Raw genomic sequence first — 115,343 nt, forward strand, 5'->3', positions numbered from 1 at the left:
CCCTTTCCGGATCGCTTCTTTCCTCTTCTTTTTTGCTTCTTTCTCGCTATTCGCGAATTGCGAAGATAACTGCGCCGAAATTCTCCATCCGGCGCGGTATCCCGCTTGTGTGCTTAATCTGGTGACTACAATTCCCCTGTCCGGAGCGGTCGGCCGGAAAAACAATAATGAGCGGCTGGACTTCAGCTTCTTCTCCTGCGGTGTTCAACGGTTTTTGCGATCGGGAACATTGTGCGCTTCAAGCATGGGGGCGGGAATATCTAATAATGTATGGAGACACAATAATGTTGACTAAACAGAAGGGATTCACCCTGATTGAATTGATGATCGTGGTGGCGATCATTGGCATTTTGGCTGCGATCGCTTTGCCGGCATATCAAAATTACACGGTAAGAGCGAAGATTTCTGAGGTCGTGTTAGCGGCATCTTCTTGTCGTACTAGCATTACGGAAAGCATTCAAAGTTCTACTGGAACAACTTTACCTGGAGTTGGCGAGTGGGGCTGTGAAACTGCAACTAATGATACTAAGTATGTTGCCTCAATCGCGACTGATGCGAATGGTGTTATCACTGTAACCACCTCAGCAGCGCCCGATCTGCCAACTGACGCTCGAAACGTGTCGATTATGTTGACACCTTACACTAACACTGGAACTACAATCAGAGCGATTGCTAATTCTGATGTTGGGGTAATTGTGCATAGTTGGATTTGTGGCCCTGCAACTACTACACCGATGCCAACTAATTATTTGCCGGGTTCTTGCCGGGGCTAAATATATAGTTTTGTTCGATGCTAAAAGCCCCGCACCGCGGGGCTTTTTTGTTGGTTCTTATCCTGGTATTAATGCCACAACCCCAATCCTCCAGCCTGCTTCTGCTGCGGTAACGCAACCTTCCTGCCGGAAGTCACTGATACCACCCGTGCACTCTGCTGTTGTTGCGGTTGTGCCGCGACAGGCTTGCGCTTGTCTGTGCGGTGGATGCCGCGCGGCAGGTACACCACCTGGCCGCTGGGGCCGCCGGCCTGCTTCAGTACCTCGATCTTCATGTGTCCCGGAATCTTGCCGAGGTTGATCCGCAGCGGTGCCGGGGACGGGCTCTGGCCGTAGGCGGCCGGGCGGATATGGAAATGCAGGCAGTGATTTTCCTTGGCGGCTACTTGCAGGCGGCGCAGGTCGCGGTCGGTCAGGTGCTGCTCGCCCTGCCAGTTGATCAGTGCCGCTACGCAGCCGGAGCGCAGGCTCTGTTCAATGGCCCAGAGCTCGTCGCGGTTGTTCTTCGGTTGCAGTATCAGGATGTGCTCGATGCGCACGCCGGCTACCGCCAGCGCGCCGGGATTCAGCTTCTTCGGCGGGTTTACGAAGACCACGGTCTTCTGTTGCTGGGTCAGCTCGGCCAGCAGGGGGCTGAGCAGGGACAGTTCGCCGACACCTATACCAGAACCTTCAGTCTCTATGAGCAGTTCGGTGCTGCCATGCTTGGGCCAGCCTTTGTTCGCGAGGGCGCAGTTCAGCAGGTGATGGCCGGTACTCGGGCCCCTGGTCTGGGAGTCAGCTGGGGTGCCGCTGCCATCCTTGCCGGCCTGCCAGATATCGGGGCGCTGCAGGATTTGCGCTAACTTGTTGTTCTGGCTCAGGTTTTTCATGCTGTGCTTCCCCTTGAAGTCCTTTGGGCGGCCGCTCTGCTAACTACCTCGTGTACCTCTCGAGTTGCCTTCGATGCCTTTGTGTTTGTTTATACAGTGCAATAGTGGGTATTTATACAGTATCAATACTGTATGTGCAAACAGTGCCTGGGTGGCAGTGGTTGTGGGGCTTGCAGGTCCGGGATGACGGCCTGTCCGGCTTTTGTGCAGGGGGCAAAACCGCTATGATGCGTGCCTCTCCAGCCCCCGTACGACAAGGGCTGGGCTGCTATCTAGACAGAAAGCAGAACCAGAACCAACCAGCAGCAGTGAGGCAGTAGCACCTATGGCAATCAAGTCGGACAAGTGGATCAAGCGGATGGCAGCAGGGCAGGGCATGATCGAGCCGTTCGAGCCCGGCCAGGTGCGCCACGGTGACAACGGTGATCGCCTGATCTCCTACGGCACTTCCAGCTATGGCTACGATGTGCGCTGCTCCAACGAGTTCAAGATCTTTACCAATGTGCACTCTGCCACGGTAGACCCGAAGAATTTCGATGAGTCCAGCTTTGTGGATATCACTGCAGACGAGTGCATCATCCCGCCGAACTCCTTTGCGCTGGCCCGCACCGTGGAGTACTTCCGCATCCCGCGCAATGTACTGACCGTGTGCCTGGGCAAATCCACCTACGCGCGCTGCGGCATCATCGTGAATGTGACCCCGCTGGAGCCGGAGTGGGAAGGCCACGTGACCCTGGAATTCTCCAACACCACCAACCTGCCGGCCAAGATCTATGCCAACGAAGGTGTGGCGCAGATGCTGTTCTTCGAGTCCGATGAGGTATGTGAGACTTCTTATAAAGACCGCGGTGGCAAGTATCAGGGCCAGACCGGAGTGACACTCCCGAAAACCTGATGAGCGATTTTCCTAGCCAGGTCGATGTACTGATCATCGGCGCCGGCGCTGCGGGACTGATGTGTGCCGCAGTGGCCGGGCAGCGTGGCCGCAGTGTGCTGGTGGTGGACCACGCTAACAAGGTCGGCAAGAAAATCCTGATGTCCGGCGGCGGTCGCTGTAATTTCACCAATTACTACTGCGCGCCGGAAAACTACTATTCCGCCAATCCCCACTTCTGCAAGTCTGCGTTGGCCCGCTATACCCAGTGGGACTTTATTGCCCTGGTCGAGAAGCACGGTATTCCCTATCACGAGAAGACCCTCGGCCAGCTCTTCTGCGATAACAAGTCGCGGGACATCCTCGATATGCTCCTGGCGGAATGCCGCGCGGCCAGGGCGCAGGTGCGCACCAAGTGTGGGGTCGACAGGATCGAGGCGCTTGAACACGGTTATCTGGTGCATACGGCACTGGGACGGGTGCATGCCGAATCTCTGGTGGTCGCCACCGGCGGCCTGTCGATTCCAACCATGGGCGCGACCGGCTTCGGTTTTGATATCGCACGCCAGTTTGGCCTCAAAGTGCTGCCCACCTATGCCGCGCTGGTGCCATTTGTCACCGCGAAGAAGTTGCGCGAGGCCATGACGGAACTGGCTGGCAGCGCCACGCCGGTGGTGGCCAGCTGCGCGCACCCGAGTATGGGTGAGGGCAGCTTTCGTGAGGCGATGCTGGTCACCCACAAGGGTCTCAGCGGCCCGGCGGTACTGCAGATTTCAAGTTACTGGAAGGCGGGGCTGCCGGTGGACTTCAACCTGTACCCGGATGGCGACCTGGGTGAGTACATGCTCGCACAGCGTGCGCACAAGCCGGACAGCCAGTTGCTCACGGTGCTCTCCAGCCTCTGGACCCGCAAGCTGGCCGCGTTCTTTCTGCCCGAGGGCGAGAACCGCCCGCTCAAGCAGTTCAGTGACAAGGCACTGGCGGAGCTGGGTGAGCGCTTGCAAACCTGGCGCGTGTGGCCGGAAGACACCGAGGGGTATCGCACTGCCGAGGTGACCATGGGTGGCGTGGACACGGATGAGCTGAGTTCGCGTACCATGGAATCGAAGAAGCAGCCGGGCCTGTACTTTATCGGCGAGGTGGTGGACGTGACCGGCTGGCTCGGCGGATACAACTTCCAGTGGGCCTGGAGTTCCGCGCACGCTGCCGGCGAAGTTGTTTAACAGGAGGCCGCGGATGGGCGACGTAATCCAGTTCAAGAAGAAAACACCCTGGGAGCGCCACAAGGGCAAGAGCCTTTGTCGCGATGGCTTCCACAAGTGGCAGGTGGTCACCGAGCGCAAGTTCGATGTGAAACAGGGCAAGCTGGTGACCGAGTATCGCTGCCAGCGCTGTGGCAAAACGAAAACCCAGCTGCAATAAACGCGCTCGCCAACGTGCTTTTTAAGACACGCTGTAAATACATCCCTGTACGCTCGACGGCCGCGTCCATGCGGCCGACGGTCTTAAAAAGCACTTTCGGCAATCACGTACAACTGAAGAAATTATGAATCCTGAAGACCTGAAAGCCCTGGCCACCATGAAGATGCCGTTCGGAAAGTATGCGGGGCGTGTGCTGATCGACCTGCCGGAAGAGTATCTGCTCTGGTTTGCGCGCAAGGGTGAGTTTCCGAACGGGCGCCTGGGGGAGCTGATGGCGCTGGCACTGGAGATTCGGATGGAGGGTCTGGAAGGCCTGATCAAGCCCCTGAAACGTTCAAGCTAAATATTCTTGCTCGAGACAAACCGCGACTTGCGGTTCCACAGTTCGCCGCGGTACTCGCCAATGTGCACACTTTCGTGACCTTCCTCGGACAGGCTCCAGAAATACTCACGATTGAACTGGAACTTCGGCCGGTAGCCGAGTGCGAGTTTGGCCAGCGGCATGGAGGCCCAGGTGGTTGAGCGGCGCTTGCTGGTCGCCTCCAGCAGGTATTCCTTGTCGTCAATAATCGCCACCACCCACGCGTGCTCCTCGCCTTTGTGGGTGCCGAGCACTACCCGCGCATCCACACCCAGTTCGATCAGCCAGTCTGCCAGGACAATCGCATGATCCTCGCAGTCGCCGCGGCGCTGGTAAAACCCTTGGCGGGAGTTCTGCCAGATGTCCTGCAGGCCGGCGTAGCTCTGGTCATCCTTTACGTAGTGCTTGCGCATCGCAATGGTGTAGAGCGGTACCCAGATCTTGTCTGTGTGAAACGGCTTGAAGCCCACCAGGAAACTGTTGGCAATGTAATGCTTGCCATCCAGTCCGCGCGCAGACGCAGTTACTTCCTTGATGCCGAGCCAATCCCAGATGACGATATAGGACTGCGTGTTCGGCGGTCGTTTGCTGATGCTACGGCGGATGGCGATATCACTGAGGGGCAGGGCGGTGCCATCAACCAGCACTGTGCCGGTCTGGTCGTCGTAGACGATGCGCCCCGGGGAGGCATTGCGATAGGCGGCGCTGGGCAGGCGCGGCACGGCGTGGTCCTGGCGCGAATCCAGCCAGATCTTGGGTGCCATCAGCAATGCGGTAACAACCAGCATGCAGACCAAGATGCGCATCGGACTATTTATGCCTCAGCCTTTCATGCCGAACGCGATAATAAAGGCCACGAATAGCAGGATGGTGGAAGCGAAGATCGCCACGGCGACGTTGCCCGCCTTGAGCTGTTGCTCGATCTTGATCCCGGGCATTAGTTTCTTGTCGATGATCAACAGCGAGGCGACGCCGATAAATAGGGCGAGGAAGGTGTAGATAATGTTGACGCCCAGATTGAACAGGGTCGCCGCGATAAACTCAAACTCCATGGCACAAACCCGATTGGTTAACCACGGATTTTATAGCTTGGGCGATCGGTGCTTCCAAATAAGGCGTGACGATAAAAAAAGACGATCAGAAAAATTGGGAGCCGGGGGCTGGGACTTTACTATTGAATTAACTCAGTAACAGAGAGTGTTGAGAGTAAAGATTCCCGGGAGACCCCGGCGTGACCGGGGCATATTAAAAGCGGTCCGTAACTGACTGGACAAACACCGTAAACAGGCCCGCAGCGGGCAGCACCCAGTGAGATGAGCGGTTCAGTCCAGATCTACTGTTGGTCTAAGCGATCGAGGCAACAGCCCTCCGATCGCTTTTTTGTATCTGTCAGTTTTGTAAGTTAGAGATTCCTGCCGATTAAATTGACTCCGCGTGGAATCTTATATGTTCGCCGATAAAGCTGGCGATATAGAAGTAGCTATGGTCATACCCATCGCGAATACGCAGGGTCAGGTCCACTTCGGCATCCAGGCAGGCCTTTTGAAGCAGATCGGGTTGTAGCTGTTCCAGCAGAAACTGATCGGAGCTGCCCTGGTCTACCAGTAACTGGAAATCACACCCGCGGTCTGTCACCAGCGCGCAGGTATCGTACTCGCGCCAGGTTGCCTGATCACTGCCCAGGTAGCCGGTCAATGCCTTCTGCCCCCATGGGCACTGGCTGGGTGCGCATATCGGGGCGAATGCGGAAACCGAGCGGAATAACTTCGGGTGTTTGATGGCGATGGTGAGTGCACCATGCCCGCCCATGGAATGACCGGAGATGGAAAAGCGCCTGGGGTCTACCGGAAAATGGTTTTTGATTAGTTCCGGCAGCTCGCGGCTGATGTAGCTGTACATCTGGTAGTTTGCCGCAAACGGTGCCTCCGTCGCGTCAACATAGAAACCGGCACCCAGGCCAAAATCCCAGCCGCCATCCGGGTCGTCTGCGACACTTTCGCCGCGGGGGCTGGTATCCGGGGCGATTAGTGCCATGCCGAATTCTTCCGCGTAGCGCTGCGCCCCCGCCTTCTGCACAAAGTTCTCATCGGTGCAGGTGAGACCGCTGAGCCAGAATAGTGCAGGCACTTTGGCCGTCTCCGCGCTGGACGGCAGGAACACGGAAAAATGCATTGGGATATTGGTGCTGGATGACTCGTGTTTGAAGCGCAACTGGCGCCCGCCGAAGCAGCGGTTCTCCGATACCTGTTCCATATCTGTTGCGCCCCTAGAATGTAATGACTGAGCGAATGCTCTTGCCCTGGTGCATCAGGTCGAAAGCACGATTGATATCTTCCAGTGGCATAGAATAGGTCACCATCTCGTCGATCTTGATTTCCCCTTTCATGTAACGCTCCACATAGTCCGGCAGCTGCGTGCGCCCCTTGACCCCGCCAAACGCAGTACCGCGCCATACGCGCCCGGTGACCAGCTGGAACGGGCGCGTGCAGATTTCCTGGCCGGCACCGGCCACCCCGATAATCACGGATTCACCCCATCCCTTGTGGCAGCACTCCAGCGCGGAGCGCATCAGGTTGGTGTTGCCTACGCATTCGAAAGAGTAATCCACACCGCCATCGGTCAGCTCCACCACCACATCCTGGATGGGTGCATCGTAATCCCTGGGGTTTACGCAGTCGGTGGCGCCGAGCATTTTGGCCATTTCAAACTTGTCTTCATTGATATCGATGGCGAGGATGCGCTCGGCCCTGGCCAGCACCGCCCCCTGGATAACAGACAGGCCGATGCCGCCGAGCCCGAACACCGCAACGGTAGAGCCCGGTTCGACTTTCGCGGTATTCAGCACCGCGCCAATGCCAGTGGTGATGCCGCAGCCGAGCAGGCAAACCTTGTCCAGCGGTGCGGCTTTGTTGATTTTGGCCACGGCGATTTCCGGGACCACAGTGTATTCCGAGAAGGTGGAAGTACCCATATAGTGATAGATGGGCGCGCCGTTTTTGGAAAAACGGCTGGTGCCGTCCGGCATCAGGCCCTTGCCCTGCGTTGCGCGGATGGCCTGGCACAGGTTGGTCTTTCCTGACAAACAGAACTTACATTGGCCGCATTCCGGCGTATAGAGCGGGATGACATGGTCGCCCGGGGCAACGCTGGTAACACCCGGGCCGACTTCCTGTACGATCGCGCCGCCTTCATGTCCGAGTACTGCCGGGAAAATACCTTCCGGATCTTCGCCGCTCAGGGTAAAGGCATCGGTATGACAGACGCCGGTTGCCACCATTTGGAGCAACACCTCGCCCTGTTTTGGTGCGGCCAGTTCAATTTCTTCGATCTCCAGCGGGCTTCCGGCTTTCCAGGCAACGGCGGCGCGAGTTTTCATCCTTGAAATCCTTTTTTCATTTCAGTTCTTTAACGATGTTAAGTGCTGAGTGGATATAGAAAAAGGCACAGCGGGTAGAAAAGTGTGAGGTGTGTCACATCTGCGGAGCGGCGTACTTGGTACGCATGCGCCATATGCACCAACTTGTAACTTTTTGGCACTGGAATAAACATAGTTGGCATTGTTTTTGCGAAATATTTGTGAAAGTGTTGCTCTGCGCCAATAAGAAGCGCGAGCATACGAAAACCAGAACGAAAATTTTAGGGAAGATCATGAAGAGAAAAAACCAGCTGACGACACCGGTTTCCTTGCTGGCGCTTGCCATTAGCATGGCGAGCCAGCCCGTGTTGGCCCAGGACGACGACAAGGTCCTTGAGGAGGTCATCACAATCGGTACGCGCGTTGAAGGGCGCTCCGTTACCGATTCCGCCGTGCCGATCGATGTGGTTACCGGAGAGGATTTCCTTAACCAGGGTGACACCGACCTGAACACCCTGATTCGCAATGTGGTGCCTTCCTATAACGTCAACACGCAGCCGATCAGTGACGCGGCCAGTATCGCGCGCCCGGCCAACCTGCGTGGCCTCGCTCCGGATCACACTCTGGTGCTGATAAATGGCAAGCGTCGTCACCGCGCTGCAGTCATTACCTGGCTCGGTAATGGTGTATCCGACGGCTCCCAGGGCCCGGATATCTCCATGATTCCGGCAATTGCACTGGACCAGGTGGAAGTCCTGCGTGACGGTGCTGCGGCCCAGTACGGCTCCGACGCCATCGCCGGCGTGATCAACTTCAAGATGAAGGATGCTGCCGAAGGTGGCAGTGTAGAGATCAAGGCCGGCCAGTTCTATGAAGGCGACGGTGACCAGTTTACCGTAGCGGCCAACTACGGCATGCCGTTCACTGCCAATGGTTTTGCCAACGTCAGCTTTGAATACGGCAGCACCGACGCGACTGACCGCAGCGTGCAGCGCAACGATGCGGCCGCACTGATTGCCGCCGGTAACACTGACGTTGCCAACCCGGCGCAGGTATGGGGCCGTCCGGAAGTGAAAGACGACCTCAAGGCCGTGTTCAACATGGGCGTTGACCTCGGTGGCAACAAGGAGTTCTACAGCTTCGGTAACTACGGTTCCAAGACTGTGGACGGTGGCTTCTACTTCCGTAACCCGGAAACCCGTGGTGCAGTGTACGCGAATGGCGGTACCCCGCTGATCGGAGACCTGGACCCGAGCAACGGCATTATGGATTGTGCCGGCTTCAGTCACGCCGATGCCATGAACAGCGCCGAGTGCTGGTCTTTCCAGGAAATGTTCCCGGGCGGATTTACCCCGCGCTTTGGCGGTGACGTGACCGACCTGGCAGGGGTTGCCGGTGTACGCGGCACCATGGAAAACGGCTGGGACTACGACATCAGCGCGGGCCTCGGCTACAACGATGTGGATTTCTTTATCTACAACACTGTTAACGCTTCCCTCGGGCCGCAGTCCCCGACTTCTTTCAACCCGGGTGACTACTCCCAGCTGGAAAAAACCTTCAACGCAGACTTTGTGAAGGGCTATGACGTTGGCCTCGCTTCCGAGCTGAGCGTTGCGACCGGTTTCGAATGGCGCGATGAAGTGTTCGAGATCACCACCGGTGACCAGGCTTCCTATGAGATTGGCCCGCTGGCGGAGCAGGGCTTTAGTGCTGCCTCAAACGGCTTCCCGGGCTTTGGCCCGCTGGCCGGTGGCAAGTGGAGCCGCTCCAACGTGGCTGCGTATGTGGACCTGGAAGCGGATGTTGTTGAAGGCTGGCTGATGGGCATGGCGCTGCGCTTCGAGGACTTCGAAGACTTCGGTACCACCACCAACGGCAAGCTCTCCTCAAGCGTTGCGGTGAGCGAGAACGTCAACCTGCGCGGTTCCTGGAGCACCGGTTTCCGTGCACCGACCCCGGGCCAGTCCAACGCGTTCAACGTTTCCACCGAGTTTGACCTGGCCCTCGGCGACCTGGTTAACAACGGCACCATCCCGTCTACCAACCCGGTAGCGGCACTGCGTGGCGGTGAGGCGCTGGATCCGGAGAAATCCACCAACTGGACCATCGGTGCGGTATTCAGCATCGGCGAAGTGGATATCACTGTTGACTACTTCAATATCGAAGTGGAAGACCGTATCGCGCCGTCGCAGAACTACTCCCTGACCCAGATGGAAATCGACGACCTGGTAGCGTCCGGTGTGACCAGTGCAGCGAACCTGCAGAACTTCCGTTTCTTCACCAACGACTTCGATACCACCACCAAGGGCTTCGATATCGTTGCGTCCTACTCCACGGATGCGATCGGTGACAGCACGGACTTCAGCTTCGCGTATAACAAGACCGATACCAATGTCGACAGCTACACGCCGACCACCATCGACGAGACCCGTATCCGCGAGCTGCAGGAAGGCCTGCCGGGCACCCGCTGGAACCTGTCTTCCAACACCCTGTTGGGCGACTGGCGTTTCATGGCGCGCGTCAGCCACTACGACGAGTGGTTTGACTCTGAAGATGGCCAGGTTTACGGCAATGAGATCATTGTGGATGCGGAAGTTGCCTACAACTTCAATGACAACGCGTCTGTTGTGATCGGCGCCCAGAACCTTCTGGACGAACTGCCGGACGAGAACCCGGGTGCTGCAGACGGTGTTGGTAACCGTTACAGCCAGTTCTCACCGAGCGGCTTTGAAGGCGGCTTCTACTATGTCCGTACTCGCTACGAGTTCTAATACGAGTTCTAAATAGTACAGCCCAACAAAGAAGCCCGGCTTTTGCCGGGCTTCTTTGTTTCTGGGCTTAACAAATTCAGGGACTCACATATCCCAGAGTGAGTTGGTCGCCATGGACAGGGTAATGCGTTCCTTGTCCTGGATCTGTTTGAGGTTATCAAACACTTCCTTGGCTTCCTGCGACTCGATCAGCGCATAGACTTCCTTGTACAGCTCGGAGAAGTAATTATCCACTTCCCGACTGAGGCGATTGATGTCCTTGATGCCCGGCTTTTCGCCAAGTTCCTGCTTACGCAGGAAATCGATGGCATTCTCCTCCTGGGTGTATTGCAGCCAGGTGTTCATGAATTTTTCCGGCGCAACGCTGCCGTAGTTCTTGAGGTTGTTGGCAAGCCGCGTTTCAAACTCGATCATATGGTCGAGCAGCAGCCGTGTGCGGGCGTCTTCGGTGGTATCCTGCAGGTCGGTGTAGTAGTCCGCCATGTCCTGATGAAATTTCTTTGCATCCTCCAGGACATCCCGCGCTTGTTTGAATGTCTTCATGTTTGAACCCTTTCGTGGACGCGTCGCGGAAGGCGCGTTTTATTGCTCTCGTGCCGGTACTGCTGGCGTTTCTTTTATTGTGATTGGCCTGTTCAGGTTGGTGACTTTCCGGGTGTTACTGAATCCAGTTAATCAGGATTTGGGGGAAAATGCCAAACGCGAGTAATGCAACGGTCAGAACTGCAAGAACCATTTGCCCACTGATGGCAATACTGACTCCCTCATGGGTAAGTTTAGCACTGGGCGACACTTCGCCCGGCGACACTTCGCCGGACGACGCATCGTCATGCACAACAGCGCCGGGGCGCTGCACCATCATCACAATAATCCTGAGATAGTAGTAGAGGCCAATGGCGCTGCCCAGAATTACGGCGCTTAGAAGCGCCCAGTAACCGGCCTGCACGCCGGCTGCAAAGATATAGAACTTGCCGATAAAACCGATGGTGAGCGGAATGCCGGCCAGGGACAGGAGCATCATGGTGAAGCTGGTTGCGAGCCAGGGCGAGCGCCAGAACATGCCCTTGTAGAAGCTGATCCGGTATGGCGAGCTCTGAGTATTGGCCCGCCGTGCATAATCTGCAGTCAGGCTTACCACGGCGAATGCCCCGAGTGTGGTCACGATATAAGCAACCAGGTAGTAGATCACCGCCTCGCGCCCGAATTCCTGCCGGCCCACCAGAAACGCCACAATCAGGTAGCCGATATGGGCAATGGAGGAGTAGGCCAGCAGCCGCTTGATATTCTCCTGTTGCAACGCAAGCAGGTTTCCGGCCAGCATGCTGGTTACTGCCAGTACGGCAAAGACCTGCATGGGGGCGCGCATTTCGAAGGCGCCGATGTCGGAAAACAGTTTCAGGGTAATGGCGATCACCGCACCTTTACTGACGGTAGCCACATAGGCTGTCGCGGGGGTGGGCGCACCCTGGTAGACATCCGGGGTCCAGAAGTGGAAAGGCGCAAGAGAAAGTTTGAACGCAATGCCGATCAGCAGCAGCACCAGCCCGATGGCAAGCAGCACCGGCGTACCCTGACCTGCCGCCGCAGCAGCATTGATTGCGGCGAACTGCAGCTGGCCATACTGCGCGTAGATCAGCGCAATACCGAACAACAGGAACGCCGTCGCGAGCGCGGAAAGCACCAGGTACTTGAAGCCCGCTTCCAGTGCCTGGTCCTTGCTGCGGCTGTTGCGATTGGCGTGAATCGCCGGGAATGCAATGAGTGCGTAAAGGGCGAGACCCATCAGTTCCAGCCCGAGAAACAGGGTGGCGAAATGACTGGCGGAGACCAGCACTATCGCGCCCAGCAGCGATATCAGCAGGAGCAGGTAAAACTCTTCCTGAAAGGTGGGGCGGGTGTGGAAATCACCTTTGTTTCTTTTCTCGCCGGAGTCCTCCGGCTGGATCGCGGTGCCCTGCTCAAAACTATGGAAAGCCAGAATCGAGACCACCGCTGCGCTCAGCAGGAACAGCAGGTAAAACAGCAGGCTTTCGCGGCTGACAACCAGCAGGCCGGTAACGGCGATTGGGTCTGTCTCCAGCAAAGGCGACACATTAAGCGTTGACCAGACGGTTACCGCAATCCCCAGAAGTGTCAGGCCAAGCGTCAGGCGATGATTACGCAGGAAGGCAACGATCAGCATCAGCAGTATGATCACACCGCTGAGCGTGAGGATGGGTGTTAACGCCTGGAGTGCTTCAGCATTCATGGGTATTGCTCTTGTTGTGATTCATGGGTGCGAGCCGCCATTGATTGTTCAGGGCCATTGCCGGAGTGCCGGTGTTGCGCCTGTGTCCGCCAGCCTGCTGCTTGGCAGTACAGATTGCGCAGCCTGGGCAATGGTCTCGGCACTGGGGGCGCTGAGGTTAAACACCAGCTTGGGCAATAGCCCGAGTGCCACCAGCAGCAGCGCCATGGCCAGTAGCGGTACGCTCTCGCGCGGCGTTACGTCGGCAAAAGCCTGCGGTTCGTCTGCCTGCTGGTCGCGGGTTTTTCCGAAAAATACCTTCTGCATCATGATCAGGGCATAGACCGCCGCACCGATCAGGCCAATCGCGGCGAGCACAGTTGCCAGCCGGTTTGTAGGGAAGGCGCCCAGTAAAACCGTGAACTCCGCGATAAAGTTGCCAAGCCCCGGCAGACCGAGGGAGGCAACGGCGAAAAACAGGGCAATGGCAGCCATACGCGGCGCCTTGATCCAGAGGCCGCCCATGCGGTCCATTTCGCGCGTATGGATACGCTCCTGGATCATGCCCACCAGTGCGAACAGGCCCGCAGTGCTGAGGCCGTGAGCAATCATTTGCATGATGGCGCCCTGGATGGCCAGGGTGTTGAGGGCAAAGATGCCCAGCAGCACAAAGCCCATGTGGCTGACACTGGAATAGGCCACCAGGCGTTTCATATCGCTCTGTGCAAATGCCAGTTTGGCCCCGTAGAGGATACTGATCGCACCGATGGCCATGGCTACCGGCGCAAAGGCGGCGCTGGCCTCAGGAAAGATCGGCAGCATAAAGCGGATCAGACCGTAGGCGCCGGTTTTCAGCAGGATGGCGGCGAGGATGATACTGCCGGCGGTTGGTGCCTGGGTGTGCGCATCCGGTAACCAGGTGTGCAGCGGCACGGCCGGCAGTTTTACCGCAAACGCGATAAAGAAGCCGAGCATCAGCCAGAAGGCTGTCGTGGGTGCGAGGCCATGGTCCAGCAGCTGGCGGTAGTCAAAGGTCACCACACCAGTGTTCTGGTAATTGAAGTACACCAGCGCGACGATCGCGAACAGCATCAGCAGGCTGCTGGCCTGGGTGAAGATAAAGAACTTGATTGCCGCATAGATGCGGTTGCCGTGCCCCCAGATTGCGATCAGGAACAACATGGGAATCAGCATCACTTCCCAGAAAAAGAAGAACAGGAACAGGTCCAGTGCGGTAAACACGCCAACAATGCCAGCCAGGGTCCAAAGGTAATTGAAGTGGAAGAACCCGACCCGGTCATGAATCTCTTTCCAGGAGGCGAGTACCCCGGCGATACCCAGCAGCAGGGTCAGCAGTATGAGCAGGTAGCTGAGGCCGTCGAGCCCCAGAATCAGGTTGACCCCAAAGCGCGGGATCCACTCGGCGCTGACCAGTTCCCACCACTGCGCCTGCGCCGCCACACTAGTGCCGGACAGTGCTGCGCTGACATTGCCGTTGAAGTTCATCAACAGCAGCAGGCAGGCGACGATGCTTGCGAGGGAAACCCAGCGGCTGCCGTCCGGCCTGAACTGTTCCGAGAGCCAGGCCAGTACGCCGCCGGCGAACAGGATGGAGATGATGCTTATCTGGATCATAGCAGGGCCACCAGTGCCAGTATGAAGATGGATCCGGCTACCATGGTCATGGCGTACCAGCGTAATTGCCCGGTCTGTGTTGCGGATAGCTGGCGGTGCAGTACCTGGCTCACCTGGATCGTGAATTTGTAGAAACTGTCGACGATGTCACTTTTGTTCAGTCCGGCGAGGCCGGTGAAAGGCCGCACCAGGAGTGCATCATAGGCTGCATCGAAACCCCAGCCGTTGCGCCACCAGGGCGCCAGCTGTTTGCCAAACCACGTCTTGCTGCCTGCATTCTCGGCGAACCAGCCTTTGCGGAACGCGAAGAGGGCGATGGCGAGGCCGATCAGCGGTGCGGCGATCGCGATGATCTCTGCGGTATGGTTGATCACCAGTTGCCCGGTTTGGGCAGGGTCTGTTGTGAATACACCGGCAAGTGGCAGCGTCAGCAGCCCACCGGCTAGTGCCAGTGTGCAGAGCACCAGTAGGGGCCCGCTCATGATTGCGGTATTGGCATCGTTGCAGTGCTTGCTGGCGCTGCCCTCTTTGCCGAAGAACACCAGCAACAGCAGGCGGAAACTGTATACGCCGGTAACGATGGCGCCGAGGGTGCCGAGCAGCCACAGCCAGTGCAGGCCGCCAAAATGATTCCAGGCTTGTAAGAGAATGGCGTCCTTGCTGTAGAAACCGGAAGTAAATGGCAGTGCGGCCAGGCAGGCGCAGCCAATGACAAAGCTCAGGAAGGTCACCGGCATCTTCTTGCGCAGTCCGCCCATGCGGAAGATGTCCTGTTCATGGTGCAGGCTCAGGATCACCGAGCCGGCGGCCAGGAACAGCAGGGCCTTGAAAAACGCATGCGTGACCAGGTGGAAGATGCCAGCGCTCCAGGCGCCGACGCCGAGGGCGAAGAACATGTAGCCGATCTGGCTGATGGTGGAGTATGCCAGTATCCGCTTGATGTCGGATTGCACCAGCGCGCTGCAGCCGGCGATAAACAGGGTGAGGGCGCCGACGGTAGCGACCGCCATCATTGCAAACTCCGAGGCCTCGAACAGCGGATGGGTGCGCGCGATCAGGTATACACCTGCAGTTACCATGGTTGCGGCATGGATCAGGGCGCTGACCGGGGTGGGGCCGGCCATTGCATCCGGTAGCCACGTCTGCAGTGGCATCTGCGCGGACTTGCCGACGGCGCCGCCGAGCAGCAGCAGTGCTGCGAGTGTGGCAATACCAGCATCGACGCCTGGCGCACCGGCCTCGCCGTTGATCTGCTGGATATCCAGGGTGCCGAAGTGCATGAACAGCACACACAGGCCGATGGCCATGGCGGTGTCACCCACACGGGTAACGATAAAGGCTTTTCTCGCGGCGGCGCCGTTGGCGGCGTCCTTGTACCAGAAACCGATCAACAGGTAGCTGCACAGGCCCACACCTTCCCAGCCGAGGTAGAGCAGTGCCAGGTTGTCGGCCATGACCAGTATCAGCATGGCGCTGACAAACAGGTTCAGGTAGGAGAAGTAGCGTCGATAGCCGTCGTCGCCACGCATGTAACCGGCGGAGTAAAGATGGATCAGGAAACCGACGCCGGTAATCACACCCAGCATGACCAGGGTGAGCCCATCGATATAGAAACTGAAGCCGGCCTGCAGGCCCCCGGTGTCAATCCACTGCCAGGCAGTGACCGTGAATGGCTCTGCGCCATTGGCGAGGAACTCCCGCCCGATCAGCGCTACCAGCAGCGCCGCCAGGCCGACCGAGCCGGCGCCAATGATTGCCGATAGCGTCTCTGGGATTTCTTGCTTTCGAAACAATGCTGCGCCGGCCAGCAAAACAAAGCCGATAAACGGTAGCAGCGGTACCCAGCCGATATAGTCCTGCATGCTAGCCCCTCAATGCGTTCATATTGTCGACGTCCACCGACTTGAAGCGGTGGAAGATCTGTAAGACCAGTGCCAGCGCGATGGCCACTTCGGCTGCAGCCAGGGTGATGATGAAAATGAACATCACCTGCCCGTCCGCATTACCCCAGTGGGCGCCGGCGACGATAAAGGCCAGTGCTGCGGCGTTGAGCGTGATTTCGATCGACATCAGCATAAACAGGATATTGCGGCGCACCATCAGGCCCGCGATGCCGAGACAGAACAGGATCGCGGCAATTACCAGCCCGTGTATCAGGAATCCGCCAGTGCCGAGGTCAGCCATTGTTGCGCTCCTTGCCTGTGGCAGAGTCCGTGTGTTTGCGGGTGGCCGGTCGGGCGAGGTGAAAGGCGCCAACCAGCCCGGCCAGCAGCACCATCGAAGCCAGCTCCACGGCGATCAGGTAAGGGCCAAACAGGGCAATGCCCACCTCCTTGGTGGGTACTGCCTTTGGCGCAAAGCCTTCACTGGAACCGCCGCCGCCAAGTAAAACGACCAGCGCAAGCTGCAGCAGCAGGATCCCGCAAAGAATACCGGGGCCGGCCCACAGCTTCGGATTCAACCACGCACTTTCCTGCTGCACGGCAGCGTCACCCTGGTTCAGCATCATGATCACAAACACCATCAGCACCATGATGGCGCCGGCGTAGACAATCACTTCCAGCGCCGCCGCGAACGGCGCGCCCAGCTGAAAGAACAGGCAGGCCACGGCCAGCAGGGAGACAATCAGGTACAGCAGCGCATGCACGGCATTGAGGCGGGTGATGACCATTGCGGTTGCGAGTATCGCGACGGTGCCGGCGAGGTAGAAATAGAACAGTTCCATGGCTACGAAATCAGGCTCTTGACGTTGATGGGCTCTTCTTCGTTGAGGGCTTCGCCCTTGTCCTTGCCGCCGATGGCCTTGCCGGACACGCGATAGAAGTTGTATTCGTGATATTTGCCGGGGCCGTCGATCAGCAGATCCTCTTTTTCATACACGAGGTTCTGGCGGTCGTATTCGGCCATTTCGAAATCCGGCGTCAGCTGGATGGCATAGGTTGGGCAGGCGTCTTCGCACAGGCCGCACATGATGCAGCGTGAAAAGTTGATGCGGAAAAACTCCGCCTGCCAGCGACCGTTCTCATCTTCGGTTTTCTGCAGGGCAATGCAATCCGGCGGGCAGGCCACGGCGCACAGGTTGCAGGCCACGCAGCGTTCCTCCCCATCCGGGTCACGCGTGAGCACGATGCGCCCGCGATAGCGCGGCGCCAGGTAGGGCATTTCATCCGGGTACTGCACCGTGTCGTTCTTGTTAAACAGGTGCTTGAAAACCAGCCACAAACTTCTTATCTGACTCAGGATCATTGCGCACTCCGTTTATGAGATTAGGATCGCGGCGGTCGCGAGCAGGTTGATCAAGGACACCGGCAGCATCACCTTCCAGCCAAAGTCCATCAGCTGGTCATAGCGCGGCCGTGGAATGGCGGCGCGCAGCAGCACAAAGAACACCACCAGCACAAAGGTCTTAATCAGGAACCAGGCCAGCGGCGGCAGCCATGGCCCCAGCCAGCCACCGAGAAACAGGGTGGTGATCAGGCCGGAGATGAGGATGACGGACAGATATTCGCCGACAAAGAACATGCCGAACTTCATCCCGGAGTATTCGGTGTGAAAACCCGCGGTGAGTTCGTGCTCCGCTTCCGGCAGGTCGAATGGCAGGCGATGGCTCTCTGCGATACCCGCAACCAGGAACACCAGGAAACCGAAGAACTGCGGCACTATGTACCAGCCGCCTTCCTGGGCCAGTACGATCTCGCGTAGGTTGAAGGTGCCGGCCATCATCACCACGCCCATCAGGCTGATGCCCATGAAGACTTCGTAACTGACAGTCTGCGCGGCCGCGCGCAGGCCGCCAAGCAGGGCATATTTGTTGTTGGACGCATAGCCACCGAGTATCACGCTGTAGACCGCCATGGAACTCATGGCGAGGAAAAACAGCAGGCCGATATTGAGGTCGATGACGCCGATGCCCGGTGCGATGGGAAGCACCGCAAAGCCCATCAGCATGGCGATCATGACGATGGTGGGGGCCAGGATAAATACCGGGATATCGGCGAACTTGGGGACGAAGTCCTCCTTGAAGAACAGTTTGATCATATCTGCAACCACCTGCAGCAGGCCGAAGGGGCCCACCCGGTTGGGGCCCGGGCGGTCCTGCCAGAAACCCAGCAGGCGGCGCTCGCCCCAGGTAAGCAGTGCGGCAAAGATGACGGCGGCAAGCAAGATGCCGCCGATATTGAGCAGGGTGGCGAGCACGCTTGGCTCGGTTACGGCTTCCATTATTGCTGGCCTCCTGTTTCAGGGGCGATATCGGGGCTTGGATTGCGCGAGACCGGGGCGGTCGCGGCGCGCTGTACCAGGCGCAGGCCGGCGTAAGCGCTGATATCCAGGTCGATATGGGGCAGGCCGGGAATACCCATCGGCAGGCAGACCATGCCCGCGGGCAGGTCGGCACAGAGCTCGGCATCCAGCTCCAGGTCCTGGTCACGAATCTGCAGGCCGACCCTGTCATGGTTGCGGATATCGAGGCGGTCCGCATCCAGTGAGGAAACCAGCAGTTTGGCGCGGGCAGATAATTCGCGTACCCCCGGTGCTTCATTACTCAGCTCATCGGAACCGAATACGCAGTAACGGGGCACGATCAGCAGCTGCTCGGGGTCCGCGGCAAACGCATTGGGGATCTCCGTCTTCCAGCCACTGTCTGAACCGGCCTCTTCCAGTGTCAGGCGCAGCCCGGATTCACCACCGCGCAGATGGCCACCGACCTCGTCCTGGAACTTGTTGATGGACTGGTTGGAATTCCACCCGGGCGCCCAGCTGCTGGAAGCCAGCGCCGGTGGCGCCTCGCTGTGTGCACCCTCCATCGAATAGGACAGTGGGCTGTCGTCATCCACAGGCTGCTTCTTCTCCGCCACGCAGAGGTTGGCGTACATGGCGGTGCGGCCGCTGTAGCGATGCGTCTGGCGTGCGACCTTGAGGCCGCTGATACGGAAGTTGCGATCCGGGGGTATTTCACTGATGCCTGCAAGACCGGGGACCGCATTCTGCAGGGCGGCGTCCACATCCGCGGTGTGTTCCCAGTTCGCCATGGCTTCAATATGGGGCGGGAACTCGGTGTTGTGCTGGCAAAAGTAGAGTGCGGCATCGGCCAGCCAGCGCCAGCTTTCCTGAATGTAGTCCGAGCCTTCATAGACCGGGTAGAAATGCTGGGCGCGGCCCTCGTTGCTGACGAAGGTACCCTGCGATTCGACTACTGCGGAGGCGGGGAAAATCAGATCGGCGCGTTGGGTCGTACCGGTCAGGAGCACGTCCAGCACCACAACCGTCTTGGCGCCGCGTATCAGGCGCTCGGCAATGTGCGGGTCTATGCGGGTAAACAGGTCATTCTCGAGAATCACGAGGCAGGTGCCAAGTCCGGCTTCCTGGTTTTCCTCCACCAGCTGCGCAACCTGCATCAGGTGCTGCTGGTGCGCAGTGGGTGTTTCCGGTTGTAGTAGACTGAGACCAAGGCTGTTTGCCTCCGGCTGCACGATGCAGGTGTTGACCGGTGCCGCGCGGTGCTTTGCCAGCGCGCGGGTGATGTTTCGGCTGGCCTCGATAATGTCTTCCGACTGGCAGCCGCTGCCGGTAACCAGTAGCGGGTTCCGGGCAGACATGAGCCATTCTGCTACCTGTACCGCCGCGCGTTGTTGCGGCTGGCTCAGGCCGGTCACGGCGGGCGCGCTCGGATCAATGGTATGCGCAACGGCAAAGCCGAAGCGGGCCAGGTCCTGCGGTGCGGCTACCAGCAGGCCGCTGACTACGTCAGCCAGCCGGGTCGGTTCTGTGGCGGCGATAAACAGCGGCGAACGTTCGCCGTCATCGAGCTGGCGAACGGCGGCATCCTGCCAGGTCGGGATCTTGAGCTTGCGAGCCTTGTCGAGTACCGCATTGCGTACCGACTGGCGCAGCGCCAGCGCCACTCGGGGCGCGGTATTGGAGACATCTTCACCAAGAATGAAAACCGCATCCGCCGCTTCAATATCCGGAATGGTCGGGCTACGGGTATCCGGGCTGGCGTGCAGTGACTTGCACCCCTCCATCAGGCTGGCGGCGCGTGGGGATACGCCGAGGTAGAAGTTCTCGTCGCCGACGAATTGCCGGAGCGCAAAGTTGTTCTCGAGGGTGGCCCTTGGTGAGCCAATGCCGATCACCTGGCGGGCGCTGTCCGGGGACAGTAATTCGGCAAGTTTCTGCACGCCTTTCTGTGGCGAAATCTCCGGGAATACCTTGGTGTCCTTTGTCGCAGTGGTCGCAAGCAGGTCTTTTTCCGCGGCACCGAGTACGCGCTTGAGGCGCAGCTCGCTGTTGACGTATTCATAGCCGAAGCGACCGCGATCACACAGGAAGTAGCCATTGATGTCGCCGTGGTAACGGTTCACCACACGGCGCAATGCGCCATAGCGTTCGCCCGGGGTGGTGTTGCAGCCCACAGCGCAATGGTTGCAAACGGAAGGGGCAGTCTGCAGGTCCCACTTGCGCGCATAGTGGCCGCTGAAGGTTTTATCGGTGAACACGCCGGTGGGGCAGACCTCCACCAGGTTGCCCGCAAATTCGCTTTCCAGGGCGCCGTCCTGCTGGCGGCCAAAATACACCTGGTAGTTGCGCCCCAGAGCAGCCAGGTCGGTGCCACCTGCATACTCGCGGTAGTAGCGCACACAGCGGTAACAGGTGATGCAGCGGTTCATCTCATGGTTGATGAACGGCCCCAGGTCCTGGTTTACATGGGTGCGCTTGCTGCCCTCGTAGTAGCGTACCGTATGCCCGGACATCTCTGTCATGTCCTGTAGATGGCACTCGCCGCCTTCCTCACATACGGGGCAGTCGTGCGGGTGATTGGTCATCAGGTCTTCGATCACCGCGCTGCGGAAGTCCTGCGCGGACTGGTCGCCAATGGAATAGATGCCACCATCGGTAACCGGTGTCATACAGCCCATGACAAGCCGGCCGCGTTCATCTTCTTCGTTCGCGTACTGGGTCACCGCGCACTGGCGACAGGCGCCGACGGAGCCCATTTCCGGGTGCCAGCAGAAGTAGGGCAGGTCCAGCCCGAGAGACAGGCAGGTATGCAGCAGGTTCTGTCCGGCCTCTACTTCGTATTCCTTGCCATCGATTTTTATTTTTGGCATTGCTCTTCCTTCAGAGTGCTTTCCATGCCGCGATCAGGCGCCGACAAAACGTGTTTCGGCCGCTTCATAGGGGCAGCAGCCCCTTTCGATATGATCGAGGAATTCCTTGCGGAACATCTTCAGTGCGCTTTGCAGCGGCTCGGCGGCGCCGGGTGCCAGTGCGCAGAATGTATTGCCCGGGCGCATGTTCCAGACCTGCTGCGCCAGCTGGTCCAGTTCACGCACGCTGCCCTTGCCCTGTTCGATATCGGTGAGGATTTTTTCGACCCACGGCAGGCCGTCGCGGCAGGGCGTACAGAAACCGCAGGATTCCTTGGCAAAGAAGCGCATCAGGTTGCGTACCATACCGATGGGGCAGGTCTTGTCGTCGAGAATGATCATGGTGCCGGTGCCCATGCGGCTACCGGCCTTGCCGATGGCGTCATAGTCCATGGGCAGGTCCAGGTGTTCGGGGCCGAGGAAATCCGTGGAGCCGCCGCCGGGCAGGAAGGCCTTTAGTTTGTAGCCGTCCTGCATGCCGCCGGCATGCAACTCGATGATCTCGCGGATGCTGGTACCCATCGGCAGTTCCCAGGTACCCGGGTTCTTGACCCGGCCACTCACACCAAACAGCTTGGTTCCGGCATCGGCGCCCTTGCCGAGGCCCCGGTACCATTCCGGCCCATTGGCGATGATGTGGGAGATATTGCACAGGGTCTCGACATTGTTGACCACTGTCGGCTTGCCCCACAGCCCACTGACCTGCGGGAATGGCGGTTTGGCGCGCGGGTTGGCCCGCTTGCCCTCGAGGGCGTTGAGCAGGGCGGTCTCCTCACCGCAGATGTAGTTGCCGGCACTGCGGTGGACATACAGGTCGAGTGAGAATTTCGTGCCGCAGATGTTGTGGCCGAGATAGCCGTGTTCGTAGGCTTCCTCGATCGCGTGCTCGAGGCGATCAGCGGCAAGGTGGTATTCACCACGGATGAAGATGTAGGCCCTGACCGCCTCGATGCCATAGGCAGAGATGATCATGCCCTCGATCAACTGGTGTGGATCACGCTCCATCAACAGGCGATCCTTGAAGGTACCGGGCTCCATTTCATCCGCATTGCAGACCAGGTATTTGGTTGCCGGGCTGCCTTCGCCACGGGGCACGAAACTCCACTTGAGGCCGGTATTGAAGCCTGCACCCCCGCGGCCGCGGAGGTTGGCAGCCTGTACGGTTTCCACCACATCATTCGGTTGCATGGTGGACAGGGCTTTCTTCAGGCCCGCATAGCCACCGTTCGCCTGGTATTGCTCGATTGTTGCCGCAATATTTTCCGGGCCGATATTTTTGGTGAGCGGGGTGGAGGCCTTCATGCGTTTTCTCCCGCGAAAATTTCCCGGATTTTTTCGCAACTCAGGTGGCGATGCATTTGCTCACCCACCATCATTACCGGTGCCTTGTCGCAATCGCCGAGGCACTGGATCGGGATTAATGTGTATTCGCCATCGGCAGTGGTTTCGCCGGGCTTGATGCCCAGGTGTTCCTCGAGCTTTGCGCGTACCTGCTCGCCACCCATGATCCAGCAGCTGACGCTGTCGCAGTAATAGATCACCTGGCGTCCCACAGGCTCGCGAAAGATCAGGGTGTAGAAAGTGGCAACGCCTTCCAGTTCAGCGACCGAAAGCGACAGGTATTCGGCCACGGCCTTGAGAGTGTCATCGGAAATCCAGCCGCGGTATTTCTGTACGATCTTCAGCGCGTCGATGCCCACCGCACGTTTGGTTTCGTAACGCGGGATCTCGTGGTCGATCTCCGCTTTTTCCTGCGCGGTCAGGTAGTTGGCATAGGGGCCGGGCACCTTCTCCCGCGCGATGATCTCAGGCTCAACAGTCACTGCTTTTTCAATCGTTCTGGCCATTCAGGTCTGCCTAATCTTTTGTTTTTCTCGTGCTTGCCAGCTGTCCTGCCAGCTATCGATCGACGTCCGCCATGACAAAGTCGATGCTGGCGATAATTGCAATCAGGTCCGCCACCATCAGCCCGTTGGAGATATGTGGAATCATCTGCAGGTGCGGGAAAGATGGGGTGCGGATCCGGGTCCGATAGGAGGTGGTGCCGCCGTCACTGACAATGTGGTAGCTGTTCAGGCCCTTGGTGGCCTCGATCGGAAAGCAGCTTTCCCCAACCGGCATCACCGGCCCCCAGCTGTTGTTCACAAAATGCTGGATCAGGGTCTCTATATCCTCCATGGTCCGCTCTTTGGCGGGGGGCGTCGTCAGCGGGTGGTCGGACTTGTAGGGTCCGCTCGGCATATTGTTCAGGCACTGCTCGATAATACGCAGGCTCTGGCGGATCTCTTCCACCCGCACAACACAGCGATCAAAACAGTCGCCGCCATTAGCCGTTGGTACATCGAATTCGAACTGCTCATAGCCGGAGTAGGGGCGCCGCTTGCGCAGGTCCCAGTCCAGCCCGGTGGCGCGCAGGCCCGGGCCGGTAATGCCCCAGTCCAGCGCTTCTGCGGTGTTGTAAACGCCTATGCCACGGGTACGCTTTTGCAGGAGTTTGTTCTTGAGCACCATGCCCTCGTATTCGGCAAGGCGCGCAGGCATGTAGTCCAGGAATTCCCGCACCATCCTGTCCCAGCCCTCTGGCAGGTCCTGCGCAACGCCGCCGATACGGAACCAGGCCGGATGCATGCGCCCGCCGGTGATGGCCTCGACGATGCCGAACAGCTTTTCCCGGTCGATGAACATGTAGAACACAGGCGACATCTGGCCTACGTCCTGGGCAAAGGTGCCGTAAAAAACCAGATGGCTGGAAATACGGAAGAGCTCGGCCATCATCACCCGGATGGTCTGTGCACGCGGTGGTACCTTGATGCCGGCCAGTTGCTCCAGTGCCAGTACGTACGGCAGGTTGTTCATGACCCCACCGAGGTAGTCGATGCGGTCGGTGTAGGGCATGTAGCTGTGCCAGGCCTGGCGCTCTGCCATTTTCTCCGCGCCGCGATGGTGGTAGCCGATGTCCGGGACGGAGTCGATGATCTGCTCGCCATCGAGCTGCAATGCCACGCGGAAGACGCCGTGTACGCTGGGGTGGTTCGGCCCCAGGTTGAGGAACATGTAGTCACTGTCCTCACCGTGGTCGGCCATGCCCCATTCTTCCGGCCGGAAGCGCAACGCTTCCTGCTCGCGGTCCTGCTTCTCATCGCTGAGCGTGAATGGGTCTACCTCCGTTGCGCGCGCGTGATGGTCCTTGCGCAGCGGGTGGCCTTTCCAGGTATGCGGCATCATGATACGGCGTAGGTGGGGGTGGCCATCAAACGCGATGCCGAACAGGTCCCAGACTTCGCGTTCATACCAGTTGGCGTTCGGCCACAGTGCAGTGGCGCTCGGCAACGAAAGAGCGTTCTCCGTGAGAGGCACCTTGATACGGATGAACAGGTCACGCTCCACGGACAGCAACTGGTAGACCACGGTAAAGTCTGGTTTTTGCGTGCCCTGCGGCCGCCCGTAGTCGTTGATCCGCAGGCGCTCGTCAATCGCCGTCAGGTCGTACAGCATTGCAAACGGGTGCGGGATTTTGTGTTTCAGGTAGCGCAGCAGGGCAATTACATTACCGGGGGTAGTCCACAGTGTGGGGAAACCGTCGGCGCAATCCTGCAGCTGGTACCAGGCATCATTGGCATTGCGGCGGATCTCCGCCAGAAATGCGCGGGCGGCGAGCGCATAGGTCTTTGTGGGAAGAGGTTGCTTGCGGGTCAGGGTATCTGATTGCATGGCGAACCCCTAAACCGTAGTTGGCGGGCGCAGGGTGGTGGCCCGCATACGGCTGTCGCGATGCTTGTCACGCTGGCTGGGATTGGGCACTTGCCGGGCACCCTGGTCATCCACTACCCAGCTCAGTGGCCGACGGTCTTTCTGAATGGATTCCTGTAACAGGTTGAGGCCCTGCATCAGCGCTTCCGGGCGCGGCGGGCAACCGGGCACATAGACATCCACCGGCAGGAATTTATCCACGCCCTGCACCACGCTGTAGATATCGTACATACCACCAGAGTTGGCGCAGGAGCCCATGGAGATCACCCAGCGCGGTTCCATCAACTGCTCGTATAGGCGCTGCAAAACAGGCGCCATCTTGATGAAAACAGTTCCGGATATCACGATCAGGTCCGCCTGGCGCGGCGTAGCGCGGATAACCTCTGAACCGAAGCGGGAGATATCGTGGCGGCTGGTAAATGAGGTGGCCATTTCCACGTAGCAGCAGGACAGGCCGAAGTTGAATGGCCACAGGGAGTTGCTCCTGCCCCAGGCGACCAGGTCTTCCAGCTTGGTGAGCAATATATTTTTCTTCAGGTCATCGTCGTAGTCGGACGTTTTGCTGGAAGTAATTATGTTGGGCGCGTCTGCCTTCGTCATTCGCCAGCGCATGTGCGGCTTCCTTGTGCTTATTCTGTTGCTGTTTGTCTGTTATTTTTTTGCGTGTCCGCCCGGTTATTTCCCGTTGTTTGCGTTGACGCTTTCCCGCTGCTCCAGGCTTTTTTGCTTGCCGCCCCAGTCGAGCGCGCCAAGGCGCCACAGATAAATGAGGCCGACCAGAAGTACACCGATAAAGATGCTCGCCTCGATGAATCCGAGCATGCCGGCTTCGCGGAAGGAGATGGCCCAGGCGAACAGATAAATGGCTTCGAGATCGAAGATTACGAACAGGATGGCGACCAGATAGAAGCCGATAGAGAAGCGTAGCCTCGCACTGCCAACGGAGACAATGCCGGACTCATAGGGTTCATCGGTGGCCCTGTCCCTGCGCCGCTGGCCGAGAAAGTGCGAGAGGGTGAGCATCAGTACAACCAGTCCCAGCACCGCAAGAAAATAGGCGATGAGCGGCCACAGCTCGGGTACTACAACATCAACCACGGCAATTCCCTCCGTTTTTGATACTGTGTAATCAGGCGCCGGCCATTCCATGGCTGGCGGAAGATCGTTTTTATCAGTGTGACAGACCGACGTTGCTACGACAGATGTGAGGGCTCTTCGCTGCCTGCACTAAATGCCCGCCGTTATCACTACACTTGTTTATATAAATAATACGAATTAAACGCCAGCTGGCTGCTGGAACGTTTAGTTATCACTGTTTTTGCTCTTATAATGTTTGACGCTGTGAAAAGTCACGCCAGTTGGCGCTCAGTACGCGGTGCTTGGGCGCTTGAGAGCATTTCAGTAAAATTTGCGTGGCGCCTTTTTATTTTCCGGGCGCAAGTAACCCGAGCAAAAAATTCATGTGCATCCTGTTTCTTGCCATCCGCAAACACGAAGACTTTCCGCTGATCGTCGCGGCCAATCGCGATGAGTTCTACTCGCGTCCCACCAGGTCCAGTCATCTGTGGCAGCCTGATGAAGTCGTATTGGCGGGTCGGGACGAGCAGGCGGGGGGCAGCTGGATGGGGTTATCCCGCAGTGGGCGCGTCGCTGCGCTGACCAATGTGCGCGGGCCGACTGAAGTCGTGGAGGGTGGCCCGAGTCGTGGCGGCCTGGTACTGGATTACCTGCGCGGCTCCCACCAAGACAGTGATTATCTGGAAATGCTGGAACAGGAGGGGGAACGCTATTCCGGTTTCAATTTGCTGTTCGGCCACTGGAATGCGCTACACGTGTATAGTAATCGTAATCCGCTCGCGGTTCAGCTGGAGTCCGGTTTTTTCGGGCTCTCCAACGCCGCACTCAATACTCCGTGGCCGAAACTGAGCCGCGGTGTCAGGGCGATGGAGGATTACGTCAGTTCCACCGGATCGCCAGACCCGGACCAACTGATGATGTTACTGCGCGACGAGTCCCGTGCGGAGGATGTCAACCTGCCGCATACGGGCGTGCCCATCGAGACTGAGCGCATGCTGTCCTCCATTTTTATTCGCAGCGAAACCTACGGCACGCGGGCGTCGACCGTGCTGATGGTGGATCAGGGGGGGGGCTACCATTGGATCGAACAGTCCTATGGCGTCAACGGCACATTAGGACAGAAGGTTACATATAACGGCACCTTTCAAGCGGGCGGCCAATAACCGTCCTGCGACCCTCTCACCTGTTTAGAATAATTTGAAGCGTTTTCCCCGTAGCTTCGGCGTTTTGTGCTCTTCCGGCAGGGTGCAGAGGCGGTCCATGCGGGTGGTGCTGCCGTCGGCGTATTCCCACACCAGTTGTTCGCCATCCATGTAGCGTTTGACCACGACGGGCCCCCAGCCGAATACGCGGAACTCCAGTACGCCGTTATTCCAGGTGGTGCCGGCGGAGCTGCGAGCGCAGTATTCGCGTTCGCCAGCAGTGAACAGGACGGAGCCCTCGGTATCGTTAGAGGTGAGGCCGCCGGTACTGTTGGGACCCAGGTCGTGGATGATGCCGGCTGAGGTGATGACCATCCGCTCGCCGCACTGCTCGACCCGTTCCAGATGACCTTTGTATCCGCCTTCTACACCAATCCACAGGCCGCGCAGGTCCGCCGTGCCATCAGCCAGCGGCTCGGTGCACTCGGCCAGAATCGGTAACGGGAAGTGCTCGTAAGCGCAGCCGGGGGTGTTGCCCTTGGGGATGTCGGCGGCCATCTTGCCGCTGCCGTCCAGTTCCGGCAGCGCGCAGTAGTTGAGGGTGCTACCGTCGCCGGCGAGGATAGCGGGGTCGGTGGTCAGCGGTGGGCGGGCGGAGAAAAAAGCCAGCCAAAAAGCCCAGGCGAAAAACGCCAGCAGGGCCAGTGCGGTGCGGGTAAACCATTTTTTCATTGTGTGATTCCTGTAGGGCTATTCAGAGCCCTTCTGAGATCATGCGGATTTCGTCACTGCCGCCGGGCAGGGAGAACAGGGTACCGTCGCGGGTGATTGTCACCGGACCTGAATAAATCTCGTCCAGGCCGTCCACAAATACCGCCTCCATAGCCGGCACGCGCAGTGGTGGCACCAGGTGGTACAGGGCCAGGTGGCCAACGCCGGCGCGCTGCGCACTTTCGGCGGCTTCGCTGGGGCTGGTGTGGTAATCCTGTATGTCATGCATCACCTTGGCGGCGATGGCGTTGCCGGTTTGCTTGCCGACTTTTCCGATAATGCCGACCAGCTTGCGTGACAGCGCCTCGTGCAGCAGCAGGTCGGCGCCTTTGGCGAAGTGCTCCAGGTTGGGCGACTGCACGGTATCGCCGCTGATCACCACACTGCGGCCGGCGTAGTCGAAGCGGTAGCCTACTGCCGGTTCCACGGGTGCGTGTTCAACGCGGAAGGCGGTGATGCGCAGCCCGTCACGGTCCCATATAACCTCGCCCACGCCGTCTGCGGGTACTGCAAACGGCTGCGCCACCATGCCTTTGCCGGACAGCGGTGCCACCGTATCCCCGTGGTGGTCGTGGCGGTACTGCATGTCCTGGGCGTAAGCCTGGTTGAAGCCCTCCACTACCTGCTGCACGCCTTCCGGGGCAAGCACCGGCAGGGGGCTGGTGTTGGCATTGCTGGCCCAGCGCAGGGTGGCCACTTCGCCGAGACCGTCGATATGATCGGAGTGGAAGTGGGTCAGCAGCACCGCATCAATCTCGCCGATGGGCAGGCGCATCATGCCGATGGTCTTGGCACCGCCGCTGCCGGCATCCACCATCAGCAGGTTTTCGCCCGCCATCACCAGCAGGCAGGGGCCGGAGCGCTGCGGGTCGGCCATGGGGCTGCCAGCACCGCACACGGCAACGTGCAGGCCATCACCCAGTTCTGCGAGGGTGTCGGCGGCCATCATCCGCGGCATGGCACGCTCCATCAGGACGGGCGCGATCTTTGCACGCTGGCTGAACAGAGCCAGAGCGGCGATGGCGATCACTCCAAGTCCCAGGATAATTTTTTTGTTCGTGTTCATTGTGTGGCTCCTTTCGGCACTTCCAATGGCGGAATGATGCCAGCTGTGCACTTGTGCGCGCATCGCTTTACCTAATGTCACAAAGTATGCCACTATTTGGTCGAGAGTAAAAATACCAATAAAGCCGCTGCGGGGCCCGTTGCCGCCTGCGCAGTTCACTACCAGACCGGAGTAGCCCGATGACCGAGCCCTATGTGATGTATGGAATCCCCGCTTCGCTGTATACCGCCAAGGTACGCTGCTATATGCGCAAGCAGGGAATCGGGTTTACCGAGTGCGGGGTGAACCACCCGCATTACCAGAAGGCGATCGTGCCGCAGCTCGGCCGTTTTATCATGCCGGTGGTGGAGAGTACCGCGGGTGAGGTGATTCAGGACGGTACCGACATCATCGATTACTTCGAGCAGCAGGGCCTGTACCGCCAGTCGGCCTATCCGGATACGCCGCTGCAGCGCACCGTGGCGCACCTGTTCGAGCTGTTTGGCGGGGAAGGGCTATTGCGCCCGGCGATGCACTACCGCTGGCACTTCGACGAGGAAAACCTGACCTTTCTGAAAGATGAGTTCTGTGCGGGCCTGGTACCGCCCGGCACGGATGAGAATGGGCGTACGCAAATATTCGAGTTTGCCAGCGGGCGCATGCGCAAGGCCGCGGTCGGCTTTGGCGCGCCGGTCGAGGCGCGTGCACTGATCGAACAGTCTTACGCCGAATTCCTGGCGCTTTTCTCCGAGCATCTCGCCGCTGCACCCTACCTGCTCGGTGGCCGCCCAACCCTCGGTGACTATGGTCTCACCGGCCCGCTCTACGGGCATATGGCGCGCGACCCCAAACCCGCCGCGCTGATGCGTGAGACGGCGCCGCGGGTGGCGCGCTGGGTGGAGCGTATGCATGCGCCGGAACAGGTAGCCGTGGAGTATGCAGAAGAATATGTGGGAGAAAACGCTCCGCTGTTTGCCGATGACGCTATTCCCGATACCCTGAAGGCGCTGATGCGCTATGTGGCCGAGGAATACCTGCCGGAGCTGGAGGCGCATGTGGCCTTTGCCAACCAATGGTTGCGCGAGCGCCCGGACCTGAAGGACGGTACCAACGGATGCGAAAATCCCGCCACACGTATGATCGGCAAGGCAGAGTTCCAGTGGCGCGGCATATCATTGAGTACTTGGGTGATGCCGTATCGTTTCTACCTGCTGCAGCGCATCCAGGACAGCTACGACGCGGCAACGCACGCCGAACAGGAAGCCATCACGGCGCTGTTTGCCGAGACCGGGCTGGAAGCGATGCTGAGCCTGCGTACCGACCGCCGGGTAGAGCGCCACAAGCACCTGGAAGTGTGGGGGCCGTTGCGTTAAGCAGATGCGCTTGACGCATGTTTATGGGCCGCAGCAAGCGGCCTTTTTTATGTTCTAATTCTATGAAATATTCCCCGATCAATGTTGGAGAAGATGAATGCTGAAAAAAATACTGAAAGCCCTGATGATCATATTGTGGCTGGTGATCCTGGTGAGCATTGTCCCCGGGGTAGACATGCCCTATGAGCAGGGCCTGCAGCGACTGGGGCTGATACTGGTTGTGGTGCACCTGCTGGAGTTCGCAGTGTTCCGGGCGCGTATTCGCAAGCAATCTGAAAACTGGAAAGTTACCCTGCCCAATACCCTTTTGTATGGGGTGCTTTACTGGTATTGAAACTGGTTGTGCATTTTGATTATGCGGATTTAACGGTGTACTGAGTGTATGCTGTGCGGCTGCAAAAAAAGGGCCCAGTAAGGGCCCAAGAGATCAGCAAGGTGACGTATAGCCAGCTACGCTGGAGGAATCAGAATGCGAAGTGCTCCGCAGCGATGGCCATCATGCTGTCGCCGCCGTTCTGGATGCAGGCGCTGTGGCTCTTGGCCCGCGGCAGTACCCGGTCAAAGTAGAAAGCACCGGTCTGAAGCTTGGCTGTATAGAAATCCGTATCGCCGCTGCCACCGGCGAGCTTCTCCTGCGCAGTGGCCATCATGCGCAGCCAGTAGTAGCCCAGCGTGACGTAACCGGCGAACATCAGGTAGTCCACCGAAGCCGCACCGATCTCTTCCGGGTTGGCTGCGGCGAGCTTGCCGATGGTTGCGGTGAGCGACTGCAGCTCTTCCAGGTACTGGCCAATCACCGCGGCGCGCGGTGCCAGTTGTTCGTCTGCGTTGCACTGGCCGAGGAAACTGCCCATTTCCTGCATGAAACCCTTCAGCAATTCGCCCTGGCTGCCCAGCACCTTGCGGGCCAGCAGGTCCAGTGCCTGGATACCGGTGGTGCCCTCGTACAGGCAGGAAATCTTGGTGTCGCGCATCAGCTGTTCCATGCCCCATTCGGAAATGAAACCATGGCCGCCGTACACTTGTACGCCGTGGCTGGTGGACTCCATGCCGGTCTCGGTGAGGAAGGCCTTGGCAATAGGGGTGAGCAGGGCCAGCTTGGCTTCCGCACGCGCGCGTTCGTCCGCGTCTTGACTCTTGTGAGTGGTGTCGATCAGCAACGACAGGTCGGCGCTCATGGCGCGGCCGCCTTCGGCAAAGGCTTTCTGGGTCAGGAGCATGCGGCGCACGTCCGGGTGCACGATGATCGGGTCGGCCGCCCCGTCCGGGTTTTTGGCGCCGGACAGGGCGCGCATCTGCAGGCGCTCGCGGGCGTAGGTCAGCGAGCCCTGGAAGGCGGCTTCCGAGGCGGCCACGCCCTCAAGTGCTACGCCCAGGCGCGCAGAGTTCATGAAGGTGAACATGCAATTGAGGCCGCGGTTGACCTCGCCAACGAGGTAGCCGCGGGCGTCGTCAAAGTTGAGTACGCAGGTGGCGCTGCCCTTGATGCCCATCTTGTGTTCGATGGAGGCGCAATGCACACCGTTGCGTTCCTCAAGCGCGCCCTCTTCACTGACGTTGACCTTGGGCACGATAAACAGCGAAATACCCTTGGTGCCCGCCGGGGAGCCGGGGATGCGCGCCAGCACGATGTGCACGATGTTTTCTGCCAGGTCGTGGTCACCGGCACTGATAAAAATCTTGCTACCGTTGAGGCGGTAGCTGCCATCATCGTTGACTTCGGCCTTGGTGCGCAGCAGGCCCAGGTCAGTGCCGCAGTGGGGCTCGGTCAGGCACATGGTGCCGGTCCAGCGTCCTTCGACCAGCGCCGGCAGGAACCGGGCTTTCTGGGCGTCGGTGCCGTGCGCCTCCAGTGTTGCCATGGCGCCGTGGCTGAGGCCCGGGTACATGCTCCAGCTGTGGTTGGCTGCGGATATCATTTCGCTGATCGGCTGCTGCAGCGAATGTGGCAGGCCCTGGCCACCAAACGCCTCACTCTGCGCCAGGGTTGGCCAGCCCGCTTCCTTATACTGCTCGTAGGCTTCCTTGAACCCGTCAGGCGTGGTCACTTCACCGTCGTTCCACTGGCAGCCCTGTTCGTCGCCGATGCGGTTCAGGGGCGCGACAACCTCCTCTACAAACTTGGCCGCTTCTTCGTAAATGGCATTCATGGTGTCCGCGTCGACATCCTCGAAACCGAGCTTGCGATAGTGGGTCTCGCAGTCGAACACTTCCTGGAGTACAAACTGCATGTCGCGTAGCGGGGCTTTATATTCGGGCATGACAATAACTCTCTAAAATTTCGTTTGGTCGGGTATCAGGCTTCGATCAGGAGTTTGCGCAGGTCTTTACGCAACACTTTGCCAACAGGAGTTTTTGGCAATTCATCCATCACTTCGAATTCCCGCGGCACCTTGTAGGCGGTGAGGTGCTGGCGGCAGTGGGCAATCAGTGCCTCGGTATCCAGCTCACCCTCATGAACCTCCACGTACACGCGCACTTTCTCTCCGGTCTGATCGCAGGGCACGCCAATGGCACCGGCGGTAGCGATGGATTCGTGCATCGCGACCACTTCCTCGATTTCGTTCGGGAATACGTTAAAGCCGGAGACCAGGATCATGTCTTTCTTGCGGTCGACAATGCGCAGCAGGCCATCCTCATCCAGGGTGGCGATGTCACCGGTGGCGAGCCAGCCGTCTTGCAGGATTTCGGCAGTGGCCTCCGGGCGCTGGTAATAGCCTTGCATCACCTGAGGGCCCTTGACCCACAGCTCGCCGGGTTCGCTGGTGGCGACATCTTTGCCGTTCTCGTCTACCAGACGTACATCGGTAGAGGGCAGGGGCACGCCGATGGCGCCGCTGAAGTGCTCCTGGGTGTAGGGGCTCACGGATACACAGGGAGAGCACTCGGTGAGGCCGAAGCCTTCGAGCACTGCGCAGCCGGTTTTTTGTTGCCACTTTTCCGCCACTGCGCGCTGGGTGGCCATGCCGCCCGCCATGGTGACTTTGAGGCCGCTGAAGTCCAGCTGGTCGAAACCGGGGGTGTTCATCAGACCATTGAACAGGGTGTTGACCCCGGTGAAGAAGCTGAAGCGGTACTTGGACAGGGTTTTGACAAAACCCTCGAGGTCGCGGGGGTTGGCGATCAGCAGGTTGCTGCCGCCACTGGAAATAAACGCGAGGCAGTTACAGGTGAGGGCGTAGATATGGTAGAGCGGCAGGGCCGTGACCATCATTTCCTTGCCCTCTTCCATGATCGGCTCAATCATGGCCCGCGCCTGCAGCATATTGGCGATGATATTGCGCTGGCTCAGCACCGCGCCCTTGGCCACACCGGTGGTGCCGCCGGTGTACTGCAGAAAGGCAGTATCTTCCCCGGAGATGGCTACCGGCGACAGGGTCATGCGCGCACCGCGGGCCAGGGCTTCGTTGAACCCGATAGCACCCGGCAGGCGGAAAGCGGGCACTGCCTTCTTGACCGTGCGCACCATAAAGTTGATCAATTTGCCCTTGAGGCCCAGGCAGTCGCCCACACCGGTGGTGATCACGTGTTCCACCGGCGTCTCTTCGATGACCGCCTCGAGGGTGTGCGCGAAGACTTCAAACACCAGGATTGCCTTGCTGCCGGAGTCCTTGAGCTGGTGGCGCAGTTCGCGCTCTGTATACAGTGGATTGACGTTGACCACGGTAATACCTGCCATCTGGGCGCCGAACAGTGCAATCGGGTATTGCAGCAGGTTGGGTACCATGATGGCGAGGCGGTCGCCCTTGACAAGCCCCAGGTCCTGCTGCAGGAATGCGGCAAAGGCCTCGGCTTTTTCCCCCAGCTGGGCGTAGGTTAGTTCTCTGCCCATGCTGATAAATGAGGGGTTTTGGGAGAATTTCTTTACCGATTCCTGAAAAATTTCAGCGATCGAGTGGTATGCATCCGGATTGATTTCTGCAGGAACGCCTGGTGGATAAAGGGTCTCTTGCCAAGGTCTGTTCATTATTTTTTTCCTGGTCGCTCGGCGGCCGTCGGGATTCTGGCTGCCGCAGTAGTATCTTCAAAATAGAATCTTCAAAATAGTAACTTCAAATATAATGGCATAAACTAGGACAATACAATAGGTTGAAGGGGAATTGAAATGGCGCAAACATTCAAAGAGCAGGGCGGCGCGGCCACCATGGACCCTGGCCCCTTGCTGCGCTGGTTGACGTCGAAGGTCGTCACCCGCATGTGTGCGCCACAGCGCATTGAAGCGCGCCGGGAGCGGGTGGAAAGGCGCCGCCAGCGCGCCGGTGCGGCGCATGTAGTGGAGTATTTCCACCAGGTGGATGATGGTTACAGCCACCTGGCAGCGCAGATGCTGGCGGCGCTGGCCGAGCGCTATGACATCGGGCTGGTCATCCACCTGGTCAGTGCACCGAGCGGAGACAATGTGGCCGAGCCGGAATTGCTCGCGCGCCTGTCGCGGCTGGATGCCGCCCTGATCGCCCCGCACTACAAACTGCGTTTTCCCGCGGGTGACGCGGCCCCCGCACAGGAGTTGGTGCGGCAGGCCGCCGCCATCCTCTGTGCTCAGGATTTAGGCGGTTTCATGGGCTGCGCGGCGGAAGTTGGGCAGGCCCTGTGGGCCGGTGACCGGGCTCGCCTGCAGGCACTGGCCGATCAATGGTGCAGTGCCAGTGACGATCGGGTGGCGGAACGCATTGCCGCCGGTAACGCGCGGCGGCAGCAACTCAAGCACTACTCCGGTGCTATGTTCTTTTACGGCGATGAATGGTACTGGGGCGTCGACCGGCTCTACCATCTGGAGCAGCGCCTGGCTGCGCTGGGCGCGGACCACCGCGCCGGGGAGCCACTGCTGGCACCTCGCCCGCCGGTGGAACCGATTGAGCCCGAGGGTGCTGGCAGCCTGACCCTGGAATGCTTCCCGTCCCTGCGTAGCCCCTACACCGCAGTCTGCTTCGATCAAGTCGTGGCCTTTGCGCGGGCGGCTGGTATCAGGCTGGTGTTGCGGCCCGTGCTGCCAATGGTGATGCGCGGTGTGCCGGCAACCCGCGAGAAAGGCATGTATATCTTTAGCGACGCGGCGCGAGAAGCGCGTGCAGCGGGGGTCGACTTCGGTAACTTCTACGATCCCATTGGCGACCCGGTACGCAGCGCTTATGCGTTGTATCCCTGGGCCTGTAAACAGGGGCGGGAAATCGAGCTGATGTCCTGCTTCCTGCGGGCGGCGTTTGCCGAAGGCATCAATACCAATAAAGAGCGGGGCCTGCGTTACGTGGTGGAGCAGGCCGGGCTGGATTGGCAGACAGCGCAGGACATCCTCGCTGAAGACGCGCGCACACCTCAGGGCGAGCGCGACTGGGAAACTTTACTGGAGGGCAATCGAGAGGCGCTATACCAGGCGGGCCTGTGGGGCGTGCCGAGCTTCCGTCTGCTCGACCAGAGCGGCCATGAGCGGCTCGCAGTGTGGGGTCAGGACCGCCTGTGGCTGGTGGCCCGCACGATCCAGCAGTTGCTGACAGGGCAGCCGGAGCCTGCAGGCTGAGGGTATTCGTTTACCCTGCAGCCTCAGGTCAGGCGAGCGAGTGATTCGCCGCTAAAAGACTGCAGCTCATCGAGGCGGCCATCGCGGACTTTGTTCGCCCACTGCGGGTCCTGCAACAGGGCGCGGCCTACGGCCACCAGATCGAATTCGCCGCGCTCGAGTCGCGTCAGCAAATCGTCGATGGCGCGGGTCTCGGAAGATTGCCCGGCAAAGGCGCCAAAGAAATCCCCGTTCAGCCCTACCGAGCCCACGGTCACGGTGGGCTTGCCGGTGAGTTCTTTGGTCCAGCCGGCCAGGTTGAGGTCCGACCCTTCAAATTCCGGTTCCCAGTAGCGGCGCTGGGAGCAGTGGAACAGGTCCACGCCCGCATCCGCCAGTGGTGCGAGAAAGTCGTGCAGCTCCTGCGGCGTTTGTACCAGGCGCGCAGTGTAGTCCTGCTGCTTCCATTGAGAGTAACGCAGCATGATGGGGAAGTCCGGGCCGGTAGCGGCGCGCACCGCCTTGATGACCTCCACCGCAAATTGCGCGCGCTTGGCCATGCTGCCGCCCCAGGCATCGCTGCGCTGGTTGGTGCCTTCCCAGAAGAACTGGTCGATCAGGTAGCCGTGTGCACCGTGGAGTTCGACTCCGTCAAACCCGAGCTTTTGCACGTCGGCAGCCGCCTCGGCAAAGGCCTCGATCACGCGCTCGATGTGCGCGGTGGTCATGGGCTCGGCAATTTGTTTGCCCGGCTTTAGCAGCCCTGAAGGGCCGGCGCTCGGCAGCTCCGGGTTGGCAGACTTACGCGCGTCCCGCGCGGTGCCCACATGCCACAACTGAGGGAAAATTTTGCCACCGGCAGCGTGCACATCCTCCACTACTTTTTTCCAGCCGGCGAGCGCGGCTTCACCGTGAAATTCCGGCACGCGTTGGCTGAGGCTGGCTACCGGGTCGTTGACCGTGGTGCCCTCGGTAATGATCAGTCCGGTGCCGCCTTCGGCGCGGCGGCGGTAGTAGCCGGCCACATCGTCACCGGGTATGCCGCCCGGGGAAAAATCACGGGTCATCGGCGCCATTGCCACGCGGTTTTGCAGGGTCAGGCTCTTCACGCTGAAAGGGCTAAACAGGGGGTTGTTCTGTTCGCTCATGGCTGTCACTTCTCCGGGAAACTATTCATTGGGGTTAACGCAGTGCCGGATTAGAGACACTGGCCGTCATCCAGTGCCAGTACCTGGCCAGTTAAAAATTCCTGGTCCGGTTCGCACAGGTACAGGATGGCCTTGTCCAGATCGGAGGGCTTGCCCACACGGCGGCGCGGCATAAACGCGGCCACTGCCTGGCCGGCGGGGCTGTCAAAGTATTCGGCATTGAGTTCGGTGCGGATATAGCCCGGTGCCAGTGCATTCACGCAAATGCCCTTGTTGATCCACTCGCGGGCAAATTGCTGGGTGAGGCGGGCGATGGCGGCCTTGGTAGTGCCGTACACGGTGTGTCCGGGCATTGCCTTGCGGTCAGAGACGGAGCCCACGTTCACAATACGGCCCTGGATGCCGTTGGCGATCCAGCGGCGGGCGAATTCGGTACAGAGGAAATACGGGGCCTTGAGGTTCAGGTCCACTACGAAATCAAAATCCTCCGGGGTCATGTCCACGGCTTTCTTGCTCACCGAGCTGCCGGCGTTGTTGACCAGGCAGGTGATGGGGCCGACCGCGGCTTCCGCCTTGTCGATGGCGGAAGCCAGAGATCCGAGGTCGGTCACGTCCAGCGCCAGCGGGTAGGCCTTGCCGCCGGCCTCCTCAATTTCTGCACACAGGGCTTGCAGTTGCTCCAGGCGTCGCGCGGCGGCAACCACGGTATAGCCGTTGGCGGCCAGAGTGCGGCAGAACTGTGCGCCGAGGCCGGAGGAGCCGCCGGTCACCAGTACGGTTTTGTTGTTACTCATGGTCAAGCTTCCAAATATTCCAGTGCGTGTTTAGTTGGGCCAGTACAGGTAGGTGTCACCGGCCTCGGTAACTTCGTTGGTGGTCTTGTCGATCAGGATTGGCAGCTGCGCCGCGCTGGGCCATGCCGGCGGCACCTGTTCGGCGTTGTGGGCTGCAAGTAGCGCTTCCAGTTCGGCGACTTTCTCCGGCTGTTCCGCGCTCAGGTCGCGCTGCTCGGTGGGGTCGGCCGCGAGGTGGAACAGGAACTTCTGCGGGCCGGCACCGGGCTTGTCCGGTTGCGCGGCGCGGATTAGTTTCCAGCCCTCGGAAAGCACGCTCTGCTGGTGGCCCTGGCGCCAGAACAGTGGGCGCTGCAGGTTTGCGTCGACCTCGCCGCGCATGGCCGGCAGCAGGTCGATGCCGTCGAGCTTGCGGTCGCCGGGTACCGGAGCGCCCGCGGCGGCGGCGATGGTGTGGAACAGGTCAATGTGATGTGCCGGTTCGGTGACGGTGCCGCCCGCGGGAATTTGTGCCGGCCAGCGCATCAGGAAGGGTACATGAGTACCGCCCTCGAAGTGCGACAGCTTCCAGCCGCGATAGGGCTTGTTCAGGTCCGGCAGGCCAAGGTAGCCGGCACCGCCGTTGTCGCTGGAAAAAATCACCAGGGTGTTGTCGCTGAGGCCGTGCTTTTCCAGTGCGGCGTTGATCTTGGTTACGCTGCGATCGAGGGCGCGGATCATCCCCGCGTAGACCCGCAGGCGGTGATCTTCGATGTGAGACAGCGCTTCGTAATCTGCGCGGGACGCCTGCAGTGGGTTGTGCACGCCCCAGTGGGCCAGGTACAGGAAGAAGGGCTGGTTGCGGTTGGCTTCGATCACCTTGACCGCTTCGCGGGTGTAATAATCGGTGAGGTAACCGTCTGGGGCAAAGGGCTCGCTGCCGTTGAACTGCGCTGCGTAGGTGCCGGTCGCCCAGATCATGTTGTCGATACCATCGCCGTGCACCCGCGCATTCACCACCTCGGGGTGATCGGCGGGCTGGTACAGGGTGCCTTTCATATACAGGCTGTCGTCAAAGCCCTGTTCTTCCGGGCGCGTGCCGTTACCGGTGCCCAGATGCCACTTGCCGATATGGGCGGTGTAATAGCCCTGTTGCTTAAGTGCTTCGGCGATGGTGACTTCTTCTGCCGGCATACCCAGCTCTTCCAAGGGGGGCAGCGAGGCGGTCACGTCCAGGTCCACCAGTACCGGAGGGGTGCGGGGCTCCAGGTCCTCCATCCATTGGAAAATCCGCGGTCCCAGCTTGAAGATTGGGGTGTACTCGAAACCGAAGCGCGTGGAGTAGCGCCCGGTCATCAGACTGGCGCGGGAGGGTGCGCAGATGGCGTTGGCGGCATAGCCGTTGGTGAACTGGGTGCCCGCGGCCGCGAGGCTGTCGATGGAGGGTGTCTGCAGGCTGCCATCGGCGGCGCCGCCATTGGTGAGGGAGATGTCATTGAAGCCCAGGTCGTCGGCGAGAATCAGGATGACGTTGGGTGGTCGCTCTGCGGGTGCCTGCGTGGCCACCTCGGGCCCCTGCGACCAGGTCACCGGCTGGTTGGGGGCAATTGAACTACGCAGCTCGGTGAGTTTGGGCGCCGCCCACAACAGCAGGTCGAGCCGGTTCTGCCAGCCGGTGTAACCGGCGGCCATGAGCAGGGCAAGGGTAATGGCGAGTTTCTTCATGGGGCTTTCGTGGTCGTTTTCTTGTTGTGTATTTCTGTTTCGTCTGTTCATAGAGGCGGCGCCGTCAGGCCCCGGTGTAAAGCGCACTTATGTAGAGAGCGCTTGTGGCCAGTAAGGCAATCACTAGCGGCACCAGAATGCGCGGGCCACCGATGAGTGACCAAGGTGCGGCCGGAAAGGCAAGGGTGCGTGCCAGTGCGTCGAGCTTGAGGCCATGGTGCTCACTGCCCAGGGTCTCGAGCATCACCTCTGCAAAGTCCGTGCGGCTGCGGTAGCGCACCAGGAAGGCCGCTTCCCAGTCCCACTCCGGTGACACGTTGACACTTTCTATCTTGCCGGAGGCCGCTGTGGCCAATGCCACCGGGTGTCCGGCGCGCCGGAGCAGGCTCCCGAGGAATATCTGCGAGTATGCGGTCAGCTTCTTGCGCGACTCTGCGCGCGGTTCTTTGAGTTCCATCAGGTTGACCATCACAAAATCTTTGCCGTCGTCCCGCTCAAGGAATTGGAGAACGTTCCTCCGCTGGAACTCGGGAATGCCCAGCTCTTCCATGGCCAGCTTCATGCGGTCGCGCAGTTCCGGCGATACACGTTTGCCAAAGCCCACATACCAGCACCGGAACAGGCCATAAGTGACCAGTGCGCCGCCAATGATCCAGACTGTATGTGACTCCATACCCAACCCCTGTACGCTCTATCAGCGGGAATGTCATTTTGTGTGTTGGAATTGGTCAATTCGAAAAATTGACACTGATTGTGACAATAGTGGAAACTGGCCTCACAAGTCAATGCGAAGTCGATGCGGGCCAAAGCCTGCCTGCACAGTCCAAACGAGAGGCATTTCCTATGAGTGGCAACGTAACACAGGTGCGGTTCGCAAAGCCTGCGCCGGGCCTGCCAACAGCAGAAACCTGGGCATTCAGCCACGACCCGTTACCCGAACCGCAGGAGGGGGAGGTCTCGATCCGGCTCCACTATCTGTCCATCGACCCGGCCATGAAGGGCTGGATTACCAACAAGCGCAGCTATATCGAGTCGGTGCCGCCCGGTGAGGTGATGCGTGGCTTTGGGGTCGGTGAGGTGATTGCCTCGCGCACGGACTATTTCAAAGTTGGTGATTTCTGCACCGGTTTTACCGGTATCCAGACCCACGCCACCCTGAACGGCAGGACACTGCGCAAAGTCGACCCGCAACTGGCGCCGTTGAGCCGCTATATGGGCGGCCTGGGGATGACCGGCTTTACCGGCTATTTTGGCCTGCTGGATATCGGTAAGCCGCAAGCGGGCGAGACGGTGGTGGTGTCGTCTGCAGCCGGTGCGGTTGGCCATGTGGTGTGCCAGATCGCGCGTCTCAAAGGTTGCCGGGTGGTGGGTATTGCCGGCGGGCCGGACAAGTGCGCCTATTTGCGTGAGGAACTGGAGCTGGATGCGGTGATCGACTATCGCGCGGGAAGCCTTGGCGAGGCCCTGAGCGAAGCCGCTCCCGACGGCATCGACGTGTACTTTGACGGTGTGGGTGGCGAAACTCTGGATGCAGTACTCGCGCGCATAAACCGTCACGCGCGCATTGTGTTGTGCGGTGCGGTTTCCCAGTACGGGCAGCTGGAAAATATGGTCGGCCCGGGTAATTACATGCAGCTGATCGCACAGAGCGGGCTGATGCAGGGCTTCACCATGCGCGACTATCTCAAGCAAATGCCCGCGGCGTTTGTGGAGCTGCTGGCCTGGGAAAAGCAGGGCAAGCTCAAGTTTCGCGAGCATATAATCGAGGGGATTGAGCAGTTTCCTCAGGCGGTGGACATGCTCTACCGTGGTGAAAACCACGGCAAGCTGATGTTGAAGCTGGTGTGACAGGGCAAGACGGAAGACTGAGATGATGGACATACTGCGCACGCCTGACGCGTGTTTTGAGAACCTGCCGGGCTATGACTTTGCGCCGCACTACACCACCATCCTTGATGACGATGGAACGGAAATTCGTATTCACCATGTGGACGAGGGGCCGCGGGATGCCGAGCCCATCCTGCTGATGCACGGCAATCCCACGTGGGCCTATCTTTACCGCAAAATGATACCGGGGCTGCTGCAGAGCGGGCGCCGGGTTATTGCCGTGGACCTGGTAGGTTGCGGGCGCAGCGACAAGCCCGCGCGCAAGCAGTATTACACCCTCGCACGGCACATGGATTGGATGAAGAAATGGTTGCTCGCCAATGACCTGCGCAACATCTCCCTGTTCTGCCAGGACTGGGGTGGCACCATTGGTCTGCACCTGGTGGCCAAGTTCCCGGAGCGTTTCGACCGAGTGATCGCCAGTAATACCGGCGTGCCCGCAGGTAAGGGAGGCAACCGCTATTTGGATATCTGGCTGGCCGTGATGCGCTGGATGCCGAGCTTTCCCTGGAGAATGGCCTTTAAGAACGCAATCCAGTGCGAACAGTTCAACCAGGCGAAGTACGATGCCTACCGCAAGGCGCCGTTCCCGGCACGCCGTTACCAGGCGGGAATACTGCAGTTCCCGCAGCTTATTGCTATCCATCCGGATAACCCGGGGGTGCCGCTGAATAAGGAAACCTGGGACGGCCTGAAACAGTTTCATAAGCCCTTCCTGACCCTGTTTGGCAGCCGCGATCCGGTCGCCCGCGGTTTTGAAAAAACATTTCAGAAGCATGTGCCGGGCGCCCGCGGCCAGACGCACAAGATCATCCGCGGCGGCGGCCACTTTATCCAGGAAGATAAACCGGAGGAGCTGGTGGCGGAGATACTCCCGTTCCTCGAGGTGAGTCAGTCAACCGAGGTAGTGTGCGAAAACGTGTGATTTGAGAGCGAATGCTGCCCCTGGAAAATAAAAAACAGAGAAAACGGTAGAGAAAGTCATGTCCAGCAACAAGAAGAGTGAATTGGCGGCGCGCCGCGTTGCGATTACCGGAGCATCCGGCGGCCTCGGTCGCGAACTGGCGCTGTGCTTTGCCCGGCAAGGCTGGCGCGTCGCGGTGGCGGACGTGCGCGAGGCGGAAGGTGAAGCGGTGGTGGGGGAGCTCAGAACCCTCGGTGCCGACGCTTTCTACCAGCACTGCGATGTGCGCGAGGAAACCGACTTTGAAACCCTGCTGGCCGCGTGCGAGCAGCACTGGGACGGGGTGGATGTACTGGTGAATAACGCCGGCGTCGCCAGCACCGGACGGATCGAGCGTGAGTCACTGGAGAGCTGGCAGCGCCTGCTGGATATCAATACCCTGGGCGTGGTGCGTGGGTGTAAAGTATTCGCACCGGCCATGAAGGCGCAGGGCGGGGGACATATCGTCAACATTGCTTCGATCGCGGGCATCGCATCCTCGCCAAAAATGAGTAGCTATAACGCCAGTAAGGCGGCGGTGATCAGCCTTTCCGAAACCCTGCGTGCGGAATTATCTGGCGATAATATCGGTGTCACAGTGGTCTGTCCGCATCTGTTCCGTACCGGACTGCTGGATTCCATGTTGACTACCAGCGAAAGGGCCAAGGCCGGAGTGGGGAAAGCCATGGAAGCGTCTCCGCTGTCTGCCGCGGACATTGCGCAGATGATCTATCGCGCAGTACAGAAAAACAAGTTTATGCTGTTACCGCATCGGGCGACCCACTGGATGTGGTGGCTGAAGCGTCTTTCACCTTCACTGCACCAGTGGTTTTCGGCACGCACAGCGTGACCCTGCGGCAAGTGGCCTGGTCTGTGGCAAGTGAATGACATGGGAAACCCTGGAGGAAGCCAGTGAGTAGCATCGTCCCAGTCCGGATATTCGGCCATATTGGCTCGCCCTACAGTCGCAAGATGGTGGCCCTGATGCGTTACCGGCAGATTCCCTACCGGGTGACCTGGGGGGATCCCCGGGAGGCGCTGCAATCTTTGGGGGTGGCGGTACCCAAGCCCGCCCTGTTACCGGTACTGTTGTTGCCTGATGACGATGAGCAGCCTCAGGCGCTCTGCGACTCTACCCCTCTGATTCGCCGTCTTGAACACCTGTACCCCCGTAGGTCCGTGCTGCCGCGGGACCCGGCGCTGGCGTTTGTCGACTACCTGCTCGAGGACTATGCCGATGAGTGGGTAACCAAGTTTATGTTTCACTACCGTTGGCACTTCGCTACAGATGCCGGTCACGCGGGTAACCTGCTTCCGCTCGGTTATTCGGTGAGCCTGCCGGATGCGATGTTGCAGCAGATGAGCGTGATGCTCTCCGAGCGCCAGATCGGCCGCCTTGGTGTTGTGGGCTCCAGCGACCATACCGCGCCGGTAATCGAGGCCAGCTACCGACGCTTCCTGCAGGCAATGGAAGCGCATTTGGCCAGCCAGCCGTATATGCTCGGTACAAGGCCGGGTGCTGGCGACTTCGCCTTGTACGGGCAGCTCACGCAGCTGGTGAGCGTAGACCCAACGCCGCGAGACATCGCCCTTGACCTGGCCCCCCGAGTGGTTGTCTGGACCAGCCTGATGGAAGACCAGAGCGGCCTCGAGCTTGCTGATACGCGCTGGAACGACCCAGTGGACCTTCCCTCGACCTTGCGCCCGTTGTTGAACGAAATTGGCCGCACCTATGTGCCGGCACAACTGGCCAATGCCGCGGCCCTGAAGGCTGGTGAAGGTACCTGGGAATGCGAGATCGATGGCCAGCGATGGGTCCAGTCTGCGTTTGCATACCAGGGCAAGTGCCTGAGTTGGCTACGCGAAGAGTTTGCTCAGTTGGCGAAAGCCGACCAGCAGCGGCTGCTGGGAGCCCTGGAGGGCACCGGCTGTGAGGCTTTACTCGTTGGACTCGTTTAAAAATTCGTACATGAGACTCGGTGGCATTTCCCTGCCGGAGGCGTTGGCATGAAAAAAAATCTGGTCGTTTTGTCTGCCCTGATCATACTGCTGGGCGGGCCATTGTTATACAGCCTGAGCCTGGTCAAAAAGACTGCTCAGGCCTATGTGTACAGTTACCCGCTCGCGCTGATGGCGCTCACCCGCGAGTCCATGATCGGCAATGGATTTATCCTCAACCGGTTCAGCCATATCCAGTCTTTTCCTGACCACACTTTCCGCAACGTGGTGCGCCCGAACAATGACACGCTCTACAGTATTGCCTGGCTGGATTTGTCCACCGGGCCGTTGGTGCTGGACGTGCCGGATACCGCCGGCCGCCAATACGTGATGCCACTGATGGATATCTGGACCAATGTGTTTGCCACCGTTGGTAAAGGCAGCACCGGCACCGGGGCTGGCAGTTACCTGATCGCGGGGCCGGACTGGCAAGGTGCAGTGCCTGCCGGTGTACGGAAAATTACCTCACCCACCAATGGGGTGTGGGTGATTGGCCGCATCCAGACTAATGGCCGGATAGATATCCCTGATGTACGCAAGCTGCAACAGGAATATTTCCTCACGCCATTGGCCGATTGGGTTGCCGGGGTACGCCACAGTGGGCAAGTTGCCGGAAGCAATGCCCAGACGCGTGCGAAAGATCCCGCTGCCGAACTGATGGCGATGTCAGCGACAGAATACTTCGCGCTGGTCAACAGTTTACTGCAGGAACAGCAGACCTTGCCGCAGGACGAAGCGGCCCTGGACAATTTACTTGCGTTGGGAATCGCTCCTGGCAGTAACGAGGTAAAAGAGCGCTGGAATCCGTTGCAGACCCTGCTGATGGACCGGGCGATAAAAATTGCACAGAACCGGGTCATGTCGGCAGTAAGTGGTCCGCGAGAGCTGGAAAATGGCTGGACCGTTTGGCGTTCGAAACTGGGGCGCTACGGGGATGACTACGGGTTACGTATGGCGGTGGCCGTTGTCGGTCTGGGCGCCTTGCCTCCAGAGGAGGCAGCTTACCCCAATACCGAAGTGGATGCTGAAGGCAAAGCACTGCACGGTTCCAACCGCTATCGACTGCATTTTCCCACGGGGCAGACACCGCCGGTGGATGCGTTCTGGTCGCTGACCATGTATGACCGGGACGGGTTCCTGATCGACAATCCCATTAATCGTTATACGATCGGTGATCGAGACGCACTGCAGTACAACGACGATGGCTCCCTGGATATTCTCATTCAGCACCAGCCGCCGGAAAACCTGGCTAACTGGTTGCCCGCTCCGGACGGCGCTTTTGCGGTAACGATGCGCCTGTATTTACCCGGGGACGAATTCCTGAGTGCCGAGTGGCAAGTACCGGGACTGCAGCGCACGCGCTAGTTTTTTACCGCCAGTGGCGGCGGCTTAGCTGATAAAAGCGCCCGCGGCCTAGCTAATAAAAGTTACGGCCTCAGAAAGTGTCGCGCGCTCGGTACGTGCTGCATTCACTGCGGCAGCTTCGTCCGGGTAGCCGAACGACATACCAAAAAGAATGCCCTGATCGTCGCTCAGCCCGAACATTTCCCGGACTGGCGTTGGGAACTGTCCCAGAGCACCCTGAAAGCAGCTGCCGAGGCCATGCTCTTCCAATAAAAGTGCCAGTGTCTGCGCATAAATGCCGATATCAACGGCGCCCATGATGCCGAGATACTTGTCCATGACAAAGAATGCCGCGTGCGGTGCGCCAAAGAATTCCCAATTTCGCAGCATCGCCATCTGCCGTGCGTTTTTGTCCTCGCGCTCGATGCCCATCGCGGAATACAAAGCATTGGCCGAGCCAAACTGACGTTCTCGGTGGATGCCGGCGTACTTTACTGACCAGTCAAAATCCGGCTTGGGTCCGTCGCCTTTCATCAGCTCTTCGACAAAGCGCTGCTTCAGTGCGTCTTTCTTGGCGCCCGAGACAACGAAGGTTTGCCAAGGCTGCACGTTGCAGTTGGAGGGCGACTGTTGCGCGCGGGTAAATATGTCGTTCAGCAGCACCTGTGGCACCGGGGTGTCTTTAAAGGCGCGGGTGGAAACACGGTTATCGATGGGAGAAAGTTCGGTCATACAATCTTCTTCTTATTCGCTACAAGAGGTATTTAAAACGTCCCTGTTGTTCCGGCTTGATTTTCCTGTGTCCCGCTTGTCTTATTTTTACCGCGCCGGGAAAAGGCAGGTAGTAGCAGTTGAATCAGCGCCGTCAGCGAAAACAGGATAAGCCCGAGCAGCAAGCGCGGGTCGCCCAGGTAAAGGCTGGGTTCGATCGGGTAGGCGATGGTCTTTTCCAGTGCTGCGGTCTTGAAATCGTGGCGGCCTAGGAATACCGGGTTGCTGATGACCTCCATAAAAGTGCGCCGGCTGCGGTATCGGAAGATAGCAGCACTGGTCCACTCCTCGGCGCCCTCGAGCCCGATAAGATCGATCACCGGGAACACGGCACCACCAATGAGTACCGGGTGGCTGGCGCGCTTTACAAGTGCCGGCAGCATATGCTCCAGATACAGGCCCATCAGGGTGTCGGCGTCTGCGTCGGCCGGTGCGCCTTCCACCGCTGGTGGTTCGGCATTATTGTGGATTGCATTGACCATCAGGAACTGGCGGCCACTGTCTTCGCGCATGAAGCGTCCCAGCTCACCCACCCGCTCTGCAGACACCCCGTTGTCGGTCAGTGCTCGGGTGAACTTATCTATCTCTGCGTTACTGAGTGGGCCGGAAAAATCTGTATACCAGAAAACAAAAAGGGCATACAGCATGGCTGGGAGCAGCCAGATTTTTGCGCGTGATGACATCGGTGGTCCTGTAGTGGTGTTTCGTTGGCTTTTTCGGATGCGCCTGATAATTTATCCGGCTGTGTTCTCGACAGATGGCAGTAACTTACGCAACAGCACCTCACACTGCTGTTGGTTCATCAGCGTGGGTACGGGGTAGTCCGGATTACCTTCCTTGAGGGCGCGCTGTGCAAGCTGAGAAATGTCTTTTTCCAGCAACGGCGCCACCGTAGTGGGAATATCCATATTGCGATTCATATCGCGGATCTTTTCGATAAAGCGCATGGAAAGGTCTGCGGTGGGTTCGCTCGTATCCCCCAGCCCGCCAATGACGGCCAGGCGTGCCAGCTTGTGCTCACAATCTGCGCGGGAGAAGTCCAGAATGTGCGGTAGCACGATGGCATTGGCAAGGCCGTGGGGTACCCCGTACATGCCACCCAAATTGTGCGCGATGGCGTGTACATAACCAATGAGTGCCCGGGTAAATGCGAGCCCTGCAAAGTAGGACGCCTGGGCCAAATTGTTGCGTCGCTCCAGATCGGATCCGTCCAGATACACCGTCTCGAGGTCCTCGAGAATGATTTTTACGGCTTTTTCCGCGTAATCGTCAGTAAATGATGTCCCAAAGCCGCCTATATAGGCCTCAATTGCATGGGTAAGGGCATCCATGCCAGTGCTCGCGGTGATATGCGGTGGCAGGCCCAGCATCAGCTCGGGGTCCAGCACCGCATAGGGGGGGACAATCTTCAGGCTCGTGACTGCGAACTTCTCCTGAGCTTGTGGATCCGAGACCACCGCCGCGATAGTGCACTCTGAACCGGTGCCTGCCGTGGTGGGTACTGCGAACAGTGGTGGCAGCGATTTGGAAATCTTGAATGCGCCACGCATCTTCATCACGGACTTGCCCGGGTTGCTGACCCGGGCGCCGATCATCTTGGCGCAATCCATAGGTGAACCGCCGCCAAATGCAATAATGCCGTCGCAGCGGTTGCTTTGATAAACCTGAACGCCGGATTCAATATTTTCTATGGTGGGGTTTGGCTTCACCCCGTCAAAAACCGTGCAGGAAATACCGGCCTTTTCGAGTGCCTGCAGCAGCCCATTGGCCAAACCCAGGCTGGTGATGCCCGCATCGGTGACCAGAAGTACATGCTGAAGGCCGTTATTACTGATCAATTCTGGCAGTTGCGCGACACTACCGGGGCCGCTGAGGAGTTCTGGGACCGGTACTTTCACCAGATTTAACAGTGGTTTTGTCACCGCATGGGCAGTGCGATACAGCGTTTTTTGCAATGTCCACTTCATCATGCTCTCCAATTGTCCTTATTTAATGTGCACTGGTCTCAGGGCGTGACAATATCAAACTTTCCGTCTGCCATGCTGAACAGGGAGAAAAAACGAACCAGGTCCAGCTTGCTGCCGCTTACTTCCAGATCTTCCGAGAACAGGATTTCTTTAGCGCTCGCCTGTCGGGTCAGGAGCTTTATAAACAGGTCGTGTGTCAGTGTCAGGGTAGCGTTGGCTTCGGGGTCCGGTGGCCGTTGCCAGTGATGCAGTACCGCGTTCTCGATTTGCAGTACGTAGCTCTGGTGCAGGTCAGGAAATACGAAGTTGACGGTGAGATCCTCGCCGTCCGCTTTGGGTCCATCCAGTGATACTGCAATGGTGTCGAGAAAGCGTGGCAGGGGCATATAGCGTAGTTGTTCGGCGGCAAGCGCCAGATCCATACCGCGCTCGGGGCCGCCGTGTCGTAATTCATAGGCACCGCTCAGGTATACATCCCGCCACGGGCCGGATTCCGAGACATAGCCGAGCTGGTCGTAAGTCCTGGCCAACAGGGCTTTGGCGCTTTCGTTATCGGGATCGGCGAATACCAGCTGATTAAGCACCTCTGCTACCCAGCGGTATTCCCCGTTCTGGAACGAGTTTTGTGCCTTGCTCAATACGGCGTCGGCGCCACCCATAAATTCTATGGTTTTCCTCGCAGATTCTACCGGTGGCAGGGGATTTAAATTGGCCGGATTGCCGTCGTACCAGCCGAAGTAAAACTGATACACCGCTTTCACATTGTGACTGACGGTGCCGTAGTAACCGCGAGTGGAAAAGTTATTGCGCAGGGACGTGGGGAGTTGGATCTGTTCGGCGATTTCCCGTGGCGTCAGGCCGGCATTGGCCATACGGATTGTCTGATCGTGAATGTACTTATACACATCGCGCTGCTTTTTCAGAAAGTCCACCACCTGCGCGTTGCCCCAGATAGGCCAGTGGTGGCTGCCAAAATAAATCTCCGCATCCCCGAAGCGCTGGAGGACATCATCAATGGTATTGCTCCAGTTCAGGCTATCGCGCACCTTGGCACCACGCAGGGTGTAGACGTTGTGCATCTGTTGTGAAACCAGCTCGGCACCGCACCACGCATTGTGCTCGGGGAGGTAGAAGGTCAGTTCCGCGGGGGCTTCCGAGTGGGGCGCGTTCTGAAAGACAAAAGGCACGCCGTCAATAACGTGCGGTTGTGGTGTTTGGGTGACGAGAAAATTGGGTGGCAGTACGCTGCTGGAACCCAGTGCAGGCTCCTTGCCCAGGCCGGTGTCCACATGTGCGCGCTCGGAACGTGGCAGTCGCTTGCCATACATATAGAGAGCGCGCCGATACATGGCCGTTCCCGCCATGGAATTTTCGCTGGTGGCCTCCTCCATAAAGCCCTCTGGGGCTATGAGATCCACCTTGCCGCTGGCGATCTGTTCGGCGGAGACCAGTGCAGTGGCGCCACCAAAGTGGTCCACGTGACTGTGCGTGAAGACAACCGCGGAAATGGGCTTGCGCTGCAGGTGCTGCATGGCAAATTCGAAGGCGTGTTGCGCGGTTTCTTTGGACGTGAGCGGATCGACAACAATCCAGCCCGTATCCCCATCAATCAGTGTCATGTTGGCGAGGTCAAAGCCGCGCAACTGGTATATCCCTTTGGTGACTTCAAACAGACCATGGATATTGTTCAGCTTGGCCTGGCGCCAGAGGCTGGGGTTGACGCTGGCGGGAGCATCGCCCTGAATGAAATCGTAGGCGGTGAGGTCCCACACGGGGCCGGATCCGGGCCCATCAATCCGAAGGTTGTCAGCGCTGGCAATCAGGCCGCGGCGAGCATCGGCAAAATCTTGCTGGTCGCCAAACGGTAGCTGGTTGAGCACATCCGCATTCGCGCGGATAGTCGCCGCGGTGGGTGCAGTGAAGCCGTATTTGTCCGGGCCGTCATTGGCACTGCTGGTTGTGCCGCTTTCGGTGCGATTGTCGCAAGCCATCAAGGCGGCGGTGCAGAGCAATACGGGAATAAATGGTTTCATAGTGCGGAGATTTGCTTGAGCAGTGAACCGAAGCCCTGGCGTCCCTTGCGCTCGAACAGGGGGCCGAGAAAGATTCTGCCGAGAACAGGGATGTTGATAGAGCCTCTGGAAATCCAGGTGACCTTGGTCCCCCCTTCGACCTCGCTCAGGGTAATGCTACCGATATCATGGTTGAATGGCAGGGGCGAGGACTTTTCGATCTTGTAATCGAGCCGGTAGGGCCGCTCGAAGCAGGTAATGCGCTCTTCAAACTTTACTGCACCAAGGTCGATATGGCGCAATGCGCCAACGCCATTCCTTTCTGTATGTCCGGCTTCCAGGAGCTTTGCATCGTTTACACCGCGGAAACGGTCATAAGCATCGTGGTCCGCCAGAATCTTGAATACGGTGGCGATGTCCTTGTCGATAATACGTTCTACTTGAATATCAAACATAAGATTTCATTCGGTCTCTAAATGCGGCAGTAATGCGCCAGCGGATAAACATTATACAGTGTCGGCTTGCGCGGCTTTCTCCTTGATGCGCCTGATACGCGCATCAGGAATACCATCTTTGATAAAGGGCGGGGTGAACCCGTCGAACAGGCCGTTGTGAAGAATTCCGTCGCTCATCAGTCCGGGCGTGATCTGCGCGTCACGCAGGGCGGTGGCCAGATCCGCTTTTTCGGCATCGGTCAGTGCTTCATAACGCAACTGCAGCTGTTCGAAGCTCCAGGCGCGGTACTGATGTGCACTGAAGGATGCGGTTGCGCCGTAAATGGTTTCCTCGAAAAACTTTTCGCGTGCAATGCAGGCCTTTGCGGTGGCTTTTGCCAATGGCAGGTAGGTCTTGCCGATAAAGCTCAATAGTGCCAGCAGGCTGTCTGGCAACCCTTCATCCAGGTTGATCCAGTCGCCGAACTCGGTTTGGCCGGCGCAGCCCCGGGTATCCCCCAGGTCGGTGATGGTCTGTATCCAGTTGCAGGTGCGCGGGGCCTTCACTTCCATAATTTCGTTGGAGCGGGGGTCTTCATACAGGTGCACCTTAAGCGGCCCGTACAGGGAGAAGTCCGCGAGTGACGGCTTGAATCCCAGTAAAAACTGATGGTGCTTGAAGTGCTGTTCGAGTATCGCCAGCAGATCTTCAATTTGCTGGTCCATGCTGGCACGCACCTGATCACCCACAAGGCCCAGGTGCTGGTTAAAGCCGGACTGGCGTTCCACCAGGAATGGCGCCAGGTCTTTGGCTTCCATGTCGGCACTACCAAAGGTGAAACCCCTGGCGATGCGGTGGCTCACGGCGGCCCGGTTCTGTTCATTGCCCCAGCGGGTGTGCATATGAATGCGCGGCATATATTCATCGGCAAACTCTTCGATCAGCCACATAAGGAACGCGAGGCGTGCATCGTCCGGTACGGTTTTTACCGCCGGAAAATTTTCTTCCAGATGCATCACAATCGGAGTGGAATCCTGCATCACCTGATCATCGGGTGTCAGCATAACGGGGACAATGGATTGCCCGGCCACTTTTTTGACCCACTCGAGTTCCATATGGTTGGCGCCCACTTTTTTATACGGAATACCCTTGTAGTTCATAAAGGTCATGACTTTATAAGAGTAGGGCGAAGCCTGTGCCTGCCAGATGCGATAGTGATCCTCTTGGCCGCGGTGGAGCTTTTTACTTTCTTCGTGCAGATTCTGTTGGTGTGCGATGTTGGCCGGGATTCCTTTATTCTCTTTCATATTTCTTTCCGTTGGGCAGAACCATCTACTCGTATCAAATGCTGGCAAATTGTAATTTTAGCTTCACGGTTCATCGGGTGCGTTAGTAACGCCTGGTATAGCTATTTAACTCAGTCCCAGAACTTGTGCTTCTTTTTCCAGGATTTTGTGAACGGCTGGTAGTGCCTTCACTCGCTCAATCAAACCCGCCAGTGCCGGCCAGCGCGCTGGATCCACATCGTAGCCGGCGTAGCTGGCATTAAAGAACGGGCTGGCAATACACAGGTCCGCCATGGAGAAGTCGCCGAATACAAAACCCTCTGCGGGAATCTGGCTCTCCAGGTAATCCAGCAGCGGGGGCAGGTCGCGGTCGATAATTTTTGCGACTTTTTCCTCGTCGGGCTGCTGATTGAACGCAAGTGGTCGCATAAAGCGCTGGAAGAAAATGCCCGCGGCGAGTTCGGAAACGCGTCCGCCACACAGGTCTTCGTACCAGTGCGCCCTCGCCTTGTCGGTCACTGCTTGCGGATACACCGGTGTTTCCGGGTAGGCTGCTTCCAGATACTGGCAGATCACCTTGGAGTCCCCCAGGGTCAGGTCGCCATCCACCAGTGTGGGTACCTTGCCGAGTGGATTGATCTTTAAGTACTCCGCGTCGCCACTAAACGGCATTTGCGGTATCAACTTGAAGGGGATGCCCTTGAGGTCCAGAGCGATCAAAACTTTGCGGACAAAGGGTGAGCCGTGCACACCGTAGACCTGGATCATGTTGTGTTCCCCAATTAGGTTTGCAGTGCTTTGCGCGCGCCGGTTTTGAATTTCTCCTGCTCTTTTTCGTCGTCGAGCAGGTTGCCGAGGCTGAACGGCACTGCAATGCCTTTTTGCATGCCGGGCTGTTCGTACATGGCGCTGAGCCAGCGATTGAGATGCTCGAGGCCTTCTACCGATACACCGGACCATTTGTGGGTGCGCACCCAGCACCAGTTGGCAATGTCGGCAATGGAGTAGTCGTCGGCGAGCCATTCGCGCTCCGCCAGCCGCGTGTCCAACACTTCGAATAGGCGTCGACATTCATTGTGGTAGCGGTCGATTGCCGGCTGCAGTTTCTCCGGGAAATAACGGTAGAACACATTGGCCTGACCCATCATCGGGCCGACGCCGCCCATCTGGAACATCAGCCATTGCATGACCGTAGTACGGCCCTTGCTGTCGGTGGGCAGCAGCTTGCCGGCCTTTTCCGCCAGATAGACCATGATGGCGCCGGACTCGAATACCGCGAAGTTGTCCTGCGCGCGGTCAACGATGACCGGGATGCGACCATTCGGGTTCATGGCCAGAATTTCCGGCTTTTTCTGCTCGCCTTCAACGATATTTACAAAGTGTGATTCGTAGGGAATCTCCAGCGCTTCCAGCGTGCAGGATGCCTTGTGCCCGTTGGGCGTTGGGGCCGTGTAGAGATCGATCATGCGCGTTAACTTTCCTGTTGATTATTATTGCCGCGTCAAAATGCGGCTGGTTCAGGCCGCAGTGACCCGGTCGAGTTTGTGTGGCAGGTCGTCGCGGCCAACTTCGATCAGGTGATCGGCCAGCGCGCCGCGGTTGCCACTTTGCCAAAGTTCGAAGAAATCGTCGGCGAGGCGACGGTTCATATCGGCCACGGTGTTCCAGTACTTGCGCAGTTCATCTTCGGTCAGGCGGCGGAAGTCGTCGCGGTCAGGAATTTTGCCGTAGGGCAGGCTGGCGACGAAGGCCGGTGACGGCGCCACTAGCAAAGTGTTTTCCATCGCACCGCCGCGCACCCAGCGCCAGCTGAGGCTCTTGTCGAACCAGCCCGGGACCATATACGGGAAAAAATGCGGATACAGGGCCAGGCCCTGTGGACGCCGGAAGGCGAGGTCGAAGTGGTAGTCGGTAATGCCGCCGTCGCGGTAGTTGCCCGCCGGTGCGCCGTGGGGATTCTGTACCCCCGTCATGACCAGCGGAATAGCACCGCTTGCCAGTACCGCATCGGATACATTGTGCTCGGACAGCCGGGTGTTGACGGTGCGCAGGTTGTCGAACTGCACCGACGCAGATTCGCCGGCGTGGAAGACCACGCGCTCCCAGAAGGCGCGCAATGTGCGGCGCGACACCGCATTGGCCATGGCCGATGCCATCAACACTGGCGCCAGTACCGCGCGGTTTTCGCTGGCCAGCGGACCGCGTCCGCGCACGGTCACGAAATGGCTCTGCCAGATGGGGTTGTTGGCTACCTGCTGGGCGCCGGTTGGGCCCAGGGCGGCGAGCACCATCTGTTCGCCGACCGCGGTAATTTCCGCAGGGGTAGGCTTGTCCGATTCGTACTGCTGGTTGATGTAGGCATTTTCGAGCCGGCCAATAGCCGCGGGGGCATCCTCCAACGCGTAACACATATTGCGGAAGCTGCCGATGGAGGAACCCACACTGGTGATCGGTGTGTTGCGGCCAGCAAAAAACTCGCCTGCCAGCAGCCGGTCGAGGTGGCTGATCGCCAGCCACTTGGGGCCACCGGACGCGCCGATCAGGGTGGAGAACTGCTGTTGGTGCAGCCCCTCCTCGCGGATGCGCCGGGCGGCGCTGGCGCCGGCCAGCAGTACGCAGGAATAGCGTTTCATAAGCAATCAGTCGAGTAGTGAAACCATCAGCCCGCGGCTGGCACCGACCTGGTTGTCCAGCAGTTGCTGCCACGCGTTATCCAGGGCCTCGGGCCCGTGCAGCCACTCGACCTTGAGGTTGCCGCTGGTGGCCATGGCAATCTCGGCGCTGGCCATCATGGCTTTTTGCATCATCGCACCGGGCCCCCACTCCTTATCGCGTTTGCCGATCTGGCCGGGGGCAAAGAAGAAGGTGGGTTTGGCCCCGGGCAGGTCGCCGGCAGCACCGCCGCCCTCCCAGTGGCTGGCGCCAACCATGGCGCTCTCCACAATGTTGTCGCCGATGTGCTGGTGCAGGGCGCGGGTGAGGGTGACGTTACCGGACATGTCGATATAGGCGGTACGCAGGCTCGCGTCGATCTGGCTTTCCTCGCCGTAGTTCACCACCTGATCGCAGCAACCCAGGTCGCGCACAAACGCGGTGTTGCCGGCGGACGTCACGCCCACCACCTTGGTGCTGATTTCGCTATCGCGATGCAGTAGGTGCGCCAGGCCGAAGCCGGTCTTGGACGAGACGGAACCGATGACCACCTGCTCGGCGCCGAACAGGGCGTTGTCGATGAGGTAGTCGTAGAGTACGAACGAGGTGGCAAACAACGGGAACAGCAGGCAGCGCTCATTCTCCAGCTTGGTGAGGATGTCTGGCTCCGCCTGGGTGCGGCGGTAGGCGTTGTACATGGCGGGCAAGGCCTGGCGATGCTCCGCCATATCCATAAACTGGTCTTCGCGCACCTTGCCGGGAGTCAGTACCGTGTGGCTCGCCATGGGGAAGAAACCCCACAGGCGCTCGCCAACGGGGACCTCGGGGCTGTGGGATTCGACCACTGTGCCGCAGGCCCACACCGGCACCTTGCCCCACTGCCCTTCCGCAGGGAAATAGCTCCAGTAGCCGATCATCTCTCCGGACAGGGCGTAGCTGACGTTATTGGCGGTGAGGCCAAACTTGTCGATGGCGACCAGTACCTGGCCGTCCCCGGCGGTGAGGTTCTGTTCACCGACCGTGCGTGTCTTGCGGAAGTCCTTGCGGTCGACCCAGAGTTCAGTGCAGCTCGCCATTTTCAGGTCCTTTATGTTTTATGAATATAATGGCACTATATATGCCAATACTTGATTCGCCAAGTGCAATTCGTCACGCAAGAAGCAAGTACCGGTAGCTCGAATTCGGGAGAATGACTGGGTGCTGGAGAAATTGTGCGGTGAATAGGTCGTCAGGGTATGCTGTGGCACAATATCGCGCCAAATTACTGGGTGGTAGTAAGTTCAAAGAGGAAGCGGGGACGTTATGGAAGTCAAGGTAGATGGTCGTGCCCTGCGCAGTGTGCGCAGCCGCCAGCAGATTATTGACGCGATGCTCGCGCTGATGGAGCGTGAAATTTATATCCCCACGGCGCAGCAGGTGGCGGATGAGGCAGGTATTTCCATCCGCACGGTATTTCGGCACTTCACCGAAATGGAGCTGCTGTATGCGGAACTCAATTCGCAGGTGCGTCCCGTGTATGAAGCCCTGTTCAATAAAATGCCGGTGGAGGGTTCCCTTGACGAGCGGCTGACCGGTGCGGTGCGCTGTCGCATGGAGGCCTTTGCCCAGCTGATCCAGCTGCAGCGGGCGACGTGGAGTCTGCTGTGGCGCTCGCAGGTCATCTCCGACGTTTATGCATCCAATGTGCGCAAGATGCGCAAGAATCTGGAAAAGTGCCTGCCAGAAATTTTGCAGTTGCCTGCGGACAAGCGCGAGGCGGTGGATGCAATTATGTCGTTTGAATTTTACGAGCGTCTTTCACGGCACCAGAAGCTCTCTGACAAGGCCTGTGGCAAGGTCGTTGAGGGGCTGTTGAAAGACCTGCTTAGCTGAGCCTCCCCCGATCAGTCCTTCGCTCGCGGGAAAGTTCTGTTCCTGCTCATTTCAGTTCTGACCTGCTGGTGCGCGTGATCTGCGCGTCAATCCCTTCCTGGGCGCTGCCCCGCGCACCTGACAACAGTTTTCCGGTAACAACCCTCCTGTACTGTGTAGATATGACACAATTCATGTCGATATGTTTGGGAGTGCCCGATAAGCCTTGCTTTTGACCACTCGGTTTGGCTAGCATTGAAGTGATGTCGCAAGTTATGACAATAGTTGGCGGTTAGGATCACCGGTGGTCTGGGGTGAAGTTCGCTCGCCAATTCACAATAAAAAATCAGCGATCTGGGAGAGAGCCCATGCCGATCAATAAACTGTTCACCAAGACCGCGCTCGCGGTCGCACTTGCCACCGCTGCCTCCAGCGCTCTGGCGGAACTGGAAGAAATCACGGTCACCGCCACCAAGCGCGAGCAGAGTGTGCAGGACATTGCCGTCTCGGTAAGTGCCCTGTCTGCCGAAGAGATGCAGCAGGCGGGCATCGATGATGCAAAGGATGTGGCCGTGCAGGTACCCAGCCTGACGGTTAACCGTAATTTGAGCCCGTTTGCGGCTGGTATTCGCATCCGCGGGTTGGGCACCAACCAGAACGACCCGTCCCTGGAGGCATCCGTGGCGGTTGTGGTCGACGGTGTTTACCTGGGTCGCTCCGGTCTCGGCCTGTCGGATCTGGTGGATGTCGAGCGGGTAGAGGTGGTGCAGGGCCCGCAGGGTACTCTGTATGGCAAGAACGCCAATGCTGGTGTGCTTAATATTGTCACAAGTGGTGTCAATATGGAGGAGTTTGAAGCGCGCCTGGAAGCGTCCGCTGGCGATTATGGCCTGCAGAAATACACTGCCTCAGTGAGCGCCCCGATCGGCGAAACTGCGGGGTACCGCCTGAGCGGTTCTGTCCACGAGCGCGATGGCTGGCTGGAGAGCGGTACCGGCCCGGACCAGAACGACCGGTCTGACTGGAACCTGCGCGGCAAGTTCACGTGGCAGCCCACCGATGCACTCAGCGTGAACCTGATTGCCAGCCATGTAGAGCGGGATTCCAGTTGCTGTGGTGCCGACACTACCATCAGCCCGGCTATGGCCGGCGTGTTGCAGATGAAGGGCCTGGAAGTGCCCGAAAACGATCCGCTGGATTACTACAGCAATAACGATTACCCGCTGGCGTTTACCCTCTCGGCTGATGCGCTCAGCGCGGTGGTGGACTACGACCTGTCTTTTGCCACCCTCACTTCAATCACCGCCTGGAACGATTACGAGTGGGCGAGCAGCTTTGACGGTGACCGCACCGAGCTCGATCTCTACTATGTAGACGATGCCTACCGCGGGGAAAGCCTGGTGCAGGAATTGCGCCTGAGCAGTGACCTGGACGGGCCGCTGCAGTACCTGGCGGGCCTCTATTTCAGTCATGAAGAGCTGGGCCGCGGTTTTGGCCAGCCGGTCGCTAACTTTGGCTCGGACATCCTCGCTGTGGGCACCCAGGTGCATCCGCTGGGGCCTGCATTTGCCATGCTGGTACGCCCCGGCGACAGCTCCACGATCGACAATGCCTGGGAGACCGACACCTTTGCGGCCTTTGGCCAGGCCACCTATACCTTCTCCGACAGCTGGGAAGCTACCGTTGGCCTGCGCTACACCGCTGAGGAAAAATCCGCAGATATGTATGTGCGGGCTGATTCCACGGCAACCGGTATCCCCGCCGGTGCCTTTGGCCCGGCGGGGCCGGCTATGAATATCCCGCCCTTGATAGCTGCACTTTACGCTCCGGTAGATGACAGCTTCAGTCTCGAGGACGACAGTGTCACCGGTATGGCGAGCCTGACCCATTTCGTCAATGAGGATGTGATGGTGTTTGCGTCTATCGCCACTGGTCACAAGTCCGGCGGTTTCAACGGCGTGGCGGGTGCGGGTGCGGAGCGCACCTATGATAACGAGCAGACCACCAACTACGAGCTGGGTGTCAAGTCGCGCCTGTTCGACAACCAGTTGGAGGTCAACGCCACCGCGTTCCAGATGCTGGTGGATGACCTGCAGTATCTGAGACAGCAGGCCATTGGCCTGGGTACCTATGTCGCCAATGAGGAGGACGAAGGTACGATCAAGGGCGTGGACCTGAATTTTGCCGCGGCACCCTGGCAGTTCTTGAAACTGAGCGGCGGCGTACAGTACCTGGATAACGACGTCTTCTCAGGGGCTTCACGCTGGTCGTCCAACCTGGCAGCCACTCTGATGGCGCCGGTAGCAGACGGTGCCGCCTACCTGCGTACCGACTACAACTATGCCTCGGACCACGCCGTGAACCCAGATGTTCCGGATTTTGTGCAGGATCGTGAGACCGTCAATGTGCGTGCCGGCTGGCGCAACGAGGACTGGGATGCGGCGGTGTGGGTGAAGAACGCCACCGACGATGTCTACTCCTACCTGCGCACCGTGCCCGCGGCGATGACCGGCGCCCAGCAGGATTGGCTTGCCGAGCCGCGCACCATCGGTGCGACGGTTAGCTACCAGTTCTGAGGTGTGGTGCTGATCTAGTGTGAGTACTGGGTCCAGCAATGGGCCCATGCAGATGCAAAAAAGCCGGCAGGAAACTGCCGGCTTTTTTGTGCTCTTAGGTTTGTACTATCTACCGGCTAGCCCCGGCGACGGCGCCACAGCAGCAGCGTTGCGACACCGGCCAGTAGCAATCCTACGGAAAGGGCGATCTGGGGCAAGCGCTGCCTTACGGCATTACGGGTGACCTGGCGCCGTTGGTTGTAGTCAGGCGGCACCGGCAGTACGCCATTGTCGCGCACATAGGCTTCGTAATCCGACAGCAGCTCGGCGAAGCGCGCCGGCTCGCGTTGTTCCAGTGGTGTGGTTTCACCAGGGTCACGTTCGATATGGTACAGGTGCCACTGGCCATCGTTGTTGGGGCCGCGGTTGAAGGTGATCTTGTAGTCCCCCTTGATCAGTGCGGCGTTGCCACCGATTTCGTAAGCGATGGTGTCCTGGGGGCCGTAGACCGCTGCGGTGGGCTGTTCCAGCAGCGGCAGCAGGCTGCGGCCGGTGATTGGCTCCACGGTGCGGCCGCGGTATCGGCCGCGGTGATCGGCAACGCCCGCCAGGCCCAACAAGGTGGGGGCAAGGTCCTTGACGAAGGCGGTGGCGTGGCTGATCTGCCCGCGCAGGGGCTCAGCGACGGCCGGGCCGCTGACCAGCAGCGGTACCCGCATGCCACCCTCGCCCGAGTGGAACTTGTAGTGGCCAAGGGGAGAGGCGGCGGCACTGGCAAAGCTCGGGCCGATAGTGCCGTAGCTGCCTTTTTCGCCGAGGGTGTCGTAGTCGTCGGTATAGTCCAGCAGGTTGAGCATCACCAGGCGCTGTGGGCCGGTAATTTCGTTCGGTTCTGGGCCGTTGTCGGAGGTAAAGACGATGACGGTATTGTCGTACTCACCAATGTCCTTCAGGTACTGCAGCAGCCGGCCGATATGAAAATCCATGGCATCGACCATGCCCGCATACACTGCCATACGCTTGGCATTGTAACGCTGCTCTTCGTCTGACAGCGCCTCCCAATCGGCGGTGGTGTTCATGCGTTTCATGGCCGCATCGGCGGGTACCAGTCCTAACGCTTTCGCCGCTTGCTGGCGCTGGCTGCGGATCGGATCCCAGCCATGGCTATAGGTCTCGAGGTACTTCTGCGTGTATTCCCGCGGGGCCTGCATGGGCAAATGCACCGCCATGAATGGCAGGTAAGTAAAAAACGGTTTGCCGTCGGCGCGGTTGCTGTCGATCTGGGCGATGGCCTTGTCTATCAGGAACTCCGAGGAATAGAAATCCTCTGGCAGTTCATACGGCTCGCCGTTTTCAAACCACAGGGTTTTTTCATACAGCGGCAGGTAGCTTTTGTTGGACCAGTTATCGCCGCCGGAATACGGCATCATGACGGTCTGTTCGAAGCCGCGGTTGATCGGGCGCAGCGCTGGATCCTTGTAGCCCAGGTGCCATTTGCCTGCCATGTAGGTGTGATAGCCCGCGTCCCTGAGCTGGGTGGCGATGGTCACCACGTCCTTGCGCAGGTGGCCCTGGTAGAAGGGAGAGTGCGACTGGGCTGGCGTTAGTGCTTCGGCGATATTGGCGACACCGGCGCGATGGCTGTCGACGCCCGACATCAGCATGGCGCGGGTCGGCGCGCAGCTGGGTGCGGTGCGGTATTTGCTGAAGCGCAGCCCTCCTTTTGCCAGGTCATCCAGGTTGGGGGTGCTGATCTCGCTGCCGTAAGCGCCGATGTCTGTGTAGCCGAGGTCGTCAGCCAGGATCACCAGGATGTTGGGGCGCTTTGCCTCGACGTTGGGTATTTCTATCTGATTCGCACTTTCACTTATGCTCTCCTGCGCCGCTGCGCTGATGGCGGCGGCCAGTGAGGTGCAGAGCAGTGTGCGGGCGAAACGTTTGCCGGTGCGGCGGGCTCTTGAGCCGGACTTGCGGTGCATAGGGTTGCGCCTGTATTGGGCTGTTCGCCAGCGTAGTGCCGGCGACGCAATAGTGGGGCTTAGCGTTCGGCGACAACCGCCATCATCTGATGCGCAGTATCGTAGCCGGAGTTCTGGTTCTGGCCGGTGACAAAGCGGCGCTCATCATCCACGACAACGTGGGTGGCAAAGATGTCGCGGAAGGCGGTCTGCTTTTCATACTTGGCACCGGCCTTGCGCAGCTCGGTTTCGGGGTGTTGCGGGGTGATCTCGATGCCCAGTTCCTTGATCTGTTTGTCGCTGACTCCGGTCATACGGCGCCCGGCAATCAGCAGGTTGCCGTCCTTGTCCTCGGCCTTGATCAGGCCCAGCACACCGTGGCAAACGCCACCGATTACTGCGCTGCTATCGTAATAGGCTTCGCTGACCTTGCGCCCCAGGACATCGGAATAACCCAGGTCATAGGCTGCGCCCCAACCGCCAGCCATAAAGATGATGTCGTACCGGGTAAAGTCGATGTCATCGATACGCAGGGAGTTCTTTACTTTGGCTTGTACGACCGCATCCTGCAGGTAGCGCTCGTCTTCCGGTGTACGCACCGCGTAGAAGAAGGATTCCGGGTCGATCGGGATCTCGCCACCCTGGATGCTGGCAATGTCCACCTGCATGCCGCCATCGAGGAAGGTGTAGTAGGGCACGGTCATTTCCGACGCGAATACACCGGTCGCCTTGCCGTCGGTCTCGCCAGGGGCATTCAGGGTGCCGTGGCTGGTGGTGATCACCAGTGCGCGCTTGCCAGGTAGTTCCACGGTGTCACCGGTGTACTCCGGGTGGAGCCCGGCTTTATGCAGGATGGTTGGGAGTAGCAGGGCAAGCAGGGCAATGACTACGGCAACGGAAGTCAGGCCGATAACGAGTTTTCTGATCATGGTGCGTTTAACTTCGTCGTGTTGGATAGTTTAGGCATAATATATGACACAATTATGGTGGTCAAAAATACTGCGTTGTACTTCGTGCACTGTAAATTGATACTCTGGGGCTGAGCGTGACCAAGCGTGCGCACGAAGAATTGGTATGAGAGGTTTCAAAACCATGGTGAAGAACTCGGGTATAGCTTCGGTTTTCGGATTGGCCGCGGTCGTATCATTGGCGGGTTGTAGCGCTGATCCGGAATTCATCGGCTTGTGCGATAGCTATCCAGGCGTGCCGGAGGAAGGCGGAATCACTGCTGGGATGGTGTATATCGAGGCCGGAGAATTCCAGATTGGTAATGACCACGGCTTCAGGGATCCGGAAAGCGGGCGCTTCCAGCGTTTCCCGGAAGAGGCTGGTGCACGATTGGTGGAGAGTGAGGGCTTCTGGATCGACCGGCACGAGGTGACAAATGCGCAGTTCAAGCGCTTCGTCGATGCGACAGGTTACGTAACCGTGGCTGAACGCAAGCCGTTACCGGAGTGGTTCCCGGCGGGATACCCGCAAGATGAGCTGGTGCCCGGGTCTGCTGTGTTTAATCCGAGTGATGTATTCCAGAGTACATCGCAGGCACCAGCGTGGTGGCGATTCGTAGAGGGCGCGAGCTGGCGGCAGCCGGAAGGCCCGGGTAGCGACCTGTCCGGGCGAATGAATCATCCGGTAGTACACGTTACCTTTGCTGATGCACAAGCCTATGCCAGCTGGGCAGGCAAACGGTTACCCTCTGAAGCGCAGTGGGAGTACGCTGCAAAAGCCGGTATTGAGGTAGCGGAGGGGGCATGGGAAAAAGCCTATTACCGCGATGGAGAATGGGTCGCAAATACCTGGCAGGGGACATTTCCGGACCGCAATGAAGCCGCGGACGGCTATGCCGGCACGGCGCCCGTGGGCTGTTTTCCACCCAACCCATGGGGCCTCTACGACGCTATAGGCAATGTCTGGGAGCTGGTTTCATCTGATTATTCGCAGGACCATCGAAAGGTTCCTACGGGGGATTTCGATCCTTCAGACTATTCAAAAGCCGGGGTGATAAAGGGGGGATCGTTCTTATGCGCCTCCAATTACTGTATGCGCTACCGGCCTGTGTCTCGTCATGCCCAGGACAGGACTATCGGGAGTTCCCACATCGGGTTCCGCACCATTTATATTCCCAAGGGTTCTGTGACGGGGCAGCGGAAATAAGTACGGCCGGCATTGCTCTGGTGATACCTACTGTTGATGGTACGAAGCCTGAGATGTACGTGAGTAACTTGCGGGGTAAAACCCAATTGAAGGTTTAGTTTAAGGAGAGAACTAGATGAACAATGTCCATGAAGTAATGATCCTTGATGCTGTCCGTTTGCCACGTGCGGTAGCTAAGCCGGAAGCAGGGGCCTATGCGAACTATAAAGCGGTCGAGCTACTTAAGCCTCTCTACAAAGCACTTGAGGAGCGCGGTGACTTTAAAGCTTCTCAAGTAGACGACGTGCTGTTGGGCTGTAATACGCAAGTGGGCGACCAAGGTGCGAACATAGCCAAGATTTCGGCAATGTTCGCAGGCTGGCCCGATACCGTACCCGGTGCAACGATAAACCGATTTTGTTGTTCTGGACTCGACGCGATCAATCTGGGCGCAAGCAAGATCGCAATGGGTGTGAACTCACTGGTTGTTGCTGGTGGTGTCGAGCACATTAGCCGCGTTCCGATGTTCTCCGACAAAGGTGCGTGGTTTAGTGACCCTGCTGTGATCAAGTCAAGTAAATTCATGCATATGGGCTTGTCGGCAGATCTGATTGCGGGTATGGAGGGGTACGATAGTGAAACGCTTAATGAGTACTCACTTCGTTCGCATCAGCGTGCAGCGGATGCATCGAAATCTGGGCGGTTTGGAAGATCCTTGGTTCCGATAAAAGGCGAGCAGGGAGAAGCGATAATCGCGTCAGATGAAGGTATTCGCCCAAATGCCAGCATGGAAAAACTTGCGCAGCTTCCCACAGCGTTTGGAAAATTTATCGACCAGGTAAAGCCAATGGTTGATGCGTTTTATCCGGGCGTAGTCTTCGAAGCACGTCATACTCCAGCCAACTCGCCCGCGCTTGTTGACGGTGCATCTTTAGTGGTGATGGCCAGTAGGTCTTTCTGTGAAGAGCAGGGTCTGAAGCCGAGAGCTCGTGTTATCAGTTTTGCGGAAGCAAGTGACGAGCCGGTGCGTATGTTGACCGGCCATATTCGAGCGACTGAAAAGGTTTTGGAGCGAGCAGGGTTAACGGCCGATGAAATTGACCTTTGGGAGGTCAACGAGTCATTTGTTGCGCCAACTCTGAAATATCAGAAGGATTTCAATATTCCAGATGATAAATTCAATGTAAACGGCGGCGCCATCGCAATGGGGCACCCTTTAGGCGCAACCGGCGGCAACCTTGTCAGCATGTTGATTGATGAACTCGAAGAGCGTGGGCTGACTAAGGGGGTTGTGTCGATTTGCGGCGGTGCGGGCGTGGGGGTTGCTACATTGATTGAACGTGTCGAACCGTCTGAATAATACGCCGTACAGCAAGTTCAGGGCGTAAGCTCAGTAAGGATTGATGGCACGGGTGATCAGGCTCTTGAGCCAGGTGTGCGCGGGGTCCTGTTCGGCGTTTCTGTGCCAAAGCAAGACAGATTCTACCTGGGGGACCGGGAACGGCAGCTCGAAATAATCCACATCGTAGTTTTGCGCAAAGCTGCGCGGAGCGGTGAGCGCCAGGTTGGACCTTTCAACAATGTGCGGAGCGCTGCGGTAGTGCTGGACGCGCAGCTTTATCTGGCGCCGTCTGCCCAGTTTGTTCAGGTGCATATCAACGAGGCCGGGCCCGGTGCGGCGGCTGGAGACGTGGATATGGCCCAGCTTCAGGTAGTTCTCCAGGGTAAGTGAATCTTCGATCTCAGGGTGATTGCGGCGCAGCATACACACGTAGCGGTCCTGCCCAAGAGAATGTTGCTGCAGTTTTGTGTTACCCATCATCGGTACATCAATCGCGAAGTTCAGGCTGTAATTGGCCAGCTCCCGCTCAATTTGATCCCGCGCCACGTAAAAGCATTCCACTCGCATGTGGGGTGCCTCCTTCTGCAGCCTCTCCATCAGGCGCGGCAACAGCATCGTCGCGGTCATGTCGTTCATGCTCAGGCGAATCGTCTTTTCCGCCGTTGCTGGCTCGAATTCAATCTTGGATACGGCGCTCTTCTGGAGGAGCTGCAGCCCGCTCTTTACCTGCTCGATGATGGTTTCTGTAAAGGCGGTTGGCTGCATCCCATGGGGAACCCGGATAAAAAGGTCATCCTGCAGCGCCTCGCGCGCGCGGGCAAGCGCATTACTCATGGCTGGCTGGGTAATGTGAAGCTGTTCTGCGGCGCGTGTCAGATTGCGCTCCGTGTAGATGGCGTCAATTACCAGGAACAGGTTGAGGTCAATCCGGGTGAGGTGCATGGCTAGATATAACCTATATGAATGAGGCGATATTTATATAATAAATTTTAATGATTTAAGCTCTGGAGATACATTGAGTCAACACATTTAGCGTTTACAGGAGCGCTTGTGGCTGAGTTTTTTACCGTCCGACATGGGCAGGCTTCCCTGGGGAGCGAGAACTACGACCAGCTGTCACCTCTGGGAGAGCGGCAATCGCGCTGGCTCGGAGAGCACTTTCGTGGACAGGGAGTCAACTTCGATCGGGTTATCTGCGGGGATCTGGTGCGGCACCGCCAAACCGCTGAGGCAATCTGCGCTGGCATGGGGCGCAATAGCGAGGTCTCGATCCTGCAGTGTTTTGCCGAGCTGAACGAGTTTGATTTTCAGGAAATTATCAGTGCATACCTGCGCGTCTCGCCGGAGCGCCGGCCCCCGGCAGACGCAGATCAGCGCGTATTTTTCAGTTTGCTGCGGGATGCTATGCACGCGTGGATTGAGGGACAGCTTGACGTAGCGGAGAGCTGGCAGGCTTTCGAGCAGCGTGTTCAGCGGGGAATGGAGATCATCGTGGATGGACCAGGGCGCACACTGGTTGTGAGTTCAGGAGGCACCATCTCCATGTTGACGCGCCTGGTACTGGAGGCGCCGGCTTCGACGGTGGTACAACTCAACATGCAAACCCGTAATACCTCCCTGAGTCGTTTTTTCTTCAAGTCAGGAAAAAGCAGGTCTTCAATCAGCCTGCATTCCTTTAATCATACCCCGCATCTGGAGCACCCCGAGCGCCAGGATGCGATCACCTACGGATAAGCAACAGGTAGCAAAATATGGATTTCGATTATTCCGACAAGGTAAAGGGACTGCTGGCGCGTGTTCAGCAGTTTATGGATGAACACGTCTACCCCGCTGAAGCACTGTATGAACAGCAATTGCAGGAAAATCGCTGGCAAACCCCGCCAGTTATGGAGGAGCTGAAGGAGAAAGCGAAATCGGCAGAGCTCTGGAATCTCTTTCTGCCGGATTCGGAATATGGAGCGGGACTGACAAATCTCGAATACGCCCCGCTTGCGGAGATGATGGGACGTTCCCTGATCGCCTCAGAGGCATTTAACTGCAGTGCGCCGGATACCGGCAATATGGAAGTGTTGGCGCGATACGGAAACGAAGAGCAGAAAGCACAATGGCTGGCGCCATTGCTGCGAGGTGAAATCCGCTCCGCATTTGCGATGACCGAGCCGCAAGTCGCTTCCAGTGATGCAACCAATATTGAGACCTCAATTGTCCGGGATGGCGACGATTACGTGATCAATGGCCACAAGTTCTATATCAGTGGCGCGTCCAATCAAGACTGCAAGATCATGATCGTGATGGGCAAGACAGATGCAGATAACCCGGATCGCTACAGGCAGCAATCCATGATCCTGGTACCGATGGATACGCCCGGAGTCGAGGTGGTGCGTCCCATGCAGGTACTGGGGTTTGATGATGCGCCCGAAGGCCACGCGGAAATTCGGTTCAACAATGTGCGGGTACCGGCTGGTAATCTGTTGCTCGGTGAAGGGCGCGGTTTCGAGATTGCACAGGGGCGCCTTGGCCCGGGCCGTATCCACCATTGCATGCGTCTGGTTGGTGTGGCTCAGCGTGCGCTGGAGGCAATGGCCAAGCGGGCGAGCGAGCGCGAGGTTTTCGGCCGTACCATGGCAAAACACGGCGGTGTCCGTGAGGTGCTGGCAAAGAGTCACTGTGAGATCGAGCAGGCACGGCTGCTGACGCTCAAGGCCGCTGATCGCATGGATAAAGTAGGAAACAAGGGCGCGAAAGACCTGATTTCAATGATCAAGATTGTTGCGCCGCAGATGGCCTGTAATGTCCTGGATCGCGCTATACAGATTCACGGCGCCGCCGGTCTGGGGCAGGACTTCTTCCTCGCCAGGGGCTATTCCTATGCGCGCGTTGTGCGCCTTGCCGATGGCCCGGACGAGGTGCATATGATGCAGCTTGGTCGTGGCCTGGCCGCAGCGTTCGGTCAATAAGTTTTCTCGGGGAATGAAAATGAGTGAAGTGAAAACCGCAGTCGACCAGCTGGATGAGGGCCTGCTGGCTGAATACCTGGCAGAGCACGTCGAGGGTTTCAGTGGTCCGGTTACGGCAAGCAAATTCTCGGGGGGGCAGTCCAACCCCACGTTCAAGCTGCAAACGCCGGAACGTACCTATGTATTGCGTCGTCAGCCGCCGGGCAAATTGCTGAAGAGCGCCCATGCGGTGGATCGGGAATACCGCGTGATCAAGGCGCTGGCGGGATCCGATGTCCCGGTGCCGGAGGTTTACCACCTGTGCGAAGACCGTGATGTCATTGGCTCCATGTTCTATGTGATGTCCTTTGTGGAGGGGCGTATATTCTGGGATGCGGCCCTGCCCGATGTCGGCAGGCAAGATCGCACCGCCATGTACGCGGAGATGAATCGGGTCCTGGCTGCGTTACATAGCGTCGATGTCGAAGCGGCCGGCCTCAGCGACTATGGTAAGTCTGGCAACTATTTTGCGCGCCAGTATGACCGCTGGTGCAGCCAGTACCGCGCTTCTGAATTGCAGAGAATTGACGCGATGGAACGGCTGATTGGCTGGCTGGGTGAAGCGCAGCCGGAAGATGATGGCCGCGTCGCGCTTGTGCACGGCGATTACCGCCTCGACAATATGGTATTCGCGCCGGCGGAGCCGAGCGTACTGGCGGTGCTGGACTGGGAGCTGTCGACGCTCGGCCATCCGTTTGCCGATCTGGCCTACCAGAGCATGCAACTGCGGATGCCGGCCGGCATGGGCAATATTTCGGGGCTGATGGGCAAGGATCGCGCAGCGTTGGGTATCCCGAGCGAGCCAGAGTATGTGGCGCAGTACTGCCAGCGTATGGGTATCGAAAAAATTGATAATTGGGTTTATTACCTGGCGTTCAGTTTCTTCCGTCTTGCCGCTATCGTACAGGGCGTGGCCAAACGCGCGCAGGACGGCAATGCCTCCAACAAGGAGGCAGGCAAGGTTGGTGCGTTCGTGGAGCCGCTTGCACAGATGGCGATGGACATCGTCAATAAAGAAGGATAACCAATGAGTACTGACCTTTTCGATCTTACCGGCAAAGTTGCTTTGGTAACCGGTGCCAGCCGTGGTATCGGCGAGTCCATTGCGCACCTGCTGGCGGAGCAGGGGGCGCATGTCATTGTCTCCAGTCGCAAACTGGAAGGCTGCCAGGCCGTGGCGGATGCCATCAAGGACAAGGGCGGTAAGGCTGAAGCCTTACCCTGCCATATCGGTGATATGGAGCAGATCAGCAGCTGTTTTGCTTCGATTCGGGAGAAGCACGGCAGGCTGGATATCCTGGTGAACAATGCCGCCACCAATCCGTTTTTCGGTAATATCCTGGAAACGGACCTGGGTGCCTTCCAGAAGACGGTGGATGTGAATATCCGCGGTTATTTCTTCATGTCGGTAGAGGGCGGCAAGCTGATGCGCGAGCAGGGTGGTGGCGCGATCGTCAATACCGCTTCCATCAACGGTTTGCAGCCGGGCATCGGTCAGGGCATCTATTCCATTACCAAGGCGGCGGTCATCAATATGACCAAGGCCTTTGCCAAGGAGTGTGCGCAGTACAATATTCGCTGCAATGCGCTGCTGCCGGGGCTGACCAAAACCGCTTTTGCCGGCGCGCTGTTTACCCACGACGAAATCTATAAAACCGCGATTTCCATGATTCCAATGCACCGCCATGCCGAGCCACAGGAAATGGCGGGAACGGTACTGTATCTGGTCTCCGACGCTTCCACCTATACGACAGGCGAATGCATTGTCGTCGACGGCGGCATGACGATCTGATCGAAATTTAACCTGAATGATTCCTCGGATTCATTCAGGTTCGATTCAGTCACGTATGGTTAATCTGCACCTGTAAACAAATGGTGGAGACAAAGCCAATGACAAAGATCCGCAACACTTTCCTCGGTACCGCACTGGCGGGCCTGTTCGCTTTTGCGGGTGCCACTGGCGCTCAGGCAAACGATTATTACTATTCCGGTGAAAGCGGTTACGCAGATAACGGAGATGTCATCGTCGGTACCGTAGTTGGCGCGCTGGTAGGCATGGCGCTGGCGGAACACGACGACCGTGATCGTCACCACAAGCATCGTCATCACCACCACAGGAAGCATCATCGCCAGCGCGTTCGCTACTATGACTGTGATGGCTATCACCGCGGACAAGGCTATGGTCATGCAAAGCATTCACACAAGCGTGACAAGCACCTGCGCAAAGCGGAAAAGCACTACCGCAAGTACCAGAAGGCAATGCGCAAGGCACATCAGGACTACGACAATCACCGCAACCACCGTGGATACGGCTATGGACGCTCATAAGCTGTCATTGACCTGAAATAACTTCCTGCGGCCAGTATTCGCTGGGTTCCCCCCTCCGGTGAATATTGGTCGTTTGTTTGTCCATCTCCCCGGCTGTTTCAGTTCTCACTTTAGCGGGCTCGCTTACTCAAGGCTCGACCACCTGATGGATTCCCATTTAGTATTGGAGGATATTTTTAGTCGTGGTGGTACGAAGTGAAGGACATCAATCAGGTTGTTTCGTTTTTGGTCGGTGCGCTGGTCTGTTATCTACTGGTCTGGGCAGTGGGAGTCGGCTCCGCGGCTTCGATCCCGTCTATTTTGAACAGTTATCAATTCGCCCGGTTTGTCAGCTATGCAGTGCCGGTTTTTCTCTTGTCAGGGATTGGTCTTCTGATCTTCGAGATCGCCCGATCAGTGATGGGATCCAAGTTCAAGGTGCGGTTTCTGGCGCTACTGATTCCGTTTTTCGTCTACCTGGTCTATATCGGTTTTGACGACGGCGCGATCCGTATTGTCTCGTCGCTGCTGATACCGGTGCTGGGTTACCTGGGCATGATGTTCTTCCTGCTGCGCAGGAATATGTCCTGGTGAAATTAATGGGGTCAGATCCAGTGGATCTGACCCCTTAACATCGTCGGGGTCAGAGCGCACGCTCTGACCCCATTCGTTTATAGCCTTAGCGGCTTGCCAGGCAATTTTTACCGGCAGGCTGGTAGCGGCGCGAGACATGATGTATCTCGCAGAGCATCATCCGGACCGGGTTGCCGGCCTGGCATTTATGGATATGCATCTTGTGATGCCTGGCCTCGAAAATCAGGAAGTCAAAGAGCACCTTGAAATCACTTCGCGCGCAGCTACAGACCTCGGAAGCGATGTCTGGGCGATCCTGGGGTCGAGGCATATTTACCGCCCCGGCTTCCTGAGTGATGGAGCCGCGAGATTCGGAATTCCCGCACTCTGGATCACTTCAGAAATCTTTGGCACTCGTAGTATTTATGAAGTCCAGGCAGGAGAAAGTAGCGTTCAGCGTCGTGCGGAATTTGCATGGAAGGACAAGGAGCTGAAGGCCTATTACCAGCAGCTCGCAGCGGACCCGGAGAAACGGCAGCGTATCCATGATCACTTCGCAAGGTAAACCCCAATGCGCAGGTAAAGTCGGCAATGCAGCGCGCTTTTGGAGGCTATCTTGCAGTCTTTGATGAGAGCCAATTTCTAGAGGGCAACAACTTCGTCGAGGTCCGACAGCAGCATACAGCGCCCAAGATGATGCAGTTTTGTGCTGAGGTGAGGGCCGCCGAAGGACAGGCTTCGATCGACTGACGCTTCAGTAATTAGGGCAATTAAAAAAGGCTCGGCGGCATAGCCGGGGAGCCTTTTTTGTTGGTTGTAGCCGTAACATCGGAGGCTGTTGATTGCGTTCTCATCGTTTTACTCCCCAGCGGCTGTTTTTACCTGTGGGATTTTGCCCATCAGGCGCAGCACTTCAGTTGTAAATCGCTCCCGCTCCCCGGACGCGATATGAGAGTACTCCGGTAACTCATACCCCTGAAGGCCTGGGTGATCTTCCCAGTGGAAGCCTTCGCTGCCGGTCTCTGCGAGTAATATTTGCCAGGTGCTTTCGCGTGGATACAGTAATTGCTCAAGCTCCAGAAAACCACCGCTCGCAGGGCTTTGTAAAAAAGTCACTTTTACGCCTCGCTGGTGAAGCGTGTTTACCGCTTTTTGCATCCGCTCTAAAGAATTTTCTATCTTGGAAGTCATGAACTCGACTACGGGAGGGGGTAGCTTTCCATCGCGGGGGAATCGTTGCGCCCAGATACTGCGCGCCAGATCACGATACTCTGGGTCACTTTCTACCCTCCACCACAGGCGGGTATTACGATCTTGATCCATTACGGTCAGGCGACGTACACCCATTCTGATGCTGACTCCATCGCGGTTTGGGAGCGGTTGGCGCTTGATGATCTGGAATAGGGCATAGTCCTTATGGTAGAAGGCCAGGTACGGCTCCAGAAGCTCTGAGAGCCACTGCCCTGCACGGGCTGAGTATGACGTGCGTTTGTAGCCCATAACCGCTTTTCCGCGCGTATCCAGACCGCCAAAGAGGGGAACCGGTGAAACTCCGATCAATAGGTCCCCGGTAAAATCCGGGTCGTTCGCCAGCCCCTCTACCATAGAGACCGGGCTTGTGCCCTCAAGGCCCAGTTGGATCGGCCGCTCTCCAGTCAGTCTTTCCCAAGTGTCGAGGTCGATATTGAACAATACTCGGGAAGATCCGGCTATTACCGGCAGGTGACCATCTCCCTCGTTGATCCGGCGGCGTTCCTTGCTCCAGAGCTCATCGGAATTACGATAGGAAGGCACTGCACCCTCGCTACGCCAGAACATCTCCCAGGCGATAAGTAGCGCGCTGCAAACGCCAATTGCCAATAGCAGGGGGGCTACCAGGGAAGCCTTGGGCAGAATGCGCGTTTGGATACCCTCAGAACTGGAAGTAGATAAAAGCATCACTGCCTCCCTGAGTAATAACAATTAAGAAGAGTGCCACCCCCCAAGCGTTACCCAGTGCAAGTGGCGAAGCTTTTGCCACCAGGTCTTCCAGGCGTCGCTCACGCATAAACCAGTGATAGGTCACTAGCAGAGATACTGTACAGGCCGCCTGAAGCATATAGACGCTGCTCAGTATTTTTTGCCCGTCGGTGGCAAACAGTAGCATGGCCTGTAGTAGCTGGCCGGCCCCTTCAAAGCTCTCCGCGCGGAAGAATACCCAGGCGATGTTCACCAGGGCGAAGGTCAGTAGGCCAAGCATCAGTTGGCCGCTAAAAGTTTGCCATAGCGGCGCGCCACCAAAGCGCGCGCGCAGCCAGCGTTCTGCCACCAGGAAACTACCGTGCAGGGCGCCCCAGGCAACGAATGTCCAGGAGGCGCCGTGCCAGAGGCCGCCAAGCAGCATGGTCAGCATCAGGTTGATCCGTGTCCTTGCTGCACCTTTGCGATTACCGCCGAGGGGGATGTATAGGTAGTCTCGCAGCCAGCTGGACAGGGATATGTGCCAGCGCTTCCAGAAATCGGAAAAGCCGATGGCGGCGTAAGGGTAGCGGAAGTTGTCAGGGAGCGAGAAGCCCAGCGCACAGGCAACGCCGATGGCTATGGTGGTGTAACCGGAAAAATCGGCAAAAATCTGTCCGGCAAATGCCAGTGTGCCGAGCCAGGCGTCCACAGGGTTCAGTAACGCACTGGCCCCGAACACCTTGTCGGACACCGGTGCGAGCAACCCATCCGCAACCACAATCTTCTGGAACAGACCTAACGTAATCAGGAGCAGCCCCCAGTTAAGTGCTTTTTGTGTGGTGCGACGGGGCGTCGCGAACTGCGGTAGCAGCTGGGTCGGCCGTACGATCGGACCCGCGACAAGTTGCGGGAAGAATGTGACAAACAGGGAGAAATCCAGCAGCGATTTACTGGGTTTGCTTCGACGCAGGTAAATGTCGAGCGTATAGGACAGGGTTTGGAAAGTATAAAAAGAGATGCCGACCGGTAGTATGATATTCCAATCCGGCGCTTTGTAGTTGATGCCGAGCATCGCGGCCGCAGAGATAAAGTTTTCAAGCAGAAATTGGCCGTACTTGAAAAACGCCAATACCCCTAGGTTGACCCCCAGGCTTATCGCCAGCAACAGGCGCCGGCCGGCGACATTGTCTGTTTGGTAAAGCCGCTTGGCTACGCTCCAGTCTACGACTGTGGACAGCCACAAGAGCAGCACGAATGGCGGGTTCCATGCCGCATAAAATAGATAGCTGGCAATCAGCAGTTGAACTTTCTTTGTTCGCCAGGATACGGGGAGGTTATGCAGTATCAGAACGACTGCAAAAAACACGATAAACGTGAGGGAGTTGAAGAGCATATCCGTGCTCCTGTTATTAGTATTTTATAGTGCCGGGACTCTTTCTTCCGGGTTGTCAATTGCAATCGTAAATCTTTGCATGCGCGACGGCGGGATGTCTAGTGTACCTAGCTTGCGGTGTAATGGGCTGTAATAGATTGTGAGGGATTCCGGGAATTCATGGGGTCAGAGCGAGAGCTCTGACCCCAAATATGTTGAGGGGTCAGATCCGTTGGATCTGACCCCATTTGTCCGATTGAATCTGTAATTTAGGGGGCAGAGCTGAGGCTCTGACCCCGCACGTTACTAGCGGCTTGCCACGCTGTTTTGATTGGCAGCGTGCAGTGCCGCCAGATTGTCAAACCAGACGATGTCCTGTGCGGCCACTTCGGTGCCTGCCAGATCCGACAGTGTCATAGTCACCTGTTGCATATCTTCCGCACCGGGGGCGAGCAGATTCATCGGCATCTTGTGCCAGACCTGGCCGTACTCATCCATTACGGTATCGACCTCTTCCTGGTCAACTGCGCTCAGGTGACGCTCAATGGCAGAGGTTCCACCCGGCGGCAGGTAGATGGTGCCATTGGTGATGTCCACGGCAAAAGCGACCACGCCCGGAAGTACGCCGAACAGCAGGGCAGCGCCATCGAGCAGAATTACGACCGGGTCGAGGCGGCCGCCCTGTTGTCCTTTACGTTCGGGGTAGAGAACGTAGCCACAGGCGGACAGGTTTACCAGCATGGCCAGCAGGCAGCTGGCGGCAGTGATGCGCTTGAGGGCGTGTTGTTTATTGTTGGCTTGCATGGTGGATTCTCAGTTATTAATAGATGGGGTCAGAGCTCTCGCTCTGACCCCGGAAATCGGAAAGGGTCAGAGCTTTGGCTCTGACCCCACAAGTCAAAGGCGGCTAACTTATGGGGGCAGAGCATTCGCTCTGACCCCATGTGTCGCACCGTCCGATCAAAGGTCTTTGATGGTCTCCAGCTGCTGCTGGTAGCGCGCCAGCGCAGACTGCATGTCGGCCAGTTTGGCTTTCTCCTTCGCCACCACTTCTTCCGGTGCCTTGTCGACGAACTTCGGGTTGTTAAGTTTGCCTTCTACGCGGGCCAGGTCCTTGCCCAGTTTCTCAATTTCCTTGTTCAGGCGCGCGCTTTCCGCTGCGACATCGATCAGACCGGCCATGGGCACCAGGATTTCCATCTCACCCACCAGCGCGGTGGCGGAAGCCGGGGCCTCGTCGCCGGCATTCAGCCAGGTGATTTCCTCGATGCTTGCGAGCTTGGTCAGCAGGCTGCGGGTATCGTCCAGTAGCGCCTTGTCCTGCTCTGAACCGTTGCGGATAAACAGCGGCAGCTTTTTCGCCGGGGAGATGTTCATCTCACCGCGGATGTTGCGCACACCCTCGATGGCGCCCTTGAGCCATTCGATCGCCGCTTCTGCGTCGGCGTCGATCTTGCTGTCGTCTGCCAGCGGGAAGCTGGCCAGCATGATCGAATCTCCGCTTGCACCGGCGAGGTCCTTGACCTTCTGCCAGATTTCCTCGGTGATGTACGGCATCAGCGGGTGGGCCAGGCGCAGGGTTGTTTCCAGTACGCGGATCAGTGTACGGCGGGTGCCTTTCTTGAGCGCGTCGGAGGCGTTGTCGTCCCACAGTACCGGCTTTGAAAGCTCCAGGTACCAGCTGCAGTACTCGTGCCAGATAAAGTCGTACAACGCTTGTGAGGCGTGGTCGAAACGGTAGTTGTCGATACCTTCCTGCACGGCTTTCTCGGCCTGCTGCAGGCGCGAGATGATCCAGCGGTCCGCGAGGCTCAGTTCGTAATCGCTGGAACCGTCCTGGCCGCAGTCGTGGCCCTCACAGTTCTGCAGTACGTAACGCGAGGCATTCCAGATCTTGTTACAGAAATTGCGGAAGCCCTCGATGCGGCCCACATCGAACTTGATATCGCGGCCGGTGGAGGCCAGCGAGTAGTAGGTGTAGCGCAGCGCATCGGTACCGTAACCGGCGATGCCATCCGCAAATTCCTTGCGGGTCTGCTTCTCGATCTTCTGCTTCAGCTGCGGTACCTGCATGCCGCTGGTGCGCTTGGCTACCAGTGTCTCCAGGTCGATACCGTCGATCAGGTCGATCGGGTCCAGTACATTGCCCTTGGACTTGGACATCTTCTGGCCCTGGCTGTCGCGCACCAGGCCATGCACATACACGGTGTGGAACGGGATTTCCTTCTTGAAGTGCAGGGTCAGCATCATCATGCGCGCAACCCAGAAGAAGATGATGTCGAACCCGGTAACCAGCACGTCGGTCGGGTGGAAGGTCTTCAGCTCTTCCGTTTCCTCGGGCCAGCCGAGGGTGCCGAAGGTCCACAGGCCGGAGGAGAACCAGGTGTCGAGCACGTCCTCGTCCTGGCGCAGCACTGCGTCGTCGCTCAGGTGGTATTTCTCGCGCGCTTCTTCTTCAGTGCGCGCTACGTAGACGTTGTCGTCCTGGTCGTACCACGCCGGGATGCGGTGGCCCCACCACAGCTGGCGGGAGATACACCAGTCCTGGATGTCGCGCATCCAGGAGAAGTACATGTTCTCGTAATTCTGCGGCACAAACTTGACGCGGCCGTCTTCCACCGCGGCGATGGCTTCCTGTGCCAGCGGCTGGGTCTTCACATACCACTGGTCGGTGAGCCACGGCTCGATCACCACACCGGAACGGTCGCCGCGCGGCACCTTCAGTTTGTGGTCGTCGATCCTCTCCAGCAGGCCGGCCGCTTCCAGGTCAGCAACCACTTGCTTGCGCGCCGCGAAGCGCTCCATGCCGCGATAGGCTTCCGGCACGTTGTTGTTCAGGTTGGCGTCGGCATCGAGGATGTTGATCATCTCGAGGTCGTGGCGCTGGCCCATCTCGTAGTCGTTGAAGTCGTGCGCCGGGGTGATCTTCACGCAGCCGGTACCGAATTCCATGTCGACATAGTCGTCGCCAATAATCGGGATATGGCGGCCCACCAGCGGCAGGGTGATGGTCTTGCCGATCAGGTGCTTATAGCGCTCGTCTTCCGGGTGCACCGCCACTGCAGTATCACCGAGCATGGTTTCCGGGCGGGTGGTGGCGACCACCAGATGGCCGGAACCGTCGGTGAGCGGGTAGCGGAAGTGCCACAGGTTGCCGTTTTCTTCCTCGCTCAGAACTTCGAGGTCGGAAATGGCGGTGTGCAGTTTCGGGTCCCAGTTCACCAGGCGCTTGCCGCGGTATATGAGGCCGTCTTCGTACAGGCGGATGAACACTTCCTGCACCGCCTTGTAGAAGCCCTCGTCCATGGTGAAGCGCTCGCGCGACCAGTCCGGGCTGGCGCCCAGGCGACGCAGCTGCTGGGTGATGTTTCCGCCGGACTCTTCCTTCCACTCCCACACTTTCTCGATGAACTTGTCGCGGCCGAGTTCGTGGCGGGTCTTGCCCTCTGCGGCCAGCAGGCGTTCCACCACCATCTGGGTGGCGATGCCGGCGTGGTCGGTACCTACCTGCCACAGGGTGTTCTTGCCGAGCATGCGGTTATAGCGGATCAGGGCGTCCATGATGGATTCCTGGAAGCCGTGGCCCATATGCAGGCTGCCGGTGACATTGGGCGGCGGGATCATGATGCAGTAAGGGTCGGCATCGGTGTCCCCGGAAGGCTTGAAGTAGCCGTTCTCTTCCCAGGTCTTGTACCAGTTCTGTTCGATAGCCTGCGGCTGGTAGGTCTTGTCCATGTTTAACGCGAATTCTGTCGGGCGGCGGGGCAGGGTGCCGCGCCGCGAGTGATAGGGATTAAAGGTGCCGGATTATAGCGCCTGCGGGGGTGTGATTGAAGGAAGCGCTCAGGCTTCCAGGTCGTCCAGCATCTTCTCGATGCGGGCGCGCAGCTCGCGCTCCAGTTTAGGCAGTTCCCTGGCGACCAGTTGGTCCACCAGTGCCTGGCGGTCGATACGCGCGGCCGGGGTGTCATTGGCCTCTTCGGCTACAGGGGCTTCAGGGGCTGTAGCGAATTCAACAGCCTTGCCGGTGTCGGCGGGTTCTGCCTCCGGCTGCGGGGGCTCTGCCGGTGTCTCGATTACCGGTATTTCAGCGGCAGTACTATCCAGAACCGAGATTTCCGGCATGTTTTCGCCGCTATCAACCTGTTCGGTACCAGCCATTTCCTCGGTGTATGCCTGCTCAATGGTGGCCATCTCGGCGTCGAGGGCCTGAGCCTCAGCCGCGATGTCTGCTTCGTCGGTCAGGTCTTCTTCAATGGACCAGGCCTCGCTTGAGTCCGCGTCTGCTTCCTCTGGCGCTGTGCCGGGCGTCAGGGCATCGACCAGGTCCATGGATTCGATCAGGGGCGCTTCCGCCTCAACTTTCGCCTCTGCTTGCCTTTCGATCTTCGTTTCGGCCTCAGTCTCAACCTGCGCTTCAATGCCCGGCGCGGGGCTGTTCATCTGCAGCGGATCGTTTTCGGGCAGGGCGTCTTCACTATCAGCCGCTTTTTCTACGGGCTCAGGCGTCGACGGGACGGGCTCAGATACCGACGGGCGGGGAACCTGGCCGCCGGTAAGGCGCGCGCGGATATGTGCCGGCAGGAACGGGTTCTCGCTGGTGGCAATGCGCGCCGCCGGGCTGACTTCGGGTTCGTCAAACAGGCCGGGCTGCTCGTCGTGGGTGCCGACCGGGTTGGCCGTGGTCTGGTCGACCGGGGTCAGTTCCGGGATCAGTTCGATTTCGTCGGATGCGTCGATCTGCTCCTGAATCGAAGCCAGCAGGTCCGGGAATTCCGCTGCGCGCTGGGCCAGGGCTTCCTCATCTGTGCTGCTCGGCGCCGGCGCTGCGACCTGGTCCAGGATCGGGATATCCAGAATGGAGTCTTCATCATCCAGCAGCGAGCGGATTTCCGTCAGGTCGCGCAGGAATTCATCGGAGCTGCTATCGGCTTCTGCCTGCGTCTCTTGCGGGCGCTTGTCCATTGGTTGGATCCTACTGTCTGAACCGGTCTTGAAACGGTAAGGCGTTGTTTTTGTTTGAATTTATCGCATGCGCCGGTGTAACGCACGGCTTGGGGAATTGTATGGGATTGGTTTGCGTATCGTCCAGTTGCTGCCAGCAAGGCTGGTCAAATTTTATACGCAGGTCTGCTACTGGCCGAACCAGTGGCGGGTACGGTTGGCAAATGCAACCAGTGACAGCATGACCGGTACCTCCACCAGTACCCCCACAACGGTGGCGAGGGCGGCGCCGGATTGCAGCCCGAACAGGGAGATGGCCACAGCCACGGCAAGCTCGAAAAAGTTCGATGTACTGATCATGCACGCGGGGGCAGCGATATTGTGGGGAAGCTTCAGGGCCCTGGCGGAGGCGTATGCAAGGGCGAAAATGCCGTAGGTCTGGATCAGCAGCGGGATGGCGATAAGGACGATGGCCTGCGGTTTGGCCAATATGGTCTCCGCCTGGAAACCGAACAGCAGCACCACGGTGGCAAGCAGGCCCGCGACAGAAATGGGCTTTAGGCTGTGTACAAACTCGTTTACCCGGGTGTGGTCCGCGTCTTTGTCCAGTGCCTTGCGGGTCAGTATGCCGGCCACCAGCGGGATCACCACATACAGCACCACAGACAGCAACAGGGTGTCCCAAGGCACCACCACGTCACTGACGCCGAGCAGGAATGCGGCGATGGGGGCGAACGCGACGATCATGATGAGATCGTTTACCGACACCTGAACCAGTGTGTAGTTTGCATCGCCATCGGTCAGGTGGCTCCACACAAACACCATGGCGGTACATGGCGCCACGCCTAGCAGGATCATGCCGGCGATGTATTCGGTCGCGGTCTGTGGATCCACCAGGTCTGCGAATATGACCCGGAAGAAAAGCCAGCCGAGGGCAGCCATGGTGAAGGGCTTCACCAGCCAGTTGATGGCAAGCGTCAGGAAAAGTCCTTTGGGTTTTTTGCCGACGTCTTTGATGGAGGAAAAGTCCACCTGCACCATCATCGGGTAGATCATCACCCAGATAAACAGCGCTACCGGGATATTGACCTGGGCCACTTCCAGAGAGGCAAACCACTGGAACAGTTCGGGAAACCAGTGTCCCAGAGCGACACCAGCGGCGATGCAGAGTGCGACCCAGAGTGAGAGATAGCGTTCAAAGAGGCCCATGTCTTGCCATTCCCTGGCGCCGCCTGTTGCAGTGCGGCGGGTTTAGAGTTTGTGCGACTCGACCGGATATCCGCGATCACGGAAGTGGCCAAAGCGCTTGCGTGAGCGCTCCAGTACCTCGGGATCCTGGGTGACGATCTCGCTCATGCGGTTGAACTGGCTGAACCAGCCGGGGATACGGCTGCGCAGGTTGATCAGCAGGCCGGCGTGGTAATCGGGATGATTTTCCGTGCTGACCGCCACAGGCACGCCGTTGCCGGCTGGCCCGTGGGGCAGGAAGCTGTCTTCGCGGAAGGTCCACAGCAGCTGGTCCAGGCGCTGGGCCTGGGCCTGGTCGTCGACGGCGATCAGCACCGGCAGGTTGCCGCGCCAGGCCTTTTCGGCGAGGCGGCAGGCGAAGGATTCCGCATCTGCCGCCTGGTCGCTTTTCAGGATGTAGAAGTCAATCTTGGTCATTCAGCTGCTGGTTCATGCATTGTCCAGCAGGTATTGGACCAACAGAGGCACCGGACGTCCAGTCGCACCCTTGGCGGCACCGGAATTCCAGGCGCTGCCGGCGATATCCAGGTGCGCCCAGCGGTAGTCCTCGGCAAACCGTGCCAGGAAGCAGGCCGCGGTTACGGAGCCGGCATCGCGGCCGCCGATGTTCTGCATATCGGCGAAGTTGGAATCCAGCTGCGGCTGGTAGTCGTCCCACAGCGGCATGCGCCAGGCGCGGTCGCCCGTGGTTTCGCCGGCGGCGATCAGCTCCTCGGCCAGGCCGTCCTGGTTGGCGTAAAGGCCGGTGGCGTGGTGGCCGAGGGCGATCACACAGGCACCGGTAAGGGTGGCGATGTCGATCACGGCCTTGGGCTTGAACTTGGCTGCATAGGTGAGGGCGTCGCACAGTACCAGACGGCCTTCGGCGTCGGTATTCAGGATCTCGATGGTTTTGCCGGCCATGGAGGTGACAATATCGCCCGGCTTGGAGGCGCCGCCGCTCGGCATGTTTTCCGCCGCAGCGATGATGGCGACCACGTTGATCTTGGGCTGCAGCTCCACCAGTGCGTTCATGGTGCCCATGACGCTGGCCGCGCCGCCCATATCGAATTTCATCTCGTCCATACCGGCGCCCGGCTTGAGGCTGATGCCGCCGGTATCGAAGGTGATGCCCTTGCCGACCAGTACAACCGGTTTGGCGCCTTTCTTGCCACCGTTGTACTCGATGGTGATCATCTGGCCTTCCTGGTCGCTACCCTTGGAGACGCTCAGGAAAGAGCCCATACCCAGCTCGGCCATTTTCTTTTCGCCAATGGCGCTGGCCTTGACCTTTGGATCCTTCTTGGCGAGCTCCTTGGCCTGTTTTGTCAGGTACATGGGTGTACAGATATTGCCCGGCAGGTTGGCGAGGTGGCGCGCCACATTGGTGCCGTGGGCAATGCCGTCACCCAGTTTGCAGCCCGCCTGAACGGCTTTCTGTGCTTTTTTGTCGGCCGCGTGCACGGTCAGCTTGGCGAGGGGGTTGCCGGCTTGCTTGCCGCTTTTGCACTCGGTGAATTTGTATACGGCGCGCCCTGCGGCCAGAGCGATCTGGCTGGCCTGCCAGCTGGCATCGCAGTCTTCCACGCTGACCTCGGCGAGGTAGCTGGTGGCGTCTTTATAGCCTTTGATCGCATTCGCGCTCGCCAGAGCCATTTTGCGGAAGTCTGCTGCGCTGGTTTTTCCGGTGCCGCGCACAAGCAGCAGGCGATCGGCGGCTATGCCATCGATATGCGGTACCGCCAGGGTACTGCCTACACTTTTGCCAAGGTCGCCGCGCTTCAGGAGCTTGCCGAGCAAGCCACCGGCGGCCTTGTCTGCGGCTTTGCCGCTTTCAGTTAGCTGGTTCTTGGCGTCGACAGCAAGGACAACGCAAGCGGATTTTTGTTTGAGGATATCGGTGACTTTGGCAGATGACTGCATGACGGTACCTGAATCAAGACAAGCTAATAGGAATTGGCGATAATGCGCGGGATCCGGAATCGCTGCAAGGCAGTGTAGCGAATTCAGCCGGGCAAATTCGCAAATCAGGGACCCAACAACGCGGTGATTATTTTTCGATATCTGACCAAGAGCCTGTTTTCTGCCACCGTGGCAGTGAGCCTGGTCCTGTTGTTGATGGTGATGAGCGTGCGCTTCGTGAAATATCTCGCGGAGGCAGCAGCGGGGGATCTCTCTGCCGGTATTCTTTTCTCCCTGATGGGGTATCGCATTCCCGGGTTCCTGGAGCTGGTACTGCCGCTCGGCTTTTTCGTCGGCATTCTGATGGCCTACGGCCAGCTGTACGTGGAAAGTGAAATGACGGTGCTGCACGCCTGTGGCTTCAGTGAGCGGCAGTTACTCGCGTATACCATGATTCCGGCACTTTGCCTGGCGGCCTTCGTAGGCGCCATGAGCCTCTATTTCACCCCGGTTGGGGCTGCGCGCAGTGACTCGCTGCTGACTGCGGAAAAAACGCGCAACGAATTCGATTACCTGGTGCCCAAGAAATTCATCCAGACCCAGGGCGATCAGGCGGTGTATTACGCAGGCTCCCTGAACGAGGAGCGTTCGGAGATGCAGGATGTCTTCCTGGCCGAGCTGCGTGGCGCCGAGGATGTGGATGAGATGCATACCGGCCTGCAGGTGGTGACCACGGCCGCAACCGGTGAGCAGCGCATCGATCCCGATACAGGTCTGCGTTACCTGGTGCTTGAGGACGGCTATCGCTATGAGGGCGTGCCCGGCGCCCGGGATTACCGGGTAATGAAATTCGACAGCTATGAAGTACTGCTGGATGTGCCCCGCATCCGTACCAGCCGCAGCCGCGAGCTGGATGCGACACCGACCACGAGGCTGATGAAGTCGGACGACATCGCCGCCAAGGCAACACTGCACTGGCGCCTGAGCCTGCCGGTGCTGGTGATCGTGGTGGCGATGCTGGCGGTGCCGCTCAGTCGCACGAACCCGCGCCAGGGCCGCTATGCCAAGATGATCCCGGCGGTACTGGTGTATTTCATTTACCTGACCCTGCTGCAGGCCGTGAGGAGCGCGGTTGAGGATGGCAGGGTGGAAACGCCTGCAGCCATCTGGTTAGTGCATGTGCCCTTTATTATCGCGGCCCTGGTGCTGCTACAGGGCAATAAGCTGGGGCGCCCGCGCAAGAAGGCGCCTGTCGCCGATGGAGGTGCCCATGCATAAGCTGGATGGGTATATCGGGCGCACGGTTGCGGCTTCAGTGATCGGCGTCCTGCTGGTATTCCTTGGCCTGATGGTGATTGCGGCGCTGATCGATGAGAAGGAATCGGTGTCTGGCGACTACACCATGGGTAAGGCTGTGGTTTACGTACTCTGGACCCTGCCTGCGCGTATCAATGAGCTGCTGCCGATGGCAGCGCTGGTGGGTTGCATGGTCGGCCTCGGCAGTCTTGCCAGCACCAGCGAGCTGACCATCATGCGCGCGGCGGGCATATCAATTGGGCGCCTGGCGTGGTCCGTACTCAAGCCCCTGTTGCTGTTTATCATCCTCGGGGCGGCGCTCAGCGAATTCGTGATTCCGCATACCAACCAGCAGGCGGAGAGTCGCAAGGCGCACCTGCTCGGGGAGCTGGAGGCGGAGGGTCTGGAGAAGGGACTGTGGCTCAGGGACGGCGAGGAGTTTGTCCATTTCAACGCGGCGCTGCCCGGCGGCACCCTGTTTGGTATTACCCGTTACGCCTTTGATGAAAACCGGCAGTTGAAACAGGTGGCGTTCTCCGAGCGTGGCTCCTTCCACAAGGAGGGCTGGCAGCTGGAGAACACCCGGATTTCACGCATGAGCGCGGATGCTGTCACGAATGATGTCAGCTTCCGGGAGAACTGGGAGACGGAGGTGACCCCGAACCTGTTCGCGCTGATCGCGCCGCACCCGGGCGACCTGTCCATGTCCAATCTCTGGTCTTACGCTAACTTCCTTGAAAAGAAGGAAGACGATGCGAGCCGCTACTGGCTGGAATTCTGGAAAAAGGCGCTGCAACCGCTGGCGATTGCGAGCCTGGTGCTGGTGGCGATTTCCTTTGTGTTCGGCCCCTTGCGGGAAGTCACCATGGGCCTGCGGGTCTTCACTGGTGTGATCGTGGGGATCATTTTCCAGACCACGCAAAATATGCTCGGCCCGTCTTCGCTGGTATTCGGTTTCTCGCCGCTGATTGCCGTGCTGGTACCCATCCTGCTCTGTTTTGGCCTCGGATGGGCGCTGCTGCGCCGGGCCCGCTAGCCATTGGTATTTCAGGCGCCCGGTAATCCCTTTCAAAACTGCCTGACGGCTGCTTTCTTAACCGGGGCAGCCTTTCGGCAAATGTTTTGAAAGGGGTTCCCCGCCGGCTTGCATTCTGGCTGCGTCCGCCACCCGGTAATCCCATTCAAAACTGCCTGTCGGCTGCTTTCTTATCCGGGGCAGCCTTACGGCAAATGTTTTGAATGGGATTCCCGGCCGCCTTGGAGTCCGGCTTCGGGCGCCACCCGGTAACCCCATTCAAAACTGCCTGTCGGCTGCTTTCTTATTCGGGGCAGCCTTACGGCAATTGTTTTGAATGGGATTCCCGGCCGGCTATGACATGCCCCTCTGTGACAGGGTTTTTAAATTGCCAGAGGGGAAGCGGGCTAGGGGGAGCCGGTTTCAAAACAATTGCCGAAAGGCTGCTCTGTCAAAACAGTAGCCGTCAGGCAGTTTTGACACCGGCTACCGCTGGGCCGCGTGGGATCAGGGCTGGGCCCGAATCAGCTCTTTTTCTTCTTCGGTAGTACCCGCATCTCGGAGCCCGAGGCCAGGTCATGCCAGCTGGCACCGTTCTTGTCGATCCATCCCCAGAAAAAGCCGAGGCCAGCGGCGACCAGAGAAATGGGCCCCACCAGGCAGCGCTTGAAGCACTGCGGGTAGCTGAGCTGGGTCCCATCATGGTTGGCCAGCAGCAGGCGCCATGCGCGCATGCCGACCGTCTGGCCCGCGCCGCGCCATGAATAGATGTAGTAGGCGGCAATCACACCGAGGATGCCCAGCTGGTACAGCGGGCCACCCACGCAGGGCGAGTAGTCCAGCTCATCCGGCTTGCAGTCCAGGCCAGTGACCGCGCCGGCCAGCATCATGAAGGCAAAGCCGTACACCATGATCAGGCCAGCCAGGATCAGGACATCGTAGCCCAGGGCTGCGAGGCGTTGGGGCACGCTGGCGATGGGAAGGTCGGAAAATTCCTTGGGCACGTGAAAACCGCCGCTTGGTTACTGATTGAGTGGCGGCGATAGTAGCAAAACTGCAGTGTGAATTTAACGCCGGCGGTTTAGAACTCGAGTTCGAAGGAGAAGTTCAGCTTGTCGCCGGAGAGGCGCACGTCGTACTCAAGCGCGCCGGTCTGCTCGAACTGCATCTTGCCGCCCTTGCTCGGCAACAGTCCGTGCTTGTTCTGCTGCTCCTTTTGCTCCCAGTAGGTGCGCCAGCCCATCTTCAGGATCTGGTTGACGGCCTTGCCGCCGGTGACCGGGCGCTTGCGCTTGGGCAGGCCGTAGCGCTCCTCGTTTACACTGAGTTCGGAGTGCATCTGTAGCCATTGATAATTGAGCTGGCGCTGGGTGCCGCTCATGGCGTTGCTGCGCAGGTTCTGGACGGCCTCCTCGAGGTCCTTGTTGTCCATTCCGAACGCGCTGTCGGAGAAATGCAGTGGCATCGAGTTCTGGTGCCGCTTGAGCGAGTTGCTCTCCGGGATAAAGAGCTCGTCGGCCTGGCAGGGCGCCGATGTGTAAATCAGCGCCAGCGCCATCGCACCCATGGCCGGGATTACTCGGAACGCAAAGCTGCAAGACTTTCCGGCGATTTCCATGGTGCGTAATTCCTCTCGGATCTTGGGCGCCAACCGCTGTGCCCGTCGAAACTTATTATGGCTCAGCCTTCGGCGGCAGGTGTAGACCGGGTTCACGTCGCCGCGTTCGACAAAATGACTAATTTGATGCCTCTGTTCGAACCCTGATTTGGCCAAAAAATGCGCGCCGGGCTGTAGCCAAGCGCTGGTGCGGCCTTGGGCGAATTTGCACGCCTGTCTCTGTGTGTCCGGGGTCGTTATCCGTTGTATTTTTTAGACCTACAAAATATATGGAAATTCCTTCTTATGCGAAAAAAATCTGGTTGAATTTGAGGACACCACCCTAGCGACCCGCCGGCTGACGTGGTTTTGCGCAGTGTCGGGCATTAGCCGTCAGCGAGCGGTGAGCCCGGCCTGGCGCCTCACGGCAGGCTTCTGTAAGGGGGATCCTGAGGTCGGTTTGACAACGCTGTCATTCGGCGCGAAACTGCTGCTCACACAACGATCGCGAAGTAACCAACGCACAACAATAAAACGTTCGGGGACACAATGTTTAGGGAAAGCAATTTTCGACGCATGGGTATTGCGGCGCTGGCAGCGGCGCTGCTGGCTGCCGGCTGTGGTGACAGGGAGGCCAGTCGCCCGCAGGCTGCCGACACTGGTACGGATGTGGCTGCGCGCATAGCCGCAGAATTCGGGGTGCAGCAGGCCGTGCGCATCAACTTCCAGGCGGCCACGCCTGAGATGCGCGCGCAATGCAAGAAGGCCGGTGGCTCCGGTGCCGTGTGTTTCACTTATGAGATCCGCCTGGACAACCCCGGAGCAGCCATCGGCGCAGACCAGCGTGACTGGGCCATTTATTTCCACAGTATTCGTCGTACCTTTGCGGTCCTGAACAACCCGGGCTTTGACGTCACCAATATCAATGGCGACCTCTACCGCCTTTCCCCAAATGCCAGTTTTGAGGGCATTCCCGAAGGGGAGCTGGTGCTGGAGATGCTGGGCGAGAACTGGATGCAGTTCGAGTCCGATTTCATGCCGCGCTTCTTTGTGGTTGGCGCGGATGGCGAGGCGCATGTGATTGCCTCCACCGATACCGACGATATCGATCAGCTGATCCTGCCGATTACCCATTACGACCCGCAGAACTGGATGCGCACCGGGGCTGATGAAAACATTCTGGCTACGGCCGAGAGCCGCTTTGAGCGCTATGCACAGGTCGCGCCGGCTGCAGCAGACAGCACTGCGCGCCTGATTCCGCAGGCCTGGCGCCAGCAACAGCTGGCCGATGCGCCAGTCGATGTGGCAGGCGGCATTACCTTACAGGTATCCGGTCTGCCGCAAGCTGCGACCCAGGCGATCGAGGCGCGCCTGAATCTGCTGGGGCTCGCGGGCGATGCCTACCCGATTACTATCAAGGTCGCACCGGAAGAGCTGCCCGATGCCGCCCAGCGCAGCGGTGGTTATGAGCTGGTAACCGGTGCGGACGGCGCCCAAGCGGTGGCTTTTGATGAGGCTGGCGCTTTCTACGCAGCGCAGTCCCTGATCGGCCTGCTCGATGCGCAGGGCAAGGCACTACCGCAGGTGGAGATCGTCGACTTTCCGCGCTTTGACTATCGCGGTTTCAATATCGACCTGGGTCGTAATTTCCACACCAAAACCATGCTGCTCAAACTGATTGACCAGATGGCGGCCTACAAGCTCAATAAGCTGCACCTGCACCTGTCAGACGATGAGGGCTGGCGCATTGAGATTCCGGGCCTGCCGGAGCTGACGGAAGTGGGCAGCAAGCGTTGCTTCGATCTGGAGGAAAACCGTTGCCTCCTGCCGCAGCTGGGTTCCGGGCCGGACAGTAACAACAATGGCAGTGGTTTCTTGAGTACTGACGATTATCGCGAGCTGGTGGCCTATGCCGATGCGCGCTTTATCCAGGTGATTCCTGAAATCGACATGCCCGCACATGCGCGCGCGGCGGTGGTTTCCATGGAGGCGCGCTACCGCAAGCTGCTGGAGCAAGACCGGGCTGCGGCCGAGGAATTCCGCCTGATCGACCCGCAGGATACGACCCGCTTCCGTTCCGTGCAGTTCTATACAGACAGTTACCTGAACCCCTGTATTGCCTCCTCCTACCGCTTCGTGGACAAGGTGATCAGCGAAATCCAGTCCATGCACGAGCAGGCGGGGCAGCCGCTGCAGGCGTGGCATTTTGGCGGCGATGAAGCAGTCAATATCTATGCCAGCGCGTCGTTCGAGGATGCGCCGGGCGAGGATCCTAACAAGGGTGATATCGATGCGTCTTACCGCAAGCAGCCGTGGAGTGAGTCACCGGCCTGCCAGAAGATGATCGATGCCGGCGATATCGCATCCACCGATGACCTGCCACGTCATTTCGCCCAGCGTGTGAGCGAGCTGGTGGCTGCCCGGGGTATCGACACCATGATGGCCTGGCACGATGGCCTGAAGCGGGTGGAGTCGCCAGAGGCCGAGCTGGCTACGCCAAACAATCTGGTTAATGCCTGGGCGCCGCTGATGTGGGGCGGTGGTGAGGAGGGCCTGCATATGGCGGAGAAGGGCTTCTCCATGGTGCAGTCTCACAGCGACTTCCTCTACTTCGATATGCCCTACGAGGTAGACCCGAAAGAGAGCGGTTATTACTGGGCCGCGCGCTATACGGATACCCGCAAGACGTTCAGCTATGCACCGCTGAACACGCCGCAGATGGCGGAAGTGTCACGCAATCGCGACGGCGGGACCTGGCAGGCGAACAGCGACCAGCCAGCAGCTGCGATCGAGAAAATCGTTGGCATGCAGGGGCAGCTGTGGAGCGAAGTGGTGCGCACCGATGCCCGCGCGGAGTATATGGTATTCCCGCGTCTGCTGGCGCTGGCGGAGCGTGCCTGGCACCGGGCGCCGTGGGAGCTGGACTATGTGCAGGGCCGCAGCTTCAGCGCGTCCACGGAGTTCGTGGACAGGGCTGCGCTGGAGAAAGACTGGCAGTCGTTTGCCAGCGCTCTGGCTAAACGTGAGCTCTACAAGCTCGATCTGGCCGGAGTCGCCTACCGCGTGCCGGTACCGGGCGCGCGCATCGAGGATGGCGCGGTCAGGATCAACGCCCCGTGGCCGGGCCTGCGCCTGCAGTACCTGAATGGCGACGGCAACTGGCACGACTACTCGAGCGATAACCCGCCGCAAACCGCCCAGGCTGTCCGTGCATTAAGTGCAGATGGCGATCGCGCCGGTCGCGATATTCCCCTGTAAGGGCATTACCTCCTGAAACTTGGCACCGCAAGCCTGTCAGATTGACAGGCTTTGCCGCTTCCTGAAGGTCTGTTTTTGTTACAAATGGACAAGGAATGGAGGCGCGGCCATGAATCTACCCCTATGCAACGAGCTGCTGCTGGAACAGCAGGGCCCGGTGCTCAAAATCACCCTTAACCGGCCTGCCCGGCGCAATGCCATGAATGCAGCCATGGTGGCGGAACTGATGGCGGTGTTCGAAGCCATCGAGGGCAGTCGCCAGGTGCGTGCGGTGGTATTGCGCGGCGCGGAAGCCAACTTCTGCTCCGGCGGCGATATCTCCGGCATGCAGTCCGGGGATGGCGATCCCAAGCACGCCATGCGCGCCTTCAACCGCAGCTTCGGCCACCTGATTTCCCGCGTAAACCACGCGCCACAACTTGTCATTGCCGTGCTCGAAGGCGCTGTCATGGGCGGCGGCTTTGGCCTCGCCTGTGTTGCCGATGTCGCCATCGCCGAGCGCGGTGCGCGCTTTGGCATGCCGGAGGCCAGTCTCGGCGTCATCCCCGCACAGATCGCCCCTTTCGTTGTCGATCGCATTGGCCTGACCCACGCGCGGCGGTTGGCGTTACTCGCGGAGCGCATCGACGGTGTCGAGGCGGAGCAGCTGGGCCTCGTGCATCACCTTTGCGAAGGGCAGGAGGCGCTGGAACAGCAACTGACAGCGGTGCTCAGGCAGTTGACCAGGGTTGCCCCCAATGCGCTGGCGGAAACCAAAAAACTGTTACTCGATGTGGCGAGCCTCGAGCGGGAAGCCTTGCTGGACCGCGCCGCAGATGTGTTCGCGGCATGCCTGCTCGCGGATGAGGGGCAGGAAGGTACGCTCGCTTTTTTGCAAAAACGCAAACCGGCCTGGGCAGCAAATGAAAGCGGTGATGCTGATGAATAAAATCCTGGTCGCCAATCGTGGCGAGATCGCGGTACGGGTACTGCGTACAGCGCGAGAGCAGGGCTATCGCACTGTGGCTGTCTACAGTGACGCTGACGCGCAGGCGCCACATGTACGGATGGCAGATGAAGCTGTTTGTATCGGTGGTGCTCGTGCGGCGGAGTCCTATCTCGATATAGAAAACATTCTACGCGCGATTGCCCTGACCGGCGCTGACGCGGTGCATCCCGGTTACGGTTTCCTGTCAGAGAACGCGGCCTTCGCGCGGGCCTGCGCCCAGACTGGTGTGACCTTTATTGGCCCGTCGGCAGAGGCGATTGAGCTGATGGGCAGCAAGCGCCTGTCCAAGCTGGCCATGCAGGCGGCGGGCGTGCCCTGTATTCCCGGATACGAAGGGGCAGAGCAGTCGGATGGAGCATTGATCGACGCCGCTCGCAAGATCGGTTTTCCGGTGATGGTCAAGGCTTCCGCTGGCGGCGGCGGGCGCGGCATGCGATTGGTGTCTTCGGAGGAGGAAATCGGGACCCACCTTGCCAGTGCACGTTCCGAAGCGACCAGTGCTTTCGGTTCCGGCGAACTGATCCTGGAAAAAGCGCTGCTGGCGCCGAGGCACATTGAAGTGCAGGTATTTGCCGACCAGTATGGCAATACGGTCTATCTGGGCGAGCGCGATTGCTCCGTACAACGCCGGCACCAGAAGATTATCGAAGAGGCACCTTCTCCGTTTGTCGACGATACCTTGCGCGAAGCGATGGGGCGCGCCGCCGTGCGCGCGGCGCAAAGCTGCGATTACATCGGAGCAGGCACCGTGGAATTCCTGGTGGATGCGCAGCGTAATTTTTATTTTCTGGAAATGAATACCCGGCTGCAGGTAGAGCACCCGGTGACCGAGATGGTGACGGGACTCGATCTGGTTGCACTGCAGCTACAGGTTGCTGAGGGCAAGCCGCTGCCGCTGGCGCAGGAGGATGTGCGCTTGCATGGGCATGCAGTGGAAGTGCGCCTCTATGCGGAGGACCCGCGCAATGAATTCCTGCCCCAGAGCGGAAGACTCTTGCAGTGGTATGTGCCGGAGCTAGCGGGTGTGCGTCTGGACAGCGGAGTCGGGTCCGGTAGCGAGGTGACGCCGTTTTACGATCCGATGCTGGCGAAGCTGGTTGCCTGGGGTGAAGACCGTACTACTGCCATTCGCCGGCTTGGCTCCGCCCTGGCGGGCATGCAGCTGGTGGGGGTGCATAACAACCGACACTTCCTGCAGGATGCTCTGCAACATCCGGTGTTTGTTGAGGGGCAGGCGACAACGGCATTTGTACCGGAGTGCATGGCGGGGTCATCAGCAACAGCAAGGGTCGTACCTGAGCAGACTTTTGCCATCGCTGCTGCCTTGCTGTTCGCGCGGGCGCTGGTGCCTGCAACCATGCGCTGGCCGGCTTCCATCGCACGCGATGTTTATTACCGGCTGGACATTGAAGGCCAGCAGCAAAGCGTCCAGCTCTCACCCACTGACATTGAGCAGGAATATCGGGTGACCGTTGGGGACGATTCAATTTTTCAGGTGACGCTGCCGGATCAAACCAACGAAGGTTCGCCGGACGTGAGAGAGCTGATTGTCGATGGAGTGCGTCGAAAAATCTGCTCCCATACTGATGGCGTTGGTGCGCATGAGGGTACGCGGGGGTTGTGGCTGGACGATGGCTGCGGTCACTGGCATGTGCGTAATGTCAGTGACAGCCCTGCGGTGAGTGCCGCGGGGCCTGATGCCGCGAACGGGATTGTGTCAGCGCCGATGGACGGAGCCATAGTCGCGTTGCTGGTAGAGCCCGGCGCACGTGTTGTGCAGGGTGATACCGTCGCAGTGCTTGAGGCCATGAAAATGGAGCATCCGCTCAAGGCTGGGCGCGCTGGTAATATCAAGAGTGTCGATGTGACGCCGGGGCAGCAGATCAAGGCTCGCCAGCAGGTGGCCGTCATTGCCGGAGAGGAAGCGGATGGTTGACTCAGGGATGGTCGGGGAGAAAAAAGTACGCATCGGCTGCGCCTCTGCATTTTATGGCGATAGCCAACTGGCAGCGAGGCAGCTGGTAGACGGCGGTCATATCGATTACCTGGTTTTCGATTACCTGGCAGAAGTGACCATGGCGATCCTTTCGCGAGCGAAAAGCCGGGATGACAACCTTGGCTATGCCGTGGATTTTGTCAGTGTCGCCATGCGCCAGGTACTGGCGGACTGTGCAGACAAGGGCATCAAGGTCGTCGCCAACGCGGGCGGTGTAAATGTGCCGGCCTGTATTGCCGCGCTCGAGCGGCTGCGGGACGAGCTCGGGCTGCAATTGAAAATTGCCGGTGTATACGGTGATGACCTCTCCGCAGAGCTGGAAACGTTGCGGCAACAAGGGTTGCCGGAAATGGAAACCGGCGCGCCCCTGCCGGAACGCATTGCCAGCATCAATGCCTACCTTGGTGCGCGCCCGATAGCAGATGCCCTGGATGCGGGTGCAGATATTGTCGTAACCGGCAGGGTGGTGGACAGCGCCGTGGTGCTTGGCCCACTGCTACATGAATTCGGCTGGGGCGATAGCGACTACGACCTGCTCGCGCAGGGTGCGCTGGCGGGGCATGTCATCGAGTGCGGCGCACAGTGCACAGGCGGCAATTTTACGGACTGGCAGCTGGTGCCGGACTTTGCCCGCATGAGTTATCCAATCGCAGAGATTTGGCGTGATGGCACCTTCTCGATTCAGATCACGCCCGGAAGCGGTGGGCTCGTAACGACCGCAACCGTGGGTGAACAGATACTTTATGAAATTGCCGACCCTGCCAACTACCTGTTGCCGGATGTAGCCTGTGATTTCAGTCATGTGCGTCTCGAACAGGTCGCGGAAAATTGTGTACAGGTCAACGGCGCGCGCGGGCGCGCGCCCGGCCCTGACTATAAGGTGTGTGCGACATGGATCGACGGATACCGGCTGATGGGTGCTTTTTACGTTGGTGGTATCGAAGCACCGGCCAAGGCGCGGGCGAATCTCGATGCCTGGTTACGCCGCACCCGTAGCGTATTTGAAATCTTCGGGCTCGGCGATTACCGTGAAGCGAGCATCGAGATTATCGGTGATGAAGACAGTTACGGGGCGCATGCCAACCACTATCCACTGCGTGAGGTGATGGCCAAGTTCGGGGTGCATCACGACAACAAGTTCGCCCTGCAGGTGGCTGCAGCAGAAATTCCTTACCTGGCCACCTCGGCCGCGCCCGGGATGTGTGGCCTCGCCGGTGGCCGGGTAAAGCCGCAGCCCTTGATGAAGGTGCATTCCGCATTGATTGCAAAAGAGGCCGTGCCCGTGACGGTACAGCTAGGCGATGAGGTGTTAATCCAACAGTCTTATCCGGGAACTGATGCAAGTGCGCCATTTGCCGGTGCGACGTTTATGGGCGAGCAACCTCCAGTGGGGCCATCGGATCTGGTAGAGGTGCCGCTGATAAAGCTGGCCTATGCTCGAAGTGGGGACAAGGGCGATCACGCCAATATCGGTGTCATGGCGCGCCGGTCGGAATACCTGCCGTGGATCGCGCAGCAGCTGACCGCACAGGCTCTGGCCGAATACTTTGCCCACCTGTTCAGAGATAAGCGGGGTCAAGTGGAGCGCTATTTCCTGCCGGGACCGGGAGCGTTCAATTTTGTCCTGAAGAATGCGCTGGGTGGCGGTGGTACCGGTTCCGTGCGGCTGGATTCCCAGGGCAAGGCGCTGGGGCAGATGCTGTTGTCCATGACGGTAATGGTGCCCGAGGGGCTGCTTTAGAACTTTGATCTAAGCCTGCGAGCTTTCTTGGGTTAACGGCCTATTTGTGACGCCCCAGACGGTCGGGGTACTGGGATTTTGGTGGAAAAATGAACAGTTTGAGTGTTAAAATCGCCGACCATTTTGCTCAATAGGCAGGTATCCCGGTTTGAAAAGACTGTTACTCCCGATTTGCGCCGCGTTCTTCCTTCCTTTCGGTTTTGCGGACAGCATTGGAATTGACGCTTCGGTCTCCAAATCGGTAGGACACCCGTCCTGTGGTGAGCCACTGGCGCGCCACCTGAGCAAGGCCAGTCTGGATCCGACGGCAATTCGGCTCGTTAACTGGAATATCCTCAAGGGTAACCGGGACGGTTGGCGTGAGGACCTGCATCGTTTTGCCGAAAAGGCGGATCTCGTCTTGCTGCAGGAAGCCACCCATCACATGCTGAAGAATGCGGCGCTGCCAAATCACAGTGCCGCTTTTTCTCAGGGTTACGTGGACGGTGAGCTGAAGACCGGGGTGCTGACCTATAGTCGCGCTCGTGTGGCAGAGCACTGCAGCTTGTCGGCTCTGGAACCCTGGTTGAATACCCCCAAGGCCGTTTCCATCACCGAGCACCCGCTCAAGGACCTGGAACACACCTTGATGGTGGTGAACATTCACTCCATCAACTTCGCGTTCGGGCTGAAAGAATACCTGGCTCAACTGGCGCCGATCGTGGAGATGGTGGCAAAGCATGATGGGCCGGTAATTGTTGCCGGGGATTTCAATACCTGGAGCGCTGCGCGCAGCCGGGAGCTGAACAAGCTGGCTGCCCGGCTGTCCCTGAAGCCGGTGGAGTTTGGCCAGGACCAGCGTATTCGTATTCTGGGCAAGGCGCTGGATCATATTTATGTACGCGGTCTCAAGGCCACGGCCGCGCATACCTGGGATACAGAATCTTCGGACCACAACCCCATGCGGGTCGATCTCACCGTCTTTTAAATTCAGCTAAATTCAGCGCTCAGCGGGCCGGGTCATCGATCGGGTCGATCAGGTCGTCGGCTTGTACCCGCGCGTTGTTCACCTTGCGGCTGACCGGGTAGTAAGTCAGCCCTTCAGACTTTGAAAACGGTATCACCATCTCGGCTTCACGTTGCTCTCCCCGCAGCCACTCTTCCGCCTGATTGAGCTCCAGCATCACCGGTAGCCGGTCGTGGAGTGCTGCCAGCTTGCCTTCGGCAGGTTTGGTAATGATGGTGCAGCTGTAACGCGGCTCTACTTCTGCTTTCCCGTCTTTAGGTTCCCAGGGTTCCCACAGTCCGGCAAACACCAGTGGTGCGTGGCTCTCGTCGTGGATGAAGTAGGGCTGCTTATAGTTACCGAGCTGTTTCCACTCGAAATATCCGCGCGCCGGGATCAGGCAACGGGTGCCATGCTTCCAGGCACCGCGAAAGGTGGGCTTTTCCCTGAGCGTTTCTATGCGGGCGTTGAACGTCGCATAGCTGCTTTCAAAACTGTCCGACCAGGACGGAATCATGCCCCAGAGCATCAGGCGCCCCCCTTCCGCGGTGACCACACCGATATTGGTCGTGGGGGCGACATTGTGACGCGGGTGCTCCGGTCGCGGCCAGTCCTGCAGGAACTCCACCCATCCGTACATTTTGCTGAGGTGTTCTGAAAAACGTCCGCACATGGGGGTTCTACGCCTGCAGTTGAGGGGGGATTAAACCCCGGGCTGGGCCCGGGGCTCCGTATCAGCCATCGAGACCGATCAGGTCCATAAAGAAAGCAAACTCCAGTGCGCGCTCTTTATAACGGCGGTAGCGGCCGGAAGCACCACCGTGACCGGCCTCCATATTTACATGGAAGATCAGCAGGTTTTCGTCGGTCTTCTGTTCGCGCAACTTGGCGACCCACTTCGCCGGTTCGAAGTATTGCACCTGGGAGTCGTGCAGGCCTGTTGTCACCAGCAGGTTGGGGTAGCCCTGTGCCTTTACCTGGTCATAGGGCGAGTAGGAAAGCATGTAGTCATAGCTGTCCTTGTTATTGGGGTTGCCCCACTCATCATACTCGTTGGTGGTGAGCGGTATGCTCGCGTCGAGCATGGTAGTGACCACATCAACAAATGGTACGTGTGCCGCGACGCCGCGATACAGTTCCGGTTGCATATTGACCACGGCTCCCATGAGCAGGCCACCAGCGCTGCCACCTACGGCGAAAACCTTGTCTGCCGCGCCATATTTTTGCGTCACCAGGCCCCTGGTTACATCGATATAGTCGGTGAAGGTATTGATCTTGTTGAACATCTTGCCGTCTTCATACCAGGGGCGACCCAGTTTCTGGCTGCCGCGAATATGCGCAATTGCTACGACGAAACCACGGTCGAGCAGCGACAGGTAGTGCGACCGGAAATACGGGTCAATGGTGCTGCCATAGGATCCGTATGCGTATTGGTAAATTGGATTGGTCCCGTCTCGCTTGAAACGGTCTGCGCGATAAACAATAGAAACGGGAATCTGCTCGCCATCTCTTGCTGTGATGCGAATACCTTCCGAACGATAGTCGGCCGGGTCGAAACTACCGAGGACTTCGGTCTGCTTGCGCAAGGATTTTTCGCCGCTGGCCAAAGCCACATCGAATATGGTGTAAGGCGTGGTCAGGCTGGAATAGCCGATACGTACCGTTTCTGAAGCAGTGCTGGGGTTATCCTCGAAATTCACTGCATATACCGGGTCATTGAACTCGAGGTATTGGTCACTACTGCCATCGTGGGCGATCACACGGATCCGCGCCTGGCCTCCCTCTCTCTCGTTCAGTACCAGATAATTTTCGAAAAGCTGGAAGCTGTTGAGTAACACCGACTCCCGGTGAGGTATCACTTCCTGCCACTGGCTCCGGTCCTCCGGGTTGTTTTTGGGTGCCCTGATCAGCCTGAAGTTGATCGCGTCGAGGTTGGTAAGGAAGTAATAATAGTCACCAAGGAGTGCGGCCTGATATTCGTGGCCCGCTTCCAGTGGCAGTATTTTCTCGAATTGACCATCCGGTGTGTCAGCCGCTAGTGCGGACTGCCCTTTGGTGGTCGTGGAGGCGTGGTAGATAAACAGGGTGGATTCGTCCCGGGACTTTCCGATGCCGGTGTAGTAGGTATTGTCTTTTTCCTCGTATGCGAGGGTATCCTGCGCCTGGGGTGTGCCTAGCTTGTGACGCATCACCTTATAGCCGAGCAGAGTTTGTGGGTCTTTCGCGATATAGAAAAGAGTTTTGTTGTCGTTCGCCCATACAATGTATGGCTCCGCATTGGTGATTTCGTCTTCCAACAGTTGCCCGGTTTCCAGGTCCTTGAACCGGATTGTGTAAAGGCGACGGCTCACTTCGTCTTCCGCGTAGGCCAGAATCCGGTTGTCCGTTGAGACTTCATAGTTACCAACGTTGTAGTAATCCTTTCCTTCTGCCATCTGATTGACATCCAGCAGGATTTCCTCGGTGGCGCCTTGCTTGTCTGCCGTACGGGCAATTACGGGGTACTCGCCCCCGGGGATATAGCGGGACTGGTACCAGTAATCGTTTTTCAATACGGGGACCGTAGTGTCATCCTTCTTCAGGCGGCCAACCATTTCTTCGTACAAGGCTTCCTGAAGGCCGTTAGTGTGGCCGAGCATGGCTTCCTTATATATGTTTTCTGCCGCGAGGTGTGCGAGGACTTCAGGGTCTGCACGCTTGTCGTCGCGCATCCAGTAATAGTCATCCACGCGCTTGTGCCCGTGGATCTCCATCTCGTGTGGTACTTTCTTGGCTACAGGAGGGGAGGGAATCTTGGCTGTAGTGCTCTCTTGTGGCTGCCCGCAGGCTACCAGAGTGGCCGCCAGAGTTGCGGTCAGAATCCTGGATTTCATGGGAATCTCCTTTTTGTCATGGAGACAACGCTACCGTATTTCGATCTTGTGGCAAATAAAGATTCGTTACGTCATGTCGATAGTGTGCGCCATCACCGCTTCTACGGAGGGCAGGCATATATCCCGGGCAGTCTTCCACGAAAGGGCATAAACTGGGCAATTATATGAGGCCGAGAACGCTGCCTGGCAGCGACTGAGAATAACGAGAAGACTTATGGAAGCCGGTTTCCTGACCAAAGTGGTACTCCCGATCTCACTGATCATTATCATGCTCGGCATGGGTCTGTCCCTGGTCCGGGATGATTTCGCACGCATCCTCAGGGAGCCGCGCGCCGTTGCGGTGGGTGTGTTCTGCCAGATGCTGGTATTGCCCGCGGTGGCGCTGGCACTGGTGTTCCTGTTCGGGCTTCCGGGCGAGCTGGGCGTGGGGCTGATGATCCTCGCATTTTGCCCGGGCGGTGCCACCTCGAATATGTTGAGTTACCTGTCGCGCGGCGATGTCGCGCTCTCCATCACGCTTACGGCAATTGTCAGCGTGGTGGCGCCCTTCAGCGTGCCGCTGTTGACGGCGCTGGCGATGACCATGCTCATGGACCAGTCCCAGCAGTTTGCCATCCCGGTGGGGCAGACCATCGTGCAGTTGCTGGCCATCACGATTGTGCCGGTGATCGTCGGTATGCTCATACGCTGGAAATGGCCGGGTTTCGCTGCGCGCGCCGAGCGCCCGGTGAAAATCTACTCGGTGGTGATTCTGTTTGTGATCATTGCCGGAATTGTGTTGAAGAATAAAGACAATATGGCCGGCTTCTTCGTACAGACCGGTGCGGCAACGCTCGCTCTGAATGTAGTTACTTTATTGGCCGGCTATTTTATCGCGCAGCGCATGCGGCTCTCGCGCAGGCAGGCGATTACAGTCGCGATTGAAGGGGGCGTCCAGAACGGAACCCTCGCTTTGTTTGTGACCGGTACCCTGCTGAGCAGCAGCGTGATGACGATACCTGCGGTAACTTACAGCTTGCTGATGTTTGCCACGGGAGGCCTGTTTGGCTGGTGGATAAACCGGGGCAGGGCAGCAGGTGCCTCTGCCGAGGCACCTGCTGGATAAGCTGCCCGCAGGCAGCGTGTACAATCAGGCGGGAAGCTGGTTAGGCAGGCTGTCTGCTACGGTTACCGCTGGGACGGCGGCGACGTTGCCCGGCGCGATTGCCATTCGGGTCATTGCGGTCATTGCCGGACTGGGCACCACGGGCCTGGGATGTGCCACGGCGCTGCTGGCCGTTACCCGCGCTTTTACCGCCGTTGCCATTGCGGCCTTCGCTATTACGGTTTTCATTTCTATTGCCGTTACCGCGATTCTGTTGCGGCTTGCGCTGCGGATTACCACGCTGACCGCGGGATTCCGGCAGTGCGTGATCCGGTTCAAAACCCTCGATTTCTTTCCGCGTCAGCTGCTGGTTGATCAGCCGCTCGATCGCGGCCAGCTGCTTGATCTCGTCTGCACTGACCAGTGAAACCGCCTGGCCATCGGCGCCTGCGCGGCCGGTGCGGCCGATGCGGTGCACATAATCTTCCGGCACATTCGGCAGGTCGAAGTTGACCACCTGTGGCAGCTGGTCGATGTCGATGCCGCGTGCGGCGATATCCGTGGCCACCAGCACACCGATCTTGCCACTCTTGAATTCCGCCAGCGCCTTGGTGCGCGCATTCTGGCTCTTGTTGCCGTGAATGGCTGCCGCGCGGATACCATCCGCTTCCAGCTGCTTGGTGAGGCGGTTGGCACCGTGCTTGGTACGGGTGAAGACCAGTACCTGGTGCCACTGGTGTTCGTGGATCAGGTTGCACAGCAGATGCGGCTTGCGCGATTTGTCCACCGGGCAGATCCACTGCTTGACTGTCTTGGCTGTCGAGTTGCGCGGGGTTACCGAGATTTCGAGCGGGTCATTGACCAGCCCCTTGGCCAGTGCGCGGATCTCGTCCGAGAAGGTCGCAGAAAACAGCAGGTTCTGGCGCTGCTTGGGCAGGATGCGCAGGATTTTCTTGATGTCGTGGATAAAGCCCATATCCAGCATGCGGTCTGCTTCGTCCAGCACCAGGATTTCCAGCTCGTCGAATTTCACGGCGCCCTGGTTGTAGAGGTCGAGCAGGCGGCCCGGGGTTGCTACGAGCACGTCCACCCCACCACGCAGGTGTGCGATCTGCGGGTTGATCTTGACTCCCCCAAACACAACCGTGGATTTAATCCGCTTCATATAGCGGCTGTAGGTCTGCACGCTCTCACCAACCTGGGCGGCCAGTTCGCGGGTGGGGGTCAGCACCAGTACGCGGGCCTGGCGGGCACCAACTGGTTTCGCATTCGAAAGCTTCTCCAGGATCGGCAGGGTAAAGCCGGCGGTTTTACCGGTACCGGTCTGGGCTGCGGCCATCAGGTCGCGACCGGCGATGACCGGTGCGATGGATTTGGCCTGGATCGGAGAAGGTGTCTCGTAGCCTTGTGCTGCCACGGCCTTAAGGATCGGCGCAGACAGGCCGAGTGCTTCAAAACTCATTCAATAGTCTCTCAATTGTGGGTAACTGCTTGGTCAGATGCGGTTACGGCATGGGTTTCCGCAGTGACATCACAAATCAGGAGACAGGAGCATGCGGGTAGGGGCTGAAGGATTGCTTCAGGGTGTGCACTGTACAGGAAACAGGCAGCAGATGCCATTTATTTGAAACAGGCGTCCGAGGTAATGTCCTTGGCAGGCGTTTTTCGACCTGCCGGTAATGCCGGGTAGCCTGCCGCCGCGGTCGTTGCGAATACGGTGGGACGCACCTATTTTTAAAAGATCCTGTTCCAATTTTCCGCAAATCTGAAGAGGGTACGGCGGGAAAATCATTGCCGGAGTTCTGTACCATGCAACGCACTCTTTCAGGCCTGGTGTTTGCCGCCCTGGGCGGACTTATATTGGTGGCTTCCCCTCTTGCTGGCGCGCAGGGGATGACGGACGAGCAGAAAGCGTTTTATGCGAACCTGCGCCAGTTATGCGGCGCGACTTTCCGCGGCGAATCGGTATTTCCGAAGAATCCGGACGACGGTTTTTTCGGCCGGCGCCTGGAGGCTGTGCTCAGTGTGTGTCGGGATGACCAGATACAGATCCCGTTTCATGTCGGCAGTGATCATTCCAGGACATGGATCATTTCAGTCCAGGAAACCGGCCTGCTGCTCAAGCACGACCATCGCAAGAAAGACGGCAGCCCGGATGAAATTACCAACTATGGCGGTTGGGCCAGTAAGGACGGCACGGCTTTTCAGCAGCGGTTTATGGCGGACGATTTTACCGCGCAGCTGATTCCTGCGGCCAAGGGTAATGTCTGGACGATTCAGCTGGACCAGGATGGTGGCGGTTTGCGCTATATCCTGCATCGCGACGGAAAGTTGCGGTTTGAAGCGCGTCTCAGGCGGGTAGAACCCTGATAAGGCGGAGACGCCAGGACTGAAGGTAACCGGAATAGTGTAACGATCCGGGGGCGGGCCGATCCTTTTATCAAGCGATACCTGGTACCTGCGCGCATTTGCGAGCGGCTCATTGAGGGGTAATCCCTGTCGCGTCAGCGTGGCCGAGTGCGCGCCGCCTGAACTTTTCTCGAAAGGCCCTGAATCCTTATCACCTGAAACCCGCTGTTTCACCTGGTCGACCGGGGCTTGTGAGGCAGCTGTGGCCTGCTTTACACCCGCCAGTGACCCCATCCAGTGCTGTGGCCACGGGCTGTTGAGCTGTGCTGCCTTGTGGATTGACGTCTGGGGCCAGGCTGGCACCTTGCTCAACGGCTCGCAGCAGGTGCCCTGCGAATTGCACGGTGACCGAATCTGGATCAGCCTGCCCGAGCTCACTCTGGAACCCGTCTGTGTGCCTTCCTGGCTCGAAACACTGCTCGCAGTGGATGTCGACGCATGTGCGTTGGCGGGCTATGACACCGGGTACCTGGTGGTGGAGCTGGAGCGGGGTACGGATCTCGCCGCGATACCCGCGCCCGGCATTGCGCTGGGGAGACACACACAGCGCGCGCTGGTGCTGACTTGTGAAGAAGAAACACCCGCGGGTGCTGCAGATACACACGCGGACGTGCTTTGCCGCTATTTTGCTCCCCAATATGGTGTTCCGGAAGACGCAGCCACGGGCTCCGCTATGCGTCTCCTGTCCACATACTGGCGCCAGCGGGGATTGGGACCGGCGCTGCGTGCGCGACAGTGCTCGGTGGAGGGCGGCCTGTTACTGAGTGAATCGCGCGATGGGCGCTGCTGGGTTGGCGGCGCGGTAATCGGGGGGCGCCGGCATGATTGAGGCGCTACTCGCACAGTATCGTCAGACCCGCGCGCTTTCGCTGTCCTGTTGCGAGCCGCTCGCACTGGAAGACTACGGCCTGCAGGCCGAAGCTTTCACTAGCCCGCCCAAATGGCACCTGGCCCACACAACCTGGTTCTTCGAAACCTTCCTGTTGAAGCCTTTCTCTCCTGGCTATGTATCGCCCGAACCCGCTTACGAGGTGCTGTTCAATTCCTACTACAACGGCGTGGGCGAGCAGTTTCCGCGGCCGCAGCGGGGGCTTTTGTCGCGCCCCACCGTTGAGGAAGTCGGGGATTATCGACGCCAGGTGGATACCGCGATGGAGGGGTTGCTGGCGGACGATACCCATCCCGAGCGCGATGAGATCCTGGAACGTGTGAAGCTGGGCATCGAGCATGAGCGCCAGCATCAGGAATTATTCTTTACCGACCTGAAATACTCACTCGCCGTTAATCCCTTGTTGCCGGCATACATCAGGGGTGAGATGGGAGTGGCAGGCATTGCCGGAGCCCCGTGCTGGCTAGGTTATGAGGGCGGCCTGAGCGGGATCGGTTATCGCGGTGAAGGGTTCTGTTTTGACAACGAGCTGCCGCGGCACCGGTCCTGGCTGGAGCCATTCGAGTTGTCTGGTCGGCTGGTGACCAACGGCGAATATGCACAGTTCATTGAAGACGGAGGCTACCGTCGCCCTGAACTCTGGCTGGCAGACGGCTGGGCAACCGTCCAGGCGTCCGGTTGGACGGCCCCACAGTATTGGCTTGAGCGTGATGGTGTCGCGCTGGAATACACGCTGTATGGCGCAGTAGCGCGGCGGGATGACTTGCCTGTGTGTCATGTCAGTGGCTACGAGGCGGACGCTTTTGCCCGCTGGGCCGGGGCTCGCCTACCCACGGAGCAGGAATGGGAGCTGGCAGCCAGCAAAGCCGCACCGCCTTCGGACGGCGTCGGGACCGGGCATTATCACCCGGGTGTGGCAGGGCAGTGCGGCGAACTGCAGCAGCTCTACGATGCCTGCTGGCAATGGACACGCAGTGCGTACAGCCCTTACCCGGGTTACACGGCTTCAGCCGGCGCAATCGGCGAATACAACGGAAAATTCATGAGTAACCAGTGGGTATTACGCGGTGGTTCCTGTGTTTCCACCGCGGGCCACTTGCGCCCGAGCTACCGCAACTTCTTTTACCCTCAGGACCGATGGCAATTCAGCGGCATTCGCCTGGCCCGGGACCCGCAATGACGGTCAAGGAAAAATTATCTATGGACAAGCGAGTGCAAGCGCCTGTGAATGTACATTTCCACAATCTGCATCCTTCTGTCGGCGACAGTCGTAGTGAGATTCTGCAGGGGCTGCAGGGGAAGCGTAAAACCATCAATCCCAAGTGGTTTTACAATAAAGCCGGATCAGCCTTATTCGAGCAGATCACCCGGCTGCCCGAATATTATCCAACACGGACCGAAATTCGCATCCTGCAGGAAAACCGCCAGGAAATCAGCGCGCGCTGCGGTCACGGTTGTGTATTGATGGAGCCGGGTAGCGGCAACTGTGAAAAGGCCCGGCTATTGCTTGATACATTGCAGCCTGCGGCCTATGCGCCGCTGGATATCTCTGCAGGTTTTCTCGAGGAGGCCGCGACGCGGCTGGGCAACGAATATCCCTGGCTGAAGGTGCATGCGGTGTGTGCGGATTTCAATGATGGCTGGCCCTGCGAGGAGGCGCTCCCGGCAGGCAAGCGCGTGGTTTTTTACCCCGGTTCCACTATTGGCAACCTGGAGCCAGAGAGCGCCCGCAAATTCCTGTGTCGGGTGAGGAAACTGATTGGCGATGAGGGTGGGCTGCTGATCGGTGTCGACCTGCACAAATCTGAAGCGCGCCTGAATGCTGCCTATAACGATGGGGCCGGTGTGACGGCCCGCTTCAACCTGAATGTACTCAATCATGTGAACCAGCTGTTGGATGCGGAGTTTGACGAAGCGCAGTTCAGTCATCGTGCCTTCTACAACCGGGATCATCGGCGTATCGAGATGCACCTGGTGAGCGAACAGGCCCAATCCGTACGTTGTGGCGGTGAGGATATCGCGTTTGCATCCGGTGAGACGATTCACACAGAGAACTCCTACAAGTACACTGTGAAAGACTTTGCCGAACTGGCTGGTACAGCAGGGTTGACGCTCGCGCAGAGTTGGCTGGACCCGGACAGGCTGTTCAGCGTGCACTATCTTGAGTCTGCCGGCTAGGTTCAGCTTTTTTATTGACAGGTTTCTTTAAACATGAGAGTGCTTATGTAAAAGTTCTCATATAAAAGTGCTCATATAAAAGTTCTCATGTGAAAGCTTATCGAAATATGGCAGCGGCCCTGGCGCATGACTTCAGGGTAAGCTGGCAACAATTACTCAAGACACACCTGCTTTATGAGCTGATCGCAGCAATCTTGCTGGTTCCGGTCGGTGCGCTCCTGCTGAACCTGGTACTCTGGCTGCTGGGTAACCCGGCGTTGACGGATGAAGATATCCTGCTGTTTGCCCTGAACCCGCTCGGTGCTGTCGTGCTGGTCGCCGTCATCACGCTGGGTGTGGCAATCTTTTCCCTGCGCAATCTCGCCCTGATCTGGATTGGCTACCGCGCAGCGCACAACCATCGCAGTAACTATATCCTCGCGCTGACTTTTGTTAATCACCATTTTTGGGGTGTTGTCCGGTATGTCGGTGTCGTGGTTTTCAGGGTGGGGCTACGGGTTGTGCCCTATCTGCTATTGTGCGCGGCCACGGTTTACCTGCTGCTGGACCAGTACGACATCAATTACTACCTCTCCGAGCGGCCACCTGAATTCTGGTGGGCACTCGGGCTGATCGTCCTGTTTACCGTGGTATTACTCTGGAAACTCTGGGGCCTGCTGATCAGCTGGATCTTTGCGTTGCCACTGGTGACGTTCCGCGGCAAGAAGCCAGCCGCTGCACTGGCCCACAGTGAAACACTGACCCGTGGCTACCGCATTGAAATCACCGCTTTCCTGCTGGCCTGGCTGGCCTTTGCCGTGCTCGTCTATCTGCTGTCCTACGGCCTTTTCGGGGTGCTGGTACATTGGGGTACCTCGGTATTTTTCCTGTCGGGTAGTGAGTCCTGGACTGCCAGTGCCGCGTTGGTACTGTTGATGATACTCGGTGCGCTGATCAACTGGTCGGCATCGTTTGTGGTGACCGCGAGCTACTGCCTTTTGATTGCGCGCCTCTATATGCAGTTTCGCATTCGTCACTATGGCCAGCCCAAAGCGATCAATACCAAGCCGGCAACGAATTTCACCAGGGTATTGCTGAGCCGGATTTTCCCGAGGCGGCGTTTTACCGGGATACATATTTTCGCCGGTTTGCTGGTTGCGCTCGGGTTCGCGAGCGCCATCTCAGCAGAGTTGTTTGGCAATCTCAAGCCTGAAGACCGGGTTGGGATCATTGCGCATCGGGGTGCCTCCTACGACGCTCCGGAAAACACCCTTGCGGCCATCGAGCTGGCACTGCAGCAGGGTGCCGATACCATTGAAATCGATGTGCAGCAGACGCTCTCCGGTGAAATCCTGGTGATCCATGACCGGGATTTAAAGAAAGTTTCGGGTGCCGATACCCAGGTCAGGGACCTTACCGCGGATGACCTTGCCCGTTTTGATGTGGGGGCCTGGAAAGGCATAAGCTATGCCGGGGAGCGGATTCCGACGCTGCAGCAGGTTCTGGATGCGGTGAAGGGCAGGGCGCAGTTGTTCGTGGAGCTGAAGTATTACGGCCACGAGCAGGGCTTTGAGCAGGGAGTACTGGCGTTGCTGGACGGTACCGGCATGCAGGACAGCGCCCACATCATCTCCCTCAATCCGCGCGGACTTGCCGCGGTTCGGGCGCTGGACGATGGATATCAGCTTGGCCTGCTGACATCGGTCAAGCTGGGGCGGATGCTGGATATGGATGTCGATTTCTTTTTGGTCAACCGGGTAATGGCAACCCGCGGCTTGGTGAAGGCAGCGCAGAAACGTGGCAAGCGACTGGTGGTGTGGACAATCAATGACGACGTAGAGATGTCGGCGATGATCAGCCGCGGGGTGGACGGCATTATCACGGATCGGCCGGACCTTGCCCGGCACGTACTGGACCGGCGCAGGGAACTCACGCTGGCCCAGCGCGCCCTGGTCGGCTTCGCGGAGGTATTTGATCGGAGTATCGACCTGCCGGAGTGGCTGGAGGCCGATTAAGCGGCGGTCGAATTTTCCGCGAGTATGTCGGACAGTTGCTCCAGCAGCATCTGGCCTGCGGGCCCCAGCACCTTGCGGCGCGACCAGATCAGGTCCGTGCAGTAAGGGAAGGGCGTGAGCTGGAATTCTGACGGCAGCTCAACCACCTTGCCCGAAGCGATATGTGGCTGTGCGATATGGCTCGGCGCAAAGGCCCAGCCCAGTCCCATGGCTACCAGCTCGATCAGCAGCGTGTGGTTTTCCACATACCAGCGGCGGTCACTCAGGTCACTTTCCGGGAGTTTGTTTCTTTCCGCCTCTGAGCTGGTGCGCAGATGCAGGTGATCTCGCAGGTCGTCGATGGTGACTTTACCGAGCTTGGCAAGCGGGTGGTTCGCGCCGGTGATCAGACGGGAGCTGCACTGGCCCGCGCCGCGGAAATCGAATTCATCCGGGTAATCGCTCTGGCTGAGAATAATGCCGATATCGGCCTCGCGGCTCCTGATCATGTTCTCGGCCTGTTCGCCGGTGGCGTGCAGAAGATTCACGGAAACGGTGCTGAACTGCCGCCGGAAGGGCAGCAGGCAGGCCGTCAGGTGATCGAACGAAATCGCGGCCTCATCCACGGCAAGCGTCAGCGACTCCTCCACGCCAGAAGTCAGGCTTTCACTCTTGGCCTCGAAGCGGGAATAGGAGTTCAGGAGTGCGCGCACGTCTTGCAGCAAGCTTTCCCCGGCGGCAGTGAGGACCGGTTCGCGCCTGGAGCGGTCGAACAGCACCAGCCCGGTATCAATTTCCATATTACTGATCAGCCCGGAGATGGTGGACTGGGCTTTGCCCAGGTGCCGTGCAGCGGCCGAAAAGGAGCCTGTGCGTGCGGCGAACTCGAAGGCTTCGAGTTGCTCGGGGGCGACAAACATGCGGGATTTCATCGTGCTCTATGCTCCATGCTGAGACACAGCGGCTCTACCTACCATAGGTTCATAAAATAAACACTAGTGAGGTGAAAGTGAAGGTGCATATCGGTCAAACAGATAGAAGCTGTGCGTCTTTTTTGTGCAAATCGGCTTGCGACAATGTTTGGCAGGAGAATTGGGTTCGGATTATCGGTCCGGCCGATAGTGGGTATTTTCCGAAATACGGCCGGAGGTAGCATCCTTGCCACCGGAATTATCCATTCCGACCGTTGTGTAAGAAGTTCCCGAACTTCACCGCTCGCCGGGCATTGCCCGGCATTTTTTTGCCTGCTGATCGGGTAGGCGGGCTGGCAGATGGATCTCCGGTTGCAATTTATAGTGTGGCGTTCACGATAGGCGTTAAACGAAAGCGCGTGCAATGGAGCTGGCAGAAGTGCAGCCTGAAATCATACCCTCGGGAGATGAGGCCCTGACCGTGTATCTTGCGGAGTCGCCCGGCGAACAGGCGCTGGGCCGCGTATTGCAGTTCTGCGAGGCATTGCGGCAACGCTCGGTGGCCGGTGTAACCGACCTGGTGCCTTCCTATACCTCTGTCGCCATCTATTACGACCTCAGCATCATTGATTACACCAGCCTCTGTAAATTGGTTCGGGAGGTGATCGCCAGTTTGCACGCAGAGAGCGGGACATTGACGTCTGGCCGTGAGCTGGTATTACCCGTCTATTATTCTGCTGAAAGCGGCCCGGACCTTGAGCGGGTGGCTGCCCATAATAACTGCTCTGTCGACGATGTTATCAGCTTGCATAGCGCGGCCACCTATCGGGTCTATGCGCTGGGATTCAGGCCGGGGTTCGGTTTTATGGGCATGGTGCCCGCCAAAATTCGCACGCCGCGGCTGGATAGCCCCCGGCCCGCAGTTCCGGCCGGCTCGGTTGCGCTGGCGGAAGCCCAGACTGCTGTATACCCGTTACAGAGTCCCGGTGGATGGAACCTGATCGGCCTCTGCCCCGTGGCGCTTTTTGACCGTACCTGTAACCCGCCGTCAATTTACCTGCGGGTGGGCGACAGGGTCAGGTTTGAGCCTGTCGATCGCGAGCGTTACCTCGAGCTCGGCGGACGGCTCGATGGATAAACCGGAATCACTCGCAGCAGTTACTGTTGAACGTACAGGCCCCATGGCCCTGATACAGGACAGTGGCAGAGCCGGACGGCAACACCTCGGGATCAGCGTCGGTGGCTCGGCAGACCACCATGCGGCAGGCTGGGCGAACGCACTGCTTGGCAACCCGGGAGATGCCGCACTGCTCGAAGTGTGCCTCGGTAACCTTGCGTTGCGGTTTGACCGGGCCACGGCGATCGCGGTCTGCGGGGCCGATTGCGGCTGGCAATTGAATGGACGCCCGCTCGCCAACTGGTCGGCAACCAGGGTGCCTGCGGGCAGCCTGCTTGAATGCGGGCCTGCCAGGAACGGCATCCGCGCATATCTGGCCATTGCGGGGGGTATCTTGTCAGATCCGGTCTGGGGTAGCCGCGCGACGACGGTAGGTGAGGGCCTTGGCGGCCTCAATGGCGTACCGTTGCGCAGCGGAGATGTGCTTGCGGTTCCCGCGTATGATATTACCGGCCGCGACGGTAAACATGGTGCCGTCCCCGCGGCGCAACAGCGCCGCTATGGCAAAGCGCTGGTGCTGAGGCTGGTGCCGTCGAACCAGTACCTGCAATTTACGGCGGAGGCGCGCAGGCAATTGTTCCGCCAGGTTTTTCAAGTCTCGCCGCAGTCTGATCGCATGGGGGTGCGTCTCGATGGAGAGGCGCTGGAGGCGCCTCCTGCAAACATGACTTCCGAGGGCGTTGCCCTTGGCGTGGTTCAGGTACCGGCGGGCGGACAACCGATCGTATTGATGCAGGATCGCCAGACCATCGGCGGTTACCCGAAAATCGGGCACGTGTATACCGTGGATCTGGACTGGCTGGCGCAGGCGGTCCCCGGTACTGAAATTACGTTCGAGCCCGGCACCCTCGAGGAGTCGCAGGCACTGCTGCTACAGCAGCGGGAACTTTTCATGAGCCGTGACAGCAGTCAGTTTCATGAAAATGGTTTTAATGGGAAATAAAGCAGAAAGTTCCATGAGAAAATTTATTCGAGATTTATTGTTCGCACTGCCTGTCGTCGCAGCGGGTTGCGGTGCGCCGAATGGTGCCGGTGAGCGCGGTGAGCAGTCTGCCAGTGCAGCGGAAAAAGGTGCAGTGGAAAAAGGTGCAGCGGTAAAACCTGGTGCAGCGTTGGTGTCACTCGCGGATATCGCGCCCGGTGTGGAAATCGAAATGCGCTATCTGGGACGGGATAATTTTACCGGCGCGCCAGTGCCGGGTTATCTGGCCAACACCTGCCTGTTGACCAAACCTGCTACGGAGGCGCTGGCGCGGGTACAGGCCTCGCTCGAAGGGCAGGGTTACGGTTTGCGCGTCTACGATTGCTTCCGCCCGCAGCAAGCGGTCGATGCGTTTGTCGACTGGGTTGGGAACGGCAGCGATGCGATGAAAGCGGTTTATTTTCCGGCCGAGGAACGTATGCAGCTGATTGAGCGTGGTTATATTGCCGATCGCAGCGGCCACTCCCGTGGCAGTACGGTGGACCTGACGCTTGTTGCGAAGCATGCAGGTGGTGATGCCAAAGTACTGGATATGGGGACCCCCTGGGATTTCTTCGACCCGGCTTCGGCCACGGCCTTTGCGGCTATTCCGGCAGAGGCTGCAGAAAACCGGATGAAGTTACTGGCAGCGATGCAGGCCGCCGGTTTCAAGAATTATGCGCAGGAATGGTGGCACTTCACGCTGGTGGATGAACCCAACAAGACCGAGTACTGGGATGTACCGGTACAGTAACCTCCAGTTTCTGACCGGCAGGGGGAGATGAATGAAGCTCAACTGTGATCTGGGCGAGGGGTTCGGGCGCTGGTCCATCTGCGACGAGCAGCAGGTGATGCCGTATATCGATATGGCCAATGTGGCCTGCGGTTATCATGCCGGCGACCCGCTCACAATGCGCGCCACAGTGCGACTGGCCCTGCAGCACGGGGTGCAGGTGGGAGCGCACCCCTCCTATCCCGACCTGGCAGGTTTTGGCAGGCGTTCGATGGAATGCAGCAGTGGCGAAATCACGGCCTTCACCCTGTATCAGATTGGTGCCCTGCGGGAGATCTGCCGGGCGGAGGGCGGCAAGCTGTCCTATGTAAAGCCCCACGGTGCGCTCTACAACGATATGATGAAAGACATCGTCGTGATGCGTGCACTGATGACCGCAATAGCGCAAGCCGGCGGTGACCTGCCTCTGATGATACTGGCAACGGCAGACCGGGTGCAGCATGAATCCCTGGCGGCGGAGTACGGTGTAAAGCTGCTGTTCGAGGCCTTTGCCGACCGCCGCTACACCGCAGATTGCCGCCTGATGCCCCGGTCCGAGCCGGGTGCCGTTCTGTCTTCCGAGGCGGACATCCTCAAGCAGGTCCGCCACCTGGCTAATGGCAGCGTGACAAGCGATACGGGAGAGGAGATTGCGCTGTTAGCCGACTGCCTGTGCGTGCATGGGGATAATGAAGAAGGAATAGCCATGATCAAAACCATCCGCGCCGTTTTGGCGGGGGGCGACTGAACAGGCTGGCCAGAGAACCGCAATCAGTTATATCCTGCCGTACAGAATAAATCGCAATAAATCATCTGGTTGTGCTGCAGGGCTGATCATTTTGAGTAAAAAACAGACGGATATAGATGTTCGACTGGCCAGAACGGTACGGGAAACCCGTACCCAGTTGCTCGCTGCCCTTGCCCGTATGCTACCCATGCCGGAAGCTGAGGAAGTGGTGCAGGAGGCGTACCTGCGCCTGTTTATGGCATTGCAGAAAAGCCCTGAAATCGAAATCCGGCCCTATATCTTTCGCGTCGCCCGCAACCTGGCCATCAGCCGCCTGCGGCACCAGCGTGTCGTGCATGAACACGCCTCGGCCGTGGAGATGGCAGCGGAAAACCTGCAGCAGCGGCCAAATACTGAGCACGAAGTTTGCAGTGAGCAGGATAAACAGTCCCTGCTCGCAGCCATCAACAGCCTGCCTCCCGCCTGTCGCCAGGTATTCGTGTTCCGCAAGATCGAGGGCATGTCGCACCGGGAGATTTCAGAGCGTATGGGTATCTCTGTAAAGACGGTAGAGAATCATATTGCCCGTGGCATGCGCCTGTGTCGTGAATATTTCATCCGGCCTGCTGCAGTTGTGGATCACTGCCCGGCCGGGGAGGCGGATCATGTCGCTGGATGAGTGGATCTGCTACGGCATCCCCGAGGAGACGCAGGCAGAAGCATCGGGGTGGATTGCACGCCTGGACGGGGATGATGTTTCTGCAGAGATGCGGAGCCGGTTTTCCCTCTGGCTGGATGCGGACCCGACAAATCGCTGGGCCTACGAGGAACTGTCTCTGGTATGGGCCAGGGTGGCGACGCTATCGGACAGGCGCGCACAGATACACGAGTCCAAGGTGCTGATCTTCCCCACCCCGGATACGGCCCCTGTCCAAAAAGTGAGCAAGCATTCCTGGTGGCAGTCTGCGGCGGCAATCCTGCTGATCGTGGCCGGCTTTTCTTTTGCCTGGCTCTCCCCGGTTCCGGTAATTGAATCGGGCAGCACGGAAAACACACAAGCCGATCACTTTTTGTTCGGATTTGAATGAATTTTCAATTTTCTTTAGGGGGTTTTCCCGCCTGAACCGTCTTCTTTCCCAGTAGTCATGAAATATAAATAGAAATAGAAATAGAAAGGGAAACGATGATGACCATGTCAATCCGACGGGCGGTACGCAATCAGCAAAAACTCCTGCTGTTGTCCGGCATGCTGCTGAGCCCACTGGCTCTGGCGGTTCAGGACGAGGTGGACAGCAAGTCCAAAGTTGAAGAGCAGGCGGTGGAAGAAGTTACCGTTGTAGGTACCCAGATCAAGGGTGCAGACATCAGTGACGCTCTGGCTGTTTCTGTAATTTCTTCAGATGATATCGCGGGAATGGGCATTGACTCCGGTGACGAGTTGATGGCGATGATCCCGGAGAGCGGGCAGAACTTCTTCAATGAAGCGGAAAACATCAGCGGTGGTGTAAACGCCGCGCGTGGTGACGTGGGTGCGTTCAACTTGCGCAACCTGGGCACCGGTAACACCCTGGTGCTGCTGAACGGCCGTCGCCTTGTCAATATGGCAAGCTACCAGACCGAGGAAGTTGGCGGTAGCTTTGTACCGGTGAATAGCGTCAACTCCAATGCAATCCCGACCTCCGGCTTGGAGCGCGTGGAAATCCTGCGTGATGGCGCATCTGCAATCTACGGTGCAGACGCCGTTGCGGGTGTTGTGAACAATGTCCTGAGAACCGACTTTGACGGTTTCAGCATTCGCGGTAAATACACCTCTTTCGAAGACCTGTCCCGCGATGACAAGACCCTGACCATGGAGTGGGGCGAGACCTTCAATGAAGGCCAGACCAACATCAGCTCCTACTTCAACTACTATTCGCGCGGCCGTATCTCCGCGTCTGAAGACGAGCGTTGGGCGGATGCAGATTTCCGCGATCGTGTGCCGGAAGATTCCCCGTGGTATGAATCCACAGCGTTTCGCAATAACAGCGCCAACTCCCTGTACGGCCAGTTCGATATGTCCGGCCGTATTGACGGCATCACCGACAGCCGCGGTGAGTTCGAAACCTACCCGGTGGGTGACGAGCGCTGCCAGTATGAACTGACCGAAAACGTCTGTGGCGCGGTGGACGGCCAGGGCACCTACCGTTACAACCTGAACGAATTCCGGGATCTGTCCTCCGAGCTGGAGCGTACCAACCTGTTTGTATTCGTGAACCATGATTTCGGCAACGGTATCGAGAGCTTCTCTGAAATCGGCTACTACGCTTCCGAAACCAACATGTTCCGTCACCCGTCAGCTTCTTTCTCTACTTCCAAGCTGACCGTTGCAGCGGACAACTTCTACAATCCGCTGGGCGTTGACCTGCTGATCGATAACTATCGTTTCGCAGAGCTGCCGCGTATCGTCGACAACGATGGCAAGACCTACCGCCTGCTGCAGGGCTTCCGTGGCACCTGGGGTGAGTGGGACTGGGATACAGCACTGCTGTGGTCCAAGGCCACCAAGAAGGACGTAACCCGTAACCGTGTTTCCAATACCCTGATGCAGGAAGCGCTGAACGACACCACCGAAGCGGCCTACAACCCGTTCAGCGGCGGCGTCAACAGCAATATCGAGCGCGCCCTGATCGACGTCACGCGCAAGAATGAAACCGAGTTGAAGAGTTTCGATATCAAGCTCTCCAACGCGGACCTGTTCGAGCTGCCGGCGGGCACCGTCGCGGCGCTGGCCGGTTTTGAGTACCGCGAAGAATCCTTTATCGATGATCGTGATCCGCGTCTCGACGGCACCATCACGTTCACCGATGGTGACGGCGATACCTATCCCTACGTATCCGACGTGGTCAACTCCAGCCCGACTCCGGACAGCAGCGGCGACCGCAGCGTGACCTCCCTGTTCGGCGAAGTGCAGATCCCGGTATTTGAAAACTTCGACCTGCAGCTGGCGCTGCGTTACGAAGACCTGTCCGATGTAGGTGACACTACCGTAGGTAAGGTGGCCTTCGGCTGGCGCCCGGTAGAGCAGCTGCTGCTGCGTGGTTCCTGGTCCGAGGCATTCCGTGCACCGAACCTGGTAACCATCAACGAGGAAATCGTTGCGCGTAACAATACCCGCACCGACTGGGCCTGTGTTTACGCTGCAGAGAACGGTGGTGACCCGGGTCAGGACGTGATCGACTGTCGTAACTCCATCCAGCGCATCGCGCAGGGCAGCCAGGATCTTGAGCCGGAAACTTCCGAAAACACTTCCATCGGTTTTGCTTTCACCCCGGTTGACGGCCTGACCGTGACCCTGGATTACTGGTCCATCGAGAAGGAAGACACCATCGGTCTGTTCGGTGAGGAAAACCACACCCTGCTGGACCTGTATTATCGCCTGCAGGCGGGTACCGCCAACTGTGCCGGCATCGGCAACAGCGCGATCAATCGCGACCCGGCCAGTGCCGATGCAGCGGCAATCTATGAAGCGGCAGGCATCTGCCCGGCTGGTGATATCGCCTTCGTCGACGACCGCTATGCGAACCTCGATACCCGTACGGTGAAAGGCCACGACCTAGCGATCTACTACGATGTGGATACCGACTTCGGTAGCTTCGGCTTCAAGTACAACGCTTCCTATATCGATACCTTCGAGCAGGAAGCCGGTGGTGATGCAGCCCTGCTGGTGGATGCACAAAAGAGCGGCCAGATTCCGGCAAACTTCCCGGTAACCGGATTTGCTGACCTGGTGGGTATGGACGGCAACCAGAGTGAGCGTCACTCCGCGTCAGTGCGCTGGAACTACGACAACTGGGGCGCTTCCCTGAGTGGCTTCCAGATTGGTGAGTTCTACCAGAGCTCCCTGACCCTGGATGACGGAACCCGCTATATCATTCCGTCCATGACCACTTACGACGCTACTGTGGATTACCGCTTCTCTTACGGTGAAACCGAGAACCGTGTGCGTCTCGGCGTGAAGAACCTGACCGACGAGCGCGCGCCGCTGGCCGACCGCTACTTCGGTTTCTTTGCCGATGCACACCGTGACTACGGGCGTTACTTCTACGTCGACATGAAGACCACGTTCTAAGAACCGGTCTTGTCATTTCCCCCGGCTCCCTTGGGAGCCGGGTGGACCAGCCGTTTCAGGCTAACCCAGCGATTCAGAGGTAAAAAATGACTAATCCAGCTCCGGCAACCAGGGGCCTGCCCGGTAGTGCAGGCAATCTGGGGCGGGCGAATTACCAGACAATCGGGCTGATTCTTGGCCCGGCGCTGTTCGCCATCATGATGGCGCTTGGCAATGTGCAGACCACCATGGACCCCCAGGCCTGGCGTGTTGCCGCTGTGGGATTGTGGATGG

The 115,343-nt window shown here is 58.6% G+C and carries 101 protein-coding genes (1 of these 101 only partly in view); 47 read left to right on the forward strand and 54 right to left on the reverse strand.

Annotation, left to right across the window (positions count from 1 at the left end; genetic code table 11):
• Positions 1-287: 287 nt before the first annotated feature.
• Positions 288-773 carry a pilin gene (locus QSJ80_RS04970; RefSeq protein WP_434219171.1) on the forward strand — a complete coding sequence of 162 codons (486 nt, stop codon included), beginning with the start codon at positions 288-290 and terminating at the stop codon, positions 771-773.
• A gap of 68 nt (positions 774-841) precedes the next feature.
• Here the strand turns inward: QSJ80_RS04970 and imuA are convergent, their stop codons facing one another.
• On the reverse strand, positions 842-1,645 hold the full coding sequence (gene imuA, locus QSJ80_RS04975) for a translesion DNA synthesis-associated protein ImuA (protein ID WP_285763223.1): 804 nt from the start codon (positions 1,643-1,645) through the stop codon (positions 842-844).
• A 325-nt stretch (positions 1,646-1,970) separates the two neighbouring features.
• Between imuA and dcd the strand changes: the two genes are divergently transcribed.
• From dcd to QSJ80_RS04995, 4 genes are all read left to right on the forward strand, one after another.
• A complete protein-coding gene (gene dcd, locus QSJ80_RS04980) occupies positions 1,971-2,540 on the forward strand; it encodes a dCTP deaminase (protein WP_285763224.1) in 570 nt (189 codons plus the stop codon).
• On the forward strand, positions 2,540-3,742 hold the full coding sequence (locus tag QSJ80_RS04985) for a BaiN/RdsA family NAD(P)/FAD-dependent oxidoreductase (protein ID WP_285763225.1): 1,203 nt from the start codon (positions 2,540-2,542) through the stop codon (positions 3,740-3,742). The genes dcd and QSJ80_RS04985 overlap by 1 nt, the downstream gene beginning before the upstream one ends.
• A 13-nt stretch (positions 3,743-3,755) precedes the next feature.
• Complete coding sequence (locus QSJ80_RS04990; protein WP_285763226.1) at positions 3,756-3,941, forward strand: hypothetical protein; 186 nt, start codon at positions 3,756-3,758, stop codon at positions 3,939-3,941.
• Positions 3,942-4,065: 124 nt separating this feature from the next.
• On the forward strand, positions 4,066-4,284 hold the full coding sequence (locus tag QSJ80_RS04995; RefSeq protein WP_285763227.1) for a DUF3820 family protein: 219 nt from the start codon (positions 4,066-4,068) through the stop codon (positions 4,282-4,284).
• On the opposite strand, the gene QSJ80_RS05000 is transcribed toward QSJ80_RS04995, so the two are convergent.
• The 4 genes from QSJ80_RS05000 to QSJ80_RS05015 all read right to left on the reverse strand — a co-directional run bounded on the left by QSJ80_RS05000 (position 4,281) and on the right by QSJ80_RS05015 (position 7,678).
• Complete coding sequence (locus tag QSJ80_RS05000) at positions 4,281-5,108, reverse strand: transglutaminase domain-containing protein (RefSeq protein WP_285763228.1); 828 nt, start codon at positions 5,106-5,108, stop codon at positions 4,281-4,283. The two genes, QSJ80_RS04995 and QSJ80_RS05000, sit on opposite strands and share 4 nt — an antisense overlap.
• Positions 5,109-5,123: 15 nt before the next feature.
• Positions 5,124-5,354, reverse strand: a complete 231-nt coding sequence (locus QSJ80_RS05005; RefSeq protein ID WP_285763229.1) for a DUF350 domain-containing protein — start codon at positions 5,352-5,354, stop codon at positions 5,124-5,126.
• Positions 5,355-5,721: 367 nt separating this feature from the next.
• On the reverse strand, positions 5,722-6,555 hold the full coding sequence (fghA, locus tag QSJ80_RS05010; RefSeq protein ID WP_285763230.1) for an S-formylglutathione hydrolase: 834 nt from the start codon (positions 6,553-6,555) through the stop codon (positions 5,722-5,724).
• 13 nt (positions 6,556-6,568) lie between these two features.
• Entirely contained in the window at positions 6,569-7,678 is a 1,110-nt protein-coding gene (locus tag QSJ80_RS05015) for an S-(hydroxymethyl)glutathione dehydrogenase/class III alcohol dehydrogenase (RefSeq protein WP_285763231.1), read from the reverse strand.
• A gap of 272 nt (positions 7,679-7,950) precedes the next feature.
• Here QSJ80_RS05015 and QSJ80_RS05020 point away from each other — a divergent pair, with 272 nt between their 5' ends.
• Entirely contained in the window at positions 7,951-10,428 is a 2,478-nt protein-coding gene (locus QSJ80_RS05020; protein ID WP_285763232.1) for a TonB-dependent receptor plug domain-containing protein, read from the forward strand.
• Positions 10,429-10,512: 84 nt separating this feature from the next.
• On the opposite strand, the gene QSJ80_RS05025 is transcribed toward QSJ80_RS05020, so the two are convergent.
• The 14 genes from QSJ80_RS05025 to QSJ80_RS05090 form a co-directional block, all read right to left on the reverse strand.
• The gene (locus tag QSJ80_RS05025) at positions 10,513-10,971 is read right to left on the reverse strand and encodes a hypothetical protein (RefSeq protein ID WP_285763233.1); all 459 of its coding nucleotides are present in this window, start codon (positions 10,969-10,971) and stop codon (positions 10,513-10,515) included.
• A 115-nt stretch (positions 10,972-11,086) separates the two neighbouring features.
• Positions 11,087-12,676 carry an NADH-quinone oxidoreductase subunit N gene (locus QSJ80_RS05030; RefSeq protein WP_285763234.1) on the reverse strand — a complete coding sequence of 530 codons (1,590 nt, stop codon included), beginning with the start codon at positions 12,674-12,676 and terminating at the stop codon, positions 11,087-11,089.
• Between the two features lie 48 nt (positions 12,677-12,724).
• Positions 12,725-14,290, reverse strand: coding sequence for an NADH-quinone oxidoreductase subunit M (gene nuoM, locus QSJ80_RS05035; protein ID WP_285763235.1), 1,566 nt, complete (start codon positions 14,288-14,290; stop codon positions 12,725-12,727).
• Positions 14,287-16,152 (reverse strand): NADH-quinone oxidoreductase subunit L, encoded by a 1,866-nt coding sequence (nuoL, locus tag QSJ80_RS05040; RefSeq protein ID WP_285763236.1) that lies wholly within the window; start codon positions 16,150-16,152, stop codon positions 14,287-14,289. Before nuoL ends, nuoM begins: the two co-directional genes overlap by 4 nt.
• A 1-nt stretch (position 16,153) precedes the next feature.
• On the reverse strand, positions 16,154-16,474 hold the full coding sequence (nuoK, locus tag QSJ80_RS05045; RefSeq protein ID WP_285763237.1) for an NADH-quinone oxidoreductase subunit NuoK: 321 nt from the start codon (positions 16,472-16,474) through the stop codon (positions 16,154-16,156).
• Positions 16,467-17,015, reverse strand: a complete 549-nt coding sequence (gene nuoJ, locus QSJ80_RS05050) for an NADH-quinone oxidoreductase subunit J (RefSeq protein ID WP_285763238.1) — start codon at positions 17,013-17,015, stop codon at positions 16,467-16,469. Before nuoJ ends, nuoK begins: the two co-directional genes overlap by 8 nt.
• A 2-nt stretch (positions 17,016-17,017) precedes the next feature.
• Complete coding sequence (nuoI, locus tag QSJ80_RS05055) at positions 17,018-17,536, reverse strand: NADH-quinone oxidoreductase subunit NuoI (RefSeq protein ID WP_285763239.1); 519 nt, start codon at positions 17,534-17,536, stop codon at positions 17,018-17,020.
• 12 nt (positions 17,537-17,548) lie between these two features.
• Complete coding sequence (nuoH, locus tag QSJ80_RS05060; protein ID WP_285763240.1) at positions 17,549-18,511, reverse strand: NADH-quinone oxidoreductase subunit NuoH; 963 nt, start codon at positions 18,509-18,511, stop codon at positions 17,549-17,551.
• Entirely contained in the window at positions 18,511-21,399 is a 2,889-nt protein-coding gene (gene nuoG / locus QSJ80_RS05065; protein WP_285763241.1) for an NADH-quinone oxidoreductase subunit NuoG, read from the reverse strand. The genes nuoH and nuoG overlap by 1 nt, the downstream gene beginning before the upstream one ends.
• A gap of 33 nt (positions 21,400-21,432) precedes the next feature.
• On the reverse strand, positions 21,433-22,740 hold the full coding sequence (gene nuoF, locus QSJ80_RS05070; protein ID WP_285763242.1) for an NADH-quinone oxidoreductase subunit NuoF: 1,308 nt from the start codon (positions 22,738-22,740) through the stop codon (positions 21,433-21,435).
• Complete coding sequence (gene nuoE, locus QSJ80_RS05075; RefSeq protein WP_285763243.1) at positions 22,737-23,285, reverse strand: NADH-quinone oxidoreductase subunit NuoE; 549 nt, start codon at positions 23,283-23,285, stop codon at positions 22,737-22,739. Before nuoE ends, nuoF begins: the two co-directional genes overlap by 4 nt.
• 52 nt (positions 23,286-23,337) lie before the next feature.
• Complete coding sequence (gene nuoC / locus QSJ80_RS05080; RefSeq protein ID WP_285763244.1) at positions 23,338-25,149, reverse strand: NADH-quinone oxidoreductase subunit C/D; 1,812 nt, start codon at positions 25,147-25,149, stop codon at positions 23,338-23,340.
• 9 nt (positions 25,150-25,158) lie between these two features.
• Complete coding sequence (locus QSJ80_RS05085; RefSeq protein ID WP_285763245.1) at positions 25,159-25,788, reverse strand: NuoB/complex I 20 kDa subunit family protein; 630 nt, start codon at positions 25,786-25,788, stop codon at positions 25,159-25,161.
• 75 nt (positions 25,789-25,863) lie between these two features.
• Positions 25,864-26,286, reverse strand: coding sequence for an NADH-quinone oxidoreductase subunit A (locus QSJ80_RS05090; RefSeq protein WP_285763247.1), 423 nt, complete (start codon positions 26,284-26,286; stop codon positions 25,864-25,866).
• A gap of 362 nt (positions 26,287-26,648) precedes the next feature.
• On the opposite strand from QSJ80_RS05090, the gene QSJ80_RS05095 reads away from it, so the two are divergent.
• Positions 26,649-27,428 carry an NRDE family protein gene (locus tag QSJ80_RS05095; protein ID WP_285763248.1) on the forward strand — a complete coding sequence of 260 codons (780 nt, stop codon included), beginning with the start codon at positions 26,649-26,651 and terminating at the stop codon, positions 27,426-27,428.
• A 24-nt stretch (positions 27,429-27,452) separates the two neighbouring features.
• On the opposite strand, the gene QSJ80_RS05100 is transcribed toward QSJ80_RS05095, so the two are convergent.
• On the reverse strand, positions 27,453-28,139 hold the full coding sequence (locus QSJ80_RS05100) for a hypothetical protein (protein WP_285763249.1): 687 nt from the start codon (positions 28,137-28,139) through the stop codon (positions 27,453-27,455).
• Positions 28,140-28,161: 22 nt separating this feature from the next.
• On the reverse strand, positions 28,162-29,244 hold the full coding sequence (locus QSJ80_RS05105) for an MBL fold metallo-hydrolase (protein ID WP_285763250.1): 1,083 nt from the start codon (positions 29,242-29,244) through the stop codon (positions 28,162-28,164).
• Positions 29,245-29,423: 179 nt separating this feature from the next.
• On the opposite strand from QSJ80_RS05105, the gene QSJ80_RS05110 reads away from it, so the two are divergent.
• On the forward strand, positions 29,424-30,596 hold the full coding sequence (locus tag QSJ80_RS05110) for a glutathione S-transferase family protein (protein WP_285763251.1): 1,173 nt from the start codon (positions 29,424-29,426) through the stop codon (positions 30,594-30,596).
• A gap of 97 nt (positions 30,597-30,693) precedes the next feature.
• Positions 30,694-30,930 carry a DUF1145 domain-containing protein gene (locus QSJ80_RS05115; RefSeq protein WP_285763253.1) on the forward strand — a complete coding sequence of 79 codons (237 nt, stop codon included), beginning with the start codon at positions 30,694-30,696 and terminating at the stop codon, positions 30,928-30,930.
• Between the two features lie 130 nt (positions 30,931-31,060).
• Here the strand turns inward: QSJ80_RS05115 and QSJ80_RS05120 are convergent, their stop codons facing one another.
• Together QSJ80_RS05120 and QSJ80_RS05125 are read right to left on the reverse strand one after the other, a co-directional pair.
• Positions 31,061-32,857, reverse strand: a complete 1,797-nt coding sequence (locus QSJ80_RS05120; RefSeq protein WP_285763254.1) for an acyl-CoA dehydrogenase C-terminal domain-containing protein — start codon at positions 32,855-32,857, stop codon at positions 31,061-31,063.
• Positions 32,858-32,892: 35 nt separating this feature from the next.
• Positions 32,893-34,563, reverse strand: a complete 1,671-nt coding sequence (locus tag QSJ80_RS05125) for an AMP-binding protein (protein WP_285763255.1) — start codon at positions 34,561-34,563, stop codon at positions 32,893-32,895.
• Between the two features lie 138 nt (positions 34,564-34,701).
• On the opposite strand from QSJ80_RS05125, the gene QSJ80_RS05130 reads away from it, so the two are divergent.
• Complete coding sequence (locus QSJ80_RS05130) at positions 34,702-36,111, forward strand: DsbA family protein (protein WP_285763256.1); 1,410 nt, start codon at positions 34,702-34,704, stop codon at positions 36,109-36,111.
• A gap of 23 nt (positions 36,112-36,134) precedes the next feature.
• Here QSJ80_RS05130 and QSJ80_RS05135 read toward each other — a convergent pair whose 3' ends face one another.
• The 4 genes from QSJ80_RS05135 to QSJ80_RS05150 all read right to left on the reverse strand — a co-directional run bounded on the left by QSJ80_RS05135 (position 36,135) and on the right by QSJ80_RS05150 (position 40,409).
• Entirely contained in the window at positions 36,135-37,238 is a 1,104-nt protein-coding gene (locus QSJ80_RS05135; RefSeq protein ID WP_285763257.1) for an NADH:flavin oxidoreductase, read from the reverse strand.
• 50 nt (positions 37,239-37,288) lie between these two features.
• Positions 37,289-38,032, reverse strand: a complete 744-nt coding sequence (locus tag QSJ80_RS05140) for an SDR family NAD(P)-dependent oxidoreductase (protein WP_285763258.1) — start codon at positions 38,030-38,032, stop codon at positions 37,289-37,291.
• A 30-nt stretch (positions 38,033-38,062) separates the two neighbouring features.
• On the reverse strand, positions 38,063-39,736 hold the full coding sequence (locus tag QSJ80_RS05145) for a sulfatase-like hydrolase/transferase (protein WP_285763259.1): 1,674 nt from the start codon (positions 39,734-39,736) through the stop codon (positions 38,063-38,065).
• 64 nt (positions 39,737-39,800) lie between these two features.
• Positions 39,801-40,409, reverse strand: coding sequence for a hypothetical protein (locus tag QSJ80_RS05150; protein ID WP_285763260.1), 609 nt, complete (start codon positions 40,407-40,409; stop codon positions 39,801-39,803).
• A 170-nt stretch (positions 40,410-40,579) separates the two neighbouring features.
• On the opposite strand from QSJ80_RS05150, the gene QSJ80_RS05155 reads away from it, so the two are divergent.
• From QSJ80_RS05155 to QSJ80_RS05175, 5 genes are all read left to right on the forward strand, one after another.
• Complete coding sequence (locus QSJ80_RS05155) at positions 40,580-41,584, forward strand: NADP-dependent oxidoreductase (RefSeq protein WP_285763261.1); 1,005 nt, start codon at positions 40,580-40,582, stop codon at positions 41,582-41,584.
• Between the two features lie 22 nt (positions 41,585-41,606).
• Complete coding sequence (locus QSJ80_RS05160) at positions 41,607-42,548, forward strand: haloalkane dehalogenase (RefSeq protein WP_285763263.1); 942 nt, start codon at positions 41,607-41,609, stop codon at positions 42,546-42,548.
• A 58-nt stretch (positions 42,549-42,606) separates the two neighbouring features.
• Positions 42,607-43,416 carry an SDR family oxidoreductase gene (locus QSJ80_RS05165; protein WP_285763264.1) on the forward strand — a complete coding sequence of 270 codons (810 nt, stop codon included), beginning with the start codon at positions 42,607-42,609 and terminating at the stop codon, positions 43,414-43,416.
• 62 nt (positions 43,417-43,478) lie between these two features.
• Positions 43,479-44,525, forward strand: a complete 1,047-nt coding sequence (locus tag QSJ80_RS05170) for a glutathione S-transferase N-terminal domain-containing protein (protein WP_285763265.1) — start codon at positions 43,479-43,481, stop codon at positions 44,523-44,525.
• A 48-nt stretch (positions 44,526-44,573) separates the two neighbouring features.
• Entirely contained in the window at positions 44,574-45,929 is a 1,356-nt protein-coding gene (locus QSJ80_RS05175) for a DUF1254 domain-containing protein (protein ID WP_285763267.1), read from the forward strand.
• A 48-nt stretch (positions 45,930-45,977) separates the two neighbouring features.
• Here QSJ80_RS05175 and QSJ80_RS05180 read toward each other — a convergent pair whose 3' ends face one another.
• The 10 genes from QSJ80_RS05180 to QSJ80_RS05225 all read right to left on the reverse strand — a co-directional run bounded on the left by QSJ80_RS05180 (position 45,978) and on the right by QSJ80_RS05225 (position 56,107).
• A complete protein-coding gene (locus tag QSJ80_RS05180) occupies positions 45,978-46,640 on the reverse strand; it encodes a nitroreductase (protein WP_285763268.1) in 663 nt (220 codons plus the stop codon).
• A 32-nt stretch (positions 46,641-46,672) separates the two neighbouring features.
• Entirely contained in the window at positions 46,673-47,362 is a 690-nt protein-coding gene (locus QSJ80_RS05185; RefSeq protein ID WP_285763269.1) for a hypothetical protein, read from the reverse strand.
• A gap of 51 nt (positions 47,363-47,413) precedes the next feature.
• Positions 47,414-48,649, reverse strand: a complete 1,236-nt coding sequence (locus tag QSJ80_RS05190) for an iron-containing alcohol dehydrogenase (protein ID WP_285763270.1) — start codon at positions 48,647-48,649, stop codon at positions 47,414-47,416.
• Between the two features lie 35 nt (positions 48,650-48,684).
• Positions 48,685-50,679, reverse strand: coding sequence for an alkyl/aryl-sulfatase (locus QSJ80_RS05195; protein ID WP_285763271.1), 1,995 nt, complete (start codon positions 50,677-50,679; stop codon positions 48,685-48,687).
• Complete coding sequence (locus tag QSJ80_RS05200; protein WP_285763273.1) at positions 50,676-51,113, reverse strand: SRPBCC family protein; 438 nt, start codon at positions 51,111-51,113, stop codon at positions 50,676-50,678. Before QSJ80_RS05200 ends, QSJ80_RS05195 begins: the two co-directional genes overlap by 4 nt.
• Before the next feature lie 51 nt (positions 51,114-51,164).
• Positions 51,165-52,400: a glutathione S-transferase family protein gene (locus QSJ80_RS05205; RefSeq protein ID WP_285763274.1), complete on the reverse strand. Its 1,236-nt coding sequence runs from the start codon at positions 52,398-52,400 to the stop codon at positions 51,165-51,167.
• Between the two features lie 105 nt (positions 52,401-52,505).
• Positions 52,506-53,147 carry a glutathione S-transferase family protein gene (locus QSJ80_RS05210; protein ID WP_285763276.1) on the reverse strand — a complete coding sequence of 214 codons (642 nt, stop codon included), beginning with the start codon at positions 53,145-53,147 and terminating at the stop codon, positions 52,506-52,508.
• A gap of 14 nt (positions 53,148-53,161) precedes the next feature.
• Positions 53,162-53,845, reverse strand: coding sequence for a glutathione S-transferase family protein (locus QSJ80_RS05215; RefSeq protein ID WP_285763277.1), 684 nt, complete (start codon positions 53,843-53,845; stop codon positions 53,162-53,164).
• A 51-nt stretch (positions 53,846-53,896) separates the two neighbouring features.
• Positions 53,897-55,012 carry a hypothetical protein gene (locus QSJ80_RS05220; RefSeq protein WP_285763278.1) on the reverse strand — a complete coding sequence of 372 codons (1,116 nt, stop codon included), beginning with the start codon at positions 55,010-55,012 and terminating at the stop codon, positions 53,897-53,899.
• A gap of 6 nt (positions 55,013-55,018) precedes the next feature.
• Entirely contained in the window at positions 55,019-56,107 is a 1,089-nt protein-coding gene (locus QSJ80_RS05225; protein WP_285763279.1) for a DUF2855 family protein, read from the reverse strand.
• A 226-nt stretch (positions 56,108-56,333) separates the two neighbouring features.
• Between QSJ80_RS05225 and QSJ80_RS05230 the strand changes: the two genes are divergently transcribed.
• Together QSJ80_RS05230 and QSJ80_RS05235 are read left to right on the forward strand one after the other, a co-directional pair.
• Positions 56,334-56,903 carry a TetR/AcrR family transcriptional regulator gene (locus tag QSJ80_RS05230; RefSeq protein WP_285763280.1) on the forward strand — a complete coding sequence of 190 codons (570 nt, stop codon included), beginning with the start codon at positions 56,334-56,336 and terminating at the stop codon, positions 56,901-56,903.
• 347 nt (positions 56,904-57,250) lie between these two features.
• Complete coding sequence (locus QSJ80_RS05235; RefSeq protein ID WP_285763281.1) at positions 57,251-59,458, forward strand: TonB-dependent receptor; 2,208 nt, start codon at positions 57,251-57,253, stop codon at positions 59,456-59,458.
• Between the two features lie 116 nt (positions 59,459-59,574).
• Here QSJ80_RS05235 and QSJ80_RS05240 read toward each other — a convergent pair whose 3' ends face one another.
• Positions 59,575-61,416 (reverse strand): sulfatase family protein, encoded by a 1,842-nt coding sequence (locus QSJ80_RS05240; protein WP_285763282.1) that lies wholly within the window; start codon positions 61,414-61,416, stop codon positions 59,575-59,577.
• Positions 61,417-61,475: 59 nt separating this feature from the next.
• Entirely contained in the window at positions 61,476-62,324 is an 849-nt protein-coding gene (locus tag QSJ80_RS05245) for a type 1 glutamine amidotransferase domain-containing protein (RefSeq protein ID WP_285763283.1), read from the reverse strand.
• A gap of 145 nt (positions 62,325-62,469) precedes the next feature.
• On the opposite strand from QSJ80_RS05245, the gene QSJ80_RS05250 reads away from it, so the two are divergent.
• On the forward strand, positions 62,470-63,549 hold the full coding sequence (locus tag QSJ80_RS05250) for a formylglycine-generating enzyme family protein (RefSeq protein WP_285763284.1): 1,080 nt from the start codon (positions 62,470-62,472) through the stop codon (positions 63,547-63,549).
• 115 nt (positions 63,550-63,664) lie between these two features.
• A complete protein-coding gene (locus QSJ80_RS05255; RefSeq protein ID WP_285763285.1) occupies positions 63,665-64,888 on the forward strand; it encodes an acetyl-CoA C-acyltransferase in 1,224 nt (407 codons plus the stop codon).
• A gap of 30 nt (positions 64,889-64,918) precedes the next feature.
• Here the strand turns inward: QSJ80_RS05255 and QSJ80_RS05260 are convergent, their stop codons facing one another.
• Positions 64,919-65,812 carry a LysR family transcriptional regulator gene (locus QSJ80_RS05260; RefSeq protein ID WP_285763286.1) on the reverse strand — a complete coding sequence of 298 codons (894 nt, stop codon included), beginning with the start codon at positions 65,810-65,812 and terminating at the stop codon, positions 64,919-64,921.
• Between the two features lie 108 nt (positions 65,813-65,920).
• Between QSJ80_RS05260 and QSJ80_RS05265 the strand changes: the two genes are divergently transcribed.
• The 7 genes from QSJ80_RS05265 (at position 65,921) to QSJ80_RS05295 (ending at position 71,311) form a co-directional block, all read left to right on the forward strand.
• Positions 65,921-66,604 (forward strand): histidine phosphatase family protein, encoded by a 684-nt coding sequence (locus QSJ80_RS05265; RefSeq protein WP_285763287.1) that lies wholly within the window; start codon positions 65,921-65,923, stop codon positions 66,602-66,604.
• Between the two features lie 17 nt (positions 66,605-66,621).
• Positions 66,622-67,827 carry an acyl-CoA dehydrogenase family protein gene (locus tag QSJ80_RS05270; protein WP_285763288.1) on the forward strand — a complete coding sequence of 402 codons (1,206 nt, stop codon included), beginning with the start codon at positions 66,622-66,624 and terminating at the stop codon, positions 67,825-67,827.
• 19 nt (positions 67,828-67,846) lie between these two features.
• The gene (locus QSJ80_RS05275) at positions 67,847-68,890 is read left to right on the forward strand and encodes a phosphotransferase (RefSeq protein WP_285763289.1); all 1,044 of its coding nucleotides are present in this window, start codon (positions 67,847-67,849) and stop codon (positions 68,888-68,890) included.
• Between the two features lie 3 nt (positions 68,891-68,893).
• A complete protein-coding gene (locus QSJ80_RS05280) occupies positions 68,894-69,658 on the forward strand; it encodes an SDR family oxidoreductase (RefSeq protein WP_285763290.1) in 765 nt (254 codons plus the stop codon).
• A gap of 98 nt (positions 69,659-69,756) precedes the next feature.
• On the forward strand, positions 69,757-70,194 hold the full coding sequence (locus tag QSJ80_RS05285; RefSeq protein ID WP_285763291.1) for a hypothetical protein: 438 nt from the start codon (positions 69,757-69,759) through the stop codon (positions 70,192-70,194).
• Between the two features lie 195 nt (positions 70,195-70,389).
• Positions 70,390-70,767 (forward strand): hypothetical protein, encoded by a 378-nt coding sequence (locus tag QSJ80_RS05290; protein ID WP_285763293.1) that lies wholly within the window; start codon positions 70,390-70,392, stop codon positions 70,765-70,767.
• A gap of 136 nt (positions 70,768-70,903) precedes the next feature.
• Positions 70,904-71,311: a hypothetical protein gene (locus QSJ80_RS05295; protein ID WP_285763294.1), complete on the forward strand. Its 408-nt coding sequence runs from the start codon at positions 70,904-70,906 to the stop codon at positions 71,309-71,311.
• Between the two features lie 293 nt (positions 71,312-71,604).
• On the opposite strand, the gene QSJ80_RS05300 is transcribed toward QSJ80_RS05295, so the two are convergent.
• The 8 genes from QSJ80_RS05300 to QSJ80_RS05335 form a co-directional block, all read right to left on the reverse strand.
• The gene (locus tag QSJ80_RS05300; protein WP_285763296.1) at positions 71,605-72,684 is read right to left on the reverse strand and encodes a hypothetical protein; all 1,080 of its coding nucleotides are present in this window, start codon (positions 72,682-72,684) and stop codon (positions 71,605-71,607) included.
• Positions 72,659-74,080 (reverse strand): MBOAT family O-acyltransferase, encoded by a 1,422-nt coding sequence (locus QSJ80_RS05305; RefSeq protein ID WP_285763297.1) that lies wholly within the window; start codon positions 74,078-74,080, stop codon positions 72,659-72,661. Before QSJ80_RS05305 ends, QSJ80_RS05300 begins: the two co-directional genes overlap by 26 nt.
• Before the next feature lie 285 nt (positions 74,081-74,365).
• A complete protein-coding gene (locus tag QSJ80_RS05310) occupies positions 74,366-74,863 on the reverse strand; it encodes a hypothetical protein (protein ID WP_285763299.1) in 498 nt (165 codons plus the stop codon).
• A 156-nt stretch (positions 74,864-75,019) separates the two neighbouring features.
• Positions 75,020-77,794 carry a valine--tRNA ligase gene (locus tag QSJ80_RS05315; protein ID WP_285763301.1) on the reverse strand — a complete coding sequence of 925 codons (2,775 nt, stop codon included), beginning with the start codon at positions 77,792-77,794 and terminating at the stop codon, positions 75,020-75,022.
• Between the two features lie 108 nt (positions 77,795-77,902).
• On the reverse strand, positions 77,903-79,024 hold the full coding sequence (locus QSJ80_RS05320; RefSeq protein ID WP_285763302.1) for a hypothetical protein: 1,122 nt from the start codon (positions 79,022-79,024) through the stop codon (positions 77,903-77,905).
• Between the two features lie 168 nt (positions 79,025-79,192).
• Positions 79,193-80,212: an ACR3 family arsenite efflux transporter gene (gene arsB / locus QSJ80_RS05325; RefSeq protein WP_285763304.1), complete on the reverse strand. Its 1,020-nt coding sequence runs from the start codon at positions 80,210-80,212 to the stop codon at positions 79,193-79,195.
• A gap of 42 nt (positions 80,213-80,254) precedes the next feature.
• The gene (locus QSJ80_RS05330; RefSeq protein ID WP_285763305.1) at positions 80,255-80,668 is read right to left on the reverse strand and encodes a DNA polymerase III subunit chi; all 414 of its coding nucleotides are present in this window, start codon (positions 80,666-80,668) and stop codon (positions 80,255-80,257) included.
• Between the two features lie 12 nt (positions 80,669-80,680).
• Positions 80,681-82,153 (reverse strand): leucyl aminopeptidase, encoded by a 1,473-nt coding sequence (locus QSJ80_RS05335; protein WP_285763307.1) that lies wholly within the window; start codon positions 82,151-82,153, stop codon positions 80,681-80,683.
• A 123-nt stretch (positions 82,154-82,276) separates the two neighbouring features.
• On the opposite strand from QSJ80_RS05335, the gene lptF reads away from it, so the two are divergent.
• Complete coding sequence (gene lptF / locus QSJ80_RS05340) at positions 82,277-83,410, forward strand: LPS export ABC transporter permease LptF (protein ID WP_285763309.1); 1,134 nt, start codon at positions 82,277-82,279, stop codon at positions 83,408-83,410.
• A complete protein-coding gene (gene lptG / locus QSJ80_RS05345) occupies positions 83,403-84,464 on the forward strand; it encodes an LPS export ABC transporter permease LptG (RefSeq protein WP_285763310.1) in 1,062 nt (353 codons plus the stop codon). The genes lptF and lptG overlap by 8 nt, the downstream gene beginning before the upstream one ends.
• A gap of 503 nt (positions 84,465-84,967) precedes the next feature.
• On the opposite strand, the gene QSJ80_RS05350 is transcribed toward lptG, so the two are convergent.
• Complete coding sequence (locus tag QSJ80_RS05350; protein ID WP_285763311.1) at positions 84,968-85,447, reverse strand: RDD family protein; 480 nt, start codon at positions 85,445-85,447, stop codon at positions 84,968-84,970.
• Between the two features lie 77 nt (positions 85,448-85,524).
• Positions 85,525-86,061, reverse strand: coding sequence for a hypothetical protein (locus QSJ80_RS05355; RefSeq protein WP_285763312.1), 537 nt, complete (start codon positions 86,059-86,061; stop codon positions 85,525-85,527).
• Positions 86,062-86,589: 528 nt separating this feature from the next.
• Here QSJ80_RS05355 and QSJ80_RS05360 point away from each other — a divergent pair.
• The 5 genes from QSJ80_RS05360 (at position 86,590) to QSJ80_RS05380 (ending at position 94,990) form a co-directional block, all read left to right on the forward strand.
• Positions 86,590-89,298 (forward strand): family 20 glycosylhydrolase, encoded by a 2,709-nt coding sequence (locus tag QSJ80_RS05360; protein ID WP_285763313.1) that lies wholly within the window; start codon positions 86,590-86,592, stop codon positions 89,296-89,298.
• A 109-nt stretch (positions 89,299-89,407) separates the two neighbouring features.
• Positions 89,408-90,226 carry an enoyl-CoA hydratase/isomerase family protein gene (locus QSJ80_RS05365; protein WP_285763314.1) on the forward strand — a complete coding sequence of 273 codons (819 nt, stop codon included), beginning with the start codon at positions 89,408-89,410 and terminating at the stop codon, positions 90,224-90,226.
• The gene (locus tag QSJ80_RS05370; protein WP_285763316.1) at positions 90,219-92,222 is read left to right on the forward strand and encodes an acetyl-CoA carboxylase biotin carboxylase subunit; all 2,004 of its coding nucleotides are present in this window, start codon (positions 90,219-90,221) and stop codon (positions 92,220-92,222) included. Before QSJ80_RS05365 ends, QSJ80_RS05370 begins: the two co-directional genes overlap by 8 nt.
• Positions 92,215-94,023: an acyclic terpene utilization AtuA family protein gene (locus QSJ80_RS05375; RefSeq protein ID WP_285763318.1), complete on the forward strand. Its 1,809-nt coding sequence runs from the start codon at positions 92,215-92,217 to the stop codon at positions 94,021-94,023. The genes QSJ80_RS05370 and QSJ80_RS05375 overlap by 8 nt, the downstream gene beginning before the upstream one ends.
• Before the next feature lie 148 nt (positions 94,024-94,171).
• The gene (locus QSJ80_RS05380) at positions 94,172-94,990 is read left to right on the forward strand and encodes an endonuclease/exonuclease/phosphatase family protein (protein ID WP_285763320.1); all 819 of its coding nucleotides are present in this window, start codon (positions 94,172-94,174) and stop codon (positions 94,988-94,990) included.
• A 19-nt stretch (positions 94,991-95,009) separates the two neighbouring features.
• Here the strand turns inward: QSJ80_RS05380 and QSJ80_RS05385 are convergent, their stop codons facing one another.
• Together QSJ80_RS05385 and QSJ80_RS05390 are read right to left on the reverse strand one after the other, a co-directional pair.
• On the reverse strand, positions 95,010-95,681 hold the full coding sequence (locus QSJ80_RS05385; RefSeq protein WP_285763321.1) for an SOS response-associated peptidase: 672 nt from the start codon (positions 95,679-95,681) through the stop codon (positions 95,010-95,012).
• A gap of 61 nt (positions 95,682-95,742) precedes the next feature.
• Entirely contained in the window at positions 95,743-97,881 is a 2,139-nt protein-coding gene (locus QSJ80_RS05390) for a S9 family peptidase (protein WP_285763322.1), read from the reverse strand.
• A gap of 214 nt (positions 97,882-98,095) precedes the next feature.
• Here QSJ80_RS05390 and QSJ80_RS05395 point away from each other — a divergent pair, with 214 nt between their 5' ends.
• A complete protein-coding gene (locus QSJ80_RS05395; RefSeq protein ID WP_285763324.1) occupies positions 98,096-98,986 on the forward strand; it encodes a bile acid:sodium symporter family protein in 891 nt (296 codons plus the stop codon).
• 40 nt (positions 98,987-99,026) lie between these two features.
• On the opposite strand, the gene QSJ80_RS05400 is transcribed toward QSJ80_RS05395, so the two are convergent.
• Positions 99,027-100,427 (reverse strand): DEAD/DEAH box helicase, encoded by a 1,401-nt coding sequence (locus QSJ80_RS05400; protein WP_285763325.1) that lies wholly within the window; start codon positions 100,425-100,427, stop codon positions 99,027-99,029.
• Positions 100,428-100,774: 347 nt separating this feature from the next.
• Here QSJ80_RS05400 and QSJ80_RS05405 point away from each other — a divergent pair, with 347 nt between their 5' ends.
• The 5 genes from QSJ80_RS05405 (at position 100,775) to QSJ80_RS05425 (ending at position 106,435) form a co-directional block, all read left to right on the forward strand.
• Positions 100,775-101,335, forward strand: coding sequence for a hypothetical protein (locus QSJ80_RS05405; protein ID WP_285763326.1), 561 nt, complete (start codon positions 100,775-100,777; stop codon positions 101,333-101,335).
• 241 nt (positions 101,336-101,576) lie between these two features.
• Positions 101,577-102,203, forward strand: a complete 627-nt coding sequence (locus QSJ80_RS05410) for a PhzF family phenazine biosynthesis protein (protein ID WP_285763327.1) — start codon at positions 101,577-101,579, stop codon at positions 102,201-102,203.
• A complete protein-coding gene (egtB, locus tag QSJ80_RS05415) occupies positions 102,196-103,443 on the forward strand; it encodes an ergothioneine biosynthesis protein EgtB (protein ID WP_285763329.1) in 1,248 nt (415 codons plus the stop codon). Before QSJ80_RS05410 ends, egtB begins: the two co-directional genes overlap by 8 nt.
• A gap of 20 nt (positions 103,444-103,463) precedes the next feature.
• The gene (egtD, locus tag QSJ80_RS05420) at positions 103,464-104,441 is read left to right on the forward strand and encodes an L-histidine N(alpha)-methyltransferase (protein WP_285763330.1); all 978 of its coding nucleotides are present in this window, start codon (positions 103,464-103,466) and stop codon (positions 104,439-104,441) included.
• A gap of 89 nt (positions 104,442-104,530) precedes the next feature.
• Positions 104,531-106,435, forward strand: a complete 1,905-nt coding sequence (locus QSJ80_RS05425; protein ID WP_285763332.1) for a glycerophosphodiester phosphodiesterase family protein — start codon at positions 104,531-104,533, stop codon at positions 106,433-106,435.
• Here QSJ80_RS05425 and QSJ80_RS05430 read toward each other — a convergent pair.
• Entirely contained in the window at positions 106,432-107,346 is a 915-nt protein-coding gene (locus tag QSJ80_RS05430) for a LysR family transcriptional regulator (RefSeq protein WP_285763334.1), read from the reverse strand. The genes QSJ80_RS05425 and QSJ80_RS05430 overlap by 4 nt on opposite strands.
• 403 nt (positions 107,347-107,749) lie before the next feature.
• Here QSJ80_RS05430 and pxpB point away from each other — a divergent pair, with 403 nt between their 5' ends.
• The 8 genes from pxpB to QSJ80_RS05470 form a co-directional block, all read left to right on the forward strand.
• On the forward strand, positions 107,750-108,463 hold the full coding sequence (gene pxpB, locus QSJ80_RS05435; protein ID WP_285763335.1) for a 5-oxoprolinase subunit PxpB: 714 nt from the start codon (positions 107,750-107,752) through the stop codon (positions 108,461-108,463).
• Positions 108,456-109,445, forward strand: coding sequence for a 5-oxoprolinase subunit C family protein (locus QSJ80_RS05440; protein ID WP_285763336.1), 990 nt, complete (start codon positions 108,456-108,458; stop codon positions 109,443-109,445). Before pxpB ends, QSJ80_RS05440 begins: the two co-directional genes overlap by 8 nt.
• A gap of 13 nt (positions 109,446-109,458) precedes the next feature.
• Positions 109,459-110,217 carry a M15 family metallopeptidase gene (locus QSJ80_RS05445; protein WP_285763337.1) on the forward strand — a complete coding sequence of 253 codons (759 nt, stop codon included), beginning with the start codon at positions 109,459-109,461 and terminating at the stop codon, positions 110,215-110,217.
• 31 nt (positions 110,218-110,248) lie between these two features.
• Positions 110,249-110,983 carry a 5-oxoprolinase subunit PxpA gene (locus QSJ80_RS05450; protein WP_285763338.1) on the forward strand — a complete coding sequence of 245 codons (735 nt, stop codon included), beginning with the start codon at positions 110,249-110,251 and terminating at the stop codon, positions 110,981-110,983.
• A gap of 91 nt (positions 110,984-111,074) precedes the next feature.
• Complete coding sequence (locus QSJ80_RS05455; RefSeq protein ID WP_285763340.1) at positions 111,075-111,641, forward strand: RNA polymerase sigma factor; 567 nt, start codon at positions 111,075-111,077, stop codon at positions 111,639-111,641.
• A complete protein-coding gene (locus QSJ80_RS05460; RefSeq protein ID WP_285763341.1) occupies positions 111,628-112,050 on the forward strand; it encodes a FecR/PupR family sigma factor regulator in 423 nt (140 codons plus the stop codon). Before QSJ80_RS05455 ends, QSJ80_RS05460 begins: the two co-directional genes overlap by 14 nt.
• A 104-nt stretch (positions 112,051-112,154) precedes the next feature.
• Positions 112,155-115,070 carry a TonB-dependent receptor domain-containing protein gene (locus QSJ80_RS05465; RefSeq protein WP_285763342.1) on the forward strand — a complete coding sequence of 972 codons (2,916 nt, stop codon included), beginning with the start codon at positions 112,155-112,157 and terminating at the stop codon, positions 115,068-115,070.
• Between the two features lie 86 nt (positions 115,071-115,156).
• Positions 115,157-115,343, forward strand: partial view of an SLC13 family permease gene (locus QSJ80_RS05470; protein ID WP_285763343.1) — the 5' end (the start) only. It continues 1,316 nt past the right edge of the window; 187 of the gene's 1,503 nt are visible here — the first part of the coding sequence; the start codon lies at positions 115,157-115,159; its stop codon lies beyond the right edge, outside the window.

Source organism: Biformimicrobium ophioploci (assembly GCF_030270605.1).
GTDB classification, from domain to species: Bacteria; Pseudomonadota; Gammaproteobacteria; order Pseudomonadales; family Cellvibrionaceae; genus Biformimicrobium; species Biformimicrobium ophioploci.

Excerpts from the sequence above, each read along its gene's own strand:
- QSJ80_RS05175 (WP_285763267.1), top strand. The coding sequence starts at position 44,574 with ATGAAAAAAAATCTGGTCGTTTTGTCTGCCCTGATCATACTGCTGGGC.
- nuoI (WP_285763239.1), bottom strand. The coding sequence starts at position 17,536 with ATGATCCTGAGTCAGATAAGAAGTTTGTGGCTGGTTTTCAAGCACCTG.
- nuoG (WP_285763241.1), bottom strand. The coding sequence starts at position 21,399 with ATGCCAAAAATAAAAATCGATGGCAAGGAATACGAAGTAGAGGCCGGA.
- QSJ80_RS05335 (WP_285763307.1), bottom strand. The coding sequence starts at position 82,153 with ATGCAGTCATCTGCCAAAGTCACCGATATCCTCAAACAAAAATCCGCT.
- QSJ80_RS05445 (WP_285763337.1), top strand. The coding sequence starts at position 109,459 with ATGAGAAAATTTATTCGAGATTTATTGTTCGCACTGCCTGTCGTCGCA.
- QSJ80_RS05450 (WP_285763338.1), top strand. The coding sequence starts at position 110,249 with ATGAAGCTCAACTGTGATCTGGGCGAGGGGTTCGGGCGCTGGTCCATC.
- QSJ80_RS05215 (WP_285763277.1), bottom strand. The coding sequence starts at position 53,845 with ATGATCGATCTCTACACGGCCCCAACGCCCAACGGGCACAAGGCATCC.
- QSJ80_RS05100 (WP_285763249.1), bottom strand. The coding sequence starts at position 28,139 with ATGAAAAAATGGTTTACCCGCACCGCACTGGCCCTGCTGGCGTTTTTC.
- QSJ80_RS05235 (WP_285763281.1), top strand. The coding sequence starts at position 57,251 with ATGCCGATCAATAAACTGTTCACCAAGACCGCGCTCGCGGTCGCACTT.
- nuoM (WP_285763235.1), bottom strand. The coding sequence starts at position 14,290 with ATGATCCAGATAAGCATCATCTCCATCCTGTTCGCCGGCGGCGTACTG.
- QSJ80_RS05365 (WP_285763314.1), top strand. The coding sequence starts at position 89,408 with ATGAATCTACCCCTATGCAACGAGCTGCTGCTGGAACAGCAGGGCCCG.
- QSJ80_RS05405 (WP_285763326.1), top strand. The coding sequence starts at position 100,775 with ATGCAACGCACTCTTTCAGGCCTGGTGTTTGCCGCCCTGGGCGGACTT.
- QSJ80_RS04985 (WP_285763225.1), top strand. The coding sequence starts at position 2,540 with ATGAGCGATTTTCCTAGCCAGGTCGATGTACTGATCATCGGCGCCGGC.
- QSJ80_RS04995 (WP_285763227.1), top strand. The coding sequence starts at position 4,066 with ATGAATCCTGAAGACCTGAAAGCCCTGGCCACCATGAAGATGCCGTTC.
- QSJ80_RS05200 (WP_285763273.1), bottom strand. The coding sequence starts at position 51,113 with ATGTTTGATATTCAAGTAGAACGTATTATCGACAAGGACATCGCCACC.
- QSJ80_RS05000 (WP_285763228.1), bottom strand. The coding sequence starts at position 5,108 with ATGCGCATCTTGGTCTGCATGCTGGTTGTTACCGCATTGCTGATGGCA.
- nuoJ (WP_285763238.1), bottom strand. The coding sequence starts at position 17,015 with ATGGAACTGTTCTATTTCTACCTCGCCGGCACCGTCGCGATACTCGCA.
- QSJ80_RS05220 (WP_285763278.1), bottom strand. The coding sequence starts at position 55,012 with ATGAAACGCTATTCCTGCGTACTGCTGGCCGGCGCCAGCGCCGCCCGG.
- QSJ80_RS05125 (WP_285763255.1), bottom strand. The coding sequence starts at position 34,563 with ATGAACAGACCTTGGCAAGAGACCCTTTATCCACCAGGCGTTCCTGCA.
- QSJ80_RS05440 (WP_285763336.1), top strand. The coding sequence starts at position 108,456 with ATGGATAAACCGGAATCACTCGCAGCAGTTACTGTTGAACGTACAGGC.
- nuoC (WP_285763244.1), bottom strand. The coding sequence starts at position 25,149 with ATGCAATCAGATACCCTGACCCGCAAGCAACCTCTTCCCACAAAGACC.
- nuoF (WP_285763242.1), bottom strand. The coding sequence starts at position 22,740 with ATGAAGGCCTCCACCCCGCTCACCAAAAATATCGGCCCGGAAAATATT.
- QSJ80_RS05320 (WP_285763302.1), bottom strand. The coding sequence starts at position 79,024 with ATGGACAAGCGCCCGCAAGAGACGCAGGCAGAAGCCGATAGCAGCTCC.
- QSJ80_RS05315 (WP_285763301.1), bottom strand. The coding sequence starts at position 77,794 with ATGGACAAGACCTACCAGCCGCAGGCTATCGAACAGAACTGGTACAAG.
- QSJ80_RS05165 (WP_285763264.1), top strand. The coding sequence starts at position 42,607 with ATGTCCAGCAACAAGAAGAGTGAATTGGCGGCGCGCCGCGTTGCGATT.
- QSJ80_RS05330 (WP_285763305.1), bottom strand. The coding sequence starts at position 80,668 with ATGACCAAGATTGACTTCTACATCCTGAAAAGCGACCAGGCGGCAGAT.
- imuA (WP_285763223.1), bottom strand. The coding sequence starts at position 1,645 with ATGAAAAACCTGAGCCAGAACAACAAGTTAGCGCAAATCCTGCAGCGC.
- QSJ80_RS05465 (WP_285763342.1), top strand. The coding sequence starts at position 112,155 with ATGTCAATCCGACGGGCGGTACGCAATCAGCAAAAACTCCTGCTGTTG.
- QSJ80_RS05160 (WP_285763263.1), top strand. The coding sequence starts at position 41,607 with ATGATGGACATACTGCGCACGCCTGACGCGTGTTTTGAGAACCTGCCG.
- QSJ80_RS05195 (WP_285763271.1), bottom strand. The coding sequence starts at position 50,679 with ATGAAACCATTTATTCCCGTATTGCTCTGCACCGCCGCCTTGATGGCT.
- pxpB (WP_285763335.1), top strand. The coding sequence starts at position 107,750 with ATGGAGCTGGCAGAAGTGCAGCCTGAAATCATACCCTCGGGAGATGAG.
- egtD (WP_285763330.1), top strand. The coding sequence starts at position 103,464 with ATGGACAAGCGAGTGCAAGCGCCTGTGAATGTACATTTCCACAATCTG.
- QSJ80_RS05385 (WP_285763321.1), bottom strand. The coding sequence starts at position 95,681 with ATGTGCGGACGTTTTTCAGAACACCTCAGCAAAATGTACGGATGGGTG.
- QSJ80_RS05155 (WP_285763261.1), top strand. The coding sequence starts at position 40,580 with ATGAGTGGCAACGTAACACAGGTGCGGTTCGCAAAGCCTGCGCCGGGC.
- lptG (WP_285763310.1), top strand. The coding sequence starts at position 83,403 with ATGCATAAGCTGGATGGGTATATCGGGCGCACGGTTGCGGCTTCAGTG.
- QSJ80_RS05185 (WP_285763269.1), bottom strand. The coding sequence starts at position 47,362 with ATGTCATCACGCGCAAAAATCTGGCTGCTCCCAGCCATGCTGTATGCC.
- QSJ80_RS05150 (WP_285763260.1), bottom strand. The coding sequence starts at position 40,409 with ATGGAGTCACATACAGTCTGGATCATTGGCGGCGCACTGGTCACTTAT.
- QSJ80_RS05395 (WP_285763324.1), top strand. The coding sequence starts at position 98,096 with ATGGAAGCCGGTTTCCTGACCAAAGTGGTACTCCCGATCTCACTGATC.
- QSJ80_RS05190 (WP_285763270.1), bottom strand. The coding sequence starts at position 48,649 with ATGATGAAGTGGACATTGCAAAAAACGCTGTATCGCACTGCCCATGCG.
- QSJ80_RS05245 (WP_285763283.1), bottom strand. The coding sequence starts at position 62,324 with ATGATCAGAAAACTCGTTATCGGCCTGACTTCCGTTGCCGTAGTCATT.
- QSJ80_RS05180 (WP_285763268.1), bottom strand. The coding sequence starts at position 46,640 with ATGACCGAACTTTCTCCCATCGATAACCGTGTTTCCACCCGCGCCTTT.
- QSJ80_RS05260 (WP_285763286.1), bottom strand. The coding sequence starts at position 65,812 with ATGCACCTCACCCGGATTGACCTCAACCTGTTCCTGGTAATTGACGCC.
- QSJ80_RS05430 (WP_285763334.1), bottom strand. The coding sequence starts at position 107,346 with ATGAAATCCCGCATGTTTGTCGCCCCCGAGCAACTCGAAGCCTTCGAG.
- QSJ80_RS05300 (WP_285763296.1), bottom strand. The coding sequence starts at position 72,684 with ATGCTTTTATCTACTTCCAGTTCTGAGGGTATCCAAACGCGCATTCTG.
- nuoL (WP_285763236.1), bottom strand. The coding sequence starts at position 16,152 with ATGCAGGACTATATCGGCTGGGTACCGCTGCTACCGTTTATCGGCTTT.
- QSJ80_RS05105 (WP_285763250.1), bottom strand. The coding sequence starts at position 29,244 with ATGAACACGAACAAAAAAATTATCCTGGGACTTGGAGTGATCGCCATC.
- QSJ80_RS05460 (WP_285763341.1), top strand. The coding sequence starts at position 111,628 with ATGTCGCTGGATGAGTGGATCTGCTACGGCATCCCCGAGGAGACGCAG.
- QSJ80_RS04990 (WP_285763226.1), top strand. The coding sequence starts at position 3,756 with ATGGGCGACGTAATCCAGTTCAAGAAGAAAACACCCTGGGAGCGCCAC.
- QSJ80_RS05390 (WP_285763322.1), bottom strand. The coding sequence starts at position 97,881 with ATGAAATCCAGGATTCTGACCGCAACTCTGGCGGCCACTCTGGTAGCC.
- egtB (WP_285763329.1), top strand. The coding sequence starts at position 102,196 with ATGATTGAGGCGCTACTCGCACAGTATCGTCAGACCCGCGCGCTTTCG.
- QSJ80_RS05095 (WP_285763248.1), top strand. The coding sequence starts at position 26,649 with ATGTGCATCCTGTTTCTTGCCATCCGCAAACACGAAGACTTTCCGCTG.
- QSJ80_RS05375 (WP_285763318.1), top strand. The coding sequence starts at position 92,215 with ATGGTTGACTCAGGGATGGTCGGGGAGAAAAAAGTACGCATCGGCTGC.
- QSJ80_RS05025 (WP_285763233.1), bottom strand. The coding sequence starts at position 10,971 with ATGAAGACATTCAAACAAGCGCGGGATGTCCTGGAGGATGCAAAGAAA.
- nuoE (WP_285763243.1), bottom strand. The coding sequence starts at position 23,285 with ATGGCCAGAACGATTGAAAAAGCAGTGACTGTTGAGCCTGAGATCATC.
- nuoK (WP_285763237.1), bottom strand. The coding sequence starts at position 16,474 with ATGGCTGACCTCGGCACTGGCGGATTCCTGATACACGGGCTGGTAATT.
- nuoH (WP_285763240.1), bottom strand. The coding sequence starts at position 18,511 with ATGGAAGCCGTAACCGAGCCAAGCGTGCTCGCCACCCTGCTCAATATC.
- QSJ80_RS05355 (WP_285763312.1), bottom strand. The coding sequence starts at position 86,061 with ATGGAAATCGCCGGAAAGTCTTGCAGCTTTGCGTTCCGAGTAATCCCG.
- QSJ80_RS05140 (WP_285763258.1), bottom strand. The coding sequence starts at position 38,032 with ATGAGTAACAACAAAACCGTACTGGTGACCGGCGGCTCCTCCGGCCTC.
- QSJ80_RS05120 (WP_285763254.1), bottom strand. The coding sequence starts at position 32,857 with ATGCCCGAATATAAAGCCCCGCTACGCGACATGCAGTTTGTACTCCAG.
- QSJ80_RS05295 (WP_285763294.1), top strand. The coding sequence starts at position 70,904 with ATGATGTATCTCGCAGAGCATCATCCGGACCGGGTTGCCGGCCTGGCA.
- dcd (WP_285763224.1), top strand. The coding sequence starts at position 1,971 with ATGGCAATCAAGTCGGACAAGTGGATCAAGCGGATGGCAGCAGGGCAG.
- QSJ80_RS05020 (WP_285763232.1), top strand. The coding sequence starts at position 7,951 with ATGAAGAGAAAAAACCAGCTGACGACACCGGTTTCCTTGCTGGCGCTT.
- arsB (WP_285763304.1), bottom strand. The coding sequence starts at position 80,212 with ATGGGCCTCTTTGAACGCTATCTCTCACTCTGGGTCGCACTCTGCATC.
- QSJ80_RS05285 (WP_285763291.1), top strand. The coding sequence starts at position 69,757 with ATGACAAAGATCCGCAACACTTTCCTCGGTACCGCACTGGCGGGCCTG.
- QSJ80_RS05110 (WP_285763251.1), top strand. The coding sequence starts at position 29,424 with ATGACCGAGCCCTATGTGATGTATGGAATCCCCGCTTCGCTGTATACC.
- QSJ80_RS05135 (WP_285763257.1), bottom strand. The coding sequence starts at position 37,238 with ATGAGCGAACAGAACAACCCCCTGTTTAGCCCTTTCAGCGTGAAGAGC.
- QSJ80_RS05255 (WP_285763285.1), top strand. The coding sequence starts at position 63,665 with ATGAACAATGTCCATGAAGTAATGATCCTTGATGCTGTCCGTTTGCCA.
- QSJ80_RS05210 (WP_285763276.1), bottom strand. The coding sequence starts at position 53,147 with ATGATCCAGGTCTACGGTGTGCACGGCTCACCCTTTGTCCGCAAAGTT.
- QSJ80_RS05275 (WP_285763289.1), top strand. The coding sequence starts at position 67,847 with ATGAGTGAAGTGAAAACCGCAGTCGACCAGCTGGATGAGGGCCTGCTG.
- QSJ80_RS05130 (WP_285763256.1), top strand. The coding sequence starts at position 34,702 with ATGGCGCAAACATTCAAAGAGCAGGGCGGCGCGGCCACCATGGACCCT.
- QSJ80_RS05280 (WP_285763290.1), top strand. The coding sequence starts at position 68,894 with ATGAGTACTGACCTTTTCGATCTTACCGGCAAAGTTGCTTTGGTAACC.
- QSJ80_RS05400 (WP_285763325.1), bottom strand. The coding sequence starts at position 100,427 with ATGAGTTTTGAAGCACTCGGCCTGTCTGCGCCGATCCTTAAGGCCGTG.
- QSJ80_RS05250 (WP_285763284.1), top strand. The coding sequence starts at position 62,470 with ATGAGAGGTTTCAAAACCATGGTGAAGAACTCGGGTATAGCTTCGGTT.
- QSJ80_RS05370 (WP_285763316.1), top strand. The coding sequence starts at position 90,219 with ATGAATAAAATCCTGGTCGCCAATCGTGGCGAGATCGCGGTACGGGTA.
- QSJ80_RS05085 (WP_285763245.1), bottom strand. The coding sequence starts at position 25,788 with ATGACGAAGGCAGACGCGCCCAACATAATTACTTCCAGCAAAACGTCC.
- fghA (WP_285763230.1), bottom strand. The coding sequence starts at position 6,555 with ATGGAACAGGTATCGGAGAACCGCTGCTTCGGCGGGCGCCAGTTGCGC.
- QSJ80_RS05115 (WP_285763253.1), top strand. The coding sequence starts at position 30,694 with ATGCTGAAAAAAATACTGAAAGCCCTGATGATCATATTGTGGCTGGTG.
- QSJ80_RS05240 (WP_285763282.1), bottom strand. The coding sequence starts at position 61,416 with ATGCACCGCAAGTCCGGCTCAAGAGCCCGCCGCACCGGCAAACGTTTC.
- QSJ80_RS05145 (WP_285763259.1), bottom strand. The coding sequence starts at position 39,736 with ATGAAGAAACTCGCCATTACCCTTGCCCTGCTCATGGCCGCCGGTTAC.
- QSJ80_RS05360 (WP_285763313.1), top strand. The coding sequence starts at position 86,590 with ATGTTTAGGGAAAGCAATTTTCGACGCATGGGTATTGCGGCGCTGGCA.
- QSJ80_RS05015 (WP_285763231.1), bottom strand. The coding sequence starts at position 7,678 with ATGAAAACTCGCGCCGCCGTTGCCTGGAAAGCCGGAAGCCCGCTGGAG.
- QSJ80_RS05005 (WP_285763229.1), bottom strand. The coding sequence starts at position 5,354 with ATGGAGTTTGAGTTTATCGCGGCGACCCTGTTCAATCTGGGCGTCAAC.
- QSJ80_RS05270 (WP_285763288.1), top strand. The coding sequence starts at position 66,622 with ATGGATTTCGATTATTCCGACAAGGTAAAGGGACTGCTGGCGCGTGTT.
- QSJ80_RS05305 (WP_285763297.1), bottom strand. The coding sequence starts at position 74,080 with ATGCTCTTCAACTCCCTCACGTTTATCGTGTTTTTTGCAGTCGTTCTG.
- QSJ80_RS05225 (WP_285763279.1), bottom strand. The coding sequence starts at position 56,107 with ATGGCGAGCTGCACTGAACTCTGGGTCGACCGCAAGGACTTCCGCAAG.
- QSJ80_RS05230 (WP_285763280.1), top strand. The coding sequence starts at position 56,334 with ATGGAAGTCAAGGTAGATGGTCGTGCCCTGCGCAGTGTGCGCAGCCGC.
- QSJ80_RS05030 (WP_285763234.1), bottom strand. The coding sequence starts at position 12,676 with ATGAATGCTGAAGCACTCCAGGCGTTAACACCCATCCTCACGCTCAGC.
- QSJ80_RS05310 (WP_285763299.1), bottom strand. The coding sequence starts at position 74,863 with ATGCAAGCCAACAATAAACAACACGCCCTCAAGCGCATCACTGCCGCC.
- QSJ80_RS05205 (WP_285763274.1), bottom strand. The coding sequence starts at position 52,400 with ATGAAAGAGAATAAAGGAATCCCGGCCAACATCGCACACCAACAGAAT.